The sequence below is a fragment of the Acinetobacter sp. FDAARGOS_494 genome (assembly GCF_003812225.1).
Taxonomy (GTDB): Bacteria; Pseudomonadota; Gammaproteobacteria; order Pseudomonadales; family Moraxellaceae; genus Acinetobacter; species Acinetobacter baumannii.
The window spans coordinates 2014772-2130114 of sequence record NZ_CP033866.1 but is presented as its reverse complement, the minus strand read 5'-3'; the positions used below and the strand labels follow the sequence as shown (position 1 = coordinate 2130114).

Here is a 115343-nt window from a genome sequence, read left to right as displayed (position 1 = left end):
AGCATTCCGTATCAAACTTCCAATAAAGAAGTCACTTCGCGCCCAATGACAGTGAAAGTCATTAACCAATGCACCGCTCACCCGCCAGTGAAGCAAAAAGGAATTCCGATTTAAAGGTTGAAGCAGTATTGCCTACATCACAGACGAGAATCGAAGCTAAGGCTAAATGTAGCCGGTAACAGATGACTCAGACCACAAGTATTTTGAGATCTGGGAAATGATCCGTCATGTTCGATGTTCGTTCAGAACCTTTAAGTTTGTTTGGTTTGTTTGTGTGAGTCACTATTAGGTGTCACACCCATGAAACGTATGTTGATTAATGCAACTCATGCCGAAGAAGTTCGCGTTGCACTTATCACTGGTAATCGTCTTTACGATTTTGATTTAGAGAATCGTACCCGAGAACAGAAAAAATCCAATATCTATAAAGGCCATGTCACCCGCGTAGAACCATCTTTAGAAGCTGTTTTTGTTGAATATGGCGCAGGTCGTCAAGGCTTCTTGTCTATGCGTGAAATTGCGAATAGCTATTTTCAGGCAGACCCACGTCAAACTTCAAACATTCGTGAACTTATTACTGAAGGCACAGAGCTTTTAGTTCAGGTTGAAAAAGAAGAACGTGGTAATAAAGGTGCAGCACTTTCTACGTTTATTTCCCTTGCAGGCCGTTATTTAGTTCTTATGCCAAATAACCCGAAAGGTGGTGGTATTAGCCGTCAAATTTCAGGTTCAGTACGTGAAGAATTAAAAGAAATTTTAGCTTCTTTAAATGTACCTCGTGGTATGAGCGTTATTGTTCGTACTGCCGGTATTGGCCGTACTCAAGAAGAATTACAGCTCGATTTACAACACTTGCTTGACCTTTGGGCACAAATCCAAGGTACAGCGAGCTCAGGCCCTTCTCCGATGCTTGTTCATCAAGAAGCGGGGGTAGTAACACGTGCAATTCGTGATTACTTACGTGATGACGTTGCTGAAATCTTAATTGATAGCGAACAAGCTTATAACGAAGCATATAACTTTGTTAAAGCAGTGATGCCTCGTCAATTAGACAAATTAAAAACTTATACTTTAAACGAGCCATTGTTTGCTCATTTTGGTATTGAAAGCCAAATTCAAACTGCTTACGAGCGTGAAGTAAAACTTCCTTCTGGCGGTTCAATTGTGATTGACCAGACCGAAGCTTTAGTTTCAATCGATATTAACTCTGCGAAATCAACTCGCGGTCATGATGTTGAAGAAACTGCACTGAACACCAACCTTGAAGCAGCAGAAGAAATTGCTCGCCAGCTTCGTTTACGTGACATTGGCGGTTTAGTAGTTATCGACTTTATCGATATGACTAAAGAACGCAATCAACGTATGGTTGAAGCAAAACTTCGTGAAGCAACACAAAGCGATCGTGCCCGTATCCAGTTCGGTCAATTGTCTCGTTTTGGCTTAATGGAAATGAGCCGTCAACGCTTACGCCCATCGCTTGAAGAAGCAACAGGTTATGTATGCCCTCGCTGTCATGGTACAGGCATGGTTCGTGACTTACGTTCGCTTTCTCTTTCAATTATGCGTAAAGTTGAAGAGATTGCACTTCGTGAACGTCATGGTGAAGTTCAGGTTGAAGTTCCAGTTGAAATCGCAGCCTTCTTGCTTAATGAAAAACGCCATAGTCTAGTGTATTTAGAGCAAACTTCTGGTGTACGTGTGACTGTATTGCCACACCCGCACTTAGAAACTCCACATTACGAAATTGCATATAACCCAGATGGCTTTGCTCCATCTAGCTATGAACGTACAGAAGCAACCCGTTCTAGCGAGAAAGAGTTAGGTTATGAGTCTTCTGAATGGCATTTAGAAGAAGCAGATCATGGCCATGCTCATGTAACTGCTACAGCTTCAACTCATGCTGCGGCTCAGAAAAAAGCAAATCATGCAACTCAACCTGTAGCACAACCTTCTGCTCAAAAAGCAGCAAGCCCTTGTGCATGGTTAGAAAACCTGTTTGTTCAAAAACAAGCGCAAACAGTTGACCAATCTCGTTCAGCACAAAATGCTGCTGCTGCGATTGAGCAAATGGTGAATACAGGCGCAGTAAGCCGCGGACAGTTCGGTCAAGTAGCCGTACCTGCTGTTGCAGAAGTTGCGCCAGTTCAATCAAATAATGCTTATATTTCACAGTCACCTGTGAAACAAGACGTTCGTGAACATGTTGAAAAAGATGATAAATCTCAGCAACAACGTCAGAACAACAAAAAGCGTAAACATAAAGAGCAACGTGAACAACATCACCAATCACATGAACAGCAACATCAAGTTCATGAAGAAGTGGTTCAATTGTCACGCCAAGAACAACGTGAGTTAAAACGTCAGCAAAAACGTCAACAGCAGCAAGATCAGCAACATCAAAATAATGATGTACAACACACTGAAAATGCTGTGCCACGCCGTGACCGTAATAATCAACAACGTCCAAACCGTCCAAATCGCCACCGCGATCCAAGTGTATTAAATGAAAATCAAAATACACCGGTTGTTATTGATGAAAAACAAATTAAGGTTGATGTGATTGATGCACCTAAGCATGATGTCATGAACACTGCTTTAATCATCAATGTTGATCAAGGTCAAAGTGAGATTGTTGCACTTACGCCTGAGCATCGTCACGTTGAGCGAGTTGAAACGACTTCTACTGAAGTTGCTCAAGAGCCAACTCCAGCTCCTGTTGTAGCCGAGAAAGCTGCTGTAGTTGAAACCAAAGAAGAAGCTCAGCCAAGCCAAGAAGCTGCTCAGCCACAAATCAAACGTGCTAGCAATGACCCTCGTATGCGTCGTCGTCAGCAACGTGAGGCTAAACACGCTAAGGCAGCTACGCCATCTATTGCGCCATCGCAAATTCCAACTTTGGCACAACACACAATCGGTAGTTTAATCCGTCATGTGTATGGTGAAGATTGCACCGTATTGATTGAACAATTTGGTCTAGTCCCAACGTTTAATCGTGCTTTGCAGAAATTTGCAGAACAGTACGCAAGTACGTTAGTAGTTGAAGTTACTGCTGAAACGGAAGAGAAAAAGCCGGTAACTCGTGATGCAGAACTTCCAAGCCACAAACCGGCTGAAGAAGCAGAACCTGCACCAGTACTTCCGCTTACTCCGCCGCAAGCACCAGCTCCACGTGTTGCAAATGACCCGCGTGAGCGTCGTCGTTTAGCAAAACTTGCTGCGGAACAAGCATTTGAGCAAGTGAAACAACAACATTCTGCTCAAGAAGAAGTTGCTACTCCTGCTCCTGTAGCAGAAGAAACCGTTGCTGCTCCAACTGCTGAAACACAAGCAACAGTTGAACCAGCACAACAACCGCTTGAACTTAATCAGTCAACTGAAGTGGTACAACCTGAAGCTGCTCCTGCAGAGGAAAAAGCTACAGAAGAAACAGTAGCTGAAGCTCCTGCAGCGAAGGAACCTGCGCCATCAAAAGCAGCAAGCAAAGCAAAAGCAGCGGCTGAAGAAACAGTAGCTCCGACTGAAGCAACAACTGATGCCGAATCAGAAGACGTTAAGGCAGATAAGGACAAACCGAGCCGCCCTCGTCGCCCTCGTGGCCGTCCGCCAAAAAAAGCTAATCCTGTAGCTGAGTAAGCCATTTGCTCAATTGCAGCTAATTTAAACAAACCTAGTCATTTCGATGACTAGGTTTTTTTTGTTATTTTTAGCCAATTAGGTTGATTGCACTAGAAGAAAAGTTTTAAAAGCATGGTGAACCATGAAAACTATTGGACTTTTTGCCCACACAACCTTTTTTGGATTGATCGAAAAATAAATAGGATTGATATGAGCCAGACAACACAGACCGATATCATTACGCTTGGTGATGTTGCCACAAGACTTCCTAGCTTCATTCCCAAAGTACCCCATATCCTAAATGGTCTTAAACAGGCTTATTTAAGAACATCAAATACTCCAACAGGTTTGGGTATTGCTTTTGAAAAAGCTGTTAAAAGAAATCCGAAAGGCACGGCATTATTATTTGAAGATCAAAGTTATTCTTATGAAGCTTTAAATGAATGGGCAAACCAGATTTCCCATTATTATCTTTCTCTCGGAGCGCGTAAAGGGGACGTCATTGCTGTAATGATTGAAAACCGCTCTGAGCTGATTGCAACAATTGTTGGTTTAGCCAAAATTGGTGTGACAATTGCACTTGTAAATACATCTCAAGTCGGTAAGGTTCTCGCTCATAGCATCAATCTTGTAAAACCTATTGCCGTTATTGCTGGTGAAGAAGTCCGAGCTGCTATTGATGAAATTCGTCAGGACTTAAATGTACCTAAAGACCGCTTCCACTGGTTCGCAGATCAGGCAACACGTCAAAACTCGGGTACAGCGCCTGAAGGCTATGTCAATCTTGCGGACCAAATTGATCAATTTCCAAAATTCAATCCGTCTACTACCCGCTCTGTCACTGGTAACGATGGTCTGTTCTATATCTACACATCAGGTACAACAGGTTTACCAAAGGCGGTTATTTTCAAGCACAGTCGCTGGACATTAGCGTATGGCACCTATGGTCATATCTTAAACTTAGGACCAGATGACGTCATGTACGTGACCTTACCGCTTTACCATGCAACAGGCGTGGTGGTTTGCTGGTGTGGCGTTATCGCAGGCAGTGCAACACTTGCGATTCGACGTAAATATTCGACTAGCGCATTCTGGAAAGATGTTCAAAAATTTAATGCGTCTGCCATTGGTTATGTTGGTGAACTTTGCCGCTACTTGATGGATGCTCCTGTCACCGAGCTTGACCGCAACCATCGTGTAACCAAAATGATTGGTAATGGTATGCGCCCAAATATCTGGGACAAGTTCAAACAACGCTTTGGTGTTAAAGAAGTACTTGAGCTTTATGCATCGAGTGAAGGCAATGTTGGATTTAGTAATATTTTCAACTTTGACAATACGGTTGGCTTCTCTCCTACTCCATATGCCATTATCCAATTCGATAAAGAGAAAAACGAGCCAGTACGCGATAAAAATGGCTGGTGCCAGAAAGTAAAAGCAGGTGAAGTTGGCCTACTCATCGGGAAAATTACCAGCCGCTCGCCATTTGATGGTTACACTGACCCTGAAAAGAACAAGTCTGTGATCTGGAAAGATGTTTTCAAGAAAGGTGATTCTTATTTCAACACAGGTGATTTGGTCCGTGACATCGGCTTCCGTCATGCCCAGTTTGTTGACCGTCTAGGTGATACTTTCCGATGGAAAGGTGAAAATGTATCAACGACTGAAGTTGAAAATATGGTGTGCGAATACGACAAAATTGCCGAAGCTGTCGTTTATGGGGTAGAAATTCCAAATACCAATGGCCGTGCCGGTATGGCAGCGATCACTCTCGCAGATGGTGAAGAGCTAAATGATGCTGATTTAACCGAAATGGTGACCGTATTTAAGAAATGTTTACCTACCTATGCAGTACCTGTATTTTTACGTGTACAAAAAAAGGTCGAAACAACAGGTACATTTAAATATCAGAAGAATAAACTGAAGGAAGAAGCGTTTAATCCAAGCAAAACTTCTGAACGTTTACTCGCTTTATTACCTGGTGCAAGCAGTTATTGTGATATCACAACTGAAATTTTTGACAATATTCAGGCGTATAAATACCGTTTTTAGTTTATTTTTTAGCTAAACAAGAGGAAATCGTGCTTTTTATAAGCAATCATGCAAATGTTTTTAAATTTCCTCTTGTGTTAGTTGAATAACTTGCTAAAATACGCGACATCAAAACGATACAGTGTTTAGAAGTGTTACTTCTCTCTGAGTCAGTTCGAGTTTGATTGCTAAAGAAAATTATAGATTTTCTCCTGCATTCAAGTAAAACAAGGTTTTACTTAATTCTCGCTCAGGGTCGTTAGCTCAGTTGGTAGAGCAGCGGACTTTTAATCCGTTGGTCCCGCGTTCGAGTCGCGGACGACCCACCACTTATTAGTTTTGAACCTATTTGGGTCGTTAGCTCAGTTGGTAGAGCAGCGGACTTTTAATCCGTTGGTCCCGCGTTCGAGTCGCGGACGACCCACCAAATTCTAAAAAGCCTCTCAGTTCGAGAGGCTTTTTTTATTGTTATCCTATTTTCTTTTTATGACTAAAAGATGACGATACATTTGCGATTTAAAACTTCCCCCACCCAATTCATAAAAACTTCTAGTCGCTTTGGAATATAACTCCTGTTGGGATACAAAATATTAAGTGGAAGCGATGGTGCACTGTAAGCACTCAGCACCTCAACTAAAATCCCCTGTTCAATTTTATCCTGAACATCATAATAAGGAAGTTGAATAATTCCCAAACCTGCACAAGCAGCGGCGATATAGGCCTCGGTATTGTTCACACTTAAAGCACTATCCATCATCACAATTCCACCTTGATATATAAATTCTCCCTGCTTTTCTCCTACAGCTCCTGCGTAATTAATTAATTTATGCTGTTCAAGATCATTTAACTGCTCAGGAACACCATAATCTTGTAAATATTGCGGACTGGCACAATTCACCATCACTAAATGACCAATAAATCTTGCAATTAAACTGCTGTTATCTAGCTCTCCTACCCGAACAACACAGTCAATTCCCTTTTCAATTAAGTCAGTCAGGTCATCAGAACTATTGAGCTGTAAATGAATATCCGGATAACGATGATAAAAATCAGGCAGCTCAGGAATAATCACTTGATGCACAATCCGGCTAGGCATCGAAATCTTTAATGTGCCCCTATAATGCTGTTTTTGTGTCTGGATCAACTGTTCTAATTGTTCATAATCAAACAACAGGTTTTGGCATTCTGGCAATATTCGTTGGCCATCTTGAGTAAGACTGACTTTACGGGTAGTACGATGAAATAAGCGTACTCCATAGTGAGTTTCTAACTGTTGAATGGCACTCGTTACTGTCGAGCGAGGTAAATCAAGCTGATTTGCTACCTCACTAAAGCTTTGTCGTTTAGCGACTTCTGTAAAAATATAAAATTGCTGCAACCGATCCATTTTAATTGTTCGTATTTTCTGAATAGTTAAACCAAACTAGCATAATTGATCACAAATTAGTGCCAATCTAGACTTAAAAACACTAAAACAAGTCATCATAGGAACAATCATCATGACAACTCATAGCCTCAAAGATAAAGTTGTATTGATTACTGGCGGTGCTAAAAACCTAGGCGGACTCATTAGTCGTAAATTTGCAGAACAGGGTGCAAAACTCGCAATTCATTATAATAGTTCGGAAACTCAGGCAGATGCAGAGCAGACCTTAGCAGATGTTAAAGCATTGGGTGCAGATGCAATTCTAATTCAGGCAGATCTAACTCATATTGAAAATATTGAAAAACTGTTTATAGATACGAAACAACATTTTGGTGGTATCGATATTGCGATTAATACCGTCGGAAAAGTCCTTAAAAAACCGTTTTTAGAAACCACCGAACAAGAGTTTGATAGCATGAGTGATATCAACTCAAAAATTGCCTATTTCTTTATTCAATCGGCGGGTCGACATTTAAATAACGGCGGAAAAATCTGTTCCATCGTAACTTCTCTTCTTGCAGCTTACACAGGGTTCTATTCAACCTATGAAGGTTTAAAAGCACCTGTTGAGCATTACACCCGCGCTGCATCGAAAGAATTTGGAGATCGCCAAATTTCTGTGACTGCTGTTGCACCGGGACCAATGGACACACCATTCTTTTATGGTCAAGAGTCTGCCGAAGCAGTCGCTTACCATAAATCAGCTTCAGCTTTAGGTGGGCTTACTAAAATTGAAGATATTGAACCTCTAGTTCGCTTCTTAGTCACCGACGGTTGGTGGATTACAGGTCAGACGATTTTCGCAAATGGTGGTTATACCACCCGCTAAAATTACAAAAGCCGTATCTCATCGTGCGGCTTTTCTTTATAATGCATTGATTATAAGAACTCTTCGAGTACCGAGTTTAAGAAAATATGCCCCTGCTCTGTACAAGCCAAACGATCGCTATCCTCTACCAATAACTCTCTCGAACGCAATGAAGTAAGCAGATCATTTAAATCATCTAAACTTAAGCCTGTACGCTGTTCATATAACTCAGCTTTTACCCCATCATTTAAACGTAAAGCGTTCATCATAAACTCAAAAGGTAGTTCATCTGCTTCAATCTTTTTCATTTGCAAATGTTCGGCTGGAACCTTAGCCAAATAGTCTTTCGGTAAACGAGTCTTTTGAAAACGATATACACCATCTGGTCGGGTTACTTTGCCATGTGCTCCTGCACCAATCGCAAGATAATCACCAAATTGCCAATAATTTAAATTATGAGCTGAAGGCTGCTCTTTACGCCAAGCTGACACTTCATAATTGATAAAGCCATTTGCTTTTAGATAGGCTTCACCTTGCTCTTGAATATCTTCTAACACCTCATCTTGAGGTAAAACAGGTTGTGTTCGGAAAAATACAGTATTTGGTTCAATGGTCAGTTGATACCAGCTGATATGTGTTGCACCCTGCTCTACAGCCGTCTTTAAATCATAAAGTGCTTGCTCTAGTGTTTGTTCTGGCAAGCCATGCATCAAATCGACATTAACTCGCTTAAAACCTGCTTGTCGTGCCTGCTCAATTGCATCCATAGCATTGTTGGCTGAATGAATACGCCCAAGCTTTTGCAGGTGATCGGTATTAAAAGTCTGTACACCAATCGATAAACGATTAATTCCTGCTTCTAAATAGCCTGCAAACGGGTCATGTTCTAGTGTTCCCGGATTAGCTTCTAAAGTAATTTCACAGTCATCTTCAAAGTTAAGCAGCGATTTAAGCTGTTCAAATAGCCATGCATAACCTTTAGCAGAAATAAGTGAAGGTGTTCCACCACCAATAAATACACTGTGAATTGAACGTCCTTGTGCCATCTCGACTTGAGTTTCAAAGTCGGCTACCAATGCTTTTAAATAAGTTTGCTCGAGTTCTGCCGAAAGCGCACCATCAGGCACCGCATGTGAGTTAAAGTCGCAATAGGGACATTTACGCACGCACCAAGGCATGTGGATATATAAAGATAAAGGAACAGAAGCAGGATTTAATACGGCCAAGGAACAGGGTCCAATTTACACAATATTTCTATTTTAACATGACTGCATCAATGGGCTTATGAAAACATACCTTAATTGCTTTAGACTGTTTTTAAACATACTTAAATATTGATAAAAATGATGAAATTCTCTAGTCAACTTTTCCTGATCTTACCCTTAGCTATGGGAATCGGTGTTGCCATGGCTTTTCAGACTGCAATTAATGCTCAGCTTCGTGAGCAATTACACTCACCTTTGCAAGCAGCATTGTTATCATTTTTCATAGGTACTATCGTCTTAGCCATTATGGTGTTCTTCCAAAGTGCCGAGAAACCGAGTTTAAGTGAAATATCCAATATTCCATGGCTTCTCTGGACCGGAGGATTTCTTGGGGTTTATGCAATTAGCATGAGCATTTATACTGCACCTAAGCTTGGTTTTTTAACCTTTACAGGGTTAGTCGTTTTTGGGCAATTGGTCATTTCTATGTTACTTGACCATTTTGGCTGGTTAGGTACCGAAAAGACACCTGTTACATGGCAACGGTTTCTAGGTGGAGTGGTCATCTTTGTTGGTGTATTACTTACCTTGCAACGCTAGTTTCATTTTTTATATTTATAAAGAGTACCTTTTGTGTCGAATGTCACGTCGTTTCGGTCTGAATTAAAACAACTCTTCCATTTAATGTTACCTATTTTAATTACGCAGTTTGCTCAAGCAGGGTTCGGGTTAATTGATACCATTATGGCTGGGCATTTATCTGCTGCAGACTTAGCCGCGATTGCGGTAGGTGTAGGCTTATGGATTCCAGTCATGCTCTTGTTCAGTGGTATCATGATTGCAACCACACCATTAGTGGCTGAAGCAAAAGGCGCTAGAAATACAGAACAAATTCCAGTGATTGTCCGCCAATCATTATGGGTTGCAGTAATTCTAGGGGTATTGGCAATGCTCATTTTGCAGCTTATGCCATTTTTCTTACATGTGTTTGGCGTACCAGAAAGTTTACAACCTAAAGCCAGTTTATTCTTACATGCAATTGGTTTGGGTATGCCCGCTGTAACCATGTATGCAGCGCTCCGAGGCTATTCCGAAGCATTAGGCCATCCCCGCCCTGTCACGGTCATTAGCTTACTAGCCTTAGTGGTTTTAATCCCGCTTAACATGATTTTTATGTATGGCTTAGGACCAATACCTGCTTTGGGTAGCGCAGGCTGTGGTTTTGCAACATCTATTTTACAGTGGCTGATGCTCATTACGTTAGCAGGCTATATTTATAAGGCTTCGGCTTATCGAAACACATCTATTTTTAGCAGATTCGATAAAATTAACCTGACTTGGGTTAAAAGAATTTTACAGCTTGGCCTGCCAATTGGTTTAGCTGTGTTTTTTGAAGTGAGTATTTTTAGTACAGGGGCATTGGTCCTTAGCCCTCTAGGAGAAGTCTTTATTGCCGCACACCAAGTAGCGATTTCAGTCACTTCGGTATTATTTATGATTCCACTTTCTCTTGCCATTGCTTTAACTATTCGCGTGGGGACGTATTATGGTGAAAAGAACTGGGCTTCCATGTACCAAGTACAAAAAATTGGTCTAAGCACAGCAGTATTTTTTGCTCTATTGACCATGTCTTTTATTGCTCTAGGCCGTGAACAAATTGTCTCGGTTTATACTCAAGATATAAATGTTGTGCCGGTTGCCATGTATTTGCTCTGGTTTGCAATGGCATATCAATTAATGGATGCCCTACAAGTTAGCGCTGCCGGCTGTTTAAGAGGTATGCAAGATACTCAGGCACCGATGTGGATCACTTTAATGGCATATTGGGTAATTGCTTTTCCAATCGGTCTTTATTTAGCGCGTTATACCGATTGGGGCGTAGCTGGTGTGTGGTTAGGTTTAATTATTGGTTTAAGTATTGCCTGTGTTTTATTGCTCTCACGACTCTATTTGAATACCAAACGTTTAAGTCAAACCTAATAAAAAAGCCGATGAAACATCGGCTTTTTTTATTTTATGCAGACTTTGCCCGTGGGCTTGCTCCAATTTGCCAGACAAAAGGTAAATCCGTACGGTTTACTTCCCAATCTCCAATTACTTTTTCTTTGTAAATAAGCGGATTATGTGAAGCCACAGTCCGAGCATTACGCCAGAAACGGTCAAGTTGTTTCACTTGGCTACTCGCCGATGCCCCTAAGGCATTAAATAACTGGCTTGTTAAATCGAGTACTAGATTAGAAATCACCACCTGCCCTTGTGCCGACTCAAGCTCGGCATCTACATTGAATTGATGCTCTTTCACTTCGGATTCGGCAAAATGACTTTCATAGGCTTTTTGCAGTGCCTCAGCGGTTTTTAACGTAATTGCTTCACTTGCATACGCTTGAGCTGAGGCTTTGCCGACCACTTGTAAAACTTGTGGGTCGTGACGAACCAAGTCACCATTACCATGACTAAAAATACGTTTACGTTCACGAATTTCCTGACTAAACGTCTCAACCGCGGCACGCGCAATACCCGTTAAAGTTGCAAGATGCACCACCTGATAAAAAGCGGTCTGATATTTAAAACGTTGGTCAAATGGAATAAGGTGTGAAGCTGGCAAATGAACCTGATGTACTTTTAAAGTACCACTGCCCGTTGTCTTTTGACCAAAACCATCCCAGTCATCAATCACGCTCACCCCTGTTTCATGGCGGTAAATAGCAGCAATCACATGACGGTCATTTACTTCATCGTAAGCAAATAAATCAATCCAGTCTGCAAAAATACTTCCTGTTGAATAGTACTTTTCACCATTTACCACCAAGTTACCCGAAGCGTCTTTGGTGACACGTGTAACGACATCACCAATCTGTACGTTTCCAACTTCTGTCCACGCATTCCCGACTAAATCACCTTGTACAAAGCGCTGAAACCAGACTTCCTGAGAATGCTCTTTATGAGCAACCAAGCGGTCTTCAACAAATGCAAAATGACCTCGTAAAGCTTGCACAATATTGGAATCAGCTTCTGCTAACTCTGCCAAAAGCTGGAACAGTTGAGGTAATGAAACCCCATCTCCACCATATTTACGGGGTATTCGTACAGCGCCCAACTTGGCTTCTTTTAACCACTGAATCGGCTCAAAAGGCAAGATTCGCTCTTTTTCCCGTTGAATTGCACCTTGTGCAATTTTTTCGAAAATGGGACGGAATCTGTTTGCAACCTTTTCGTAATCAGCACCGACCGACAGTTCTTCTAATTCAATTTGAGCTGTTGTCATCGTTATTCTCCTAATTTTGTTTTTTCTTTCAATTTAGCTCCATGCATGACGAGGTGGCTGAACCCCATTGAGATAATAGTTACCAACAATGTGATATTTCCAACGCACAGGGTCATGCAAAGTGTGGGTACGGGCATTGCGCCAGTGACGGTCAAGGTTGAGTTCAGATAAAGTAGAACGCGTACCCGATAACTCAAAAAGTTTATTGGCTGCCAAAATAGCAATTTCTGTGGTGAGTACTTTTGCCTCGGCAACCAATAGAGTGGCTTGGTTTACATGTTCTTCGGTGGTGTTGGCAATGGCCTGATCAATTGCATCTCCAGCCAAATCCAATACCGCTTCTGCTGCACGCAGTTTGATTTTTAGGTCACCAATATTTGCAATGGTGTAAGGGTCATCACTGGCTTTTTCTAGACCTGAATCAATCCATGCACGGCTATGGTTTTTAACATATTGAATCGTTTCTTCAATTGCACCACGTGCAATACCGGCATCGACCGCAGCCTGAATAAACTGAGAAATAGCACCTGCTGGTGTTGGGCGCTCAAATGCTTGGTAAATTGGAACTAGATATTCTTCACGTACTGGCACCTGATTCAGCTCTACCGTGCCGCTAGCTGTAGTACGTTGTCCAAAACCAGACCAGTCATTAATAATATTGACCCCAGATGTTTCACGTGGCACAAGTGCAGCATAAGGTTGCCCTTGTTCATTTATAGCAACAATTGGAATCCAATGTGCGAGCAAGGCACCCGTTGCAAAGAATTTCTTGCCATTAATTTCATAACCATGCTCGGTCTTTTGAAGTTTAGTCGTGAGGTCCGCGACTGTCTTACTGTGTTTTTCGGAAAATGCATTGCCAAAACGAATTCCTCTTAACACCAAGTTAAAGAAGAACTGTTGCTGTTCAGGTTTCGCATCTAGTCTTAAATGTTCAATAAAAGCCAAGTGGTTTTGAGGCAACTGAGCAAGAGAAGGGTCAACGCTCGCAATTGTTTTGATCACTTCCGCTAAAGTTCGGTACTTGACTTGCGCCCCACCAAATTGCTTAGGTACTGTAATGGCCCACAGGCCACTTTGTGAGAACTGTTGAATTTCATTTAAGGGTAAACGGCGCTCTCTATCTCGATCTGATGCTTCTTGGGCAAACTCTTGAGCAAGTTGCTTGGCAATCTCTATTGCCTCTTCATCAGAACGAATAATATGTGCGTCTTTTGACTGCTCGAATACAGATAAAGGAACCGCTTGAGAGCGCCCATAGGACGAATTTAGACTGGTCATAAGTTTTATTGTCTCTATTTCTTATTTAACATGCCCTTCACCTTAGCACTAAAAAAACAGCGACTTTATAGATATTAAAGCTTTGTTTATGAAATGAATCTTCAAAAGCTTTTCATATTTTTTACTATAAAAATAACATTTTGTTTTTCGAAAATTTTCTTACAGGAGATAAACAATTTCTTATAGGCTTTTTAAGTTTTGTCACCTATGATCAAACCTAGGCAATATTATGTTGTAGTCAATGAGGTATCGAAGATATGGCAAAGAATGCAAGTTCACCTGGCAAACGATTTATGAAACTTGCAGGAATGACCGCGAGCATTGCAACAAAAACCGTTTCTAACTCGATTCGAAACCTGACTGCGGATGAAGAACAGAAACTGGCTGCAAAAACAAAATTATTTCAAGATATCGGACTTCAAATTGCAGACACCTTGGGAGAAATGAAAGGTGCGGTCATGAAGGTCGGGCAAATTGCATCGCAATATAAAGACATCTTCCCGCCCGAAGTCGCCAAAGCGATATCAAAACTACAACGCCAAGCTCCAGCTATGCCTTTTGCAGCGATTCAGCAACAAGTTGAACGTGAGCTTGGCAAACCGCTGAATGTTGCCTTTAAATCTTTTGAACAAGAACCTTTTGCTGCTGCATCGATTGGGCAAGTTCACAAAGCTGTTCTGCCAAGTGGCGAACAAGTTGTGGTTAAAGTTCAATATCCCGGTGTTGATGAAGCCTGTGAAAGTGACTTAAAACAAGTACGTTTAGCCCTTCGCTTAATGGGTGTACTTAAAATTGATAAAAAGTTGCAAGATCAGCTTTTTGCAGAGATTCAAGATAGTCTGTCAGCAGAGCTTAACTATGAAATTGAGGCTCAAAATCTTGAGGTCTTTAAAACTTTTCATAGTAAATTAGACGACAAAATTATTATCCCGACTGTTTATAAAGATTACTCTTCAAGACGAATTTTGACTTTAAGCCTTGAACAAGGTGACAGCATTGAAACTGCGAGTTCTTGGCCTATCGAAATTCGAAACACAATTGGCCGTCGTTTAATCCGCGCTTTGGGTCAGGAAATGTTCTTTTTAAAACGTTTTCACTGTGACCCTCACCCAGGTAACTTTGCCTTCCGCCAAGATGGTAGTGTCATTATTTATGACTATGGCAGTGTTAAAACACTTTCCAATGAAATTGTGTATAGTTTCAAACGATTAGTGAATGCAGCTCGCCATGAAGATATCGACTTAATTGAAACAGAATTACTCGAACTACATTCACTAGCAGAAAAAGGTAAATTCCCGAGCGATCTTTATAAACTCTGGATTGAAGTGTTGTTGCGTCCACTTACCACAACCTATGATTTTGCAGAGAATTCATCCCATCATGATGGCATGTTACTCGTGAAAAAGTCTTTAAAATATTGGGATGTCTTTAAACCTTCACCAGATACATTAATGGTTAATAGAACCATTTCAGGACACTACTGGAACCTCATTCACTTAAAAGTACATGACAATCTAAACGATCTATTTGAAGAGCTGGTTCCACCTTCTAACTAACTTAATTTACTTATCAATGTAGCCTTTTAGGGTTACATTGACTTATTAATTGTTATGTTATAACATTTCTTTAATCAAAAATAATTTAGGACAATTTCTCATGCGTAAAGATATTCATCCTGCTTACCAACAAGTGTTATTTCATGACACCAATGCAGACGTGTACTTCTTAATTGGTAGTACCATTCAGACTAAACAAACCAAAGAATATCAAGGACAAGTCTATCCTTATGTGACTCTTGATATTTCAAGTGCATCACACCCGTTCTACACAGGTGAAGTACGTCAAGCAAGTAATGAAGGGCGTGTTGCAAGCTTTAACAAACGCTTCGCTCGCTTTAATCGTAAGAGTTAATCTTACGTTAAGTTTTAACCAATACACTTAAACCATTGGAAGCCTAAGACTCATCTCCTCCACTTAGGCTTCTTTTTTTATGTGCATTTTTTAATGATTTTCTAAGGTGTGTATAAAGTTAAACTTATCCACAATTTTCACAAGAACGCTTCTGATTTTTCTCAACAACCCATCATTTTTTATAGCTCTCAAGCTTTCAAAACATGTATTCAATGCTATGCTTAAGCCCCATTTGATAGGAAGTTTAAAATTATGGCACAAGAGTTACTTGCCCAATTACAAGCAGGCACAGCAAAATTTTCAGATGTTTTAGCTTATATTGAAGCACGCTACCAACATACTCCAACAGCTTTTCAAAATGGCGCACAGCATAACGCTGCAACTGAAAATCAAGGCAGTGCGAAAGTTTTCTCTTTTGCCAAGTTACAAGGTTTAGACCAAGCACAAACTTTAAGTTTATTTGCAGAGCACTACGCATCTGTATTGGCTACCCCAGAGGGAACTGACCACCAAAATATTCGTCAGTTTATGCAAAATGGTTGGGATGGTGTGAAGTTTGAAGGTCAAGCTTTAACTGAAAAGTAATTAAGAATTTGTGAATACACGAGGGAGTCTTACCGTTTATTCTCAAATGAAAGTAGCTAATTCTGTTACTTTGGTTTTGCCCAAAGTAACCAAAGGCATTTGTCATCAACAGAACCTGTTCCCTGTTTACACTTATCAACTATCTTGCAAAAACAAGATATAGCTGATTTCAGTCAGGCTGTTGATGACTTTAACGCGTATCAAATCCCAAAAATAAATCAGAAGTTTTTAATTCGTCATTTACTATCGTGACAAGCGGCATGGATGCCGCTGTTTTGCTGTGCTACATGGATGTAGTATCAGCGAAACAGAAGATTTTTGCTTACTTTTGATCTTTCAAAAGTAAGGTATGCCTATACAAATGCTCTTTGAGAATATCGTAAAACGGAGGCCGTGCCGTATATCTCGTTCCTTAAACATCCCAATAATCAGTTGCCCGCTACCCAATAATAAGTCGCCAACCCCAAACACGTAAAAATTAACGACCCAATTAAATGAATAGAAATAGCCAACATCGCCATTCCCCACTTACCACTTTGCAATAAGGTGACGATCTCAATTGAGAAAGTTGAGAATGTAGTTAAAGCACCACAAAAACCTGTGATTACGAAAAGTTTATAGTTCGGACTTAAATCACTATGAGCAAAATAAGCCATCGCAAAACCAATAATAAAGCCACCGGCCAAATTAACAGTAACAGTACCCAACGGAATTTGCGGATAAATCGGGTTGAGTTTTAAACCTAAAAGCCAACGCAACCACGCCCCGAGCACTGAACCTAAGGCAATTGAAAGTAAAGGATAATACATAGGACCATCCCTTTAGTGAGATGCTAAAAGAGCAAACAAAAATGATGGGAAACGTGACATGGCGCACTCCAAAAATAAGCAGAGTACGCAATAACCTACGTACCCAGCGCTATAAATACATGAGGGTAACGTAGGCATCATTAGCCAATACGGCGGTTTTTCAAGGGAGGAATGCCATCTCCCTGTTTTAGGTATATTAAATCATCTAAGATTTGATTAAAACATACTTTTTAAATCATGGACGTTCATCGTATTGCGGTAAATCGTCATGGATACATTCCCACTCTGCCTTTGAAGCAGCAAAAATATGCATAGTCGGTTTTTGGTCTAATGGTGTATCTAGAGTCCCAATTCTTAAACGATACAGTTCAGGCTGAGCATCACGCGAGCTAATAAGCGGTGAACCACATTCGCTACAAAACCAACGGTACACACCATTCACAGCAAATTTTTTGACAAGGTCTTCACCTTGCGTAATTTTAAAATCTGCACTGTTGATAGGAGCATTCGTTGCAAATGCTGTTCCATTGGATTTTCGGCAGCGTTGACAATGGCATTGGATAATATCTCCGATATCGCCTTTAATTTCATAGCGAATACCCTGACATAAACAACTTCCCTGATAGACTGGCGATGCTTGAGACATACAATTCCGACTCCTATTATTATTGGTCGCTCAAAAATAACACTTTTCACATATCAAACATAGCACCGAATTCGTTGTTATTTCTCTAAGAATGAATGCACACCTTCACCAGCTGCTCGTCCCGTAGCAAAGCATGCTGTCAGCAAATATCCCCCTGTAGGAGCATCCCAATCTAGCATTTCGCCACAGCAAAAAACTCCTGAAGTTTGTTTCAGCTCTAAACGTTCTGTTAATGCATCTTGCTTAACACCACCAGCACAGCTAATCGATTCTTCAATAGGCCTAAAGCCATCTAACTTAATTTGAAGTGCTTTCATTTTTTGCGCCATCGTCTCTGGTTGACTCCATAGTGCTTTATCAACCACTTCTCTAATTAAGTTAATTTTAGCTGTGTCTAAGCCTGCTTTACGCCAGATATTGGTGAGAGATTGTTTTTTGCTAGCCTGTAACTTTTTAACTAACTGTGTAAGCTCTACATCAGGCAATAAATCTAAAAATAGATTTAAGCTTTTTCCTTGTTTTTGTTGTTCTCGTAAGGCGCGTCCGAGTTTATAAATGACCCCACTTTCTAAACCGTAGTGAGTAATCACAATATCACCATGAGTAACTTGGCTGGGTTCAACCCACGCATTGATACGCTTTAAAGGCTCACCAAAACAGCTTTCCATAAAAGCTGACCAAGTATGCAATACCCCTGCATTACTTGCTTGAAAAGGTTCAATACTAGATTGATCCATCCATTGTTGCCAAGCACCATCACTGCCCAATTGAGACCAAGATACAGCCCCACAAGCCAACACAACCGCATCGTATTGTTGGGTAAAGGTTTCAGTATTCTGTTTATTTTGGTTTTCAAAAGTCACTGTTGTACCATGCAAATTAATACAACGATGACGATAAAAGAATTTAACCTGCTGTTCTGCTAAACGTTTTAACCAAGCGCGAAGTAAAGGAGCAGCTTTCATTTCAACAGGAAAAATACGACCGGAACTACCCACATACGAGTCTATTCCCAATCCTTTCATCCAGTTCTGAATCCAGACTGCATCCCATTTTTCAACCCACGGTTTGAGCCATTCTGCATGGTCATAACGTTCAATGAACTGGGGTAATGGTTCAGCATGCGAGATATTTAGCCCTGTTTTACCAGCCATCAGAAACTTACGCGCAGCCGAAGGTTTTTGCTCAAACACATCAATTTCATAAGCATACTGACTCAGTACCTCAGCTGCCATTAACCCAGCCGGACCCGCACCAATAATGGCAATCTGCTTATTCGACATGTGTTTGCCCTTGTAGCGGTGCAAACTCATCAAAACGAGTTTTATAACCTTCAGGCTTAGTCATAATGAGCTGCTGACAAAGCTCACCACGCTCTAAATATTTAATTTCAAAATGGGTACGTGCAGAGGTTTGAGCAATTTTTTCTTTTTGGTAAGGCAGCTTCCACACATTTAATAACTGTTGTTCAGCTTCTTCAATATATTCAGGAATATTACTTGCCAAAGTAATGGTTCCACCTGTTTTCAGACGTGATAGCAGGAACTCAAAAAATGGCATGTTCAACCAGCGTTGTGCCGGATTATGAGGTTCTGGGTTCGGATAGAGGATAAAGAAATGTTCTACTTGAGCAGGATATAGAGCATGTACAACCCAAGGTAAAGCATCTGCATGTACAGGCACCAAGTTGTCTCGTGGTTCCAAACCATGCTGCTTTTGCATGGCCAAGAATTTTTCTCTAGTTCGTTCAATTGCATATAACGTGTGCTGAGGATTTTGCCCACTAAATAGCAAAGCATGTTTACCTTTGCCTGCCCCAATTTCCACACAAATCGGAGTATTTTCAATTGGGGTAAAATCGCGAGGCGCTTGCATACGTTGTGCTTGAAATTGACGAATCTGCATAATCACATCAAACTAAATAAAAATCGGCACAAGTCTAACAAGTCACCTGACTTTTGCCTAATCTATTTCTCTTCACTTTGAGGTTACTGCTTTATGCCACGTACATTTCCCTGCCCACGCTGTGGTGAACCAAGTGTTTGGGAAGGTAATGAATTTCGCCCGTTTTGTTCTGAACGTTGCAAACTTATTGATTTAGGCGCTTGGGCAAACGATGAATATAGACTGCCTACCCAAGATGCTCCTCAGCAAGACAAGGGTAGTCAGCATGAAGATGATTATGAGGATTAACCCGCTTTACTTGCGACAAACGGGTTAAATTGTTTTTCATAGCCAATGGTACTCATTGGTCCATGCCCTGAAATAAACTGGGTTTCATCTGGTAAGCTAAAACACTCACGCTGAATTGATTCAATCAGTTGATCATGATTACCACGTGGAAAATCTGTTCTTCCAATTGAGCCTTTAAACAGGACATCGCCAGTCCAGAGTAAACCATGATTCTTGTTATAGAACATGACATGACCTGGTGTATGTCCTGGTGCAAAACGCACTTCAAACTCATCTTCACCCAGTTTTAGCACTTCACCGCCTTCAAGCCATTGATCGACTTTTACAGGCTGTGGGATTGGAAAACCATAACGGGCCGAAACTTCCTGAATCATATCTAGCCAGAACTGATCTTCTTTATGCGGACCAACAACAGGAACACTCCACTCTTTTGCGAGTTCACCTACAGCCCCAGCGTGATCTAAATGCCCATGAGTAAGCCATAACGCTTTTACTTTTAAACCTAAGGCTTCTACTTCTTTCTTCAAAACAGCAGCATCACCGCCTGCATCAATCAAAACTGCTTCTTTTGTTTCACTGTCCCAAACTAAAGAACAATTTTGAGCAAAAGCAGTAACTGGAACAATTTTGACTTGCAGCATAAGAACCTCTGGCTAAAACGCAATTAACGGTGGGCTAAGGTATGGGTAAGGGCATCAAGATTAGCCTGAACTAAACCTGCAAGCAAATCAATATGCGCTTGATCACTGTTTAAAGCAGGAATGTAAGCATAGCTTCCGCCACCAGCTTGCTGAAATAACTCAGCATTTTGAATAGCGAGCTCTTCAAGCGTTTCCAAGCAGTCAGCAGAAAAAGCTGGGCTTAAGACCTGAACAGACTTAACGCCCTGCTTCGCCCAATCTTGTAAAAGTTGATCAGTATAAGGTTTCACCCATTCTTGTTTGCCAAAACGTGATTGGAAACTAATTGCCCATTCATCATCTTTTAAATGCAAAGCTTCAGCGACTAACTTTGCGGTAATACGACAACGGTCCGCATAAGGGTCGCCTTTATCTGCATAAGGCTGTGGAATACCATGAAATGACATCAACAGCTTTTCAGGTTTGCCATGTTGCTCTTGGTAAGCTAGAACACTTTCTGCCAACGCCTGAATAAACATTGGATGTTGATAATAATCTTTAATAATGGTCAGACCCGGCAAATTTCGCTGAGTAGGAATCCACTTAGCAAATGCGTCGTATAACGGTGCTGTAGAAGTGGCTGAATATTGAGGAAATAAAGGCAATAAAATGACATGCTCTTGCGGATTAGTCGCCAGTTTTTCTAAAACTGCATCAATACCCGGATTACCATAAGTCATAGCGGGCAACACAGTTAAATCAAACTGTTTATTTTCACGCTCTAAATAAGCCTGCACACGTTGAGTTTGCTCAAATACAATTTCACGCATTGGTGAGTCGGTAGACCATACCGAAGCATAGGCATGTGCTACTCTTTTTGGGCGAAAAGGCAAAACAAACAGATTTAAAATAATCCACCAAATGAATTTTGGAATTTCAATTACACGTGGATCAGATAAAAACTGCTTTAAAAAACGGCGCACCGCTGGGACGGTTGCCTCATCCGGTGTGCCTAAATTCGCTAAAATGACAGTAACTTTCGGTTTTTGTTCAAACGACATGTGTAAATGCCTTTCAATTCATCTTATGACACTAATGTAACAGCTTTCATGGTCATATCTAAATTGAATCGCTCTAAGCTTTTAATCGAGTACTCCGATGATTCCATTTATAACTGAGCAAGAGCTTTTGGGCTTTGGTCGTTACTTTCCATAAACTATGTTGTTGATCAATCTTGGTTGGAACAATCCAGCCTTGTGATTGCATTTGCTTTTTAATACGAAACAGGGCTTTATGATTAATTTGTGCACCTGCCACTGCATGTGCTCTAGGCAACTCTTGGCGAGCGTCTTCTAACCCGTCCTGATTTAAATACTCATTGAGGCAAGTCCCAAAGTTCTCTTCTGGCATGGCTGTCTCAAAATGTTTAGCCAAAATACTTAACAGTTGAGACCAAGTCATTTGTCTCTGGCGCTTAAGCTCTTTAAAGTTGCCATCTTGAAAAGCCTGAATTTGATATTCAAAAGCAAAAACATCTTGCGGTGCCACTTCATTTGCTTGAATTGATGACTCTGATAACTGTTGTTCTAATTGTAAAATTTTACTTTTTAATCGATTAATTTCATCTTCCAAATGATGCGCTTGGCGTGCAGGCACCCAACCTTGTCCCATATATTGTTCAACCATTAAAGGCATATTTAAACGGACAGCAAGTTCTAAATCACGTGGGCTTTTAAAATAAAAAATATGATTCGCTTCATGTAATAACTTTTTTCGGAATGCCAGAAATTTCTCTTTAAGCTGCGGATGAGTCTCTTGTAAATGCATATCACGACTTTCAGGTTGTTCATGCATAAAGACGACAATGGGCTTCGCCCGACTTAACGCATATTCATACTCTAAAGAAAAATAACTCGCCCCTGAAATTGATTGCTCCCCATACTGACTACCCAGCAGCAAAACAACATAATCCGATTCATCAATTTGCCGACGGGCAAGTGTCGTTGTTAGAGGATTTCTATATTCTAACCCCCAAGCAAAAAATCCCATATTGACTAAAGTTTGGGAAAGAACCATACGCTCAGGTTGCATCTCGCGACCTGAGGTTGAAATAAAAATCTGATAGCGTGTATCGAGCATAGCAATACCCTTATCGCCCCATAATCTTGATATGGCCTGAATCAGCCAAGATTATGAACCGCCCCAAATAAGAAAAATAAATATAAAAAAACGCTTTCTTCTGAATGCCTACAACAGAGCTCAACTCAGATTGTGCAGCGTCCATGTCAATTCTTGTGGAATCATATTTTGTAAAACAGGTTGTAATGCATCTGCATTATTACCACTTACATAACATTCAATACGTGCAACATTCTGACGCATTTGGTCACATAATAACTCATTTTTTATTAAAATACGGGCTGTTTGTCGGGCAACTGCCAATCCCGAATCAACCAGTGTGAATTGGTTATCAAAAAGATAATGAATGGCTTCATTTAAAAAAGGATAGTGCGTACAACCAAGTACCAAATAGTCCGCGCCTTGCTCAACTGCAGGTTGTAAAACTTCTCTTAATGCATTTAAACAAGCAGGGCTCATTTGCTGCCCTGCTTCTACACAAGGGACAAGCTCTAAACTCGTTAGAGTCATCACTTTAACACCCGCTGGAACAGCAAACTTTTCGACAACATCCTTAATGAGTTGTCCACGAAAAGTAGCTGGTGTCGCCAATACTGCAACCACTTTAGAACGAGTTTGTAATACTGCAGGTTTTAGTGCCGGTACCAAGCCAACAATCGGGAAGTGTTCGCCATAATGTTCTCGTAAATGATCAAGGCTAAATGCGGAAGCCGTATTACAAGCTACGACCGCAATTTTACAACCCTGACGATATAACCAGTCGACGGCACGAGCCGTTAGCTCTCTGATTTCTTCATCAGAGCGAGGACCATACGGAACATAGGCTGTATCTGCATAATACACAATACGTTCGTTTGGCAAATATTTGGCAATTTCTGCTGCAACCGACATACCTCCAATACCTGAATCAAAAATACCAATTGGGGCATCTGCTAATGCTTTAGGCATAGGTTCTAATTCAGTAAATAAAGGCTGTATGGCTGTCATGGCAGTACTAGAGAGTGTCGGAAAATTTCACTCTATAAAGCTTAAACCTCAAGTGCCTAATTGCAAGTGCAAATTACCACTTTTTAACTGCAAAATGGTTTCGCCTTTATCATTTTCGACCAGTGTTCCATAGTTCACGAGATGATAGAAAGCCTGACGTTGAATAAGCGCATTAATACCAAATCGAACATGGACATAAGGACGCAACTCCCCTGCATATTCCCGCATAAAAATCGGGTGTTCTGCATCAACTAAAATCACATCCTGATTGGTCGTCGTCAGTTGTAGAAACTCATCACCTGAAATTTCAATCTGATCTACCTGATTGACTAATAAAGGTTCATCTTCAACTTCGATTTCAATTTGTTCTACAGGGGTTTTCAGGTAGAATTTACCCTCTTCTTTCCATAGGACTTTGGTAAACAAATCCAATAGGGCTTGGCGCTTGATTAATTGACCTTCGTGCCACCATTCTCCATTGGCTTTCACCGTTAAATCCATTTTACCGCAATGCTTTGGATGCCATTGCTCTAAAGGTGGGATTGACCTTTTGTGACTTTGCTGTACACCTTTTAAGTATTGTGCAATGTTCATTAAGTTTTTATCATCAGATAACGGTATTTTTCCCATATCCGATGGGGAATTATTTTGATTTACCATAGTTTATGCCTTGCTGACGAAAAAATATGACGACTCAGCCAATTGGCTAGATCATGGTTTAAAACTATACTAGCCCAAACGATAAAAGGCACAATAGCATATTTGCGCCTATGGATTAAAACACTCACGGCAGCACCGGATGATCTGACATTACGGTTGCCACCTTTAAGTATTGAGGAGTCCTACATGGAACACATCGAACGTGAATCGATGGAGTTTGACGTTGTCATCGTAGGTGCAGGACCTGCAGGTCTATCTGCTGCGATTAAGATCCGTCAATTAGCGATTGAAAATAACTTACCCGATCTTTCAGTTTGTGTAGTTGAAAAAGGCTCTGAAGTAGGTGCGCATATCTTATCTGGTGCTGTACTTGAACCGCGTGCTATTAATGAACTTTTCCCGAACTGGAAAGAAGAAGGCGCGCCTCTTAACGTACCTGTAACTGAAGACAAAACATTCTTCTTGCTTTCAGAAACTACCTCTAAAGAAGCACCTCACTGGATGGTTCCTAAAACCATGCACAATGACGGGAACTATGTTATCTCGCTAGGTAACGTTGTTCGCTGGTTAGGTCAAAAAGCTGAAGAATTAGAAGTTTCTATCTTCCCTGGCTTTGCTGCATCTGAAGTGCTTTACCATGAAGACGGTACTGTAAAAGGTATTCAAACTGGTGACATGGGTATTGGTAAAGATGGCGAGCCTACACATAACTTTACTCCGGGTTATGAACTTCACGCTAAATACACTCTCTTTGCTGAAGGCTGCCGTGGCCACTTAGGTAAACGCCTAATTGCAAAATATAATCTTGATAAAGATGCAGATCCTCAACATTACGGGATCGGGATTAAAGAACTTTGGGAAATCGACCCAGCAAAACATAAACCGGGTCTAGTGATGCACGGTGCTGGTTGGCCATTGTCTGAAACTGGTTCTTCTGGTGGTTGGTGGTTATACCACGCTGAAAACAACCAAGTGACTTTGGGTATGATTGTGGACTTGTCTTATGAAAATCCACACATGTATCCATTCATGGAAATGCAGCGCTGGAAAACTCACCCACTCATCAAACAGTATTTAGAAGGTGGTAAACGTATTTCTTACGGCGCACGTGCTGTAGTGAAAGGCGGTTTCAACTCTTTACCTAAATTGACTTTCCCGGGTGGTTGCTTAATTGGTGATGATGCAGGCTTCTTAAACTTTGCGAAAATCAAAGGCTCACACACTGCCATGAAATCAGGCATGTTATGTGGTGAAGCTGTATTTGAAGCAATTGCTGCCGGAGTTGAAAAAGGTGGTGATCTTGCGGTTGCTCGTGTAACCGAAGGCGAAGATTTATTCGTTAAAGAATTAACTTCTTACACAGACAAATTTAACAACAGCTGGTTAAAAGAAGAGCTTTATAACGCTCGTAACTTTGGCCCTGCAATGCATAAATTTGGTCAATGGATTGGTGGTGCATTTAACTTTATTGACCAAAACGTCTTTAAAGTGCCATTCACTTTACATGACTTGAAACAAGACTTCGCTGTATTGAAAACTGTTGATGCAACGAGCTTCAAGCCAACTTATCCAAAACCAGATGGCAAACTGACATTTGACCGTTTATCTTCTGTGTTTATCTCAAACACTGTACACGAAGAAAACCAGCCAGCTCACTTGAAGCTTACTGATCCTTCAATTCCAGTGAACGTAAACTTACCAAAATGGGATGAGCCTGCGCAGCGCTATTGCCCTGCTGGTGTTTACGAAATCATGGAAAATGATGACGGCTCTAAACGCTTCCAGATTAACGCAGCGAACTGTGTTCACTGTAAGACCTGTGATATTAAAGACCCATCTCAAAATATTACTTGGGTAACACCTGAGGGTGGTGGTGGTCCGAATTACCCTAACATGTAATTCCTTGCGCCGCTTTAGCTGCGGCTCATATCCTAAGATGTAACAAAAAGCCCCGATTATTCGGGGCTTTTTATTCATTTACATATCGAACAACCTTACCCTTTCTGTACCAGATAACGGTATTCTTTATGGTTCTGCTCATCTAGAACTTCTTCTTTTAATAGGAGTTCGTGTCCCAAATGCATACAAAACTTAGGGATATCCCAAGAAGTCGAAGGGTCAGTCGCCAACACTTCAACAACATCTCCTGATTTTGCTTTGCGAATCGCCTGATGCAGCATCATGACAGGTTCCGGACAACGTAAACCACGCGTATTAAGTTGTACAGTAGGTGAAATAGGTTGTTCTGACATAACAAACTCGAACAAATAGAATTTTCATATTTTAGCATAAACCCATCACTGTCTTATGAACTGTAACTGGCGTTTACATAACAATATGTGTTTTGTCTTTTACTTTGTTTTATAGATGCATAAGGGCTTTTTCTTCGGTATGATCAGTGTATTCATTTGATACATTGAGTCTTTAGGAAAGATCATGCAAGAGGAACCGAGTCCGTCGTGGGGTATGCGAGGCTTACGAAAGTGGTTAGGTACAGCGCCAGAAACCCGAGATGAATTATTAAAACTAGTCCAAAATTCACGTCGTTTTTTAGAACCTGATACTGTTGCCATGCTTGAAGGTGTTCTTGACCTTCCTGCTACAAAAATTCGTGAAGTCATGACGCCACGAACAGCAATGATCAGTATGCAAGAAGATGATCAGTTACTTGATATTCTTCACGTATTGGTTGAGTCTGCTCACTCACGTTTTCCAGTTTTCTCAGCTGACCAGCCTGATAATGTTGTTGGTATTTTACTGGCAAAAGATTTACTACCATTTTTGACTGAACCAAATACTAAATTAGATATTGGCTCGCTCATGCGTCAGCCATTATTTGTGCCTGAAAGCGCACGTTCAGATCAAGTTCTTCGTATGCTTAAGCATACCCAGACCCATATCGCGATTGTGATTGATGAATATGGATCAACAGCGGGACTGGTCACGCTTGAAGATATTCTTGAAGAGATCGTTGGTGAAATTGAAGACGAACATGATACTGCGGATGAAGATGCACAGTACATTGTTCCAGATAACGACCATACAATAGCGAATGCATGGATGGTGCAGGCACTTACACCAATTGAACACTTCAACACTGTTTTAGATGCTGATTTTTCTGACGATGAAGTAGAAACTGTCGGCGGTTTATTGCTTCAAGAAATTGGTCTAGTTAGTGATTTACAAGGTCAGACTGTTGAGCTTGGAAATTGGTTATTTACGATTGTTGAAGCAGATGCCCGCACTATTCATCTGATTCGAGCTGTACGTCAATGAGAGCATACTTTGAAAAGCTGTTAGATTCTTCGCAACAACAAAAACAGCTTCCTTTAATTTTTCCATTGCTCATTGCTTTATTTTCAGGTGCCGTGTTCAGTTTTGCACTGGCACCTTATTATTGGTGGTGGCTGGCAATTTTGTCTCCTGCTCTACTCTATGCGACATTGCATAACCGCTCAGCCAAACAAGCATTTGCAATTGGCTGGAGCTATGGCTTTGGTTTATGGTTTGTCGGGGCTTTCTGGCTCTATACGTCGATCCATGTATATGGCGATACCAATGCTTTTCTAAGCGTATGTATGATTGCTGTTATGGCCCTTGTGATGGGTTTATTTACAGCATTTCAGACATGGATTTATCGACGCTTCTTCCCTGAAACACCGCTGACTTTCGCCCCTCTCTGGATTATTTTTGAGTGGGCTAAAACTTGGGTATTTACTGGTTTCCCTTGGCTGTTTGTAGGTTACGCTTTTACTGAACGTTTACTCGATGGTTATGCTCCGCTATTTGGTATTTATGCAATTTCCTTTGTAGTAATTGTATTGGCATGTGCTTTAGTTGAAATTCTACGTAAGCGTATTTTCTGGATTATCCCTGCTGCCCTATTGGTTTTGGGTGCATGGGGAGCATCATATATTCAGTTTGTACAACCTAAAGCGGCTAAACCGCTTAGCGTTTCGCTCATTCAAGGTAACATTCCACAAGATTTAAAATGGCTAACTGAATATCAAGTTAGAACATTAGAAATTTATGCTGGTTTGACTCAATCTGAATGGGGCCGTGACCTCATTGTATGGCCTGAGTCTTCAATTCCACTCTTCCAAACCGACATTGAACCGTTTTTGGATGCAATGGATGCACAAGCTAAAAAGAACCATACCGCTTGGGTAACTGGCATACCTTATTGGGATGTAGCGAAATCGCATCAAGTCGGAAGTCCACTGTATTACAACAGTATTATGGCCTCTGGCAGCGATTCAAGCGGCCTTTATAAAAAGCAGCGTCTCGTACCTTTTGGTGAATATATTCCGCTGTCAGGTTTGCTTTCTTGGGTGTTACCAGCCATGCAAAATGATATTAGCATGAGCGGTTTTACACGTGGTGAGAGTGATCAGAAACCACTTTTAATTAAAGGGCACGCGCTTGCGGCTGCAATTTGTTATGAAGTGGCTTACCCGAATCTGACACGTCGTAATGCAGAAGATAGCGACTTTTTGGTAACTGTATCTAACGATGCTTGGTTTACGGGTACTGCTGGGCCTTGGCAACATTTACAAATGGTGCAGATGCGTGCGAAAGAAAATGGTCGCTGGTTTATTCGTGCAACTAACACAGGAGTAACAGCGTTTATTGATCAAAATGGTCATATCACTGAACAAGCACCGATTGATAAAGAGTTTGTCTTGAGAGGCGATTTACCAGCCATGCAAGGTCAAACTCTCTATAACCGTCTAGGTGATTATCCAATTTTAGGTTTTGCAATATTACTGCTGGTTTTAGGTTGGATCTATCGTCCACGTAAAGTAGACGTGTCTTACAAATCACGTCGCTAAATTATAATAACTTTGTACCCAGAGGTACTTCAAACTCTGGGATACAAAGTGCTACATCCCCATCTGCATTATGAAACCCTGTTACCAAACATTCCGATTGGATAGGACCAATTTGTTTCTTAGGGAAATTCACTACCGCAACAACTAATTTACCAATCAAATCCTGCGGTTGATAAAGTTTAGTAATCTGTGCACTCGATTTACGTACACCCAATTCTTCACCAAAATCTACATGCAAAATATAGGCAGGTTTTCGCGCCTTTTCAAAAACCTCAGCTTGAATAATTTTACCAACGCGCAGTTCTACTTTTAAAAAGTCATTCCACTCGATTTGTTCCATTTCATATTTCTCATCTTCTTAAATTGCTGATTTGAAGCATATAATATGTACAAATGAAGAAACACCCTGTTTTAAGTCCAGTTAAAAAATAAAACGTAGATGTTGAGTCTACGTTTTATTTAAAAATTCTGTTTTAAAATAAGATTAAAAAGCAATCGATAATTGCAAAGATAAATAAGCAACTAAACTGGATAAAAAAACCATCGGCACATAACGATAAGCTTTAAAAAGCAATTGTTCGTATTTAGAAGCCATCTGTTTAGTTTGCCATACACTCGTTTTTAATGCGGTAAAGAAGCTCACCATTAACCAAGCGCTTACAATACTTAAGGCAAAGAAACCAATCATGATTTGGCTACTTCCCTCAGTACTCAACCATAGCTTTAATGAAACTTCAGCAATAGGTAATAATGCTAAAATCAATAGGACAGATTTAAGCATCGCCCAATGAAACTGATTCAGCTCATCAAGTACGAGAAATGCTTTCATTTAATCTCTCCCATTCATTGAATAAAGTGCTTTTTATTTATTATGCAAAGCTTTTATTTAAATATATAGCTTATTTTCTCTTATATTTTAACTTTCTTGTAACTATTAAATATGGGAATAATTCTTATTTTAAATCTCAAATCTAGATATTAACTTTTTTACTTTATTTTCAATGCATTATTATATTTTTATGATTAAGAAAGATTATCAATTCGGATTATTGTTTTATCTTATTAACCGAATCGATAATCTCTCTTACATTTTAATTAAGGCTGATAATAAATATCGGCATCGTTACCTTCACCACCTTCTTTACCATCTGCGCCAAATGAATATAGATCAAAAGGATGGCCGTCTTTTCCAGGTACGACATATTGGATATCATTTTTCCAGCTATCTTTAGGATAACCACCTTTCACATAACCACCCGGCATCCAGTTTTTTGCTGTAGCAGGTTGATTAATAAGCGCATCTAAACCACCTTCTTGCATGGTTGGGAAATGCCCATTATCGAGCTTGTATTGATCTAAGGCACCCGCTACCCCTTTCAAAGTAATTTGAGTCGTATCAATTTTAGCTTTTTCACTACGGCCCATGACGTTCGGTACGATTAAAGCAGCCAACACACCTAAGATTACAATCACGACCATAACTTCAATAAGGGTAAAGCCTGAGGCACGTTTCATTCGAGCACGGCTCGAACGTGTCGCAAGTCCGAAAGCACTTGAAGAGCAAACATCTGATACAGAGCTATGCTCGGAATGGCACGTTGGTTCAAACTGATTTGAAACCACAGATTCACTATGTTGTTTCATCGCTGTTTCGCTTTGAATATTTTTTACTTTCATCATTATCTCTAATATCAAAGTTATTAAATCATATTGTTCATATTTACGATTGGCAGCATAACCGCAATTACAATAACCAGTACGATGCTTGCCATTAAAACTAGCATTAGCGGTTCAAGTAATGCTAATAAGGTTGAGATAAATGTCGTCACCTCGCGGTCTTGCATGGTCGACGCACGTTCAAGCATACGGTCAAGCTCACCTGATGCCTCACCACTTCGAATCATTTGTACCATCATTGGTGGGAAATAACCACTGCGCTCCAGTTGCGTACCGAGGTTACCGCCTTCGGTAACACGCTCAGCCGCTTGGGAAATTGAATCACGGATAACCCAGTTATTGGTCACAGCAGCACCAATCTTTAAGGCATCTACCAATGGCACGCCTGAACGAGTCAAAATAGATAAAGTACTGGCAAAGCGCGCAGCATTAATACCACGGGATAGTTTACCGAATAATGGCAATTTGAGTGTTAATCGATCAAAAGCATAATGTCCCGCAGTAGTTTTTAAAAAACGGACAAAAGCTACCACCCCTACAATTGCAAAAAGAATAATAAATACCCATGCATGACGGATAAAATCACTCGCTTTCATTAAAGCAACTGTAATCCATGGTAAGGCATCTTTGCTTTGATCGAAGGTTTTTACGATCTCTGGGACCACATAAGTCATTAATCCCATCACAATACCGAAAGACATCAGCATTAAAATGATTGGGTAAATCATGGCACCTTGAACTTTCTTTTGCATGGCAAAACGGTTCTCGGTGTAGTCTGATAGCTGATCTAAAATGAGATCTAAGTGTCCTGAACGCTCACCTGCAGCAACAGTAGCAATATAAAGGTCAGGAAAACGCCCTGACTGTTGCATACCTTGTGCGAGTGAATGCCCTTCCAATACTTTTGAACGAACTGAGAGTAAAAGATTTTGCACATGTGCTTTTTCACTTTGTCTGCTCACGGCGCGGAGAGCTTCTTCTAAAGGAATTGCAGCAGCAACCAAAACTGAAAGCTGTCTGGTCATCAGTGCTAAATCGTAAGCACTAAACTTTTTTTGGAATAATCCGTGGCTTTGATGCTTATCTTTTTGTTCAACCGGGTCAACGCTAATCGGAGTCCATGCTTTATCGCGTAATTGTTGGCGAATCTGACGTGCCGAGTCTCCTTCAAGCACCCCCTTTTGCTGCTTCCCTGAAGCATCAATAGCAGTAAATTGATATGCAGGCATGGTAATGTTCTAATTTTCCAAAAATAATAGTCGCTGCTGTTGCATCTATGCTACGCAATCATTCATATTCATTCTATAGCCTGTGTAGAATACCCAAGTCCTCTTCACGACGCTATGCCGTTTTTTAAAATTGACGAAATGAGCCTCTATGACCATAACGCCAAAGCCTGATTCAGTTGTTTATCGTGTGCGTGTTGCCGTACCTGTGCATCTGTACGACACTTTTGACTATACACTCACCAAAGCACAATATGAACGGGCTCAAGTAGGTTCACGCGTCGCAATTTCATTTGGACGGCAAAACCTGATTGGTATCATTACTGAAAAAGTTGACCCACAAGAATCATTTACAGGTCACTTTCAGCTTAAGGCCATTTCTGAACTTTTAGATGATGAGCCTATTTTAGATGAACAAGTTTTAAATTTATTGACATGGTCAGCACAATATTACCAATTCCCGATTGGTGAGGTGATGCAGACTGCTTTACCTGCGTTATTGCGTCAGGGCAAACCCATGGATGTTTTATTTCATCTATGGAAAATCATTCCATGTGATAATGCCGAAGCTTTACTAAAACGTTCAATCAAACAGCAAGACGCTTATCAAATTTTAAAATTACATCCTGCCGGAACCACTGAAAATATTCTCAATTTAAGTGGTGTAGAAACTGCAACACTTAAAGCACTGCAAAAGAAAGGTCTCGTAGACTGTACGCTTGAGCCTCATGACTTTAGTCCATCCCCTGTGCAATTGGCGCAAATGCCACTCACGCTCAATGAAGACCAAAAGAAGGCCACTCAGCACGTCCTTAATGCACAGCATCAATATCAAGCCTTTTTATTAGATGGTTTAACAGGAAGTGGTAAAACTGAAGTTTACCTGCACATCATGCACGAAGTGCTAAAGCAAGGTAAGCAAGTACTGGTGTTAGTTCCCGAAATTGGTTTAACCCCTCAAACCATTTCGCGCTTTAAGTCTCGTTTTAACTGCGACATTGCTTTATTACATTCGGGGTTAAATGACTCTAAACGCCTACAAGCATGGCAACAGGCACAGACTGGAAAGGCCTCTATTATTTTAGGAACACGTTCAGCCATTTATACCCCGCTGCCACGTTTGGGCCTTATCATTTTAGATGAAGAACACGACCTGTCTTATAAACAACAAGAAGGTTTCCGTTACCATGCGCGTGATGTCGCGCTTTATCGAGGACATTTACAAGGCTGTCCTGTTCTTTTAGGTTCAGCAACCCCAAGCATTGACAGTTATCACTTAGTCGAAACTGGCAAGTTAACTGCACTTCAGCTGAACCAGCGTGCAGGCCATGCGCTTTTACCAAAAATGCATTTGATTGATCTTAAAATTGTCAAAAAACAGCATGGTATTAGTCAGCCTTTAATCGAACAGATTAAAAATACCCTAGCAAGAAAAGAACAGGTTTTAATTTTCTTAAACCGACGTGGTTATGCACCTGTTCTGGTCTGTGAAAGTTGTGGTTGGCAAGCGAATTGTCCTCATTGTGATGCACATTTTACGTTGCACACTCAGCCTTATTCTTACTTACATTGCCACCACTGTGGCACAGTTCATCGCTTGCCAGACCACTGCCCTGAGTGTCAGCAAAAAAGCCTCAAAACTTTAGGTGCTGGCACAGCCAAGGTTGAAGAGCATTTACAAGAATTATTCCCAGATCATGATGTGATTCGGGTCGATCGTGACAGCACCAGCCGAGTCGGTAGCTGGCAAAAAATTTATGATCGCATTCAGCAAAATAAACCTTCGATTTTGCTCGGTACGCAAATGTTGGCAAAAGGTCACCATTTTCCGCATGTGACCTTGGTTGCTATTTTAGACATTGATGCAGGTTTATTGAGTGTCGATATTCGAGCGCCAGAGCGTACTGCTCAATTGATTGTACAAGTGGCTGGTCGCGCAGGTCGTGGAGAACATAAAGGTCATGTTTATTTACAGACTTTAAGGCCAGATCACCCTTTATTGACCACGCTTATTGAAAAAGATTATCGGGCAGTCGCGAAACAAACATTGGCTGAGCGTAAAGTTGCATTACTGCCGCCTTATCGCTATGCCGTACTTATACGCGCTGAATCGAAAGATCGCGACTATACCTTGCATTTTTTAAATGAAGCTGCCGAGCAACTTCGCCAAATAGCAGGTGATATTGTTGATATCTGGGGGCCAATTCCAGCACCAATGGAACGTAAAGCGGGACGTTACCGCGCACATATGGTGATTTTGTCTGCTGACCGCGCTCGTCTGCATTTTTACTTAAGACAATGGTGGGCTCAATTGGTTCATGCGCCAAGACAGCATCAACTCAGACTCTCAATTGATGTTGACCCGCAAGAATTTAGTTAGATGATTTGAATATCATGGTGTGAAGAACACTTTTTCCCTTTACACTTAAAAAAGATCAATACATTCGGGGCAATGAATGTCATTCCTACTGCAAGCAACTATTTTTCTTGGAGCATCTCTGATTTTAGTCCCTTTGGGCAAACGCCTAGGGATTGCAACAGTTTTAGGTTATTTATTTACGGGCATACTTCTTGGCCCGAGTGTGTTAAATATTGCCCATGACCCTGAGGCCATTATGGAGTTGGCTGAATTTGGGGTCATTTTACTTATGTTCCTGATTGGTCTAGAGCTCCGCCCACAACGTTTGTGGGAAATGCGTGACTCTATATTTGTGATGGGAAGTTTACAGGTCGTGATTACGGGCATAATTCTTATGCTCACCGTATTGCTGCTATTTCAACAACACCTTGCTGCCAGCTTTGTGATTGGTTTTGCGCTTGCGCTGTCTTCTACGGCCTTTGTATTACAGCTTCTGACTGAGAAACAACAGCTCAATACCACCTACGGTCAGCAATCGTTTTCAATTTTGCTTTTTCAAGACATTGCAGCAATTCCATTACTTGCGGTAATTCCTCTTCTGGCAGGAACCGAATCTACCCATCATGGTATTGCTTATTTTGCAGCCATCATCGCGACGTTTACCGGCTTGTTCCTATTTAGCCGTTATGTCATGCGCCCATTTTTCCGTTTTGTCGCCAAGAGTGGTGCGACTGAACTGATTACGGCTGTAGGGTTATTTATTATTCTTGCCGTTGTGTTACTGATGGACACTTTAGGCATTAGTACAACATTAGGTGCTTTTCTTACCGGAGTCCTTTTAGCGGACTCAGAATTCCGTCATGAGCTTGAAGCGAGTATTGCCCCGTTTAAAGGGCTATTACTTGGCTTATTCTTTATGACCGTAGGTATGACGACACAATTGTCGTTACTGATTGAAATGCCTTGGCTCATTATTGGTGGAGCAATCGGCCTACTCGTCATCAAAACCCTCGTTTTAACTGCCATTGCCCGCTATAAAAAGTACAGTTGGAACAATAGCTTGTTACTCGGGACTTGCTTGGCTCAAGGCGGTGAATTCGCTTTTGTAATTTTGAGCCTAGCAAAAAGTGAAAAGATTTTAACGGATGCCTTATTAGAGCCTGTCACGTTGATTGTGACCTTATCAATGGTCCTTACCCCAGTAATTTACTGGATTATGGCCTGTAAGATCATTCCCCTTTTTCATAAAGAATTGCCACCTGAATATGATGAGATTCCTCAACAAGATAATCCAATTATCATTGCTGGTTTTGGGCGCTTTGGACAAATTATTGCGCGTATTGCCCGCTTACAGCACTTAGGATTTACCGCCATCGATAACAATCTTCATCAAGTGGACTTTGTTCGACGTTACGGCGGTAAGCTCTATTATGGTGATGTCACTCAGCCTGACTTACTCCGCTCAGCAGGCATTGAAAAAGCGAAAGTATTTATTTTAGCAATTGATGATGTCGAAGACTCTATGAATGTCGCACGTCATCTCAGATTGAACTATCCAAACCTAAAATTACTGGCTCGTGCCCGTGACCGCCACCATGTGCACCTATTAAGAGACTTAGGTGTTGAACATATTTGGCGTGAAACCTATTTATCATCATTAGGTATGGCTTATCGTGCTTTACGCGAACTCGGTATTTCCGATGAACAAGCTTATAACAATATCGAAATCTTTCGGGATTATGATGAGAAATTACTCATACAGCAGCAAAGCATTTATACCGATGAACAAAAGGTTTTTGAAACTCATCGTAATGCTCTGGCAGAACTTGAACATCTATTTGAAAGCGATGCTCAACAAGCCACATCGAAGCACGACGTTAACTTAAAGCGTCATTTACAACCAAATCGTATCGACATTACACGAGATCACGAAGAATAACTTGAGATTTCGCAAAATGGCTATATTAAGGACTTATTCACATTGCCTAAATGATTGCGACAATCGGTACAAGAGTTGCCGTTGTCCTGCTTGCAGCTTCGCTGCATTCCCTAAGCCTGATTAAACCGAAATTGTTATAATCTGCTTAGGGCCCTGGAGAATATTATGTCTGATTTACGCCAACGCTTTTATATAGAGGACTTTCCTGTTCGCGGTGAAGTGGTTCATCTAGAAGAAGCATTAAAAACTATTTTAGCTCAACGCGACTACATGCTTGCGGTTCAAATTCTATTAGGCGAGATGTTGAGCGCTACAGCATTACTTGCGAGTACTTTAAAAATCAAAGGTCGTATCAGCTTGCAAATCCAGGCTAACGGCTCTTTCAAATGGGCTATGGCAGAATGTAACCATTTAGGTGAAGTTCGTGCTTTAGCAGACTACGAAACAGATCCACGTTTTGGTGAAGCAACAGATAGCAGCACTGTTTTAGCGGCTTTGGTTAACCCTGTTTTATTTATTAACATCGAACCTGAGCATGGTGAGCGTTATCAAGGGATTGTACCTCTTGATCAAGCAAATTTAGCAGGCTGTTTAATGCAGTACTATGACTTGTCTGCACAAATTCCAACCCGAATTGTACTGGCAAGCACCGCACAGCGTTCAGGTGGTTTGCTCATTCAGTTATTACCTCGTCATGATGAGGAAGAGCAAAAACTGGTTGATGAAGATTTATGGCCACGTTTAACCATGCTAACTGAAACGCTTAAGTCAGAAGAACTGACAGAGCTTTCAGCAAATGAGATTTTGTATCGTCTTTATAACGAAGAAGAAGTACGTTTACCAGAAGTTGAACACTTAAAATTTGGTTGTACTTGTTCTAAAGAACGCTGTGCCAAAGCCCTCATTCAAATTGGTGTTGATGCTGTTCATGAAACATTGGAAGCACAAAACCCGATTCAAATGGATTGCCAGTTCTGTAACACCCGTTATGAGTTCACTGCTGAAGAGGCATTGGGTCTGTTTGGTGAACATTTGAGTTAATCACCTACTTCATAAAAAGGCGGGTAATCCGCCTTTTTATTTATCTATAATTTTTTTGATGATAATTTTCAGCATGTTATTTTAAATCAGTTAATATGAGCTTACTTGATAACCCAATAAATAAGATGCTTATATCTCATGAATTATTTTGATTATTTTCTCTTTATTTTTAGTGTCATTATTATGATTGCGACCCCTGGCCCTGTCATGATTTTAGTGGCAAGTGCCGGACTTAAAGGTGGTTATAAAAAAGCACTAGAAACCATTTTTGGTACAAACCTTGCCTCTCTCGTTTTAATTTTTATTTCAGTACTCGTACTTAAAGGCGTATTGGGTATTAATGAAAATTATTTAAATATTATCCGTGTTTTAGGCTGCCTATATATTGGTTATTTGGGTTTTAGTATTCTCAAAGAAGTCATTCAAGCTCCTCATCCTGAAGCAATTCAAACCGTTTCTGCTCAAAATGGCGGTTTTAAAAAAGGCTTTTTAGTGGGTATTTCAAACCCTAAAGATATTATTTTCTTTTCAGCTTTCTTTCCGCAATTTGTTTCTATTTCACCTCATCTAGATTTAAGTTTAACTATTCTTACGCTGACATGGATAGTTTTAGACTTTTTAACGCTATCTTTAGTCTATATATTTTTCCGCCGCCTCTCGAACAGCCATTTATACCCGAAGATCCTCGGTTTATGCGGTCTATTACTGTTAGTTATTGCCGTTTACGGTTTATATCAGACATTCATTTAAACAATGAGAGGCATAGCTCTCACCGTTCTATGTCTCTTTTATTTTGCTCGCCCTATTTCGCACGAGAACAACTCTTATACAATCTAGCTCATTGAAAGCTTTAAAAATCGTTTCATAATGAAATAAACAACACCATCGTGATAAAACATTATGGCCAAAAATTATTATGAAGAATTAGGGGTTAAACGAGAAGCCTCAGCTGATGAAATTAAAAAAGCGTATCGGAAATTAGCTCGTAAATATCATCCCGACATCAGCAAAGAAAAAGATGCAGAAGAAAAGATGCAGGCAATTAATGTTGCCTACGACACCCTAAGTAACCCAGAGAAAAAAGCTGAATACGACCAAATGTTAGACCACCCACAAGGTTTTAATGGTTTTGGTCAAGGGGCAGCTCAAAGTGGTTTCGATGGTGCCAGGTTTTATCGTCAAGGTTTTACGGGCGGTGAGCAAGCAGACTTTAGTGGCTTTGAAGACTTATTTGGACGCTTTGGTGCAGGCTTTGGCGGTGGACAACAGCAATATCAAAGACAACAACGTAGTTATCGAGGTGAAGACCAGCATGCCAGCATAGAGGTCGATCTTGATATTGCTTACCATGGATCAACACAACACATTACCCTACAAATTCCAACCATTAATGCCTATGGTGAGCCAGAGGTACAACGAAAAACCTTACAGGTAAAAATACCTAAAGGCATGAAAGAAGGTCAGCAAATTCGCCTAAGTGGACAAGGACAAAGTGGTATTAATGGTGGTGCCAATGGCGATCTTTATATCGAGATTCAGTATAAAGATACAGATCGTGTGCATGTCGAAGGCAGTGATGTATATTTGACTGTAGATGTAGCGCCATGGGAAGCCGCATTAGGGCAAGGCATTGAAGTAAAAACGCCTGCGGGACCTTTACACGTCAATTTACCTAAAAATGCAAAACAAGGACAACAGCTACGTTTAAAAGACAAAGGGATACCAAATAAAACGCCAGGCCATCTTTATTTAATTTTAAATATTGTATTCCCACCGGCGCATTCTGAAAAAGAAAAAGAAGCCTATCAGCAATTGGCAGAAGCCTTTGCTTCATTCGAACCTCGTTCATCTCATTAGGGAGCAAGATCATGACAACCATCCATTATCGAGAAATTGTATGTGACGGCCACACCTTTAGTGCTGAAGTCGTTGATGAACAATGTACATTTGACTTGCAACAGTTTGCTCAAGCCTGTGGTCAAAGCCCAGACTGGATTCTCCAGCTCATTGAGTACGATATTTTAGCGATTGATACACCACCTGAAAAACATCAATTCATGGGTGAAGATGTTATTCGCGCTCGTAAAGCGTATCGTTTGCAACGTGACTTTGATGCAAGCCTTGCAGCTGTTGCGGTGATGTTAGATTTGATTGATGAAGTGCAACAACTTAGAAAACAGTTGAAGCATTTTCATTGAGGAATAGCATTAATACAGCATAAAACCCTAGTTGAAATCTGATAGCCTGGAAAGCCATCTGCAACCTGCGTGGTATCAATCAGATAATGGTTTTGTAATACTGTTATTTAAAAATAGGTATTGAACAGGTTTTGCAGATGGTAATGGTTTTGCCTACTTTTGCCGAAACAAAAGTAGGTCGAACCGAAGGTTCATGACTATATTAAATAACAAGTCAGCAAGACCCAGTCGTGCAGAAATAAAAATTTATTTCAACCGAGTAATCTTTTCCACTTCCTTCAAAGTCTGCTTAATCGGTTCATATTCCAAAAACCAAAACAAATTCATACGATCTTGGCGATGCTGCTGCGCTAGTAAATCAATCACACTTTTTTCACCACGCCCCACCAAATGCTGTCTATAAAAATAGTAGAGCAATAAAATGGTACTGAGCAGCATAACCCCAAGCATAATCCAAAAACCTACTGGTGATTTAAGCCCGGGAATAAACTCAAAGTTCATTCCATAAATACCCGTTAAAAGCGTAAGAGGCGCAAACACAGCAGTAATAATGGCAAGAATACGCATGTTCTCATTGGTCTGGTTAGCAATTGCCGAGAAATGCAAATCTATTGCCGATTGAATCGCACTACGTAAACGCAAGGTATGTTTTTGAATACGTTCGACATGACTCATTAAATCGTTTAAACGCACTAATAAAAGGTCTTGAGAACTATGCGTCTTCTCTCCAATAACATGATGATAGTTTTCTACAATTTCATCACGAAACTCTTGTAAGGTTTCGATTTGTTCTTCGCATAGATTTTCAACCTGTTGAAAGGCCATATTTTCATGAAACAGTTGATGCCACTGCTTAAAACGCCGATTCCCTTGTAATAGCTGTTGTTGCCAATGCTCGACCCTTCTGGTCAAAGGTGAACGAATATCAAGGTAACCATCCACCATACTATTGAGCAGACGTAAACACAGATCTACAGGTGAATTAGGCAGCTTACGGGTTTTATTTTGCTCTTCGAGAGTTTTACATAAAATATTTTCAAGGCGCTGAATATAATTTTCAATCGACTTGTTGCCCTGTTCACGTACGCTAATAAGTACTTTAGGCGTAAAAATAAAACTGATCGGTGTGGTGGCTAAACCAAATACACTCTCATGTGATTCGCCATTTTTAATTTCATCATCCGGCGTTACGAGCTTTCTAAAAATAAGCAGGTCGTATTCTTCAAGCGTATCAAATGCACAAGGATGTTCGATATTCGCAATATCTCGCATATGAAACTCATTAATGGATACATCTGCAAGTTGCTGAATTTTTTGTTGCCATTCTTCATTCTGGCTCACAACATCCGATCTCACACTATCAATCCAGAAAAACTCCAGAATATGTTCAGTGTGCTTTTCACGGCTTATAAAAACATAGCCGTCGCTTTGATGACGATAAAAATAATAAACCTGCATACCATGTCGATCTATTGGTGTATTACTTGCATCATGCCATAAAAAAAGCCCGCATCAAGCGGACTTTTTTAGTGAGTTAAGCAATTATGCTTGCTCAATATCTTTCATAGTCAATTTGATACGACCACGGTTATCAACGTCTTGAACCTGTACTTTTACTTCCTGACCTTCTTTAAGAACATCAGTTACGTTCGCAATACGCTCATTAGAGATTTGCGAAATATGAAGAAGACCATCAGTACCCGGCATGATGTTTACAAACGCACCGAATTCTACAATACGAATTACTTTACCGTCGTAGATCTTACCTGGTTCAACTTCAGCAGTAATCGCTTGAATTTTCGCAATTGCAGCTTTAGCAGCAGCTTTAGTTTCACCAAATACGCGAACTGTACCGTTATCTTCAATATCAATAGCAGCTTTAGTTTCTTCAGTGATTTGACGGATTGTTGCACCACCTTTACCAATAACATCACGGATTTTATCCGGATTAATTGTAATCACTTCGAATGTTGGAGCGTGCATTGAAATTTCAGGACGAGCACGTGAAATTACTTTGTTCATTTCATTAAGGATATGCATACGACCAGCAAATGCTTGGTTTAATGCAACTTCCATAATTTCTTCAGTAATACCTTCAATCTTGATGTCCATTTGAAGTGCAGTAATACCGTTTGCAGAACCTGCTACTTTAAAGTCCATGTCACCAAGGTGGTCTTCGTCACCTAAAATGTCAGAAAGTACTGCGAAACGCTCGCCTTCCTTCACTAAGCCCATTGCGATACCAGCTACTGGTGCTTTAAGCGGAACACCTGCATCCATAAGTGATAATGACGCACCACATACAGAAGCCATTGAAGATGAACCGTTAGATTCAGTAATGTCAGATACAATACGAATAACGTACGGGAAGCGGTCAGCTGCAGGAAGAACTGCTTGAACACCACGACGTGCTAAACGACCATGACCAATTTCACGACGCTTAGGGCCAGATTCACGGCCTGTTTCACCTACTGAGTAAGCAGGGAAGTTGTAGTGCAACATGAAGTTGTCAGTTTTAGTACCAGCAAGGGTATCAACCATTAAAGCATCACGAGTATTACCTAAAGTCGTTGTTACCAACGCCTGAGTTTCACCACGTGTAAATAATGCAGAACCATGTGCACGCTCAAGTACGCCCACCTGTACATCTAAAGCACGAACAGTTTTGGTGTCACGGCCATCAATACGTGGTTTACCAGATAAAATGTTGTCACGTACAGTACGGTATTTAAGATCTTCAAATAAGTAGTCTACTTCGTCAGCAATACCGTCTACATCTTCTTCAGGAACGAATTGAGCAACAGCTTCAGCATGAAGTGCATCTAATGCTGCATAACGATCTTGTTTTACTGCAATGGTATAAGCTTCTGAAATTTTTGCTTCAAATGCTTCTTTTAATTTTGCACGTAATTCTTCGTTGTGTGCTGGAGCAACCCAGTCAGATGGTTTCGCACCAGCAGCAGCTGCAAATTCATTGATCGCTTGAATTGCAATTTGCATTTCGTCGTGACCAAAAAGAACCGCACCTAACATTTGGTCTTCTGAAAGTTCTTTCGCTTCAGATTCAACCATCAATACAGCAGACTCTGTACCAGCAACCACAAGGTCAAGGTCAGACTGAGCCATTTGCTCAAAATTCGGGTTTAAAACATATTCGCCGTTGATTAAACCAACACGTGCTGCACCGATTGGACCACGGAATGGAGTACCTGCAATTGCTAACGCAGCAGAAGTACCTAACATTGCTGCAATATCAGCTTCCATCGTTTTGTCAGAAGAAACCACAGTTGCAGTTACCTGAATTTCGTTGTAGTAACCTTCTGGGAACAATGGACGAATTGGACGGTCAATAAGACGTGAAATTAAAGTTTCAGCTTCTGAAGCACGACCTTCACGCTTACCATATCCACCAGGGATACGACCTGCTGCATATTGTTTTTCTTGATAGTTAACTGTTAAAGGGAAGAAATCCTGACCAGCTTTTGCTGTTGGAGCAGCAACTACTGCTACCAATACAGTTACACCACCCATTGTGATTAAAACTGTATTTGCTTGACGTGCAACGCGACCCGTTTCTAAAACGACTTGATGCTGACCAAATTGGAATTCTTTACGAACGATGTTAAACATTGACATGTATTGTATTTTCCTAATTTTATTCTAGTGAGACCCCTAAGGTTTGGCATTCAGGCTACAACTATCGGTAGGTAAATGACAAAGCTTAGAAGCCATCACACTAGACCAAAAATTTTAAATAATATTAAACGCAAAGAAGGAGCGCACAAGCGCCCCTTCTATAAATCGCCTAATGGTTTATTAGACGAAACTTTCTTTTCAGAAACAAAGCATAGCAACATGCGATAAACCGAAAACAAAGCAAAATCGAATTAACGACGTAGACCTAAAGCACCGATCAAAGCAGTGTAACGCTCGTGGTCTTTACCATTTAAGTAGTCAAGCAATTTACGACGTTGGTTAACCATACGGATCAAACCGCGACGGCTGTGGTGGTCGTGTTTGTGAGCTTTGAAGTGACCTTGTAAATCATTGATTTGAGCAGTCAATAAAGCTACTTGTACTTCTGGTGAACCAGTGTCGTTTTCAGCGCGAGCAAATTTAGCAATGATCTCTGCGCGGTCTGCATTAGTTAAAGCCATTCGATTTCTCCGAGATGCTTAAAAAATAAAATGATATGAATCAGTTGAGCGCAACTGACTGCCGTGCATCACTACAGCAAGTTGCCTATTTTAAGGTATCTATATATGGATTGCAAAATTGTTTTCTGTTACCTGTCATTTTAGACACTGACATCAGCTTCTTAACCCTGCACACTTGGCCTTGAATAAAAAGAAAGAAACGCGAGGGACGTGTGAAAATATTTTCGACCAATACCTGTCCGGTACCGAATGACCTTGAATCGGTCATTCATCACAAAGATGAAGTACCTGCCGAACTAGGTGGAATGAGTGAACAGCAAGTTCAAAAAATCTGGAAAAGTATTGAGTCACTCTACAAAACCGGAAACTATCCGCTTATTACTTTTTGCTTACGTCGACAGGGGAAAATTTTATTAAATCGAAGCATTGGCTATGCTCAAGGAAACTCGCCGGCTGGTCTGCAAGAGAATGCACTCATCGCAACGCCGGATACTCCCGTTTGTCTATTTTCAGCATCCAAAATGATTACTGCCATGTTAATTCATCTTTTAGATGAAAAAGGCGAAATCAACTTACTTGACCCCGTGAGCTATTATATTCCCGAGTATGGGGTGAACGGAAAGCGCCGCGCGACAATCTTTCATTTGTTATCTCATCGTGGAGGTATTCCTTATGTTGATGGAGATGTCACACCTGAACTGCTTTTTGATAAAGATGAAATTTTAAGGCGTTTATACGCAGCAAGACCTGTTTCTCCAGCGGGAAATCACCTCGCCTATCATGCAGTAACGGCAGGTTATATCTTAGGAGAAATTATTGAACGGGTTACAGGGCAAGACCTTCGCCAATTTGTGCATGAGACTATCGAGAAACCGATGGATATGCCCTATTTTAACTATGGCTTAAAACCAGAATATCGTGCTGAAGTTGCTCTTAATTGTGCAACAGGTTTACATCCTCGCTTAGGAACAGATCATTATCTCAATCATGTACTAGGTGGAGGCTTACAACTCGCTGTAGATGTCACTAATGATAGCCGTTTTATGGATACCATCTGCCCCGCCGGTAATATTTATACCAGTGCAGAGCAAGCTGGACGCTTCTTTGAAATGCTTTTAAGTGGGGGAAGCTACCAAGGCAAACAAATTTTAAGCGAGAAAACAATTTTTAGAGCAACGCTCCCTACCACAGGAGTTAACATTGACCGAACTTTATTAATACCGATGCGCTATGCCTTAGGACCAATGCTAGGCAGTAATCCGGTAGGCTTATTTGGTCCAATGACTGGACAAGCTTTTGGTCACCTCGGTTTTTCCAATATTTTGTGTTGGGCCGACCCAGAGCGTGATATCAGCGTTTCTTTGTTAACCACTGGCAAATCTGTGGTCGGTACCCACCTTCCTGCTCTAGCCAATCTGCTTTATCAAATTTCGACTCAATGTCCACGAATTCCTAGAGATCAACGCCGTTCACTATTTGGTAGTGATTCGCATGAAACCGATCTGGTATAGCTAAAATTAACTCAGCGGCAAAATAAAAAACCCAAGCATTTCTGCTTGGGTTTTTGGCGCTGTAGTTGTTGTTTATCGTGTTTATCGCTGTTCTTATTGTTATGTGTGAGATGCTTTCCACATCCTTCTTCTCGTTTTACTCACTTCCGTTGTTTTAGTTCTATTTCCTTATGGGATGTATTTTGTCATATCCAATTATGAAGAAAAGTAGTATTTTTCTTATCATCATGTAAGCGAAAACGTACAGGTCTGTCTAATATTTATCGTTTATCTGTAAATGCTAAATAACATACGGTTCTGTATAACATTTAACTTAACAATTCACGCAAAAAATGCTTATTTAAGAATCATATTACAAATAAATATATTAAAAATTATTGAGTTAAATAATTGATAATATAAGCAAGAAATAGGGTAAGCCATCTAAAGATTTATGCAGATATTTTGGTGGGGTTAAGACTTAAATATAAAAAAGCCCTGTAGTCTCTCCCAAAACTACAAGGCTTAGCGGCTGTAAGTTTCCTCTTTATTCACCTACATCATTGTAAGTTCGCAGTCTCTCGACTTAAGTTATTATTATTGTGCGATTTTGCCCGACATTCCTTGCCAAGCTCGTTGTGCGTTTATAATCTCAAAAACAGGGTGGGTTCTCTAGCAGCAAATATCTCGAATCCATGTAAGCTTTTTCTTACAAGGGTAAAAATATTAAGTTTGGCTTAACGAACTAACCGATTAACTTTTTCAACTAAACCGCTTTTTCTTGTCGTGCGAACTGTAAAAGATTGAAGTAACGCCTCTGGATCGACCAATAAACTCACTACTTTTTTGGCTCGTGTAATCGCAGTGTAGATCAACTCTTGGCTTAACAAATTCTTGGCAGCCTGATCAAGAACAACAGCTGTATGGGTAAATTCAGAACCTTGTGATTTGTGAATTGTTAAGGCAAATGCACTTTGAATACTTTTAGGTAGCCGATTTGCAGCAACCCACTTATTTAAACTTGGAAAATACACTTCAAACTGTTGCGGCTGGGTTCTATGTTCAAAACATAAACCAATGTCACCATTTGAAATACCGAGCTGGTAATCGTTATAGGTCATCATAACCGGACGGCCAACATACCATCCTCCTAAAGTCACAATACCTAGCTGTTGTTGTAACCAGCGTTCAGCATATTGATTAAGTTGCTGTAAACCAAATGGTCCATGACGTACGGCAGTTAAAATACGGTAGTCATCGAATGACCTAACGATATTTTCAATATGTTCAAGTGAACGATCATCTTGTATATAAGCTTTTAAGCTTTGCACATAGCCTTGAAAATCCACCATCAATTTTTGGTAGTAAGTTTCTAGCGCTATAGGTGACTCTTCGGGTAAATATTCAAGCTGAACCACATCGGGCATGTCGGTTTCTAAAGGTATTGAACGTAACTCTGAAACCTGAACAATATCGATTTCAAATTTTTGTAAAATTTGCTCATGGTTGATTTGACTGGTTTGCATTTGAATAAATCGGGCAACCTGACCAATCAAAGCCCCTTCCGCAAAACGACGGCTGGTTTGAAGGTGAACACGGTTTTCAGACAAAGCCTCGATTTGCTGTAAATCTGCAAGTACAGCTCCGACGTCTACGGAAGCAAGCTGGTTGGCATCACCTAATAAAATAATTCGACAAGACTCAGGAACCGCTTCAAATAATAACGTTGCCAGATTTAAGTCCAGCATAGAGGCTTCATCCACCACAATAACGTCATAAGGCAAAGGCTGTTTTTGATTAAACCGTGGAGTTTGACTATGCCCCATACCTAATAATCGATGGATAGTTTGGGTACTTTGGTTTCTTAGCTCAGCACTTATTAACCCCGACTCAAGCAGTTTTGGGTCATTAAAGGAGTTTTGTAAGGCTTCTTGCATACGCTGTGCAGCTTTACCCGTCGGAGCAGCCATCGCTACACGAATATGTGGAATTGCCTGACTAAGCACAGCAATAATACGAGCGAGCGTATAGGTCTTACCTGTACCCGGCCCACCTGTAATAATACTTAAGCTCTGCCGAGTCACCATTTGCAAAGCAGCTTGCTGATGAGGATCTGTTAATAAGTCTAAATGCTCTTCACATGAAACAGGTTGAATTGGTTGTTGCTTTAATCGGCGAATTTGCTCAGCTAGACGTTGCTCTAGGTTCCAATATCGGTATAATGCCAACCCCTGCTCGTCGTGGACACAAGGGGCAACTTGAGACTTTGCTTGTTCAGCAGATATCACCAGTTGGCCAAGTGTTTCTATTTGCTCTGGGCTAATCTCAATACAACTGTCACCCTGCAAGCTCGCTTCAATCAGCTGCTGCAAAAAATAAGCTGCCTCTGGAGCTTGTGTCTGTGCAGTAAACGGGGCTTGATTTAGAAAGGTACTCCAAGTCGTTAACCAGCTTAAATCGCTTTGTTCAGGGCTATTTAGATTGTCCACACACTTATCCACCTAGTTTTCCACACGCTTGTCCACATGGTTATAGACAGGCTTATCCACACCCCAAGTATTTGTTAATTTTAAAATTAGATCATTTATCAGCATTTTTTATGCAATTTTATCCTCAGCAAAGTACCCTAAAATAGCATCGAGTCGTAGAACAAATTCTGTACTTGGCTGCCAATAATAATAACCCTGCTCAGCTTCGCCATTCATACCGCGCAAGTAAAGATAAGTCGCCCCACCTAAGTGTTGTTCAATATCATAATTCTGCATTTTGACTTTTAAATAACGATGTAACGCAACCAAATACAGGCCTGCTTGTAGCCAATAGCTGGCTAAAGACATACTTTGTGCAATGCTTTCTACACTGTAATCAGCAAGGTTTTCACCCAAGTAGTTACTCTTATAGTCAGCAATGTGATAACGCTGTCCATCAAAATAAACCAAGTCTATCGAACCATTTAAATAGCGTGCAGAACGAGCCTCTAATAACTCGGGCATTTCCATACCATATTCAGCAAACAGCTGCTGAATACGTTTCATGGCTAACACACGATCCGACAGTGCCAAATAAAAAGGACACTCTGATAAATAGTGCTCTGGCTGTAACCGATTTAGGCGAAAACCTTGATATAACGGCGTGCTTAAAATCTCTTGCAACCATTCGGCTACAGCGTGATAAAGCGAATATTCCGCTTCTTGTTCTTCGGGAAAGCTTTCTTGGTATTTGATTAATAAATCTTGCCACAAACTACTGTAGTCATTTTTAAAACGACGACGTATTTCGCTTACCCACTCATCTGAACATTGAAAATCAATATGCTCAAAAATTTCATGTAAGAAATTACCTGCGAGCGTCCCTCTCGGAAAATTGCTTTTGATCCAGCTAATGGGCTGTGCTGCGGGCGCCTCAACAGAAATAACCTGATCGAGTTCATCTTCGGCTAAAACAGCTTCATGGCTCTGACTCGCGAGTAAATCTGTACCTACTTTATGTCTTAAATGCTGTGCCAGATAACTAAAACTGGTTTTGCCTCTCGAATAAAAGCGCTGATCAGGAAAATGCTGCGCCTGTATCTCAATAATATTGATGTGTTGATTTAAATGTCTTGCAGCAGGTGGTTGCTCCAAAATTATTTCATCGGTACAACAACGGTGCTGGAATGGTTCCGCTCTGTTTTTCCAAAATGCCAAACCTGAAACAGACTTGCCATCCGTATCTTGTAAGAGCGCGTAAACACGATGACTTGCCCGGGTTAAAGCAACGTACCATAGACGGTTTTGTTCCGCCAAAGCCCGTTCTTCATGCTGCTTCAACTCATTTTCGTTTAAATATGTTTTATCGGCAATCGCAACAACACGTTGTGTTAGAGTTTGAGCCGACTCCGAAACCGTTATATCTTGGGTCGAGAAGTTAAGTGTTTTGTTATTTTCCCGAAATGGCTTGTCGGCCCCGAGCAAAAAGACAATTTTAAACTCAAGACCTTTTGACTGGTGAATGGTCATGAGCTGTACGCCAGCTTCACTCGACAATCTACGCTCTAACTCCCATTCACGATCAAGCGGTGATTGTAATTGCTTGAGATACCAGTGATAGAGATTTTGCGCGCCCTGATATTTCTCGCTATGTTGGCTCAAAATTTCGGTCAAATGACGCAAGTTCACCACAACCCGCTCATTATCTTTACTCTGGACAGCAACCAGATTTTTCCAAATGCCAAATTGGTTTAAACATTGCTGCCATGCTACTAAAAAGCCCTGAGCTGACCACAATTCCCGAATAGTATCAAAACCCGTCATAAACTGGCTTAAACCTTCGGCCGTTTGTTCGAGTTGCAACAGCTGTTTAAGGTCCATAGCAAATAAACGGCTAATCAAAGCTCGTTTCACTTTGGCCTCATCGTAAGGATGAAGAATCGCAGTGAGTAAGGCCCCAACATCCTGAGCTATTGTGCAATCAAAAACACTTCGTTTTGATGGCCGATTAACTCGTATTCCTAAACGTTCTAATTCAAATTGAACTTTATCAAGACCATCATGATTACGCGACAAGACCGCAATATCATCTTCATTTAAGGTTTGAGTCTGAGCATCTTTTTGAAAATAAAGTTGTCCAGCATGTGACTGATTGAGTAAATCACGTATTTTCCACGCGACTTGCTGTGCTTCCGTTTCCTTGTCTTTTAGCATGAGCCAACGTAAAGGATGCGGATTAGGCTGGTTTTGATCAATTAAAACCGGATGAGGTCGAGTCCCTGCCCGAATCGGGTCATATTGAACCTGTTCACCAAAGTCGATTTGCCTTTGGAATAACGCATCAACCACTTCAACCAAGTCAGCGACTGAACGGTGGTTATGAATTAACTTATATTCGCGACCATGCTTTGCCTGAATATCTTTGTAGGCATTCAAGAAGGTGAGCATATCCCCACCACGGAAACCGTAAATTGCCTGCTTACGGTCACCCACCATAATCATGCAACCTTTTTGGTAACGTTCTGGATGACGCCAAATGCTGGCGAGCATGTCATCTTGGTCTTGGTTGGTGTCTTGAAACTCATCAACCAAAATTAAGGGGTATCGAGCCTGCACAAATACGGCGAAACGTTGCCCCTGCTCGCCCTTTAAAGCTTCTGACAAAGTGCGAATTTGCTGAGAAAAGGTCGTCTCGCCCTTGTTTTGTAAAACCTGTGGTAAACGTTTTTTAACCTCTATACACAAATAGGCTTTTAAATAAATATGAAGCTGATCGAACTGTTCAGCATAGTTTTTCAGCACACCAAACAACTGCTGAATCTGCTGAATACAAGGATGCTGATAAAATCCATCTGAAATTTCGGCAGGACATTTCTTGAAAACTTTCTGATCGGCAAGCTGGCCTAAAAACTTAAAAACGAGTTCCCGTTGTATTGCCAAAGACCCATCAAAAACTAAAATACTGTCGCTTTGCTTTAAAACTTGTAATAACTGTGGCAAACATTCACTAAATAACTTATTAAATGCTCCATTACGAAATATTGTGCCGCTTACATGTTTATAGTGGTCGCCATCAAGCGAGTAATACGGTTCTAGAAGACTGATATCAATTTCTGCTGCCAGCTGTTTGAGCTGAGCAAGCTGTTCAAACTGAATGGTAGGCTTTTCGGGAAGTTTAAAGTGAGCCGAACTAAAATTCAGTGAGTCTTCGACCAGTTTGACAAAACTGTCGACACTTTTTAACTCACCTGCCAGATACAATGCATCAATCACGGTTTGAGGCTGAGACTGTATCCATTCACGTAAAACATCATGAATCAGTTGTCGGCTATAGGTTTTGGCATCATCGGTAATTTGGGCACGTTCAATTTTTCCGCTCTCAAAAGCAAACTCACGTAATAGCTTTTGGCTAAAGCTATCGAGTGTTCCGACAAATAGCTCATCTAGCTGATCGATCACGAGCTTTAAACGCTCACAGGCATAGGCAATACGTGTCGCAAAATGCTTGAGAATATGTTGCAGTAATAAGTCAGATTCTTGCTCGGCCTGCAAAAGGATCTCTTTTTCAGTCAAGCTCCGCTTGGCATCTAAATAACGGTGGGTTTCGACCAAACGCGCACGAATCCGGCTTTTTAACTCAGCCGCAGCAGCACGGGTGAATGTTGTTGCAATGACTTGGCCCGGTAAATATTTCTCAAGAAAAATACGAACCATTAAACTCGACAGTGTATAGGTTTTCCCGGTACCCGCCGAAGCCTCAATTAAATGCAGTCCACTAAATTCAATATCAATAATAGGTTGATAAGACACCTGTACTCTTGAGTTCATGCCTTACTCCGAATGTTGAAATTGAAAAACCGGATGATACAGGTCATAGGCAAACTCATCACAAGCATGTTGAAGTAATGCTTGTGCATCTTGTTCTTGCAAAATGAAACGCCAGTCTTGATGTAACTTGCACGCTTCATTTTGTGTCATATCGATAGAGGTAAATGTCCCCGTTTCATTCCAGTATTTTAACAGCTCTGCATAGCTCTTCTCATCCAGTTTTATTTTTTCTGTCGGATTTGTTGTTTCCCACTGATATGCCTTAGCTTTTTCAAGTGGCTTTAATAATAAAGCTGCTGGTAACACGAGTGGCTGCTGTTGAGCATAACGCCAGATTTTAAACCACGGTTGTAAATACTGCCGAGCTTGCTCCGAACTAATACCTTTACAGATGACAGTTTGGTCACTAAAAACCACAATACGGCGTCTTTCAGTTCCTGCACTTCCTTCATTTAAATAGGCCAACCAAAGCAGGTACTCTAACCAGACTTTTGCACGTCTTTTTGCCCGAGCACTTGATGCTTCCATACTGACCCAATCCTGAGTTTCAGATTTTGGCACAGTAATATTCATATGTAGCTGTTTGGCAATTCGCCACACACGCTGAGTCGTTTGTGTCACGGCTGGCGCGTAATGATGAAGGCGCTCAAGCAAACATTCCTGTTCAAAAATGCCCTGTTGCCATGCACTGTATTGAACTTTGCCTACAGGCAACTGATCAAGTAGAACTTCAGGCTGTGCCTGCTGTTCGTTTTGCTGTAAAAAATGTCGAATGGTATAACGGCCCAAACCATCTAAAAGCAAAGGTTCATTCTGATCTAATACGCTTACATTTCCTAAGTTTTCTACGCCTAAAGTTTTTAAATATAAACGTGCGGGGAAAGTCACATCCTGTATCCACTGATGGCTGTCTAAAACCAACATGTCAGGTATTTCTAAAGGATAAGATATATTTGCCCAAGGCTTAAGAACACCGGAAGCTTGCTGAATTTGCATCGCCACGTTAAACCAGTGATCTTGATAACGAATATAGCGGTTCTCAGCCATAAAACCTTTCGGGTCAAACGGCTGTAAATAATGTAAGTGATAGAGCTGTTTTAATTGAGTCGGGATTTCAATACCTTCAATCACTTCTCGATCGGGTGCATTTGGTTCTGGCTTTACAATAAGTGCAAGATGCTCACGGAACTCTTGAAGAATACTAGAAGGATCTCTCACCTCACCGTCATTGACATCAAAGCCGTTATAAAACAGCCATAAGTTTTCTTGAGCTAAAAGTAGGGCATCTAAGAAAGCGCCTTGGTCATCCTCAAGACGGGAACGATCACCTAATTGTTGACGTAAGGCATCCATCAAATCAAATGGCACATGGGTGTCTCGATTTGGAAACTGCCCTGCATCAAGGTTCAACATCACAATTAAACGATAAGGCAACGGACGAATTTGTCCAATCTGGGCAAAGGTAATCTGTCCAGTCGGTTCAGCTTGAGCCGTTTGATTTTCTAAAGTTCGCTGAATCTCATCCAGAATATAAGGCAAAGGCAAGGTGATTTTACGTAAGGTGCCTGTTTCTGTCTCGGCATAGTAGCTTGCGAGCGTTAACATACGCTCTTGTTTTTTTACAATTTCCCGCGCAGTTTTTAAAGCAGTCACACCGGCCTGCTCAAACTCGATAATATCTTGCGAGAGTGTTTGCAACCAGTATTCCACCGTATGACTTTTCTTCTGCTCATGCATAATGAGCCAGTCACGGCGTTCATTTAAATCTTGATAAATCTGAATGAGCGTACCAATAAGCTCAAAATCGCCCGGTTGAACCTTAGCGTAACTCAGCACCTGATTAAATGTAGCATGTTCGGGAATGGCTATGCCGAGCGCTAACCGCTCTAAAGCAAATTTAAAGCTATATCGGTAGTCATCATCGCCGTCACATAAACTACGTTTCAGATGTTCTGCATCAAGCCCACGTTTAAACCCTGCATCAGCAAGTAAATTTAAAATTCGCTCTACTTGAGCATATTCAAGTGCATAACGCTGTTGAGTCGCGTGTAAACCAAGCCAGTCAGCAAACTCATCAAAGCTAAATCGCCCTTGCATAAGGTGAATACGCCCAATCACGGCACGCCATGCATTAAGTGCATCGAGTGAGGCAATTCCTGCTATTTTGACAGGCAAATGCACGCCTTGCTCAGTCGCTGTAGCAGGAAAAACACTTCGTATTAAAGGCTCTACTTCTGCCAAATTAGGAACTAAAACCAAAATATCATTTGGACGACGCGGCTGTTCGTGCGGTTTTGCCAACCAACCAATCAATTGTTCTTTCAATACTTCAAGTTGCCGTAATGTCGAGTGGCAGACATGAATCTGAATTGAGTCATCGTTAGGGGCAAGCTCATACTGCTTTGCTTGGGGTTCCACCAAGTGCAAAATATCTGACTGAACTTTGCCAAGTAAACTTTCAGGAAAATCATCGACAAAAGCATCCACCCACTTACCTTCTTCACCTGTAGACAAGTTTGAGAGTAATGAGAAGTGGTCGCGGGCTTGTTTGCCCAATCTTGTTAACAGCGGATGTCTTGACTCACGCGCCTCAGCATTAAAATTAAGCGTAAATTTATTAAAGAAATCGGCAATTTCCGCATCGGTCGCTTGGGGGTTCTTCGCTATAAAACGCTCTTTTACCCCTAAGTCATAGCGCTGTTTCCAGAGTGGGTCGACACTATCGGCCCAATATTCTTGCGAAGGGTTATAGTGCAAAATCAAAACATCGATGTATTGCCCTAAACGACGTAAAAACTGAAGCTGGCTGGGTGGTAAATCCAGTAAAGTAAAAATGACAATTTGCTGCGGCAAACGAGACAGTGCTTTCTTCTGGCGCTCAGGATGTTCTAATTCCTGCCAGAATAATTCGTCAATTTGCTGCATTTGCATAAAATCTTCATGAAAATGTTGCTGCCATAACCAGCGCTGCCAACGTTCTAACTCTTGGGTTTGCTGCAAAGTAAATGCCGAAACTTCTTTATCTTTATGGGCAATATACTTTTCGATATCGAGTGATCGCCCTTGTCCCCATGCTGCTAACCAGTTATTTGGACAAGTACACATATTTTCACAACCACGCTGGCACTGTCCCCGATAGACCATGTAGTTACTAAATAAATCGGCAACCTGCTCAGCAACCCAATACAACATTTTTTGCTTTTTTAGCTGCTTCTCAATACCTTGTTCAAGCCGATCTGCGCTGTCATAAATACGTTGAACAATAGAATGCAGTGGATGAGAGCTATCTATGCTCATAACATCAGGCTGAATAAATTCCTGTAAGGCTTGATGTACACGCCATTTAAAAATCAAGCGTGGAATATTGGCTTTACGAACCTGTTCCTTATGCGCCGTGAGGACCTGTTGATAGGCATACCACTGAAACCCGCGCACACGTTGGTGAAACTGGTAATTGGCACTCATTCCTTGCTGTTCTGCAAGTTTTTGTATCAGCCATTGCTCGATAGCAGGACTTGGCACAATGAAATGCTGGGCTTTCAAAACCTGTAATGGATGCGTTGACGGCTGGGACGTAGATGCCAGTACGCCCTGCAACAACACATCAATACGTTGACTTTGAATAACATGGATACCCATTTATTTCATATCCTACTCGCATAATTTATGCACAAAATCATAAACATTCATTACTATACAACTGAATCTGACTATGTCACGTTGGTTTAAACACAGCATAATCTCATTTTAGGTGTCACTTACCTTGTGTTGGCAAGGCACCTTTAAGGAACACATTACAGGTAAAACATTATGAAAATTGATAACATTCCTGACTATATTGATCCTAGCCTAAATCTGGAACAAATTCGCGATGAGTGCCAAGAACTCATTCAGAAAAGAGCTTACGTCTCTGCTGGTGCAGCAATTGTACCCATTCCTTTTTTTGACGTGGTAGTAGATTTGGGAATTTTGTCACAGCTTATTCCCGATATTAATTCCCGTTTTGGTTTAGCGCCTGAACATGTCAGTGTCTATGATCCAAAAACAAAAACAATTCACTGGGATGAATTACGAAAACGCGGCTTTCAATTTTCAGGCTTTGTGGTTGCTCGCACTACCGTTAAAAAAACCTTTAACGGTTTCTTTGGAAAAATTGTTACCAAACAAGTGACAAAATTTGTACCACTAGGTGGGCAACTTGTCGCAGCAAGTTTAGGCTATTTTATGATGAAAAAAATAGCCCAAACTCATCTAAATGACAGCTACAACCTTGCTAAACGTATTCAACAAAAAAGTCGTGGCACGGTTGTAAACTAAAATCTAACTTACGGCTGAGAGTTTAATCTGCTCTCAGCTGTTTTAAAATAGCTCTTAACACTTCTAAGCGTGCAGTGTATTTATCGTCTGTTGCGACAATATACCAAGGCGCATATTCGGTACTAGTTCGCTCAAGCATATCTGCGGCCGCCTTTAAATAATCATCCCACTTATCACGGTTACGCCAATCTTCGGCAGTAATTTTAAAGCGTTTGTGCGGTGTCTCTTCTCTGGCTTTAAAACGTTGCTCTTGCTCATCTTTACTAATTGCCAGCCAAATTTTTACCACAATCGTTTGGCTATCAAATAAGTCTTTTTCAAAGCGATTGATTTCGTCATATGCCCTTTGCCACTCGATAGGCGAAGCAAATCCTTCAACACGCTCTACCAGCACACGACCATACCAGGTACGGTCAAAAATGGTAATTTTTTCAGCTTCATTAATACGATTCCAAAAACGCCACAAATACGGGTGTCTTGCTTCGAAACGTTCAGGCGCCCCAATACAGTGAATATCATATTCACGCGGGTCTAAGTTTTTAACAATTCGCTTGATGGCTCCCCCTTTACCCGCAGCGTCCATCCCTTCAAATGCAATCACCACATTGCGTTTATCAAAGCGCATGTTATCGGCAATTTTTTTACTCAGTTTATCGAGCTCTTTTTTATATTCGGCTTTATCCATTTTTTCCTGAGCAGGTTTTAATAAACTCTCGGGAATTTTTGCCTGCTGCCATTTACCTTTGACTTCAGTTTCATGTTCAGGCAGTTGACGCATGTGTTGTAAAAGATACTGAGCAAAAAATTGATCGCGCTGTTTTTCATCTTCCCCATCAATAATGTACCAATCGTCGGTAAAGCGACGGCGTAACTTTTGCAAAGTGTCATATTGTTTTTTATTACGCCAGTCTAGGCCGTGAAGCTTATGCCAATGCTGTTCAGATGGATCTATTTTATCTAACCGTTTTTGGAGTGATTTCCACGAAAGATCAAACCAGACCTTAATGACATCGACATAGTTATTTTTTAGGTCCTGTTCAAACGCTCGCATATTTTCAACATAGGCATCAAAACGCGCATCATCCAAAGGTTCTGACACATGAGTTGCCGTAACCAACAAATCGCTATACCAGTTGCCAAACATCACCACAATTTGGCCTTCAGTCGGAATAAATGCTGAATAAGACTGCCAGAATGCTTCAGAGTCTGTCAGCACACGTGGTGCATCTGCTTTTACCCGTAGATATCTTGGATCTAGCCACTCTCGAAGCTGTTTAACAGCTTCCCCTTTTCCAGCTAACTCAATACCACTCATTAAAATGAGTGTGCTTTTGGCATTGGGTTTCCCTCGGCTTTCTTTTAAAGCATATTGTGCTTCAATTAAATCAACTGAAAGCTGTTCTTCGTCTCGTATTTCAAATTTTGGTTGTTGTTCACTCATGGTCCACTGCTCTAATCTTTTTATTTAATTTCGCCATTATTTAACTTATGCGCTTGGGTGATGAATTGCTATACAAATTATGTCATTGCAACATGATTTAACCTGAAAATTGACGCATAAATCATTTTTTTTACATCTACTCGCCATAGTAGAAGGTTACAATGCCTCTTATGATTTTTTGTAAATAGCCCAATATTAGAGCCTTACATGTCTAAACTCGCTGCTTTTGATGAACTTTTACAACAATATAAAACATTTAATTATCACGACAATCCAGTGCTAGCCCAACGTTTGCAAGATGTACAAACATGGCTAAAAGAACGGATGAAAGAGACGCATCACGACTTTTTTAATTTGCCAGAACACAAACTGATGGCTCAGTACTTTTTAAACCGTTTATATGGTGGACCAGAGTTCGATGCACTTGCAGCACAAATTGAACGTTTATTGAAATATGCACATAAAGCAGAAAAGGTTTTACCTGAAAACGCAATTAAGACAGGTACAAAGTCGGTAAGTTTGGCTGTACTTGCCACTCAACTTGATGAACAAGTAGCAATGCAGCTTCTTGAAGACTATCCGGCAGATACTGTACTTACCGACGAGATCATGCGCTTAACCTTAATCAAGCTTGATCAGGCCGAAGCCCGTTACCAGCAGCTTGCCCTTCTTGACGATTTAGGAGCAGCACTCGATAAATATATGCGTTCATTTATGATGTTTACTGCTTTTAAAATGTGTAAAGGTATTGCACAAAAATATCACTTCGAATTGATGTATGATTTTATTCAAGATGGTTTTAGCGCAATGAAACCTTTAAAATCGGCTGAGGCCTTTATTAAAACTTTTACGGAAAAAGAACGCCAGATTGTTGAAAAAGTACATTCAGGACATCCGAATCCGTTTAGAGTGTGATAAGGTCGGCACATAGAAAAAACTCAACCTCACGAAGTTGAGATTTTATTCATTATATTTGCATGATGATGCCTGTAAAAATAGACAAAATCTGTCATCATGCAGAACTTATTCCGTTTCACTTGAGTTTGAGTCTAGGAGAGACAATATGTCTAACGAAAACCAAAAGCCAACATCTCCAACTGAGCAGGCACAAAGTTCAGACAAAGTTAGCCCATTCCTAAGCTCACCGTTACCGCAAGGTACCCCTCAAGGGCAACAACAATCTTTACAGCAAACCTTAACAGATACACCAGTTAGCGGTTCTGTGCCGAAATACAATTTACCACGTGGTGCAGGCAACACTGGCAACGTTGGTGAAACAACACACTTTGGTTATTCAACAGTTCGAACTGAAGATAAAGCACAAAAAGTTGCTGAAGTTTTCCACTCAGTTGCAAGCAAATATGACCTTATGAATGACTTGATGTCATTTGGTATTCACCGTTTATGGAAACGCTTTGCAATTAACATGTCTGGTGTTCGCCGTGGTCAACATGTGTTAGACATTGCTGGTGGTACAGGCGACTTAGCAAAAGTATTTAGCCGTGAAGTTGGCCCGCAGGGTCATGTGGTACTTTCAGACATTAACGAATCTATGCTCAATGTTGGCCGTGATCGTCTAATTGATGCAGGCTGTACCAATGTCGATTTTGTACTTGCCAATGCAGAAACTTTAGAACCTTTTGCAGACAACAGCTTTGACCTTGTAACCATTAGCTTTGGTTTACGCAACGTGACAGATAAAGACGCAGCGCTTGCTTCTATGTTCCGTGTGTTAAAACCAGGTGGCCGCTTACTTGTTCTTGAGTTTTCTAAACCAGTATTTGAGCCATTCTCAAAACTTTATGACCTTTACTCATTCACTGCTTTACCGATTATGGGTAAATTGGTTGCCAATGACTCAGAAAGTTATAAGTACTTGGCTGAATCAATTCGTATGCACCCAGACCAACGTACCTTAAAAGGTATGATGGAAAATGCTGGCTTCCAGAACTGTGATTATCACAACCTGACTGGCGGTATTGTTGCTGTTCATCGCGGTTTTAAACTGTAAGGGATAACGATATGTGGTCGATTCTGGCACTCGGTGCAGTCGAACGTATCATTCATCATCTGATCGATCTGGATGCATTAACCCGCATTCAGCTCAATCAGCTACAGGGCAAAATGTTGCGTGTTATCATCGATAGCCCGCAACTTTCTGTTGATGTATTCTTTGACCAAGAAAAAGTACGTCTTGAACCTACCGTTACAGGGCACAGTGAAAAGCCATCTATTTTTGAGCAGCGCCCTTTTGATCCACAATTTAAAATTTCTGAAGCCACTGCAACTTTGCATGTCAAAGATGTCGTTGAACTGATCAAATTATTATTAAGCGATCCAGACCAAATTGGTAATATCCCGCTTCAAGGTGATTATCACCTCTTACAGGATATTCAAAAAATTATGCAGCAAGCTGAACCTGATTTAGCTGCGCATCTATCAAAATGGGTTGGTCCTCAACTCGCTCACGAAATCGGTAAGATCCAACTTGCACCAAAACATTTAAAACGCTCTCTTCAAAGTCATCTATTTTTTGCTGAAGATGCCTTAAAAGAAGACAGTGGTTTATTTGCCCCACGTTGGGAAATGGACGATTTAAATCAGGCTACGCGTAAGCTTAATCAAGACATTGATCGTCTAGAAGCTAAATTGCAGCAGCTCAATGCACAACTACAACCCACTCAAGACTAGGTAAGACTTTATATGATTCCGCACGTTTCACGTTTACTCGAACTTTGGCGTATTGCAGCGCACTATAGACTCGATACGTTGTTCCCTGCGGATGAATTACCTGTTAAAGCTAAGCATGCATTGAACATTATAAAAATGCATCCGGCAGCATGGTCTAGTCGTGAACGCAAAAATCCTTTAAAGCTTAAAGAAGCTTTAGAAGATATGGGGCCGCTTGCAATTAAGCTTGGACAACTCCTGTCAACCCGCCGTGATTTGATTCCACCTGAAATACTCGCCCAACTGGTTTTGCTTCAAGATCAGGTCAAACCTTTTGATGGAGAAGTTGCCAAACAACGTATTCAAGATTCTTTAAAAGCAGACGTAAATACACTGTTCGCCCGCTTTGATGATCAACCACTTGCAGCAGCCTCAATTGCACAAGTCCATACAGCGGCGTTACATGATGGACGTGAAGTTGTTGTTAAAGTTACTCGTCCAGACATTCGTAGCCAAATTTTACAAGACTTTGAAATTCTGGCTTGGCTAGGTAACACCTTAGAAAGTCGTCTTGAAGCTGCCCGTGCATTACATTTATCTGAAATTATTCAAGACTACCGCCAAATCATTTTAAATGAGCTGGACTTGAGTATTGAGGCAGATAACACCCGTCGTATGCGCCATTACTTCACTGGTTCAACCATGATGTATGTGCCAGAAGTCTACATGGACACCAAAGATGTCATGGTGGCTGAGCGTATTACTGGTGTCCCTATTTCAGATACGGCAACCTTTGACCGTTTAGGTATGGACCGCGCACAACTTGCAGAAAAAGGGTTAACCATTTTCTTTACGCAAGTATTCCGCGATAACTTTTTCCATGCCGACATGCACCCCGGCAATGTCTTTGTAGAAACCATCAACCCAAGCAATCCACGCTTTATTGCACTGGACTGTGCAATTATGGGTGAGCTTTCTAAGCACGACCAAATGACAGTTGCCCGTATGTTGCTTGCTGTCATGAACAGCAACTTTATGCAGCTTATTCAAATTGTGCATCAAGCTGGCTGGATTCCACCGGGTACAGATCAAGACGCGTTAGCACGTGAAATGCGCCGCACTGTTGGACCAATGGTGTCTAAGCCAATGGACCAGCTTGATTTTGCGGGTATCTTAATTCAAGTGATGGATATTGCCCGTCGCTTCCATTTAGAAATCCCGCCACAGCTCATGCTACTACTCAAAACTTTAGTGCATGTAGAAGGCCTAGGTACGGACCTTTATCCGCAGCTCGACATCTGGAAATTGGCAAAACCAATTTTGACAGAATGGGTCAAATCCAATATGAACCCAGTCAAAAATGTAAAAGAGCTTGGTCAGCAATTACCTGATCTGCTTTTAGGCGCTCAAGATTTCCCAAGTTTAATTATTGATAGCTTAAATGGTTTAAAAAATCAGTCTGCTTGGCAAGACCGTCAGTTACGTGAAATTCAACAGCTTCGTTTACAAATGGAACACCAACAACGTCGTAGCTGGATGTTTGGCAGTACTATGTTGATTTTGCTAACTATTGCGATTATTAGCCCTTGGTTTGTATCTATTATTTTGATTGTGTTGAGCAGCTTATTGGCGCTTTGGCGTGTATTGAAATAACTTCCAAGTCCCTTGCCCATGCAAGGGATTTTTTTATGGGTAAAACTTATAATTTAAAAAAATATAGATCGATTATCCGTTCATTGCTAAATTTAGTTTTATGAATGCTTGAAAAGAACAAACAATGAAAACACCTCATTTTGCCATTATTGGTGCAGGCACGGCAGGTTTAGCCACTGCGATTTTGCTCGCCCGTGAAGGCAACCACGTTACTATTTTTGAACAAGTTGATGAGTTATCTCCGGTAGGTGCAGGTTTACTGCTACAACCTGCGGGCTTAGCCGTATTTGAGCACTTAGGTGTGCTCGACAAAGCCCTAACCTTAGGTGCGAAAGTCACAGGCTTAGAAGGACAACTTCCAGACAAGCGTCTTTTAGTTAACAGTCACTATCGCGAAGCATCAACAAATCTTTATGGTCTAGGTATACACCGAGCCACTTTGTGTCACGTTCTCACTCAAAAACTTAACGAGTATTCAAGCCAGATTACTTGGTATATGAACCATTCTGTTGAAAGATTTGAAGAACATAACGATGAAGTTCAGATATTTGGCAGTCATCAAAATCAAAAGTTTGATGCTTGCTTTGATGGCCTACTCATTGCCAATGGTGCTCGTAGTCAATTAAGACCTAAAGCATGGGTAAAGGTTAACAAAGCTTATCCTTGGGGGGCTGCGTGGAGTATCGTGCCCGAGTGCCAAGTCCTCGATCCTGAAATTCTGCATCAATTTTATGATCGCTCGAAAATTATGATGGGAATTCTTCCTACGGGAGCGATTCCAACCGAACCTCAACAGCGCCTTTCAAGTGTTTTTTGGAGCTTACCAACCCCACAATTACAAAGCTTTTTGCAAGATGAGCAGGCTAAACAAGCTTGGTTAAAGCAAGTCTCAGAACGTTGGCCCAAAGTTGCAGAGTGGCTCAAAGAAATTTTGTATAACTGTCAAACTCAGCCCAAATGGCTATCTGCAAACTATCGTGATGTCGTCATGACTCAATTTGGTCAAGGTCGAATTGGGGTAATTGGAGATGCAGCTCATGCGATGAGCCCACAGTTGGGACAAGGGGCCAATATGGCATTATTAGATGCTTGGGCTTTTTCTCAATCATTGCGACAAGCTCAAAAAAACCAGAATATTGATTGGCCCCTACTCTGGCAGCATTATCACCAGTTTCGCGGTTCATCTACCCAGTTTTATCAATTTCTTAGCCGCTTACTAACACCACTTTATCAATCTGACCATTGGTGGGCGGGAGGTTTAAGAGATTTAGTTTTCCCTTGGATGTATCAAATTCCTTATTTTCGAAAAGAAATGGCCATCACAATTTCAGGCTTAAAGACAGGGCCATTCCGCCATCTTGAATATGATCAAGTAGCTCAATTACCTAAAGAAAGCAGTACGTTTCATTTAAAAAGTGAATCTCTGGCTGATTTTTAAAAGTAGCTGAGTACAAGCTGCTCATTACGCTAGGAGAGTCAAAAAGGACAAAGAATTTTTCCGCAAAGTGGCGTTGATGCCGTACACTATACAAGCTATTTTTAGCATCTGACTGAAATCAATTTATAGTTCATATTTCTTTGGTGATTCCTCATGAATAACACGCAATGGCTCGATGAAGTAAAATTTAACGAACAAGGTCTTATCCCTGCCATTGCTCAACATCATCAAACCGGACGTATTTTGATGGTGGCGTGGATGAACCGTGAATCACTTGCACTCACCGCAGAAAAAAATCAGGCTGTGTATTTCTCTCGCTCTCGCCAAAAACTTTGGCACAAGGGTGAAGAATCAGGTCATTTCCAAACGGTTTATGAAATTCGTCTGGACTGCGATGGCGACGTGATTGTATTACAGGTTGAGCAACATGGCGGTATCGCATGTCATACAGGTCGTGAGTCTTGTTTCTACCGTAAACTCACCCCACAGGGCTGGGAAATTGTCGATGCACAGTTAAAAGACCCTACTGCAATTTATGGCGACAAAGCCAAAGCTGAAAGCCACGATCATGCTCATACTACTGAACAAGTGGATGTACTTGCTCACTTAGGGCAATTGATGCAAGAGCGTAAGCAAGCAGAAGCAGACACTTCATATGTTGCAAGCCTCTACAAAAAAGGCATCAATAAAATTTTAGAAAAAGTCGGCGAAGAAGGCGTAGAAACCATTATTGCTGCGAAAGACTACGCTGCTCAAAATACAGAAAGTAATTTAAATGACTTGATTTATGAAACTGCCGATTTGTGGTTCCATAGTATTGTCATGTTGGGTTATTTCGATCTTAATCCACAACTTATTATTGACGAGTTAGGTCGTCGTCAGGGTTTATCTGGTTTAGTTGAAAAAGCTAACCGCAATAAGGTTTAAAATCACTCAGTGTCGAATATCGAAAAACCTAAAGCCACCTATGAGCAAGCAATTGCCATAGATAACGCACGTCTTGGGCAATCATTTAAAGTGATTGCCTATGCGGGCACAGGTAAAACTACTACATTACAAATGATTAGTGATGCCATGCCTGAACGGCGTGGTATGTATTTGGCTTTTAACAAAGCCATTGCTGGTGAAGCTCAAAACAAATTTCATCGCAATGTAGACTGCCGTACTTTTCACTCACTCGCCTTTCGCAGTGTGCCACGTGGCGTAACTGATAAATTACGTTTACCCCGCTTAAGCCCAAGCTTTATTGCAAAAGAATATCGGCTAGAACCGATTACCTTACGGCGCATGATGGGTGGACGTTATGAAAAATACGTCTTAATGCCAAGTCGCCTAGCGAGTCTTGTCGCCAATGCGGTGAGCTATTTCTGTTCAACCAGTTCTCAATATCCAGCGCCTCGACATATTCAGGCGCCAAACTGGTTACATCCAGACGATATTACTGCACTTCAAACCCATCTTTACCCTGCTGTTGAACGCCGCTGGCTAGAGTCCATCGATCCAAACCATCAAGCCGGAATTGGTCACGATATTTACCTCAAACTTTGGGCATTGTCTGAGCCTAATATTCCGGCCGATTATGTCTTATTTGATGAAGCACAAGATGCTGACCCTTTAATGCTGGGTATATTACTTCGTCAAAAAAGTACGCAGGTTATTTATGTAGGCGATGCACATCAGCAAATCTACGCGTGGCGCGGTGCAGTAAATGCCATGCAACAATTGCCTTTGCCAGAGTCTCGCCTAACGACCTCTTTTCGTTTTGGAGAGGCGATTGCCGATGTCGCCAATGCGTTGTTAGGTGGCTTAAATGAGACAGTTCCTTTGCTTGGTAATCCGAACCAGAAATCAAGTGTAGTCAATAAACCTCATACAAAAATGCGTGATGCGATTTTGTGTCGTACCAATGCTCGCGCAATGGAGCTGTTATTGGCAGGCTTAGTTCACGGCGATAAAGTGAGTTTGCAAGCTGACCATCAAAAACTAAACCGTTTTGTAGATGCTGCAAGCCTCTTAAAGCAAGGGAAACGAGTTACTGACGTTCCTGAGTTGGCATGGTTTAACTCATGGCATGATGTTCATGAGTACTGCGAAACCAATGAAGGAAGCGATATAAAACCATTGGTTAAGCTGGTAGATGATCACGGCACTGACCCATTAAAAAAAGCACTTGCAAAGATTACTCCCCTTGAGCAAGCTGACTATGTCATCTCGACTGCCCATAAAGCGAAAGGGCTGGAATGGAACCGTGTCCATATTGAAGACGACTATCAATTTAAAATTAATGGTTTAGAGCATAAGATTACAGATGAAGAGTTAAGATTACTGTACGTGGCCTGTACTCGTGCTAAAGTAAGTCTAAATATCCATCATCTTTATGATCTGATACAACAATTAAAACTAAGGGCGCCTTTAAGTCTTCGTCAGTCGGTTGGTTGAAGCGCTCATAATTAGGTGAGCCTATGAAACTTGAATCTATCCAATTTAAACATATTGCTCTGTTTCATGACCTAAAAATACAGTTCCAATATGACAAACAACCGATTACTTTAATTTTAGGCGAGCAGGCGACTGGCAAAAGTATGCTACTCAAGCATATTTATCATGCTTTAACATGGTTTCCTGCGCGCCTTAAAGATGCACGTACACCAGGCATTGTCATGCCAGATCAGGACATTAGCCATTCTCGTTTGCAATCTAAAATAGAAGTCAGCATCCAGATTCCACCGGAATTTGGACAACTCCCTGAAACCGCTTCAACCCAGCAAACCGACACATCCCTTTGTAGCTGGAAGCTGTTCAAGACCTTAAATTCAAGTGGTGTAGGGATTAGTCAAGTTGAAACTCAGCAGCTCGATCAAACCATTACCCTTTATCATCAAGTCACAAGAAAAGACCCACTTCAAGGTCTTCCCTTACTCGCTTATTATCCGTCAGAGCGATTTGTTAACGATATAAATTTACTGAATAAAAATTTACCGGGTATTACCCAGTCTATTTCTGCTTATGACATTAGCTTCATTCCGTTTACCACCTTCGCCCGCTTTTTTGAGTGGTTACGTGAAATTAGCGATATTGAAAATGCACAAGCGGCTCATGTTGTGCAGCGAATTATTTCAAAACAATCCAATTCACAAGATCAGGAAGAAATTTTACGTCAGCTACAACTTGAATTGGCAGGACATCCTAAACAGCTTCCTTCACCTAATTTGTACGCATTAAAATCGACATTAAAGATTATTTTTCCTGAGCTTGAAGACTTTTATTTGCAATATCACCCAAAACTTCAACTTATGGCACATTACAAGGGTGAAGTCTTGGCCTTTCAACAACTTTCCAATACCACTAAAACATGGATTGCACTCGTAGGCGATGTGGTTCGCAGGCTTTGTTTGCTCAATCCGTTGAGCTTAGACCCTTGTCTTGAAGGTGAAGGCGTTTTGTTAATTGACCAGATCGATTCACAACTAGATGCAGCACATTGCTCAGAAATTTTAAATCGTCTTCATCGCGCATTCCCACGCTTACAAATTATTGTGACCGGAAGCCGTGAAGAATTGCTTGAACATGCAGCCGTATATCAATGTTTTAAATTAGAGCATGGAAAAATCAGTCCACTTGATTTAAGTACGACTCAGCAGCAACTCGAACATCTTTATACGTTATTACAACGAGATGAAGCGTTAACGCCGCATATAGATCCCCTACCGCTTGATACCGAGCCAGCAACAACTCAAATTGATAGTTTGTACCAACAAATCCAAAATCTAAATGAACAGCAAAAAAATGAATTATTACGTATGATTCATGCAGGAGACACCTCGGAAGAAACCTCCTCTCTTTAAAATTTATTATCCATTTCGCTCAATTTTTATAATAAAACCGAATTCGCTAAATATATGATGAAATCTGGTTTTTTGAGCTGGAAAATCACTAGATGTTGTTACCACATGTAATAACATCAGATTTTTAATGATTTTTTAGTGTACAATAAATTTCATTTTGCGTTTTTATTATTCAAGTTGCGCAATACAACTTGTTTCTCGCTTTATTTTTCTAATTTGGTCGGGTTTTCAGAATATAAGCTTTGGAAATCTCTTTGAATTCCTATCTATTCTGAAATGAAAATTTCACCTTTAGGCTTCGGTCTAAATTATATATGGATACGAGTGTGCTACCGATAATTATCTTATTACCGTTAATATTAGGCACCACCCTTGTTTCATTGCTTCAACGGTTTTCACGTGGAGTAACGGCTTTAGGGGCGATCGGAGTCAGTTTAACCAGTTTTGGTTTATTACTGACTCAGGCTAAAACTGTGCTTGGTGGTGCAAGCATTCAACAAAGTTGGGATTGGTTACCACAATTAGGAATTAATCTGAGCTTTAGACTTGATGCCCTTGGTTTATTATTTTCTCTTCTTATTACCGGTATCGGTACACTCATTTATATTTATGCCTATTATTATCTAGGCCCTAAAAATTCATTAAGTAAATTATATTTATTACTCATGCTGTTTATGGCAGCAATGCTCGGTATTTCTCTTTCTAACAATTTAATTATTTTATTAGTCTTTTGGGAACTTACCAGTATTTCATCCTTCCTATTAGTCGGTTACTGGAGCCATTACGAAGCTGCTCAACGTGGCTCGCGTATGGCACTTACCATTACAGGTATGGGTGGACTCGCCATGCTAGGTGGGTTTGTCTTATTAGGACAAATCACAGGAACCTACGAAATTAATGATATTGTCGGAATGAAAGACCTCATTCAAAGTCACTATCTGTTTGTTCCGACGCTTTTGCTTATTTTACTGGGTGCATTTACTAAAAGTGCTCAGTTCCCGTTCCATTTTTGGTTACCCAATGCAATGGCAGCGCCCACTCCCGTGTCGGCCTATTTGCACTCTGCCACCATGGTAAAAGCTGGGATTTTCTTATTAGCTCGTCTTGCACCTATTTTCATTGGCGCTGCGCTTTATCACAACATTGTCACGTTTGTCGGCCTATTTACACTTTGTATGGCCGCATGCTTCGCAATTTTTAAAGAAGATCTAAAAGGGCTACTAGCCTATTCTACAATTAGTCATTTAGGTCTTATCGTTTGCCTGCTTGGTATTGGTTCACCTTTAGCTGTTGCTGCGGCAATTTTCCATATTATTAACCACGCCACCTTTAAAGCTGCCCTGTTTATGATTGCCGGGATCATTGACCATGAAACAGGTACACGTGACCTTAGAAAGTTAAGTGGGATTTGGCAACTATTACCGTTTACCGCAACACTGACTATGATTACAGCGGCATCCATGGCAGGTGTTCCTCTCACTAATGGCTTTATTTCTAAAGAAATGTTCTTTACCGAGCTATTAGCGAGCCTTTCAGGATCAACTGTTATCTTTGCCAGTATTATTGCGACGCTTGCCGGTATTTTTGCAGTCAGTTATTCAATTCGCTTAGTACACGGCGTATTTTTTGATGGCCCCGTAGGTAAACAAGTTCCAAATAAAAATGCCCACGAGCCACCTATCGGCATGCGAGCACCAGCTATATTGCTTGCGACACTATGTATTTTGGTCGGTATTTTCCCTGCCCTACTGGTCGAGCCTCTAGTTAACAGTGTAACACGTGCAAGTCTTATGCAACCTGATTTTGCAGGTACTCATCTTGCAATTTGGCATGGATTTAATGCGCCATTAATCATGAGTATTATTGCTCTGGTTGGCGGTACGCTTTTCTATTTTGCCCTAGCAAAAGATGGCATGATTCGTAAGATCGACCTTGACCCACGTTTAGGGCGCTTACAAGGCCGTATTTTATTTGACTTATTCTTAAAGCATTTATTATTAACAAGCCGAAAAATTAAACAAAAAACCGAAAATGGTTCTTTGCAAAGTTACCTGTTCTTAATCATTGCTTTTAGCATCGTCATGGTTACTCTGCCTTTGTTCAATCAGGGCCTTACCACAGGTACACGTGAGCTGACTCACGCACCATGGATTGCAGTAGTTCTTTGGCTGACCTTATTCTCAGGTTGCTGGATGATGCTTTGGTTCCACCACGAACGTATCAAGGCTGTACTCATTAGTGGTGCAATTGGTCTTGTGGTTACCATGGTATTTGTCACCATGTCGGCACCTGACTTAGCACTCACTCAAATTACGGTAGATGTAGTTACGACTGTTCTGTTGTTGATGAGCTTATCGTTACTCCCTCAACTTACGCCATATGAATCTCGTCGCTCAAGACGTTGGAGAGATGCTGCGTTAGCAATTATTGGCGGTTTAGGAATTGGTTGGATTACATGGCTTATTTTAACGCGTGATCATAATTCGATTTCATGGTTCTTTGCTCAGCAATCCTTACCACTTGGCGGCGGTTCAAACATTGTAAATGTTATTTTGGTGGACTTCCGTGGCTTTGATACCTTTGGTGAAATTACAGTACTAGGCATTGCTGCGATTGGTGCGCTATGTCTCATGGATGGCATGCGCGTACATGGCACCACCATGACCCAAGGCCTCACCTACCGTTTTAACCCATCTCCACTCATGTTCCGTATTACGGCCTCTTGGGTGTTACCTTTAGCATTGGTCGTAAGTGTCTATATCTTTATGCGTGGACACAACTACCCGGGTGGTGGCTTTATTGCAGGTCTAATTACCTCAATGGCACTGATTATTCAGTACATTGCTTTAGGTCAAGATCAAGCAGAACAAATGTTAAAAGCCCAATCCGGTCGTCTTTACGAAATCTGGATTGGCTCCGGATTAACAATTGCAGGCCTTACTGGCATTGCCGCATGGTTCTGGGCACGTCCATTCTTAACCAGTGCGCACGTCTATGTTGAATTACCAGTTTTAGGTAAGTTGCATCTGGCTTCAGCAGCAAGCTTTGATCTGGGTGTGTATATCACCGTAGTAGGCGCTACCATGCTACTCATTTCTGTATTAGGGGACTCTCGCCACTCGAGTATGTCTGGTCCTGTACCTCATGGGGAGAAATCATCATGATCAGTTTAGAATTCTTACTGGCCACTGCCATTGGGCTACTTGTTGCGACAGGCATTTATCTAATTTTACGTGCGCGTACCTTCCCTGTTGTGTTGGGCTTAGCAGTGCTGGGCTATGCGGTTAACTTATTTTTGTTTGCGATGGGTCGTTTGCAAGTCAGCTCACCAGCCATCCTAACCGAAACCACCAATATTACAGATCCACTTCCACAAGCACTTGTTTTAACAGCAATCGTGATCGGTTTTGCCACTACCGCTTTTATTGTGCAACTCGCATTACGTAGCCGTTATGAATCCGGTAGTGACCATGTTGATGCCAAAGAAGATATTTCTCCAACATACGACCCACGTGAGGATGAGCCGTGATGTTTGATTTTTTATCTTTTTGGCAAGCTAATACACCAATTTTCAGTATCCTCATCCCGGCATTTACTGGTTTTATCTTATTGCTTCTAGGCAACCCTGGCGCTGGTGCATTAAAAGAAGATTGGCGACAACCTTGGCGCCGTGGCATTAGTTTGATCTCAGCAATAGCTGGGTTAATCACTGCTGTTAGTTATCTGCTTGTTGCAAACACTGGCCAAATTACGGTTTATCAGTTGAGCGAGTGGTCAGCTCCCTTTGGTATTGTGCTGGTACTCGACCGCCTTTCAGCTTTTATGCTGGTTTTAACTTATGCCTTAGCAGTTCCGGTTTTATGGTATGCCAGTGAAAACTGGGATACGAGAGGTCGCTATTTCCACGCCATATTCCATTTTCTTTTAATGGGGCTATGTGGTGCATTTCTCACAGGCGACTTATTTAACCTGTTCGTTTTCTTTGAAATCTTGCTCATGGCGTCCTATGTCCTCTTATTACATGGACAAGGAAAACCGAGATTTCAGCTTGGTGTACACTACGTCATTATCAACCTTTTAGCCTCTGCCCTGTTCTTAATTGGTCTTGGCATGATCTATGGCAGTGTAGGTAGCCTCAATATGGCTGACGTTTCACGTTTGCTACCGACTTTAGATGCAGATCAACATAAATTAGCAGTTGCAGGTGCCTTACTCTTATTTGTCGTGTTTGGTATTAAAGCGGCCATGCTACCAGTTGGTTTTTGGCTACCAAAAACTTATGCCGTTGCAAGTACACCTGTCGCAGCAATTTTTACCATCATGACCAAAGTGGGGATCTATGCCATTTTGCGTGTCAATGGAACTGTATTTAATGATGTACTCAGCCAAGAAATTTTTAAAAGCTGGTTGCTTCCAATTGGTTTAGTGACTTCTTTATATGGCGTGATTGGCGCAATTGGTGCAGATCGCCTCAGACGTTTTGTTGGCTTTATGGTGCTGTCTTCAATTGGTACTTTATTGATTGCAATTGCCATGTCAAACACGCAAGCGTGGTCTGGAGCATTATTCTATTTAGTCCACAGTACATTGATTGGTGCAGCATTTTACCTGTTCTGTGGCTGGATGACTTCACAGCGCGGTGATTTTAAAGACCATTTAAAGATTGCACCGAGAATTAAACAAGAAAAAGCAGCCATGCTGACTTATTTCCTGATTGCCATGATGCTCGCAGGCTTACCACCTTTTAGTGGCTTCTTTGGGAAAGTATTTATTTTGCAGGCTACTGTTGAAACTGCATATCAAGGCTGGGTTATTGGTATTGTTCTTTTGGTGAGTTTATTAAGCATTATTGCATTAACACGTGTCGGCTTTATTTTATTCTGGCGTGCATCACCACCAGAAGAAGACCCGATCAATCCTGCTTATATTATTTATCGTGCTTTACCTGAAAAAGCACCGCCACGTAACGATACCGTCATCTATATCTTACTTGCCGGTTTAGTGGCTTATGTAGCATTTGCTTCACCTGTATTGCACTACACCACAAATACCGCTCAGCAAATTCAAGATCATGCCCTGTATCAGCAATCTATTCTTAAAACTGATCAAAATGGCGAAGTTATTAGTGTTCAGCCATATGACTCAACTTATTTACCAGAAACAAAATATGGTGGTGAAGTTGAAGATCATAATGCCTATCTTATTCCTGACATTATTTCGAAAGATACTTTCAACGGTGAGCATATTTCTGAATATAAACACCGCCAAATTCAGCAGCAAGAAAAATTGCAAACCCCAACCATTGCTGATGAAAGTCAACTGAAACCTATGGAGCCATAACAATGCAGCTATCTAAATTGCTTGACCGCTGGTTTCCGCATCCATTTGTTTCTTTTTTGATTATCATCTTCTGGTTAATGCTCGCGCATAGTCTTGATGCGAGCGACCTGCTTATGGCTGTAATTTTGGGGCTTGTTATTCCTCGTCTAGTTCGTCCTTTTATTACCAGAACCCCGCATATCCATTGGAAACCTGCCATAAAACTGTGTTTTGTTGTCTTGTGGGATATTATTGTTTCCAATTTTCGGGTTGCTAAACTGGTATTAGGGTCACCGAAAAAATTACATCCTAAATGGTACCGTGTTCCATTAGAAACAGAACATGAACAAGTAAACTCTTTACTGGCAATGATTATTACCACAACGCCTGGCACGGTCTCTGCCGGTATTGATCAAGAGCGTGGTGATATTTTGGTCCACTCTCTTAGCACAGAAAATACTGAAAGTGATGTGCAAGACATCAAACAACGCTATGAGGCTCCACTCATGGAAATTTTTGATGTGAAAAGCAAATCGGAGGACAACGCATGACCATCCTACCTTATGCTCTTGGCATTAGCTTGGTTGCTATCACAATCTCTATGTTGCTTTGCTTATTTCGAATGGTGATGGGACCATCTATTGTCGACCGCCTACTAGCGCTTGATACACTATTTTTAAATGCGACCTGTCTCATTATTGTGTTAGGCATTTATTGGACAACCACCTCTTTATTCGAAGGGGCGTTGTTAGTCGCTATGCTAGGGTTTGTTTCAACGGCTGCTTTAGCTCGTTATTTTACAACCGGTCATGTAATCGATTAGGGGAAGGTCAAAATGCAAATTACAATGGAAATTATTGTTTCGATCTTTCTGGTTTTCGGTGCTTTTTTTATGTTAGTCGGATCTATCGGTATGGTACGTCTACCCGATTTATTCATGCGACTACATGCACCTACCAAGTCGAGTACATTAGGCTTAGGTAGCTTTTTAATTGCTTCAATGATCTTTTTTGCTTTTCAAGGCCGATTTGGCTTTGCCGAGTTACTTATTACACTGTTGGCTTTTATTACTGCACCTGTATCAGCCAACTTAATTGCTCAAGCCGCGCTACATTTACGTTTACGCTCATTGAGTGGTGAAGTTCCTGAAGCTATTGAACGTCCTCTACCGTGGGATCGTTATAAAATTGGGCAACGTTTTTCACAAAACAAACCACCCATGGAACCGCCTCAAGAATAAAAACTTGAACACATAAAAAAGCCACCCCAAGGTGGCTTTTTTATTTTGAGTTTTTATTACTCTTTGTCATCTGACTCACGTTTCGGTAAATCTTGTACCGCTTTTTCGATAAGACCAAACATATAGTTACCATATGCATTGGTTTTATCGTAATGGAAACGCAAGCGAGGCGTGATGCGCGTTTTAATACGACGACTCAACTCCTGACGTAAAAAACCAGATGCTTTATTCAAAATATCTAGTGTTTCACGGTGAGCCACTTCGTTTTGGTCATCGCTTAATTCACGACCCATCACGGTCACATAGACATCGGCATAACCTAAGTCCGGACTGACTTTAACGCCTGAGATGGTCACAAGACCACCCAGACGCGGATCTTTCAACTCCTGACGGATAAGTTCAGAAAGCTCGCGCTGTACTGAATCCGCCATTCGCTTTAAGCGTTGTCCACCCGCCATTAAAGACTCCGTTTAACCATTTGAACATCATAAACCTCAATCTTATCAAGAGGTTTGATGTCGTTATAACCTTTCACGGCAAGACCACATTCCATACCGGCACGAACTTCATCAACGACATCTTTATAACGACGTAATGATTCAAGTTCACCTTGGAAAATCACAACATCATCACGTAAGACACGGATTGGTTTGTTACGGTGAATCACGCCTTCCATAACCATACAGCCCGCAGCAGCACCAAACTTACTAGAACGGAACACTTCACGTACTTGAGCAACACCCAAGATAGTTTCACGGTGTTCAGGAGCAAGTTTACCGCTCATGGCATCTTTTACATCATCAATCAATTCATAGATGATGCTGTAGTAACGAATATCGATACCGTCTTGGTCACTCTTCTGACGAGCAGCTGTATCAGCACGAACGTTGAAGCCTAACAATACAGCTTCTGAAGACTCTGCAAGAATTACATCAGACTCAGTGATCGCACCAACACCAGAACTAATTACGCGAACTTTTACTTCATCAGTAGAGAGTTCATGTAATGCAGCATTCAATGCTTCTAAAGTACCACGAACATCTGTTCTTAAAACAACATTCACTGTAGGAACGTCTTTTTTGCCCATAGATGCCATGATGTTTTCAAGACGCATTGCGCTTTGACGTTCGATACGTTTTTCACGTTCACGGTCTGCACGAGCATCAGCAACTTCACGTGCCTTCTTCTCGTCATTTACTACAAGAACTTCATCACCCGCCATTGGAGCTTCTGGTAGACCCAAAATTTCCACTGGAATAGATGGTCCTGCTGACTTAATCGGCTTACCGTTTTCATCAGACATCGCACGAACACGGCCATATGATGAACCAGCAAGAACAAGGTCACCAATATTTAATGTACCGTTTTGAACAAGAATCGAAGTTACTGCACCACGGCCTTTATCCACACGTGCTTCAATAACAACACCTTGTGCAGCACCTTCAGCAGATGCTTTTAATTCCATCAATTCAGATTGAATCAGAATTAAATCAAGGAGTTCATCAATACCTTGGCCAGTATGTGCTGAAACCTTAGCAACCGGAACATCACCGCCCCATTCTTCTGGAACGATTTCTTTGGTTGTTAATTCATTTAACACACGGTCTGGATCAGCAGATTCTTTATCCATTTTGTTGATAGCAACAATAATTGGAGTTCCTGCTGCACGTGCATGGTCAATCGCTTCTGCAGTTTGCGGCATTACACCGTCATCTGCTGCAACAACCAATACCACGATATCCGTTGCTTTAGCACCACGTGCACGCATTGAGGTAAATGCTGCGTGTCCCGGTGTATCAAGGAATGTAATAATCCCTTTGTCTGTTTCAACGTGATATGCACCAATGTGCTGGGTAATACCACCTGCTTCACCTGCCGCCACTTTAGAACGACGGATACGGTCAAGCAATGATGTTTTACCATGGTCAACGTGACCCATGATTGTAACAACTGGAGGACGAGTAGTTTGTTCACCACGTGCTTCTTCAGCTGCTTCAAGTAAGTTATCTTCTGCTTGTGTATCAGAAACTAGAACAGGGTTATGACCCATTTCTTCTACAACAAGTGCAGCTGTATCTTGGTCAATTGTCTGGTTCTGGTTAACCAATTCACCCATTTTCATAAGTGTCTTGATAACTTCACGTACTTTAATCGCCATCTTCTGAGCAAGATCGGCAACAACAATGCTTGAACCGATTTCTACATCATAGACTTGCTTTTTAACTGGCTTTTCAAAACCATGCTTGTTCGCTTGGCTTGATTTTAAACCACGTTTGTTATGGTTAACGAAGCTTTGCTCTTCTTGACCACGACGACCGCCTTTCTTACCAGCGCGAGGGTTAGTTGTAGCACCACCACGTTTAATTTCACGGTCTTCTTGATTAAATGAATCTTCATAAGCTTGGCCAACAAGACCTGAAGCAAGAGGAGAATCATCAATCACACGAATAGTTGCAGTAGCATCATCATTTGAATATTTAGATGCCATCTTACGCATTTGTTCAAGCGTACGCTGCTGAGCTTCCTCAGCCGCTTTACGACGTGCAGCTTCTTCAGTTGCTTTCAACTGAGCTGTTTGTGCTTCACGCGCTTTCTTTTGCTCTAATGTTTCTGCTGGTTTTGGTGCAGGTTTTACTGTACCACCACCACGTTTTTTCACTACAACAGCAGCTTTAGGAGCTGACTGTGCAGCGCTATCTTGTTGATGAGCAGCACGCATTGCATCTAAAGTTGCTTTTGCTTTTTGCTCTGTTTGAAGACGCGCTTTTTGCTCTGCAGCTTCACGCGCTTGTTGTTCTGCACGCGCTTTAGCTTCCGCTTCTGCACGCGCTTTAGCTTCTGCTGCAATTTGTTCTGGGTTTGGTTTAGCAAAAACCTGTTTTTTACGTACTTCTACGTTAATAGTTTTTGCTTTACCCGAAGTACTTGCAACTTTAGCGGTACTGGTTGTTTTACGTTTCAACGCAATTTTTCCTGTGTTACCACTTTCCTGACCATGCACCTTTTTCAAATAATTGACTAAAGTGTCCTGTTGTTCAGTGGTAATAATGTCGTCTGCTGTACGTTGAGGCAAACCTGCTTCACGAGCCTGTTCTAGGAGCTTCTCAACAGGACGTCCTACGCTGAGAGCTAACTCTTTAATCGACTTGTCCGTCATATTTCATCTCCTAGTTAAACCATGATTCGCGAGCTTTCATGATCAATTGACCTGCTTTATCATGACCAAGACCTTCAATATCAGAAATATCGTCAGTTGCTTGATCTGCCAAATCATCAACAGTAATAATACCGCGAGCGGCTAGCGAGTAAGCGATCTCAGAGGTCATGCCTTCCATATTGAGAAGGTCTGCACTCGGTTCTTGAATATTTTCTTGCTGTTTCAATGCATCAGTTAATGCAGCTTCTTTTGCACGACTTTGCAATAACTCAACTAACTCAGCGTCAAGTTCAATTTCGTCAAAAGTTTCAGCTGGCACATAAGCAATCTCTTCTAAAGAAGTGAAGCCCATCTCTACTAACGCCATTGCCAAGTCTTCTTCAATATCTAAACGTGACACGAACATGTCGAGATATTGCTGAGCTTCATTCTGCTGACGAGCACGATACTCTTCTTCAAGCATCATGTCGAGTTTGTAGCCAGTTAAATCAGAAGCTAAACGAACATTTTGACCTTGCGAACCAATCGCACGTGCCAATTGATCGTTGGTAGCAAAAATAATGTCTGCACTTTTTGCATCTTCATCAAGCACAATGCCTGATACATCAGCTGGTTCTAATGCACTTGCGATGTATTGAGCTGGATCATCAGACCAAACTACAACATCAATACGCTCACCATTTAACTCTTGCTGTACCGCTTGGATACGTGTTCCACGCATACCAATACATGCACCAACAGGGTCAATACGGTGGTCGTTCGTTTTTACTGCGATTTTCGCACGAACACCTGGTTGACGCGCCGCAGCTTTAATTTCAATAATTTCTTCAGAAATTTCAGGAATTTCTTTCTTCATCAAAGCAATAAGCATTTCAGGCTTAGCGCGTGATAATAGAAGCTGAGCACCACGGCCTTCACGGTTTACACTATATAAAATAGCATTTACACGTTGTTTTGGACGAAGAATCTCTTTAGGAATCATTTCTTCACGAGCTAAATAAGCTTCAGCATTGTCACCTAAGTCAATGATGAAACCATCTTTAGTTTGCTTTTTCACTTCACCGTAAATTAGCTCGCCAACTTTTGATTCATAAGCATCAGCAACTAATGCACGCTCTGCTTCACGAATTTTTTGTACGATAACCTGTTTCGCAATCTGTGCAGCGATACGACCGAACTCAATCGATTCTACTTCAAGCTCACGAACGTCGCCAATTGACCATTTTGCAGGATCAACATCAGAAATTGCGTCTTGGCATGCTGGCATTTCATGATCTTCATCTGCCACAACAGTCCATTGACGGAATGTACGGTAATCACCAGTTCTACGATCAATTTCTACACGAAGCTGAGCTTCTTCAGAATTGGTACCCTCGTAAAATTTTTTCTTCGTTGCAGCAACTAGAGCTTGTTCTAAAGCTTCGAAGATCGCTTCACGACTAACACCTTTTTCATTACTAACCGTTTCAACAACGGTAAGAATTTCGCGGCCCATAAGTCACCTACCGATTTCTTATATAATTTAAATAAATTTAATCTTGATAGATCAAGTTTGCTTTATCGATATTGTTGCTGTCGATATCAAGCACATGCTTTCCTTCAACTTCAACCTGAATCTCTTCATTTTCAAGGTCTACAGCAAGGAGTTTTGCTTGAAATTTACGACGATTTTCTACTGCAGCAATCAAACGCAAAGCAACCTGTTGTCCAATGTAGCCTTGCAACTGTTCGAGTTGAAAAAATGGGCGATCCCAGCCTGGTGAAGAAACTTCTAATGCATATTCACCTGAAATCGGATCATGGACATCCAGCATTGCGCCGACCTGTTGTGTAACACGAACACAATCTTCTACACCAATACCGCGGCCTTGCTCTACTTCACCATCTTCATTAATCACTGGTTCAGCGTTTTCATCAACCGGTCTATCGATATAAATACGCAATAATGAACGCTTACCTTGTGGAAGGAATTCAATTCCCCAAAGGTCGACACCACATGCCTCCACTGCTGGAGCAATCATGTCATACAATGCTTGGGATTTATTTGATAATTTCATTTACTCTCGTCATTCTCGTGCGATTCAATCGGTTGTTTTAACCGACACAGACTTACTATAGTGAAGCATGACTATTTGACCAATTGATGTCGACACTACACGATAGCGATACGATAACCAATAAAAAAGGGCGTTAATCGCCCCTATATAGCACAGAAAACAATAGTCCACTGTGCAAAAAGGCCCACCTTGTCTGTGAGCCTCTTTAAGAAACTTGGTAGCGGGAGCTGGATTTGAACCAACGACCTTCGGGTTATGAGCCCGACGAGCTACCAGACTGCTCCATCCCGCATCAACGTGCAAAAATTATATACAAATATCGAAAAAAGTCAATGTAAACTTATCCAATATTAGCTTGATTAAGTTGCACCTTAATCAAATTGGTAGCGGGAGCTGGATTTGAACCAACGACCTTCGGGTTATGAGCCCGACGAGCTACCAGACTGCTCCATCCCGCATCAAAAACAAAACTGCTTGCACTCAACTTTCTGGTTCAAAGTTGGTGCGGAAGGGGGGACTTGAACCCCCACGCCCGAAAGCACTACCACCTCAAGGTAGCGTGTCTACCAATTCCACCACCACCGCAGCTTGTGGGACGCATTCTAGTCCTTTCAATTCCAAAAGGAAAGTCTTATTTCCAATTATTGGCCAGTTTTTGGTGCATTTGGTGAAGTTTCAGGCGATGTAGTCTGCACTGGCACAGTCGTTTGTACAGTTTTCAAACTATATGCTTCAGTCGTTTGCTTCTTGGCAAAAACAGCCAGAGTCAAACTGGTCACAAAGAATAAAGCTGTCAAAATTGCAGTCACGCGAGTCAAGAAGTTACCTGAACCAGACGCACCAAATACTGTTGCTGCGCCACCTCCACCAAAAGAGGCACCTGCATCTGCGCCTTTACCATGTTGCACTAAAATTAATGCAATCATCAGTACTGCTAAAATAATATGTACAACAAGTACAAAAGAGTGCATACCCTATCCTCGTTATTTGCTTTGCGCGAAGGCTTGTACAATTTGATAAAAAGATGCTGCATTTAATGAAGCACCACCCACCAACGCACCATTGATATCTGGACATGCAGCTAACTCAACAGCATTTTCAGCTTTTACACTACCGCCATATAAAATAGCAATATTTGAGCCTGCTGGTGTAAGTTGGCATAAGCCTTCACGAATTTTAGCGTGCATCGCTTGCGCATCTTGCGGAGAAGCTGTTTTACCTGTACCAATTGCCCAAATAGGTTCATAGGCAATAACCACTTGGTTTTGCCATTGTTCTGCAGTAACTACAGGTGCAATATCACAAATTTGCTGTAGAACAACTTGCTCGGCCTGACCTTGCTCACGTTGTTCAAGGCTTTCGCCCACACAATAAATGACAGTCATACCCGCATTTAATGCATTTTGGAGTTTTGCCTTCAAAATTTCAACGTTGTCACCAAAAATATCACGACGTTCAGAGTGTCCTACAAGTACGAAATTAATTTGGCTATCTTTTAATAGTTCTGCACTGACTTCACCAGTATAAGCACCTGTACCAGCAACACGTGATACATCCTGTGCAACCGTATATACCGTTCTTGCAGCATCCTGTAATTGCGCTTGTACCGTTGTAAGAGCAATAGAAACAGGGGCAACGCCCACATGGCAGTTTTCATCTGCAATTTGGTTTTGTTGCAATAATTGTTTAAATTCTTCTATAAGTTGGTTGGCGTTGGCACGCATTGGATTCATTTTCCAGTTACCAACTACCCAAGGCGTAATCGTCGAACCCGACATACTGCTCACCTTTCATCAAAAATGCAGCACATTCTACACGCATTTATACAAATTTCAGATACTTTTCTTTAACGTGATTACTCATATCTTTTCTAGTGTTTGAAATTAAGAAAAAAACTTTACTTTATTAAAAGTCCGACATTCTAAAAATTAATAAAGAAAAACTTCGACTGGTTCAAGCTTTAATAGGCTGAGTAGGACCCGAGCAACACTTTCTAAGGTAGTAATTTTACATAACAAAAGTATAATTTTTCATATACCAATTATAAACACATTAACATAGGCAGGCAGATGTCAGCATTACATACATCTCCAAAATTTACGGGGTTTTTTCGACGTTTAGTCGAAGAAAAGCATGTGTCGGCAGCGACCATGCAAACTGCATTAGATGCAGCGAAAAGAGCTAAGCAGGACACAGTCGCATATTTAATTGAAGAGGTTCATCTCTCCCCTTCGTTATTGGCTGAAACAATTTCTGCTGAGTTTGCTGAACCATATTTCGATCTGGATGTTTATGACACCTCTCAGATTCCTAAAGATCTGGTCGATCAGAAACTGATTTTAAAACATCGAATTTTGCCGCTCATTCAAAGAGGGCAAATTTTATATGTTGCGACCAGTAATCCAAGCAATATCGAAGCGATTGATGCAATTCGTTTTAATAGTAAATTGCTGGTTGAGCCTGTAATTGTGGAGCACCATAAACTCGAAAAAGTTTTAGGCCAGCATTTTGCAGAAGAAAGCAGCTTTGACTTCAATGATGAAGAGTTTGATCTCGATGTTAATCTTGATGGTCCTACCACTCAAGAAGATGAAGAAGAAGCTCCTCAAGGCGATGAAGCCCCGATTGTTAAATATATTAATAAGTTATTAATTGATGCCATTCGTATGGGTGCTTCAGACTTACATTTTGAACCGTACGAAAAATCCTATCGGGTGCGCTATCGTGTCGATGGCATGTTACGTCAAATTGCCAATCCCCCTCTACAGCTTGCAAACCGCTTGGCATCACGCTTAAAAGTAATGTCTCAAATGGACATTTCTGAAAAACGCGTCCCACAAGATGGTCGTATCAAGCTCAAGCTGTCAAAAAGCAAAGCGATTGATTTTCGTGTGAACTCCCTCCCGACTTTGTTTGGTGAAAAGTTAGTTCTACGTATTCTTGACCCATCAAGCGCAATGCTAGGAATTGATGCACTAGGATATGAAGAAGATCAAAAAGCTTTGTTTATGGAGGCATTAGATAAACCTCAAGGCATGCTTTTAATTACCGGACCAACAGGTTCTGGTAAAACCGTATCGTTATATACAGGTTTAAATATTTTAAATACTGAAAGCTCCAATATTTCTACTGCCGAAGACCCGGTAGAAATTAATCTTGAAGGGATTAATCAAGTTAACGTAAACCCCAAGGTAGGGCTTACTTTTGCGGCCGCACTTAAATCATTTTTACGACAAGACCCTGACATTATTATGGTGGGTGAGATTCGTGACTTGGAAACAGCAGAAATTGCAATTAAGGCGGCTCAAACCGGCCACATGGTGATGTCAACACTACATACCAATAGTGCTCCGGAAACATTGACCCGTCTACGCAATATGGGAGTTCCTTCTTTTAATATTGCAACATCAGTAAACCTAGTTATTGCACAGCGTTTAGCACGTCGTCTTTGTTCTCAATGCAAAATACCTGCTGATATTCCTAAACAAAGCTTATTAGAAATGGGCTTTACCGAACAAGATTTAGCGCACCCAGATTTTCGGGTTTTTCAGCCCGTAGGTTGCCCTGAATGTCGTGAAGGCTATAAAGGCCGTGTCGGTATTTATGAGGTAATGAAAGTTACACCTGAAATTTCCAAGATTATTATGGAAGATGGCAACGCTTTAGAAATCGCAGCTGCTTCTGAAAAATTGGGGTTTAATAATCTACGTCGTTCAGGTTTAAAAAAGGTGATGCAAGGGGTGACCTCTTTACAAGAAGTCAACCGTGTCACCAGTGAATAAGACACTATTTAAAAAATAAGGATAATCTAATGGCTGTCAAAAAGGCACAAATGATGCCGACTTTTGCTTATGAAGGGGTTGACCGTAAGGGCGTAAAAATCAAGGGAGAACTTCCGGCTAAAAACATGGCTTTAGCCAAAGTGACCTTACGCAAACAAGGGGTGACTGTTCGAAATATACGTGAAAAACGTAAAAATATTCTTGAAGGTTTATTCAAGAAAAAAGTCACCACACTCGATATTACGATTTTTACTCGACAATTGGCGACCATGATGAAAGCTGGTGTACCACTCGTACAAGGCTTTGAAATTGTAGCTGAAGGTTTAGAAAACCCGGCCATGCGTGAGGTTGTACTCGGTATTAAAGGTGAAGTCGAAGGTGGTAGTACTTTTGCCTCAGCTTTAAGAAAATATCCTCAACATTTTGATAACTTGTTTTGTTCACTTGTTGAGTCTGGTGAACAATCAGGCGCACTCGAAACGATGCTGGACCGCGTTGCAATTTACAAAGAAAAAAGTGAATTGCTCAAGCAAAAAATCAAGAAAGCAATGAAATACCCGGCAACAGTTATTGTAGTAGCCATTGTGGTGACCATTATTTTGATGGTTAAAGTAGTTCCCGTTTTCCAAGATTTATTTGCGTCTTTTGGAGCAGATTTACCTGCATTTACGCAAATGGTTGTGAATATGTCGAAATGGATGCAGGAATACTGGTTCATTATGATTATTGCGATTGGCGCAGTCATTGCTGCCTTTCTGGAAGCAAAAAAACGCAGTAAAAAGTTTCGTGACGGCTTAGATAAACTGGCGCTTAAGTTACCTATTTTTGGGGACTTGGTTTATAAAGCAATTATTGCCCGCTATAGCCGCACGCTTGCTACAACATTTGCCGCAGGTGTTCCACTTATTGATGCATTAGAATCGACTGCTGGCGCAACCAATAACGTGATTTATGAAAAAGCTGTGATGAAAATTCGTGAAGATGTCGCAACAGGTCAACAGCTTCAGTTTGCTATGCGGGTCTCTAATCGTTTTCCATCGATGGCTATACAAATGGTTGCAATTGGTGAAGAATCGGGTGCACTAGACAGCATGCTCGATAAAGTTGCCACTTATTATGAAAATGAAGTGGATAATGCCGTTGATGGTTTAACCTCTATGATGGAACCTTTAATTATGGCAATTTTAGGGGTGCTCGTAGGCGGTCTGGTAATTGCTATGTATCTTCCAATTTTCCAAATGGGCTCAGTTGTATAATGCAAGACATCATTGCGTATTTTATTCAAAACTTAACTGCACTTTATATTGCTGTTGCACTCGTGAGCCTATGTATCGGTAGCTTTCTTAATGTAGTAATTTACCGCACGCCAAGAATGATGGAGCAAGATTGGCAGCAAGAATGCCAAATGTTACTCAATCCTGAGCAACCAATTATTGATCATGAGAGGTTAACTTTAAATAAGCCTGCTTCATCGTGCCCTGCATGTCAGCAACCGATCCGTTGGTATCAAAATATTCCTGTTATAAGCTGGCTTGTGTTAAGAGGAAAATGTGGCCATTGCCAACACCCGATCAGTATTCGCTATCCAGCCATCGAACTACTCACCATGCTATGTTCATTAGTAGTAGTCATGGTATTTGGCCCAACCATACAAATGCTTTTTGGACTCATCCTCACATGGGTACTGATAGCCCTTACCTTTATTGATTTCGATACACAATTATTGCCTGATCGCTTTACCCTACCTTTAGCTGCGCTCGGCTTAGGTATTAATACCTTTAATATTTATACCTCACCCAACTCAGCCATTTGGGGTTATCTCATTGGTTTCCTATGTCTTTGGATTGTCTATTACTTATTTAAAGTGATCACTGGCAAAGAAGGTATGGGCTACGGCGACTTTAAATTGCTTGCAGCATTAGGAGCATGGATGGGGCCATTGATGCTGCCGTTAATTGTGTTATTGTCATCGTTAATTGGCGCAATCATTGGCATCATTTTATTAAAATTAAGAAATGACAATCAGCCTTTTGCTTTTGGGCCATATATTGCCATTGCTGGTTGGGTTGCCTTTTTATGGGGTGATCAGATTATGAAAATTTATTTGGGAGGTTAAGATGGCTTTTATTCTGGGAATCACAGGTGGTATAGGCAGTGGTAAATCAGCTGCAACACAATGGTTTGAATCCCAAGGAATCCAAGTCGTCGATGCCGATATTGTTGCTCGCGAAGTAGTTGAAAAAGGGCAACCTGCCCTTCAAAAAATTCAACAAACCTTTGGAGATTGGGTGCTTCAACCCGATGGCAGTCTGGACCGCCGTGCCTTACGTGAATATATTTTTCAAAATCCACAAGCGCGTCATACACTCGAGCAAATTACCCATCCCGCAATCCGTCAATCTATTATTCAACAGCTACAAAATCCTAAAAGTCCGTATGTGATTTTAGTTTCGCCATTATTGTTTGAAACAAATCAACATGAACTGGTCAATCACACGCTACTGATTGATGCGAGTGAACAAACTCAAATTCAGCGTGCGAGCCAGCGCGATGGACAAAACCAAGAACAAATCCAGAAAATTATTGCTGCACAAATGCCACGCGAACGAAAACGTGAGCTTGCAAATGACATCGTGTTTAACGACGGATTACTCGAACATTTATATCAGCAATTAGAGCCTTTACATCAAAGCTATTTGAAGCGTGCAAACTAATTTTGTGTATTTTGCTGCTTAATCTTTTGTGTCAGGCTATCTTGTCTAAACCAGCGCCAAGGCTGTAAAGCGCCTATTCCCATACCGACTAAGCCCACTACAATTGATGGGCTTAATGACTCACCAAGTAAGGGTACAGCTAAAATAGCAGCAATAAACGGTGCCAAAGTTACAATACTTCCCGTTTTAAATGCGCCAAGACGCTGAATAGCAGCAACATAGGTTAATGTCGCAATAATAACGACAAACACGCCATGAAAAATACTTTGTACAGCTAAGTGCAAAGGATCTACATCCATAAAGTGCTTAGGTAAGAACAACAAATAAATCGGCAAATAAATAATTGCAGACCAGATTGCGACGCTTGCCATAGAATGCCAAGCAGAGAGCTTCCACTGTTTAAGTAGTACAGTAAAAATCCCCCACCAAATCGCACTGATAAACAGAAGTAAATCTCCAATTCCAAAAGCAGAGGTACTACTTTTCAACATCAATGCGCTCATGAGGGCCAAGGCAGTAATCATAATTGCCAGACTCACCCATGTATGTTTATCAAATGGCTGTCTAAATAAAATATAAGCAGCTATAGCGGTACAGATAGGAATACAGCCATTTAAAAATATTGCAGCATGTGCAGCTGGTGCATAAAGAAAAGCTGTATAAACCGTAAGGCAGTAAATGACTCCACCAATCAATGCCAAAATAACCGCATGCTTACTCCATAAAAAAGCGAGATCTTTTTTATAAATTAAGATAGGCATCAAAATTAGGAAGGCTATAGCAAAGCGTAGTGCGGCAATATCCCAAGCACTGATGTGCCATTGTGCATTTAAGCGGGCAAAAAGCGTAAACCCGCCCCAAATACACATGGTCACCAATACAAAAAAATAACCTTGCGTACGGGGAGACATATCAAGACTGCATAAAAACTAGGAAGGCAGCTAAATTATACCTCAGAACGCTGACGACAAGCTTCATAAAGTGCCATACCCGTTGCCACACTTACATTTAAACTTTGTAAGTTACCCGACATTGGAATATAGGCTTTTTGGTCACACTGTGCTTGAGTAATTGGACGTAAACCTGTGTCTTCTGCACCCATTACAATCACAACAGCACCCGAGAAATCACACTTCTGAATAGGTAATGCATTTTCATCAAGCATCGTACCAATCACACGGACATGAGTTGTCTCTTTAAGATGCGCTAAAGTACGAGCCAAATTAGTCACTTGAATAAATTTAACTTTTTCAGCCCCACCCGCTGCGACTTTACGAGCAGTTGGAGTTAAGCTTGCTGAGCGATCGCGAGGCACAATCACTGCCTGAACACCCATTGCAGCGGCAGTACGGATACATGCCCCTAAGTTATGTGGATCTGTCACCTGATCTAATGCCAGCAATAAGGCATCTGGAGTTTCAGCCAAGAGCTGGTCTAGATCTTTTTCATTTAAAGTCGGGTGCGGACGTACTGCTGCAACTACGCCTTGGTGAAATGGCAAACCCGCAAGCTTTTCGAGGCTATCACGGCTTGCTTTTTGTACACTAATTCCAAAAGGCTCTGCCAATTGCAAGATCTTCTGCAAACGCTGATCGTCGCGCCCTTTCAATGTAAACAGGGTCAGCACGCGCTCCGGCTCAAGTTCTAACAATGACTCCACTGAGTGAACGCCATAATAATATTCCGGTTTTGCCATGCATGACCTCTAACAACGTTTGAGCAAAAAATAAAAATCCTGTAAAGCCAACTTCACAGGATTTCTTTGGGCATAGTGTACCCGATTTAAACAGTAATTTCTTAGCCTTCTAAGTGGCAAACATAATCGAGTACCTCATCAGTCTCGATTTTGAAAACGCTATTGCCTGGTACATAAAAAGATTGACCAGCGCGGAACAATTCACTTTCATTGCTGTCTGCAATTTTAACGCGACATTCACCTGAAATAATTTCCATACGCTCAGGAACATGGGTTTCAAATGTTAAAGGCTGTTCAGTCGGCAAAATAACACCTAATGTTTTTTTCGTTCCATCTTCAAATTGCACGGTATGGCTGATACATGCTCCACCAAAATAAACATTTGATTTTTTGATGACCGTTACATGATCAAATTGGGTTGAACTCATGCACACTCTCCAGATAATGCCGCATTTATATAAATTATGATGAATGTAGTTTAATTGTGCCTAAATAACTAATCAATCAGTTTTCATACGGATAGACTTGTAATTTCCACTGCTGTAACTGAATTTTTTTAGCAAAAGCGTGGGGTAAATTCACTTCAATATTTCGACTCTTCGACACAATTGCATCGTATCTGCAAACTTCATCGTGATTTTCATCGAATAAAATCCAGTAAACTTTTTCTGCCGTTGGATGATTAACCGCAGTTGTAACTATTGGTGAACCATTATCCATCCCTACATGAAAATTGTCTTGGTCATTTTGCATTGAAGTTAGATCATAAACCGGAAAATCGGCACTATTTTCATCAAATTGCTGGCTATCATGTACAAGCACACTTTGTTTTAAAGTCGGCCAAATACAATAACGCAGGTAATGTTGATCTATGACTCGATTGTCCGGATACCTTCCAGTGGCAACATAATCCCTGATATGTGCTTCAATATTATGAAAAATACCTGTACAACCGCCCCACATACCCGCCAAAATTAATTCAGTATGAGAATAGCTATCTCTCATTAAATGGAACCATTGATCACTCTTAAGCCAAGCATCAACAGCGGCTTTTTCACGATAAGACACGATAGAGTCGGCATCACGTACTAAAAACCGTTTAACCACCGGATCATCCATAACTAAAAAGCGCCAAAATAAACCTGATAACTGTTTTTGAGTGGGGCTGACATGTACGACTTGTGCACCATTTGCTTGTAACCGCTGTTGTACAAGTTCGGGAACGCTCTCATCCACATAGAATCGACACGTCCATTCAGGATAGATTTCTTGAGCTAACTTAGTATTTAAAATGGAAGTTTCACAGTACCGCGGATTTGCTCCAAATAGAGAAAAAGCAATAATATTTTCTTGTGGATTTGGGCTAAAGGGCACGGGTTTATGAGTGGGTATATTTAAAGTAGGCTCATTCTTTGTAAGTTCTTTTTTGGTTGAAATGGCTAAACGCCCAAATTTAATCTTCTCTTCTTTTTTATTTAAATGATGACAAACTTCGGTCAATCCATCGTATAAATTTGTATTAACGTTAGAACCACTTGCTTTAATGGATTGCATATAATGTTGATATGCATCGTCATAACGGCGTAACCGTAGCTCGGTATAAGCTAAATCAGACAATGCTCCGGGATGTCCGGGAACCAGACTTACTGCTTTTTTTACATGTTGATATGCTTTGACATAATCACCTTGTGCAGCAGCCTGTTTAAATGCATTAAAATGCTGATTTAAAATTTTATTCATTTCAGCAGGATTAGTTTTTTTATGGCGGTTGATCATCCCTATTGGTGCTTTCGGTAAGCTTAATGTTTTTTTCATTGTAAAGATCCGCAATCTTGCTGTTCTATAATTTCAGTTAGAATAATAGATCACTTGTAGCAAATTCAAAACTTCTCTATCTTTAACCCATAATTTGGCGCGTTGGATGCGTTTATGCTCACACATTTAACTTTAATTAATTTTGCATTAGCTGATCATTTAGCTATTGATATAGAACAAGGATTTAATGTTCTAACAGGTGAGACAGGTGCAGGAAAATCATTATTACTGGATGCACTATCTGCCTGCTTAGGGGAACGTACAGATACAAATTATGTCCGCTATGGTTCGGACAAAGCGGATGTAACCGCAGTTTTTACTTATCAGGACAATAGCCCTGAAGCAAAATGGTTAAAAGAACATGAACTAGATGATGATTCAGGGGAAATTCATTTACGTCGGGTTATTTTTGCAACTGGCCGTAGCAAAGCATGGGTAAATGGTCGTCCAAGTAGTCTCTCTGAGCTTAAAGAATTAGGCCGCTTATTGGTTCAGTTGTATAGCCAGCACAGCCAACAACAACTACTTGAACCGCCTTATCCAAAGCATTGGCTAGACCGTTATAGTAATTTTTACGCCGAAGCAAATGATGTTCGTGAAGCATATAGTACATGGCAGCGTAATATCCGCCAGCATCAGGCTGCGCTCGACGCTCAGGCAACCCGTCTTCAACGTATTGCGACCTTAGAGTTACAAATTGAAGAGCTTGAGGAAGTCATTCAAACCGATTACAAAGAAATCGAGCAAGAGTTCGATCGCCTCAGTCATCATGAACATATCATGCAAGACTGTAGCTATAGTTTAAATGCACTTGATGAAGCTGAACAAAACATTACTCAAGAAATGTCGTCGATCATTCGCCGTCTAGAGTCTCATGCGGGGCGTAGTGAGCAGCTTTCCGAAATTTATAATTCGTTATTAAATGCGCAAAGTGAAATTGATGATGCCACATCAAATTTACGTCAATTTATTGACCGTCAGAGTTTCGATCCTGAACGGATGGAAGAACTGAACTCCAAGCTAGAGGTTTTCCATCGACTTGCTCGTAAATACCGTACTCAACCAGAAACACTTAAAGAAGAGTACGAAACTTGGCAAAGTGAGCTTGAGCAATTACATCAGTTAGAAGACCCTGAAACTCTGGCTGAACAAGTAGAAAAGTCACATCAAGAATTTTTAGAAAAAGCCCAGCATTTGGATAATATTCGTCGTGAAGCTGCTTCCCCACTTGCAAAACAATTAACTGAACAGGTTAAACCTTTAGCGCTGCCTGAGGCACATTTTGAGTTTAAGTTTGAACCATTAGAACAACCAAATGCAGAAGGTTTAAGTTTTATTCAACTTTTATTTACTGCCAATAAAGGCATACCTCCTCAACCATTGGCACGTGTAGCATCTGGTGGTGAGCTTTCTCGTATTGCACTCGTTATGCAAGTCATGAATGCTGAAAAGACCGAAGCAGAAGTTTTGGTATTTGACGAGATTGATGTCGGAATTAGTGGTGGTACAGCTGAAGTGGTTGGTCGTTTATTGGCCGACTTGGCTCAGCATGTCCAACTTCTATGTATTACCCACCAAGCACAGGTGGCTGCACAATCCGATCAACATTTGTTAGTCAAAAAACAACAAACTGATCCGGCAAGTAGTACTATTGTACAACTTGATGAAAATCAAATTATTTCCGAGTTAGCGCGCATGTCCGGAGGTGTTGAAATTAATGAAACAACCTTGCAGCATGCTAAACAATTACGTCAACTTAAATTTCAGGCTTCTTCAACTTAATAAAGAAAATGAGAGAAAAAGATTGGCGAAATCCGATTAACTCTTGTATGTTGATAAAAAGAACCTATATAGATAAAAAGGGTCGAGAGACCCTATAGCGACATTTTTTGAGGGAGAACCGCTTAGGTGACCAAACAATATATGACTCACCGTTGTCTGATTGCCCCGCCAGAAATGGCAGATGACTTTTTTGCAAATACAGTAATTTATCTTGCCCGTCATGACGAAGAAGGTGCCCAAGGTATTATTATCAATCGCCCTGCCGGTATCCAAATTAAAGAGCTACTCAATGATTTAGACATTGATGCAGACAATGTAAATCCGCATGAGGTTTTACAAGGTGGTCCTTTACGCCCTGAGGCAGGCTTTGTTCTTCATACAGGCCAACCAACATGGCACTCTTCTATTGCTGTGGGTGAGAATGTCTGTATCACCACCAGTAAAGATATTCTCGATGCGATTGCGCATAACGAAGGTGTTGGCCGCTACCAAATCGCCCTTGGTTATGCGAGCTGGGGTAAAAACCAGCTAGAAGATGAAATCGCTCGTGGTGACTGGCTTATCTGTGATGCCGATATGGATCTGATTTTTAACTTACCGTACGATGATCGTTGGGATGCAGCCTATAAAAAAATTGGTGTAGATCGTACATGGCTGGCTTCTGAAATCGGGCACGCCTAATGACCGCAACGCAATCAAAATCAATTATGGCTTTTGACTTTGGCACTCAAAAGATGGGAATGGCGATTGGTCAGTCTGCAATTGAAAGTGCTAACCCATTACCACTTTTTGTGATGAAAGATGGTATTCCCAACTGGGACCAACTTTTAAAAATTGTGAAAGAGTGGCAGCCTGATTTGTTTATTGTTGGTCTTCCATTGAATATGGATGATAGCGAGTCAGAACTTTCAACACGGGCACGTAAGTTTGCACGTCGCCTACGCCATCAAACCAATATTGAAACGTGGATGGTCGATGAACGACTCACCACTCGTGAGGCAAGAGAAGAACTTGGTTTTTATCAAGAACAAGGTCGTGCCAAGAAGTTGTCAGCCGATAGTTTTGCCGCAGCTTTGCTAATTCAGAGCTGGTATCGCAATCCTGTTGGTTTAACGCCATAAAATAAAAAAGCATGTTTCAAACATGCTTTTTTATTGAGTTTAAAAACTTAAGCTTTTTATTTTTCAATAATATGTACTGTAGCAGTACGGCCAGACACAAAAGCCAACTCATTTTTTGGTGCTTCGTCTAATACAATTTTTACAGGTACACGCTGCGCTAAACGAACCCAACTAAATGTCGGGTTTACATTTGCAAGCAGTTTCGAACTACTTGAACGCTCACGGTCTTCAATACCCGATGCAATACCCTGCACATGGCCTTTAATTTTCTGTCTATCACCCATTAATTGCACAGTTGCTTCATCGCCAATATGAATACGGTCTAATTTTGTTTCTTCAAAATATCCCACAACATAAAGCTGCTTACGATCTAGCAATGCTGCAACCGCTTGTCCAACTTGAACATAATTACCCGGACGCAAATCAAAGTTAGATAATGTTCCATCTGCTGGCGCCACAACAGCCGCACGGTGCATATTGAGTTCTGCTAAATGTAAATTACTTGTTGCTGCTTCAACCAATGCCTGTTGCTGTTTAATAGTGGCTTCAGCTTGTTGAATAGCAGCTTGGAGTTGCTCATGTTCCGCGTGTGATTGATCGCGAGTTGCAAAGACCTGATCTTGTTCTTGCTTAGAAATTGCACCATCCATTAAGTTTGAATAACGGTTTGCGTTTTTCTCGGCTAACTTAATGTTAGTACTTGACTTAATCAAGTTTGCTTTAGCTTGGGCTAGACCTGCTTGTGCTTGAGCATAGGCCGCTTTTGCTTTTGCCAAATCAGATTTTGCTTGCTCTACATCTAAAGCTCGGCGAGAGACATCAATTTTAAAAAGCACCTGACCTTTTTTTACAGTCTGGTTATCTTGAACCAATACTTCCGTTACAAGTCCTGCTACATCTGAAGAGACCTGAATAACGTCACCACGAACTCGACCATCACGTGTCCACGGCGCTGCATTATAGTAGTTCCATAAATGCACAATGGTATAGACAGCAATCATTAATGCGACAATCAAAATCACTGGACGGATGACTTTTTTCAACTCCAATTGATTCATTTTACTCACCTAACTCAATCTTTAATCTGGCAATCATCTTTAAGCACCTAACCCAACAAAAATTTGGTGTATCACCAAAAGTAGTAAAAGGTAAAAACACAAATTGAAAATACTGGGTAATGCAATCCAGCCTTGTGCAATCCATTTGTTGGTTAAGGGACTTAACCAGCGAAAACATATATATGCAAAAATGGCTTGGACGAGCAAAGCAGGCACGTAAATACCGTAGACATTAAACTCACCCATGCGCTGTGGCTCCTGTAAGCGTACGATCTGCATTCATTTGGTTTGATGAAACATGACACATGCTATAAGCAATATTATTTAGTGAAATAAATAATCTTTGACGCAGAGTCATATCTTCAATATTTGAAGCAAGTTGTTTAAGTTCAAATAAGGTTTGGTGAATGTGCTGTACCAATACATCACTTTCACCTTTTTCATTTTCTTTAGCTCTAAACAGCTCATCTAAATCTTGTTGCAAACGGCCAATGTGATGGGCCAATTCTGAAGATGTCGGAACTTGATTTGCTAGCTCTTGTAGTCGGCTTAAATCAATGATCGCACTGGATTCAACCAAAGCCTGTTGAATAGATTTTTTAATCTCTTCTGACTGAACCATTTTAGTATTTAAGACACCAACACGGTCTAACATCCCCCGTAAGTGAACTTTAAATTCAATACCATAAGGAATGTATATGGCTTGGCGCATTGCACGGTAATGTAAAGCCAAAATACGGTTTGCACTGGTATCGGGTGACATAGCACGCACAACATCAATAACGACTAATGACACCAATACGCCCATGACCATACCAAATGAGCTATCTAAATAAGACACTGCATCCATACTGTAAGCATTATGCAAGTTCAGCCCCATCATGGTATTAATACCTAGCACCATGCCCACTGGCATGAGTGCCTGATTCGCCATCATGGAAACCGCAAACAAAAACATTGGTAATAAGACGAGTCCAAGTTCCCAAAATGTTGTGACATAAGGAAAAATACCAAACGCGTAAATAAAAACTAAAACCGCCGAAGCCACACTGCCCCATATAAAAATACGTAAGACAGGAACCGGGTTATCTAGTGCTGTTAAGATACAGGCAGTGACTGCACCGATCTGTGCCATCATGAACCCAGCTTTCCAGCCAGAAAGAATCCACACACCAGTCACAATAAATGTAATCAGCACTGCACTAATACCACCTCTGACTGCCACACCATGATCTCGGTGTAAACTTGGATAGGTCGTAGTCATTGGGGTAATGTTATCTGGAATCTCTTTATTACCTTGCTTGATGCGTTGCCATAAAACTTTTACAGCTAAAACATTACTAATGAAATGACGCACATCCATTTTCATGGCAGCCAATAACACTTGCTGATGTTCAGAAGCCGAATCATTTAAGTTCAAGAAATCATTTTCAAACTCGTCAGGTAACTGCAGAATATTTTCATCAGTCATCTGATCTTTTTGTTCCAGAAAATGAATCACATGCCCTGAAAGCTGCTTTAATTTATCTGAATGACTTTCAATAAAATTGAGTTCTTGCAGTTGTTTAATTCGTTCAGATAAAGCAACCAAGTTCGCGACCACCATCGACATTTGATGGAGCATTTCTTGCAAAGGTTTGGTCATCCCATGCAACTCACCTTTTTCATAGCTCAAGTGAACTGCCAGAGCATGAATATCGGTCGTATCACGAGTAATAGCAGCTAAAAGCTGTGTATTGTTTTGCTGTTGATCTGCATTTAACAAATTAGCAAACAGGTTTTCTGTATCTTTGAGGGTTTTTGTTACACGCTGTTTGATTGCCGAACCAATATGCATGGGCAAAATAGTCGCAGACACAACCGCACTCGAAATCACACCAATTGAAATCTCAAGTACACGAGCCAAAGCAATATCAAAAATATTGTACTGATCAATATAAGTAATCGCGTTATACACAATCATTGCGGTTGAATAACCTGCCAACATAAATGCATAACTGCGAGGAGTACGGTCTAATAAAGACACATAAAGCGCAAAGCCCACCCATAGTGATAACACAACCGTAAAGATCCACGGCGTATTAATCAGATGCGGAGTAATGGTTAAGGCAATAATGGCCCCGCCTACCGTTCCCAATAAACGATAAACACACTTAGACGACACCATACCCGAATAAGGATTGGCGATAATCAGGACGGTACCGATCGACCACATTGGATTAATCAGGTCTAATTCGAACGATACAAATAATGCCAACATACCGGCAATAAATGTCTTTATTGCAAAAATTAGATCAAGCTTACTCGGGCGGAAAGCCAGTATTTGCTTTAATAACATGAACTCATCTCAAATATAGATTTGAACTGATGAGCATGCTCATCAGTGTCCGTTTGCTTTTAAAAAAAGACAATACGACTTTGCCATTTGCCTATAAGACAAATGAGTTAATGAGAGCATCCTTCAATACAATGATTTTTCCTACATCTCTGCATGATGTACCGAGATGATTTCAGTTTGACCGCTATTTATACGACCAAGCTTAGGAAAGAAGAGACATCGAGAAAGCCGGCAGAATAAACCACTTTCTCGATTAGATATTTTGTTGCACAATTTTTTCAAATTAAAGTGATTTAGTCAACTAAAATATCTTTATTTGATAATTTGATATGTTTTTAGTTAATCATATATGATGTGTGAATCAAGAGAACTTTTCTGATTCTGAGCGTAAAATATTTAAATCAGGCAGTTATCTTGGAATTGAGACAAAGCTTCAATTTTTCTGTTATAAGAACTCAAGTGTGACCCGTTTATTAAGGATACGAATAAGACATCATGGCAATTTCAAGTTTTGGCAAAATTTTAACCGTACTGGATTTATTTTCCGTTTCACGACCAGTGATTAATGTCGATATTATTTGCGAAGAACTTGGCTTGTCTAAACCGACCAGCTACCGTTATCTGAAAGAACTCGTATCAGCCGACTTATTAAAACGTATTAATGGTACTTCTGGCGATTACACTTTAGGCTCAAAAATAGCAGTTCTTGACTATGTATCTAGAACAACCGACCCATTGGTCCAAATCAGTACGCCATTTATGCGAAATATTGTAGAGCGTACTGAACTTTGCTGTTTACTCACCTATTTAAATGATGACTACTGCATTGATATTCATCATGAGATTTTTAAAGATACTGAATTACTTTCATATGGTCGAGGCTGCCCACGCCCAATTTATGTTGGGGCTTCACCAAAAACGATGGTTTCACATTTAAGCAAACAACGCATGCATGACTACTATGAACGTTTTCAACATGAGCTGTCTGAATCAGGTTTTGCTGTAGACGAACCTAGCTTTATTCAGCGTATGCGTAAAATAAAAAAACAAGGCTTCTATTTCTCGCAAGGTGAGATTGACCCCAATGTTTCAGGGCTTGCTGTACCCGTTCGTTTTTCGAGTAAAGAAGTTCCTTTGGCTTTAACGTTAGTCGCATCAAAGAACCGCTTTGATTTTTTAAATATTGAAAAGTTGATTGAAATTTTGCAAGAAAACGCGGCATTGATTGAGCAGCGCTTTATGGAACTTTCAGAAAAGGGCGAGATCTAAAATAATATTTTTGATAATTTAAAGTTTTCTTACACTTTGAAGCATTGAAAATATCCAAATATTCTCATATTATGATTTTAGCACCTATTGATGATTCTTTTCATCAGCAGCTCATCAATAGTAGGCTCTCCCTCAGAGGAATAAGCTCATGTTGCCATCATGGGCTTTTTTCTTGCCCAATTTTTAGAAAAAACTTATGAAAATTTGAACTGACGAAAAGTCAGATTAATGCGTGGTTGTAAAATCTTGGTTGAACGATTTAAACGGTGTTGCCAATATTGTTGAGTCTCACCACGCATCACAATAAGTTGACCCGGTTGTAACCACATCTCAACTTTTTCTTTAGTTTGAATATGCCTAAAAGAGAATTTCCGCGTTGCTCCAAAACTTAAAGAGGCAATTGTAGTGGTTCTGGCTAAAGACACATCCGAATCACTATGCCAAGCCATTCCTTGTGTTCCATCTTCATACAGGTTTGCCAAGCAAGAATTAAATTTTTCTGAAAGGATCTGCTCTACTTGCTGTTTTAGCTGAGCAAGTGCTTTGTCCCACGGTAAAGAATCACGAAAGACACCAGAATATTTATATCGATAATGCTCATCTCCATACCAAGCAACTTTACGAGGTGTTATAAAGTGCTTGCCATATAGCTTCGCTTCATCATGTCGCCACGCCAGATATTGATACAAATAATGAAAATATTGTTCAGCTTCTTCGGCAGTTAAAATACATCCATAATCCTGAACCTCACCATCATAAGGCAATAAATTTGAACAAGGTTCCGGAGAAAATAAATCTAGTGTCATGCAATCTCCCCTTGCTGCTTAGCCATCTCCCAAGCTAACAATGCCAGTTTACGCCCTTTTTGCCAATGGTACTCACCGACCATTCCTGTTGCGCGAATGACCCGATGACATGGAATTAAATACGCAATCGGATTTTGGCCAATTGCTGTAGCCACTGCTCTGACTGCCTTAGGTTTTCCAATTTGCTCAGCAATATCTTGATAGGTTCGTAACTGCCCTTCGGGAATAGTAAGCAGTGCCTCCCATACTTGTAGCTGAAATGGTGTTCCTGCAAGATTAAGCGGTAATTTCTGCTGTAAATGTTCTGAGAAGTCTTGTCTAAACCACTGTGCAATCTGTTGATGCCAAATCGGAGAGTGATTTTTTAACTGAGCTTTCGGAAAATACTGTTTAACGATTTCTTGTATGTTCTCACTATGATCAACAAAGCGAACAGAACAAATCCCTTTATCACTACTTACTACCAATAAGTCACCAAATGGACTCGTTTCAACTGAATAATTCAGTTCAACGCCATCACCTTGCTGCTTGTATTCACCAGGGGTCATCCCTTCAAGCTGAATAAACAAATCATGTAAACGACCCGTACCCGACAGTCCAGTATTTAAAGCCGCATCTAATAAGCTACGTTGCTGCATTAAATAATATTTTGCTTGCTGCAAGCTCATATATTGCACAAACTTCTTAGGGCTAATGCCTACCCATTCTTGGAACTGCCGCTGGATATAACTCGGACTTAAATTCATATATGTAGCGACATCTTCTAAGCTTGGTTGCTGGTCTAGATGTTCATATAAATATTCAATAATTGTGGCAATCGCAGCAAATTGCCGAGAAGAAAGCATTTGCATCTGTCACCTCCTTAGTACTCAATCTTACTTTAAAGTAGCCAAGACCCCATGACGACCCGATTCTTGCACTTTCCAATAAAAAAGCCTTTCTCAAGGAAAGGCTTTTGAACATCTTTTTAACTTTATGGCTGCTTTAGGTATGGCCATGCAGCTTTTAAATAAATAAACATTGACCATAAAGTCAGAATAACGGCGGTATATAACAAAGCATAGGCCAATACTTCTAAAGGCTGCCAATTCAACAGGAATACACTAATCGCAATCATTTGAAATGCAGTTTTATATTTACCGACTGTTGATACGGCTACACTGGTCCGCGCGCCAAGTTCTGCCATCCACTCACGTAAAGCAGACACAGTAATTTCCCGTGAAATAATAACAATTGCAGCGAAAGCCATTGCAATTGTCGGTTTCCACTGCACTAAAACAATAAGTGCAGCTGCAACCATAAGTTTATCTGCAACCGGGTCTAGGAAACGGCCAAATGCTGAAGTCTGGTTTAAAGTTCGTGCTAAATAGCCATCAAACCAGTCGGTTACGGCAGCCAGCACGAAAATAGCCGTCAAGATAATATGACGTGTCATACTTCCTACGTGCTCACCAATACCTATTGCAGGCGGCCAATATGCAATCACCAAAAATACAGGAATAAGCGCAATACGCGCCAAAGTTAGGATATTTGGGATATTCAGGATTCGCCCTGTGGTCATAAACACCGCCAATTTAGTCTTCACGCATCTTTTAACAGACAAAGACACATACTTCAATATTGTATCTATCTGTAACAGCCACTTTATACGAAATATGTGAATCGAGAAAGTAGATTACTTAGGTAAATACCGTAACAGTTTGCCGCAAGATTGCAATTAAATGATCATTTTGATCCCAAAGATATGCATATTCTGTGGAGTACCCCTCAGCTGCATATTCAGTAGTTACTTTATATTTAAACCAGTCACACAACTGGTGCCGAACTGGATGAACATAAGTAATATGCCATGATAAAGAACTTGCAGGTGCAACTTGCTTAAACATAGGCAAAACACCCGGTGGCCAAATATCCATAAGAACAATCAAATCAGATAATGTCATTTGACGATTCGCATGCTGCTCTGGTGAGAACCGTGACCAGCCACCAAAGTCGGGGTGTTTACTTCCCGTTACCGGATAATTCCCCTCAGCCCAACAGACTTCAAAATGCTGAAAGCATTCAGGCATATGTTTCGCAAAAGGAATGACAGATAAATTTTCAGGTGGTACATAAGCAGGGACGACTGGCTCTTGCTTTACCTCAATACTCGATGCACGAGAAGCCCCAAAACTTGCAACCAAAATCGTTTGTACCGCATCATCTTGCCATAAACGCGCTTCAAGCGTAGTGACTGACTTTCCTTCTCTTAAAACTTCAATAGTCAATCGGGCAGCGCCTTGTTGTACGGGGCCTACAAAAATAACACTACAACTTAATAATCTTTTATTTGAATCTTGAATATAGGAGCATGCTTTTTGCATTAATACCCCAGCAACAAGACCACCAAAAACGGTGCGGCCCTGTAACCATCCTGCAGGTATATCAATCCATTCATTTTGTTTTACATCTTCCCATAGTTGCAGTAATGACATTCATATCCCTAAATCATGCGCATGGTTAAGAAATATCTTTCATCATTTTGACCAATATGTGAATGATCATTCAGCTATTAATTTACGAGCACTTTTGTCACTCATCTTCTCAACACATGACTACTCATGCAAAATTTTATAAATCGTTCTTGCCATCACTTCACCTAAGCCCGGCACGACTGTCAGTTCTTTTTCAGATGCTTTTAAAACACCTTGAATCCCACCAAAATGTGTTAATAAATCTCGACGGCGTTTAGGTCCTAAGCCCGGAATTGCTTCTAAAACTGAGGTGCTACGGCGTTTATCACGTTTAGCGCGGTGTTTAGTAATGGCAAAACGGTGAGCTTCATCACGCACCTGTTGAATCAAATGTAGCGCCTTACTATCTTCAGGTAACTGGATTTTTGTGCCATCGGTAAAATGAAGCGTTTCAAGCCCCGGTTTACGGCCTTCACCTTTCGATACACCTACCATAAAAGCTTCTAACCCAAGCTCTTGCATTACTTCTATGGCCATATGGAGCTGGCCTTTACCACCATCAATTAAAAGCAGATCTGGTAACATTGCCTTTTTATAGCGACGCGTTAAAGCTTGGCGCATTGCTGCATAATCGTCACCCGCAGTAATATCTTGAATGGCAAATTGGCGATAGTCCCGTTTACGTGCTCCACCTTGGTCAAACACTACGCATGATGCGATCGGTGCTTCGCCCATGGTATGACTAATATCAAAACATTCAATCCGATCAATTGGACGGCCAACTACCTGCTCAAGCTGGTGGAAACGCTCATTGAGTTCTAAGTGGTTACTCAACTGCCCTTTAATCGCATGTTGAACATTCATTTCGGCAAGTTCTAACCATTCAGCACGTGTTTCTCGTACACTGCTCTTAATCTGGACTTTCTTTCCAAACTGCTGTGCTAAGGCTTCTTCCAGCTCTTTACGGTCAGGTAAGGCAGTATTCACAATCAGTTCGCTTGGTACTTCATCGGCAACCTGAAAGTAAAAGTTTGCCATGAAGTCACTTAGCATTTGACCAAGGTCATCGCCTAACATGTCAGGGAAATAGCTTTTACCTCCCAACATACGACCGTTACGTACATGCATAATCTGCACACATGTCACACCAGCCTGATAGGCAATTGCTAAAATATCGGCCTCACCTTTCACTTTGAAAACGGCTTGCTGTGCTTGTACTTCGCGAAGTAAAGACAACCGATCTCGATAAAAAACCGCTTTTTCAAATTCAAGATCTGCCGCTGCCTGTTCCATTTTCGCAATCAGTTCCTGGTTTAATTCTTTGGTGTCACCTTGTAAGAAACGAATACTGTTATTCACGTCTTCTTTGTAATCTTCTGGTGAAACCAAGCCTACACACGGGGCCGAACAACGCTTGATTTGATATTGCAAACACGGACGTTTACGCTGTGAGAAATAACTATTTTCACATTGGCGAACATTAAAAAGTTTTTGTAAAACCAGTAAGGTATCTCTGGCACTATAAGCACTTGGATAAGGCCCAAAGAATTTACCGATTTGGTGCTTACCTTTGCCACGTCCACTGGCAATTCGCGGATAAGGTTTATCTGCCGATACAAAGATATAGACATATGACTTATCGTCACGCAGCATAATGTTATAAGGCGGACGATGTTGTTTAATTAAGTTTTGTTCTAAAAGCAGCGCTTCGGTTTCTGAACGCGTAACTAGCGTTTCAATATCATAAATTCGAGCGACTAAAGCTTGAGTTTTCGGATGCTCAATGGTTTTAACAAAATAACTCGACACCCGATTTTTTAAATTTTTAGCTTTGCCAACATATAACAACTCCCCCTCTTTCCCTAGCATCTTATAAACGCCTGGAAGTTGGGTCAGATTAGCTAAAATTTTTTCAATATGGGGACGAGCGTTTTGATTCACTATTGGCATACATGGCTTAATATTGAATACCTAATGTGATGTTTTCACCTTTACTTTTCAAGTGCTTTACTGTGCCAGAAACTAAATTTGAAAAGGGATAGGAAACTAGCCCGACAAAGTGTGTCGTACTTCCTTAAGAATCGAGGCGATAGTAACTATATTTCACATCTTTTTCTTTATAGACCGCATAGGTTTTTTGACGGAAATCAGAGAACCAGCCATTACCCGTATAGCCCGCAATATGCCCGTAAGTATGACCACTGGTACGTTCGATAATATAAATATCCCCTTCTTGAGGACGATTAAATGCCGGCTTGATTTTCTTATAACCGTTCTTCTCAAGTGTATGCCCCCAGTCTGAAGCTGCTACCGGATGCTTAGACACATCGGCACCTGCTGCTTGTAAAGCAATACGAATATTTTTGGCGCATTTCTCTTTACTATGTTTGGCAGATATACTTTCAAGCTTACTAGAGAACTTATGCAAATTAATATTTTGGTCTTCAGTTTTATGATTTTTAGTTCTAGATCGTTTAGATTTTTCAGTCGTCGAAGCTGCTTGTCTTAACATCACTTTTGTTTTTAAATCGCCTTGAGAACGGTCTTCTTTTCTCTCTTCGATATGATGAACATGTGCATGAGCTGCGTGATGAGCATGAGCCATTTTAAAACCTACTTCCGCTAACCAAGTCTTCGAAAAAACCGCGCCATTGTAGAATCAAAATTATCTGTTGGCTTTTAATAGTTGTAACAAATTGCCAGCACTGTGAAATGAGTCACAAAATTTAATAAAGGTTAATTTCTATGAATACTAAAGAATTTGTCAAAGAACTTATAAATACTATTTCAGACGAATATATCGATACTTATAAACAGATTTACTCCTCTACTTTAATCGATAATAAAATTAAAGAAGATCCCTACTGGTTTGATGCTCTCACTTTTTATCAATCTTTATCTCAAAAAGATAAGGAAACCTTATTTAAAATCATTAAACAGACGACTATTGATACTACAAGTATAATTCTAGGTATTATTGATGGTCCGGTGAGCTTAAATCAGATCCCTGGTGACTTTACGCTGACATATACAGAAAATGAGAAGACAGTAATTTTAAATGGAGATCTACAGGATGAATTCCTTACCAAAATAAAAGAAAGAGACAGATCACAATGATATATAAGGAATTATAACGAGAGAAATATAATTATGAGATTAAAACAAAAGCTTATTTATAAAAACTCGAAAAAACGAAAAAATCAAATTAATACTCGAACCTTGGGCAGAAGAATATAATATTGAATCAAATTCTGAAGTAGAGATTATTGTTGAAGGCGATATAGAAAAAGGATATTTAATGATTGAATCAGAGATAGATCGTGTTGTCATCTATGGTTGGCAAGGAAGTCTTATTCAAGTCTTCAAAAATGATAAACTTATTGACTAATGATTTTATTAATAATCTATTCCTTATAACAGGTTATTTTAGCTTAAAACAAAAAACGCCCTTTCGGGCGCTTTCATTAAAACACGTATGGTCGAACAAAAATCAGGAAGAAAATTCCAAGCATGAGGAACCACTTCAAGAAGTAATACAATTTACGGTTTTTAGCTTTTAAAGCTTTAGCTTTAATACGAATTTGGTAAACATAACCAAAGGCTTTATTTAAGCCCCCTGTTTGGTCACCAGTTTCATTCGGTGAACTTGCCGCAGTCATCACATTACGACCAAACCAATGGTTGAAACGTTCCATCCATTTTACTTTCATTGGACGTTCAACATCGGCAAAGAAGATGATACGGTTTTGATCAGTCTTATTTTCAGCATAGTGAATATAAGTTTCGTCAAACACGACACTTTGGCCATCACGCCAAGAGTATCTTTCACCATCTACGTCAATGAAACAACGGTCATCATTCGGAGTAATCAGACCTAAATGATAACGGAGTGAGCCCGCATATGGATCACGGTGTCTGACCAAACGGCTGTCAGGAGCAAGCTCTGTAAACATTGCCGCTTTAATCGTTGGTAATGTTTTGAGTAAAGCCGTTGTTTTTGGGCAAAGCTCAGCAGCAGAAGGATGGCTTGATTCATACCACTTGAGGTAAAAACGTTTCCATCCTGTTTTAAAGAACGAGTTAAAACCTAAGTCGTTATAGGTACTTGATGCTTTAATCCCACCTTGGTCATATAAAGCTTTCGCTTCATCTCGAATCATTTCCCAATTTTCATCTAACACTTTTAAATCTTTAAAGTGTTGAGTGTCGATATAGGGTTGATTCGGTACCTTTGAAAAGATGTACATTAAAAAGTTAATCGGTGCGAGCAAGGTTGAATGGTCAAAAAATTGACGATAAAACGAGTGACGCACTTTGCCGCGATGTTGGATATACAATGCAGATATCACAAAAATCGCTAATATGATCCACTTAATCATATTGCTACTCTTTCAAAGTTTAGGGCAACCTTACCTTAATTTTCTAAGGTAATAGCAACCGGAAGTTTATTTAATTGGCGCAAATTTTAACAAAATTGACTTATAAAAAGCGAATGTAAAAAATTAAACATTGTATTTTGGAAAATTAAGGGGTCTTAATATAAAAAAGCGCTTAATTTGTGGTGGTGATCATTCATTAGAAAATTGTGACTTTGTAGTCGATTTTTTTAAACATTACACCAGAACAATTGACCTTTTTGACAAGAAGTGAATAGGATAAAATTCTCATTTTTTATATAAAAAATTAAAGATTTATACTTTTTATAAATAAAAACTTAAATTAAAACAAAAGCCTTTACTCAGCAGCTATCTCTATGATTTTCTTTATGCATTTAATTGGTATGAATTCAATTAAAAATAAGATGACCCTTGCGTCACGGCTTGATACAACTTGTCGGGTTCTTTTTAGATATAGTTATCGTAAGATTAGCGAAGCATAAATGTGTACCGGAGCTGTACACACGCTTCATAACATCAACTTAGAAATCCTCCAAAACTAAGGAGATCAGGCATGATCCACGCTGGCAATGCCATTACCGTCCAAATGCTTGCGGACGGAATTGCAGAATTCCGCTTTGACTTACAAGGTGAGTCGGTCAATAAATTCAACCGTGCAACAATTGAAGATTTCAAAGCTGCTATCGCGGCTGTAAAAGCTAATAACGATATTAAAGGCTTAGTTGTTACCTCGGGCAAATCTACATTCATTGTTGGTGCAGATATTACCGAATTTGGTCAAAACTTTGCACAAGGCGAAAAAGCGATTGTTGACTGGCTTATGCCTGTTCACGAAATCTTCAATAGCTTTGAAGATTTAGACCTTCCAAAAGTTGCTGCTATTAACGGCATGGCTTTGGGTGGTGGTTTTGAAATGTGTTTAGTTTGTGACTATCGCGTGATGTCAGAAGCTGCACAAGTCGGTTTACCAGAAATCAAACTCGGTATTTACCCTGGTTTCGGTGGTAGTGTTCGTTTAAGCCGTCTCATTGGTATTGATAATGCAGTTGAATGGATGGCAATGGCTACTCCAAAGAAACCGGCTGCTGCACTTAAAGATGGCGCTGTAGATGCTGTGGTTGCTGCGGACAAATTACTTGACGCTGCTACTGATCTGGTTAAGCAAGCGATTTCTGGTCGTTTAAACTGGAAAGCAAAACGCCAAGAAAAACTTGAAGCTGTAAAATTGAACCCACTTGAACAAATGATGGCGTTCAACACAGCAAAAGGTGCGGTACTTGCTAAAGCAAATCCTGCTCAATACCCTGCTCCAAAATTATTACTTGATTCATTACAAGCTGGTGCAAGCCTTGCACGTGATGAAGCGTTAAAAGCTGAGGCTGAAGGCTTTGCCAAAGCAGCCGTAACTCCTCAAGCTGAAGCATTAATTGGTTTATTCATTAATGACCAAGTTGTTAAAAAAGCATCTAAGCAACATGAAAAGGGTGCTCATCCTGTAAACCAAGCTGCTGTACTTGGCGCGGGTATCATGGGTGGTGGTATTGCTTACCAAGCGGCAAGCAAAGGCACTCCAATCATCATGAAAGATATTGGTAACCCACAACTTGCATTAGGTATGAAAGAAGCAAACAACTTGTTAACCAAGCAAGTTGAACGCAAGAAAATGAAACCTGCGCAAATGGGTGAAACACTTGCTCGCATCCGTCCTACTTTAAGCTACGAAGAGTTTAAAGAAGTCGACATCGTGATCGAAGCGGTAACTGAAAATCCAAAAGTAAAAGAAATCGTACTTGCTGAAACTGAGAAAAATGTTCGTGAAAACACGATCATTGCTTCTAACACCTCTACCATTTCAATTACACGTTTAGCAAAAGCATTACAACGTCCTGAAAACTTCGTTGGTATGCACTTCTTCAACCCAGTTCACATGATGCCACTTGTTGAAGTTATTCGTGGTGAGAAAACTTCTGAAGAAGCAATTGCAACTACGGTCGTTCTTGCTCAAAAAATGGGTAAAACACCAATCGTTGTAAATGACTGCCCAGGATTCTTGGTTAACCGTGTATTGTTCCCTTACTTCGGAGCATTTGACCTTCTTGTAAAAGACGGCGCAGATTTCCAGCAAATCGACAATGTAATGTCTAAGTTCGGTTGGCCAATGGGTCCTGCTTATCTGATCGATGTTGTAGGTATCGATACAGGTGTACATGGTGCTGAAGTGATGGCTGAAGGTTTCCCTGACCGTATGAAGCCAGATTACAAAGGCGCGATCGAAGCAATGTACGAAGCGAAGCGTCTTGGTCAAAAGAATGATGTAGGTTTCTACAAATACGAACTCGACAAGAAAGGCAAGAAAGCAAAAACTGTTGATCCAACAGCGTATGAAGTAATTGCTCCATTCGTAACTGGCGAAAAACGCGAATTTGATAACCAAGAAATTATTGACCGTATGATGCTTGCTCTTTGCAATGAAACTGTTCGTTGCTTAGAAGACAACATTGTAGCGACTGCGTCTGAGGCAGACATGGCAATGATTATGGGTATTGGTTTCCCTCCATTCCGTGGTGGTCCATGCCGTTACATCGACCAAACAGGTGTTGCTGAATACGTTGCACTTTGCGACAAATATGCGCACTTAGGTAAGGCTTATGAAGCGCCACAAATGTTGCGCGACATGGCTGCTAACAACAAAAAATTCTACGGTTAAGGAGCGACGTGAATGGCTACTTTAAATCCACGTGACGTTGTGATTGTTGATGGCGTTCGTTCTGCCATGGGCAAATCTAAAAACGGTATGTTCCGTAATGTACGTGCCGACAGTTTATCTGCTGAACTTGTACGTGCGCTCGTTGCCCGTAACCAGTTTGATGTAAATGAAGTTGAAGACCTGATTTGGGGCTGTGTAAACCAGACCCTAGAACAAGGTATGAACATTGGCCGTAACATCGGTTTATTGGCTGGCTTGCCTAAAACTGTGGCTGGTCAAACAGTTAACCGTCTTTGTGGTTCTTCTATGCAGGCAATCCACACTGCGGCTGCACAAATTGCAACAAACCAAGGTGATATCTTCATTATTGGTGGTGTAGAGCACATGGGCCACGTAGGTATGATGCACGGCATCGACCTTAACCCTGAAGCATCTAAACACTACGCTAAAGCATCTAACATGATGGGCTTAACTGCTGAAATGTTAGGTCGCATGAACGGCATTACCCGTGAAGAACAAGATGCATTCGGTGTTGAATCTCACCGTCGTGCTTGGGCTGCAACTCAAGAAGGCCGTTTCAAAAATGAAATCATTGGTGTTGAAGGCCACGATGCAAATGGCTTTAAAATCCTTTGCGACATCGACGAAGTGATTCGTCCAGATGCAAACCTTGAAGCGTTCAAAGCATTAAAACCTGTATTTGACCCTAAAGGTGGTTCAGTAACAGCAGCAACATCTTCTGCTCTTTCTGATGGCGCTTCTGCAATGTTGCTTATGTCTGCTGAACGTGCACAAGCATTAGGTTTAAAACCACGTGCCGTGATCCGCTCTATGGCGGTTGCTGGTTGTGATGCAGCAATCATGGGTTATGGTCCAGTTCCAGCAACTCAAAAAGCGCTTAAACGTGCTGGCTTATCAATTGCTGATATCCAGACTGTTGAGTTAAATGAAGCATTTGCTGCACAAGGCTTGTCTGTTCTTAAAGGCTTAGGTCTGTATGACAAACAAGACATCGTGAACTTAAATGGTGGTGCAATCGCTCTTGGTCACCCACTAGGTTGTTCAGGTGCTCGTATCACCACTACGTTGTTAAACGTAATGGAACAACAAGATACTCAAATCGGTCTTGCGACCATGTGTATCGGCCTTGGTCAAGGTATCGCAACAGTGATCGAACGTGTTTAATTAACACCAAGATAAAAAAATCCCCGCTATGTGCGGGGATTTTTTTATCGACCTTTTAAACCATCTTGAATTTGCTGCTGTAATTTCAAAATATCATCTAAATTTACTTTCATCGTACCTTCACGATAAGCATCGACATTACTTCGGTTAATTTGTAGAGGCTTTAACATTTCAAAAAGACCATTGGTTGGGTCAGAAGATTGGATTCCACCCGCTACAGCTAGAATATATTCTCGTAAAAATGGAGAAAGCTGGGACAAATCGGGCTGTGCCATGACAGGTTGATAGTCTACTGTCGTCATACCTTCAGGGACTAAAGCATTCTGTATATCGTTATGAGTTTTATACTCACGATGTTGTAGAGCCTGACGCACTTTTTTATCTTCTTGAAATGGGACAAAGCCTACTTCTTCACGTAGCTCAGATTCGGCCATAACGCGAATTGTAGGTAAAGTAGCCACTTCTTCTGCTTGAACAGTTGGTAAACCCATAAAAGCAAATACAGCAATGAAGGCTGATTGTTTTAGAAAGTTCATAACTTGCTCCCAAAATCAGTCACCCTACGCGAACTCAAAATGATGACTAAATAAAATGTTCTATAAATAGGCTACAACAAAGTCATTTTTGATTCAGTAATGCTCAGATAAACGGTAAATAACGTTAGATTTTTAAACTTATTAAAAAGAAATTCATAAAAGATTTTAGAAATTAATCTGAATATGGCTAAGTCATATTATATTGCCAGATTTAAATATTACGATTTTTTGTTTATAGTCAGCTTTTTATAAATCTATTGAATTCGACAGAAATAATGAACTTTAAAATATTAAATCAGAATATTCTTATGAGCTGCTTACTAGCCAGTTTCTTTCTCACTGGTTGTGTGAGTAATCGAATTATTGGTGAAAACACGCGAGAGCTATTTACAAAATACGACTCAGGCTATGAATGGATCACTTTAACAGAAGATGATGTAATTGCATTCGGTAAACCATCAGTATCTCTCCCAAATGAACCAGAGGACAGTATTGTTATCGCAGGGAAAAAATATAGTTATGTCATTAGTAAAGGCGGTAACGATTTCATTCAATTAATTAGTCAATTAAATCCACAATATATTCAAATAAGTAATGAGCTAGATTTTAATGCTCCAGCTTCGAATAGTAACCATTTTTACGGACATATTAGATTTTCTTACACCCCACCTAATGGGAAATTGAACGAGAAAGAATCAGCTTTATTCAAACAATATGGTGTAATTCCATGTGACTATGAAAAGACATTAGAACTACATAAATTTGAGTTAAATCTTAGAGGAACTGTTTATCCTCCTGTAAACAATCTTAAAAAAATAACCCCTTTATCCAAGCCATATCACGTTAGAATCCAATATCTTCATGATAAAAGCGGAAAAGTACCCTTATCAACTAAGGAGAAGCTAGCAAGTTTACCACTGCTTCCGTTTACCTTAACTTTCGATATTATTGCTTTACCTGCGAAAGTCATGGGTATCATTTACCAGCCTTAATAGATTAGGAATAAAAATTACAAATTTCAGTAAAGATAAAAAATCCCCGCTCAATGCGGGGATTTTTATCAATTTTCTAACATTTCTTTTAAAGAATCGACTAATTGCGGAAATTCCGTATAACCTTCCCGACCTAAAAAGTGCCCACCATTAGGAACGGTAATATAAGGCGCATCAATATCCTTAGCCAATTGAATCGTTAGTTGTGGTGGAACCAAATCATCATTATCAGACAAATAAACCAGCTTTTTCTTTATGTCACGGAAATAGTTGGTGTCGACTTTACTCTTTGTTATATAAGGACTAAGAGGTGAAGAGTCTGAAATTGGACCAGAGAATCCAGATACTAAAATCATTCCTCCAATATTTTGATAATCATGTCTTTGTAAAAAGTGTAGCAAGGTAATTACCCCTAAACTGTGGGCAACAAAATAAGTATTTTCATTAACTGCAGGAATCTGCTCATCTAATACTTTCTGCCAAGCATCGACGTCCGGATGCTCAGAATCTGGAAATGGTATTAAAGTAACAGTTGTATTTTCATCTTCTATTTGATGTTTTAAGTCCAAAAACCAATGATCGTTAATAGAAGCTGAGTAACCGTGAAGCACAAATATTTGACGCATGTTCTTCTCCTGTAATTCAAGGGTTTTGGCATTTGTAACAAATGACATTAATCCAAATATCACCAATAAAATGAGTTTTCTAATCATTGAACAAGTACCATTTTGAAATATAAAAACATGCTAAACTATGACACCACTGTTAAGGTCAACCCATATTTTATGAACCTAGCTAAAGTTTCCGAGCTCACAAAAGTAAGCCCACGTATGCTGCGGTATTATGAAAATTTAGGGCTTATACAGCCTCATCGAGCGAGTAATAATTATCGAAGTTATACGCAAAAAGATATTGAAAATATTAAGAAAATTAAAATATTAAATGACGCAGGTATGAACCTGAAAGACATTCATGTTTTATTGCCATGTTTTGATTTAGATGAACGGGTATTTACGCTGTGTCCAGTGGTTCAAGAAAAACTGCAAACAGAACTTAAGCATGTGTCCGATCAGTTAAACAAACTGCAAACTTCTCAAAGTTTATTACAATCTTTCTTGGCAAAAGGAAAAGCTGAGAGCACCAATATTTAAAAGTGATGCCCCTCCTATAGCTATTCTTTTAACTCTCCTTCCAAGGCAGCTACATTCTTTTTCTTAATTTTTTCAATTTTTGCATTAAGTTTTAAAACGTCTTGATACAGTGCATTAAACTTTTTGACCTGAGCATTTTCATGGAAAAGTATCATCTGATCTTTCTTTTGCCATGGATAAGTTTTTAAAAGCTTAAACATTTCTTCTGCTTTATCTAAAATTTGTAGCTCAATCATAAAAATTGCATGGTCCTGATCGGCTTTTTGCTGAGCTCCTAATTTTATTTCGAGGATTTGTCTCATCTCTTTATCAACAGACAGTTCCTGAATTTTTGCCAAGAAGGTTTTATGAATTTTTTCATATTCGGATTGATACTTATCTGAAGCTCTGCGAACATCGGCTAGCATTTTTTCGGTTTCAGCATATTTTTGTTTTTTATCATGATCTAAACGGTCAACATTTAAAAACGTATCCCATTTCGCAGCTTTTAATTCTCTTAAATATTCATTACGTGCATTTACATTTTGGACCCAATAACTCAAAAGAAACTCTGAGACTTGTTTGTAGTGTCCTGCCAGCCGTTTATCGTGAATATCAAGTTGTACAGGTTTAGTCCAGTCTTGGGCCTGATCATAAAGCTGATTCATTTTTTCAGTCATTACCACATCAAACATTTGACTGCTATCTTTGGCTTGCTGCTGTTTTATATGTTGATAGGTAAAAAAAACAATACTCGTAATAACAACCAGACTTGCAATTGCAATCAAAACTCGGCGCATAAACACCTCCTATTTCCATTCTTATAGTTTTGCTCTTTATAGTTATAAAATAGAGCTTATAGTTCTTTATATGCCATTTATTTCACAATACGCAACACTCTATTCTCCATTCAATGCTTTAAATCCGTGTACATCATCCCTATTATGATGAGTAAATTATATTTATGAGATTCTCCCATGCGTGTTGATGTCTGGTCTGATGTAGTATGCCCTTTCTGCTATATCGGCAAAAAACGCCTTGAACATGTCGCTGCCGAGGCAGGTATCGAGCTTGATATTCACTGGCATAGTTTCGAACTAGATCCTGATGCTCCCGCAAAACATGACACTTCAAATACTGAGCGTTTGGCTAAAAAATATGGCCGTACCTATGAAGAGATGGAAGAAATGGAACGCAACATTGCGGCCATGGCTGCTTCTGAAGGTATTGACTTCCAATGGCAAAAAGCCAATTCAGGCAATAGCTTTAATGCACACCGTATTATCCACCTTGCACAAAGTAAAGGTTTAGGAAACGAAGCAAAAGAAGCTTTTTTCCATGCTTATATGACTGAAGGTCTAGCTATTGGCGAACGCGAAGTTGTAGAAGAAATTGCTTCTCGTATTGGCCTTGATAATGCCGAAGTTGAATATGTACTCGATACAAATGAGTTGGCTGACTTTGTTCGTCATGATGAAAAAATTGCACATGAGCAGCTCAATGTAACTGGCGTACCTTTTTTTGTATTTGACCAAAGAATCGCACTTGCAGGAGCACAACCTCGTGAAGTGTTTTTGCAAGTACTAGAACAGGCACAGCTCAAGGCAAATGCTGAAAATATCGAGCAAGATGACGCAGCTGTTTGCAATGATGAAACATGCGATATTCCACAAAATAAATAGGTTTAACGATAAAGTGTGAACAAGTCGTATGTTTTATCACCATTTTAGCAATAGAGCGTTCTAAAAAAAGAACTATTCAATTGTTTAAAATCGGTTTATGATTGCGACTTAGAATATTCGCGCTGTAATGTTCTGTTTTTTATGTGTTTAATGATCGGAATTTGAAGTTTCCTTGATCAAAAACTCCCCCTAGTTTGGGGGATTTTTTTTGCTTAAAAATTATCGCTAATAGCTTAAACTTTTTAATTAATTTCAAATATGTAAGAAAAGTTAAATTTACTTAAGTTTTGTGTCGTCCTCTTGATTTTATTAGAAAAATCTACAAAAGTGACAATAACAACAAAACATAAAGATAGATATGAAAACATTTCACATCATTACATATCGGCAGCTTTTTGCCCTTTTGACCTTAGGATTTGGTTCAGTATGTATGGCTCATGCAGAAGTAAATTCTTCCTCAACCCAACAAGTAAACGGTTTGTCATCTGGAGCACAAACTGAAGAAAATAAAGATGAAAATCTTTTAGACCAAATTCCAAGATGGATTGATGCAACCCCAACGATTTTCCCCGAGCAGTCCAACGAACCGATTGTTCCACCAACCGAGCAAACAGAAGATCAGACTTGGTTTGACCGTAAACAAAAGAAAATCCGTAATTGGGCCGATCGTACATCTGGAAAAATTGATAATTGGTTTGGTGAAGTTGACCCACAAAAACCCGCGTCAGCCACCATTCGAGTCATGATCGATAACTATTGGAATGAATATGATAATTATGAAATCAAGCCCAGAATTCGCGGTAAGATTAAATTACCTACTCTAGAGAAGCGTTTAAGTGTGGTATTTGGTGATGACTCTTTAGATGACGAATTTAATAATAGCCCAGCCAATATCAATCAAAACCCAAATCAAGATCCAAATAAAAAGTTAGATGGTAAACGAACTCGAGATGACAACAGCTCAATCGCATTACGTTGGTCAAATTTCTCGAAAAAGCTACCTTTTGAAACAGACGCTGACTTAGGTATCCGTTCTGGCGATGATATTTATGTCCGTTTAAAAGCATCGAGAGACTGGCAACTCCGTAATGATTTTAAATTTTATGCAGAACAAATTTATCGTTATGGCATAGATAGTGAAAACTACTTACGAACTAATCTTGAACTTACCCATGCTCGTCCAAATCAGCCGATCTTATCAAACCAGTTCAGCTTAACTTATGCCGATGATCAAGATGACGATTTGACATGGGAAAACCGTCTTTTCCGAGAACATAGCTTCTTTGCAAATAACCGTTTTAACTATGGCATTTATACAGGTGGCTACTACAATGACAACGATTTACGTTTAAACAGTTGGGGACCATTTGTATCATGGCGTCAGCCTGTTTTACGTGAATGGTTCTTTGTACAAGGCGACCTCAATTACTTTAATGACCATCGTGAAGATCGCAACCATTATGTGAGCACATTCTTACGATTAGAAGCCCTTTTCTAAGCTTAAAGATCACCTTGGATTCCCCATCCAAGGTGATGAATAATAAAATACTTTTAAATAAAAATTTAAGCTTTTCTTCTTACAATAACGAGCTAATTTTTGATTCCTGATCTTCAGAAAAATGAATCAATTCTCTTCTTTTTCATTTGAATATAGATCTACTGCCTTACTTTGCATTTATAGCTTAGGTATGCTGGTTTTAATTCCTCATATACAGCTTTTTCCTACTTCTTTGAAACACTCACGCTCTACAAGGCGAACCCTGTATTCGTCTGTGGTTACTCTCAAAACAAAAAGTCAGTCTGTATCTTTTTTACATTCACCATGCGAAGTAGAACCAAGTCATAGTTCAGATACCGCACTTATTCAGGACCTGATGGCTGTATTTGGAAATGATACGTTGTGGAGTCGCGCAGCCCAACATAAACATCCTTATAAAACCTTTGGCAAGATCAAGAAGAAAGCTTCAACTCCTCATGTTTCAGAAAATAATCCGCTCACAGCAAGTTGGAATACCATTTCAACCTGGATGCCATTTGAAAATGATCTTGATCTAGGCTCAAACTCGGAAAGTGATGTTTATGTACAATTTCTTGCCAAGAAAAAATGGAATTTACGACATAACATTAGTCTAGATACTGAACAAATTTTCCGATATGGTTCGACTAGCCGGAATTACACTGAAACGACGCTGAACTTAACGCAGAAAATGCAAGATAACACATTATTTTCCAATACATTTAATGTAAATAAGAGTGGAAAAGAAGATTACAACTGGGGGAATTGGACTTTCCAACAATTTGAATTTGTAAAAGATAATCGTCTGACTTACGGTATTTATAGCGGTGGTGTATATGCCAATAATGATATCCGCCTAAATAGTTGGGGACCTTATATTTCATGGCGTCAACCGATATGGAGAGATTGGATTTTTATGCAAAATGATCTTAATTTCTTTAACTATCTTGATGATGACCCCAAGCATCAGCTCAGTGTCCAAATGAATCTAGAAGCTAATTTTTAGACAAAAATCATCAAATTGTGGATAACTCTTTCTTTATCCACAAAAAAGCCCCTGATAATTCAGAGGCTTTTTCTATTGCAAAATTATTTTAGCAACAAGCTATTAATGCGCTTCACATAAGCTGCCGGATCTTCCGGTAATCCACCTTCTGCAATCACCGCCTGATCAAAAATCACATTCGCCAAATCATCAAATTGTTCTGAACCTTCAAGTTTTTTCACTAAAGGATGCTCAGGGTTAATTTCTAAAATTGGCTTGATTTCAGGTACGGCTTGCCCCGCTTGTTTGAGCATACGAATAAGTTGAGGAGACAATTCCCCTTCACTAGTCACTAAACATGCCGGAGAATCTACCAAACGAGTCGTTACACGGACTTCTTTGGTTTTAGCCTTCAATGAGTCACTTAATTTCTCAACAACAGGTTTAAACTGTTCAGCCGCTTGCTCAAGTGCCTTTTTCTCTTCAGCATCTTGCAAGTCACCTAAATCAACTGCACCTTTAGATACATTCTTCAATGGTGTACCGTCAAACTCGTGAACAAAGTTCATTGCCCACTCGTCAACACGCTCTGCCATTAATAATACTTCAATGCCTTTTTTCTTAAACAACTCCAACTGTGGAGAGTTCTTAGCAGCAGCTAAACTTTCAGCAGTCACATAATAGATAGCTTTTTGGCCTTCTTTCATGCGTGCCTTATAGTCCGCGAAAGAAGTTGTTACTTCATCATTTGTGGAAGTTGCATAACGTAATAATTTTAAAATACGTTCGCGGTTACCGAAGTCCTCACCCAAACCTTCTTTAAGAACTGAGCCAAACTCAGTGTAG

General features: G+C 40.5%; 99 protein-coding genes, 5 tRNA genes, 1 pseudogene and 1 riboswitch (1 of these 106 cut by a window edge). Of the genes and pseudogenes, 52 read left to right on the top strand and 53 right to left on the bottom strand.

The features are described from left to right. The first annotated feature begins 300 nt into the window (after positions 1-300). The 4 genes from EG365_RS10290 (at position 301) to EG365_RS10275 (ending at position 6073) form a co-directional block, all read left to right on the top strand. Positions 301-3633 (top strand): Rne/Rng family ribonuclease, encoded by a 3333-nt coding sequence (locus tag EG365_RS10290; protein ID WP_000827306.1) that lies wholly within the window; start codon positions 301-303, stop codon positions 3631-3633. Positions 3634-3825: 192 nt separating this feature from the next. Continuing rightward, the gene (locus EG365_RS10285; RefSeq protein ID WP_000084320.1) at positions 3826-5667 is read left to right on the top strand and encodes a long-chain-acyl-CoA synthetase; all 1842 of its coding nucleotides are present in this window, start codon (positions 3826-3828) and stop codon (positions 5665-5667) included. Positions 5668-5899: 232 nt separating this feature from the next. Beyond that, positions 5900-5975, top strand: a tRNA-Lys gene (locus EG365_RS10280). A gap of 22 nt (positions 5976-5997) precedes the next feature. Continuing rightward, positions 5998-6073 (top strand) — tRNA-Lys (locus tag EG365_RS10275). Positions 6074-6136: 63 nt separating this feature from the next. Here EG365_RS10275 and EG365_RS10270 read toward each other — a convergent pair. Next, on the bottom strand, positions 6137-7033 hold the full coding sequence (locus EG365_RS10270) for a LysR family transcriptional regulator (RefSeq protein ID WP_000375494.1): 897 nt from the start codon (positions 7031-7033) through the stop codon (positions 6137-6139). 112 nt (positions 7034-7145) lie between these two features. Between EG365_RS10270 and EG365_RS10265 the strand changes: the two genes are divergently transcribed. Then, a complete protein-coding gene (locus tag EG365_RS10265; protein ID WP_000207252.1) occupies positions 7146-7901 on the top strand; it encodes an SDR family oxidoreductase in 756 nt (251 codons plus the stop codon). A 50-nt stretch (positions 7902-7951) separates the two neighbouring features. Here the strand turns inward: EG365_RS10265 and hemW are convergent, their stop codons facing one another. Then, the gene (gene hemW / locus EG365_RS10260) at positions 7952-9106 is read right to left on the bottom strand and encodes a radical SAM family heme chaperone HemW (RefSeq protein WP_000279713.1); all 1155 of its coding nucleotides are present in this window, start codon (positions 9104-9106) and stop codon (positions 7952-7954) included. 117 nt (positions 9107-9223) lie between these two features. Between hemW and EG365_RS10255 the strand changes: the two genes are divergently transcribed. Both EG365_RS10255 and abeM read left to right on the top strand, forming a co-directional pair. Continuing rightward, positions 9224-9685: a DMT family transporter gene (locus tag EG365_RS10255; protein WP_001984522.1), complete on the top strand. Its 462-nt coding sequence runs from the start codon at positions 9224-9226 to the stop codon at positions 9683-9685. Positions 9686-9718: 33 nt separating this feature from the next. Beyond that, positions 9719-11065: a multidrug efflux MATE transporter AbeM gene (gene abeM, locus EG365_RS10250; RefSeq protein ID WP_000073360.1), complete on the top strand. Its 1347-nt coding sequence runs from the start codon at positions 9719-9721 to the stop codon at positions 11063-11065. Between the two features lie 34 nt (positions 11066-11099). Here abeM and EG365_RS10245 read toward each other — a convergent pair whose 3' ends face one another. Together EG365_RS10245 and EG365_RS10240 are read right to left on the bottom strand one after the other, a co-directional pair. Beyond that, the gene (locus tag EG365_RS10245; RefSeq protein WP_000205416.1) at positions 11100-12350 is read right to left on the bottom strand and encodes an acyl-CoA dehydrogenase family protein; all 1251 of its coding nucleotides are present in this window, start codon (positions 12348-12350) and stop codon (positions 11100-11102) included. A 33-nt stretch (positions 12351-12383) separates the two neighbouring features. Then, on the bottom strand, positions 12384-13631 hold the full coding sequence (locus EG365_RS10240) for an SfnB family sulfur acquisition oxidoreductase (RefSeq protein ID WP_000202654.1): 1248 nt from the start codon (positions 13629-13631) through the stop codon (positions 12384-12386). 257 nt (positions 13632-13888) lie between these two features. Here EG365_RS10240 and EG365_RS10235 point away from each other — a divergent pair, with 257 nt between their 5' ends. The 3 genes from EG365_RS10235 (at position 13889) to EG365_RS10225 (ending at position 16127) form a co-directional block, all read left to right on the top strand. Further along, the gene (locus EG365_RS10235; protein ID WP_001096918.1) at positions 13889-15187 is read left to right on the top strand and encodes an ABC1 kinase family protein; all 1299 of its coding nucleotides are present in this window, start codon (positions 13889-13891) and stop codon (positions 15185-15187) included. Positions 15188-15287: 100 nt separating this feature from the next. Next, entirely contained in the window at positions 15288-15542 is a 255-nt protein-coding gene (locus tag EG365_RS10230) for a type B 50S ribosomal protein L31 (RefSeq protein WP_001224256.1), read from the top strand. Positions 15543-15794: 252 nt separating this feature from the next. Then, entirely contained in the window at positions 15795-16127 is a 333-nt protein-coding gene (locus EG365_RS10225; RefSeq protein ID WP_000046495.1) for a HopJ type III effector protein, read from the top strand. 135 nt (positions 16128-16262) lie between these two features. Here the strand turns inward: EG365_RS10225 and EG365_RS10220 are convergent. The 5 genes and pseudogenes from EG365_RS10220 to EG365_RS10200 all read right to left on the bottom strand — a co-directional run bounded on the left by EG365_RS10220 (position 16263) and on the right by EG365_RS10200 (position 19493). Further along, positions 16263-16389: pseudogene (locus EG365_RS10220) on the bottom strand (hypothetical protein). A 166-nt stretch (positions 16390-16555) separates the two neighbouring features. After that, on the bottom strand, positions 16556-16936 hold the full coding sequence (gene crcB / locus EG365_RS10215; RefSeq protein WP_000291738.1) for a fluoride efflux transporter CrcB: 381 nt from the start codon (positions 16934-16936) through the stop codon (positions 16556-16558). 124 nt (positions 16937-17060) lie between these two features. Continuing rightward, positions 17061-17127, bottom strand: a riboswitch (Fluoride riboswitch). A gap of 44 nt (positions 17128-17171) precedes the next feature. Further along, positions 17172-17582 carry a GFA family protein gene (locus EG365_RS10210; protein WP_000075984.1) on the bottom strand — a complete coding sequence of 137 codons (411 nt, stop codon included), beginning with the start codon at positions 17580-17582 and terminating at the stop codon, positions 17172-17174. A 77-nt stretch (positions 17583-17659) separates the two neighbouring features. Then, complete coding sequence (locus EG365_RS10205) at positions 17660-18865, bottom strand: TIGR03862 family flavoprotein (RefSeq protein ID WP_000066760.1); 1206 nt, start codon at positions 18863-18865, stop codon at positions 17660-17662. Continuing rightward, positions 18855-19493 (bottom strand): SAM-dependent methyltransferase, encoded by a 639-nt coding sequence (locus EG365_RS10200; protein ID WP_014466029.1) that lies wholly within the window; start codon positions 19491-19493, stop codon positions 18855-18857. The genes EG365_RS10205 and EG365_RS10200 overlap by 11 nt, the downstream gene beginning before the upstream one ends. Positions 19494-19580: 87 nt before the next feature. Between EG365_RS10200 and EG365_RS10195 the strand changes: the two genes are divergently transcribed. Then, positions 19581-19775, top strand: coding sequence for a DNA gyrase inhibitor YacG (locus EG365_RS10195; RefSeq protein ID WP_001138289.1), 195 nt, complete (start codon positions 19581-19583; stop codon positions 19773-19775). Here EG365_RS10195 and EG365_RS10190 read toward each other — a convergent pair. The 5 genes from EG365_RS10190 to EG365_RS10170 all read right to left on the bottom strand — a co-directional run bounded on the left by EG365_RS10190 (position 19772) and on the right by EG365_RS10170 (position 24181). Beyond that, positions 19772-20416 carry an MBL fold metallo-hydrolase gene (locus EG365_RS10190; RefSeq protein WP_000942274.1) on the bottom strand — a complete coding sequence of 215 codons (645 nt, stop codon included), beginning with the start codon at positions 20414-20416 and terminating at the stop codon, positions 19772-19774. The two genes, EG365_RS10195 and EG365_RS10190, sit on opposite strands and share 4 nt — an antisense overlap. A gap of 23 nt (positions 20417-20439) precedes the next feature. Beyond that, on the bottom strand, positions 20440-21456 hold the full coding sequence (gene hemH / locus EG365_RS10185; protein ID WP_000007331.1) for a ferrochelatase: 1017 nt from the start codon (positions 21454-21456) through the stop codon (positions 20440-20442). A gap of 73 nt (positions 21457-21529) precedes the next feature. Beyond that, entirely contained in the window at positions 21530-22534 is a 1005-nt protein-coding gene (locus EG365_RS10180) for a DUF4062 domain-containing protein (RefSeq protein ID WP_000887662.1), read from the bottom strand. Positions 22535-22654: 120 nt separating this feature from the next. Further along, on the bottom strand, positions 22655-23521 hold the full coding sequence (gene murI / locus EG365_RS10175; RefSeq protein ID WP_000125341.1) for a glutamate racemase: 867 nt from the start codon (positions 23519-23521) through the stop codon (positions 22655-22657). Positions 23522-23569: 48 nt separating this feature from the next. Continuing rightward, positions 23570-24181, bottom strand: coding sequence for a DUF1285 domain-containing protein (locus EG365_RS10170; protein WP_000248028.1), 612 nt, complete (start codon positions 24179-24181; stop codon positions 23570-23572). A 186-nt stretch (positions 24182-24367) separates the two neighbouring features. Between EG365_RS10170 and EG365_RS10165 the strand changes: the two genes are divergently transcribed. Continuing rightward, positions 24368-26080 (top strand): electron transfer flavoprotein-ubiquinone oxidoreductase, encoded by a 1713-nt coding sequence (locus EG365_RS10165; RefSeq protein ID WP_000400008.1) that lies wholly within the window; start codon positions 24368-24370, stop codon positions 26078-26080. 95 nt (positions 26081-26175) lie between these two features. Here EG365_RS10165 and tusA read toward each other — a convergent pair whose 3' ends face one another. Beyond that, the gene (gene tusA, locus EG365_RS10160; RefSeq protein WP_000003406.1) at positions 26176-26433 is read right to left on the bottom strand and encodes a sulfurtransferase TusA; all 258 of its coding nucleotides are present in this window, start codon (positions 26431-26433) and stop codon (positions 26176-26178) included. 184 nt (positions 26434-26617) lie between these two features. Between tusA and EG365_RS10155 the strand changes: the two genes are divergently transcribed. Next, complete coding sequence (locus EG365_RS10155; protein WP_001154809.1) at positions 26618-27457, top strand: HlyC/CorC family transporter; 840 nt, start codon at positions 26618-26620, stop codon at positions 27455-27457. Beyond that, positions 27454-29013, top strand: coding sequence for an apolipoprotein N-acyltransferase (gene lnt / locus EG365_RS10150; RefSeq protein WP_001203086.1), 1560 nt, complete (start codon positions 27454-27456; stop codon positions 29011-29013). The genes EG365_RS10155 and lnt overlap by 4 nt, the downstream gene beginning before the upstream one ends. A 1-nt stretch (position 29014) precedes the next feature. On the opposite strand, the gene EG365_RS10145 is transcribed toward lnt, so the two are convergent. The 4 genes from EG365_RS10145 to gspF form a co-directional block, all read right to left on the bottom strand. Further along, complete coding sequence (locus EG365_RS10145; protein ID WP_000434938.1) at positions 29015-29353, bottom strand: tRNA-binding protein; 339 nt, start codon at positions 29351-29353, stop codon at positions 29015-29017. A 144-nt stretch (positions 29354-29497) separates the two neighbouring features. Then, complete coding sequence (locus tag EG365_RS10140) at positions 29498-29842, bottom strand: hypothetical protein (protein WP_000643174.1); 345 nt, start codon at positions 29840-29842, stop codon at positions 29498-29500. Positions 29843-30108: 266 nt separating this feature from the next. Continuing rightward, positions 30109-30690 carry a type II secretion system major pseudopilin GspG gene (gspG, locus tag EG365_RS10135; protein WP_000865310.1) on the bottom strand — a complete coding sequence of 194 codons (582 nt, stop codon included), beginning with the start codon at positions 30688-30690 and terminating at the stop codon, positions 30109-30111. A gap of 23 nt (positions 30691-30713) precedes the next feature. Beyond that, positions 30714-31919 carry a type II secretion system inner membrane protein GspF gene (gene gspF, locus EG365_RS10130; RefSeq protein WP_001112089.1) on the bottom strand — a complete coding sequence of 402 codons (1206 nt, stop codon included), beginning with the start codon at positions 31917-31919 and terminating at the stop codon, positions 30714-30716. Between the two features lie 148 nt (positions 31920-32067). Between gspF and EG365_RS10125 the strand changes: the two genes are divergently transcribed. From EG365_RS10125 to EG365_RS10100, 6 genes are all read left to right on the top strand, one after another. Further along, positions 32068-34296, top strand: a complete 2229-nt coding sequence (locus EG365_RS10125; protein WP_000156646.1) for a primosomal protein N' — start codon at positions 32068-32070, stop codon at positions 34294-34296. Positions 34297-34372: 76 nt separating this feature from the next. Then, positions 34373-36214 carry a monovalent cation:proton antiporter-2 (CPA2) family protein gene (locus EG365_RS10120; RefSeq protein ID WP_000008979.1) on the top strand — a complete coding sequence of 614 codons (1842 nt, stop codon included), beginning with the start codon at positions 34373-34375 and terminating at the stop codon, positions 36212-36214. 165 nt (positions 36215-36379) lie between these two features. Then, positions 36380-37255 (top strand): Hsp33 family molecular chaperone HslO, encoded by an 876-nt coding sequence (locus EG365_RS10115; protein WP_001281761.1) that lies wholly within the window; start codon positions 36380-36382, stop codon positions 37253-37255. Positions 37256-37393: 138 nt separating this feature from the next. After that, positions 37394-38005 (top strand): LysE family translocator, encoded by a 612-nt coding sequence (locus EG365_RS10110; protein ID WP_001105725.1) that lies wholly within the window; start codon positions 37394-37396, stop codon positions 38003-38005. 150 nt (positions 38006-38155) lie between these two features. Beyond that, a complete protein-coding gene (locus tag EG365_RS10105; protein WP_001107921.1) occupies positions 38156-39112 on the top strand; it encodes a DnaJ C-terminal domain-containing protein in 957 nt (318 codons plus the stop codon). Positions 39113-39123: 11 nt separating this feature from the next. After that, positions 39124-39453: a chaperone modulator CbpM gene (locus EG365_RS10100; RefSeq protein WP_000207459.1), complete on the top strand. Its 330-nt coding sequence runs from the start codon at positions 39124-39126 to the stop codon at positions 39451-39453. A gap of 246 nt (positions 39454-39699) precedes the next feature. On the opposite strand, the gene EG365_RS10095 is transcribed toward EG365_RS10100, so the two are convergent. The 3 genes from EG365_RS10095 to rpsO form a co-directional block, all read right to left on the bottom strand. Beyond that, positions 39700-40911: a magnesium transporter CorA family protein gene (locus EG365_RS10095; RefSeq protein ID WP_001198552.1), complete on the bottom strand. Its 1212-nt coding sequence runs from the start codon at positions 40909-40911 to the stop codon at positions 39700-39702. Between the two features lie 84 nt (positions 40912-40995). Next, positions 40996-43083, bottom strand: a complete 2088-nt coding sequence (pnp, locus tag EG365_RS10090; protein ID WP_001985790.1) for a polyribonucleotide nucleotidyltransferase — start codon at positions 43081-43083, stop codon at positions 40996-40998. Positions 43084-43340: 257 nt separating this feature from the next. Next, entirely contained in the window at positions 43341-43610 is a 270-nt protein-coding gene (gene rpsO, locus EG365_RS10085; protein WP_001229357.1) for a 30S ribosomal protein S15, read from the bottom strand. 212 nt (positions 43611-43822) lie between these two features. Here rpsO and EG365_RS10080 point away from each other — a divergent pair, with 212 nt between their 5' ends. After that, positions 43823-45121, top strand: a complete 1299-nt coding sequence (locus tag EG365_RS10080; RefSeq protein ID WP_000689278.1) for an EstA family serine hydrolase — start codon at positions 43823-43825, stop codon at positions 45119-45121. 716 nt (positions 45122-45837) lie between these two features. Here the strand turns inward: EG365_RS10080 and recD are convergent. The 3 genes from recD to EG365_RS10065 all read right to left on the bottom strand — a co-directional run bounded on the left by recD (position 45838) and on the right by EG365_RS10065 (position 55035). Beyond that, positions 45838-47589, bottom strand: coding sequence for an exodeoxyribonuclease V subunit alpha (gene recD / locus EG365_RS10075; protein ID WP_000369435.1), 1752 nt, complete (start codon positions 47587-47589; stop codon positions 45838-45840). Between the two features lie 108 nt (positions 47590-47697). Further along, entirely contained in the window at positions 47698-51396 is a 3699-nt protein-coding gene (locus tag EG365_RS10070) for a UvrD-helicase domain-containing protein (RefSeq protein WP_001088720.1), read from the bottom strand. 3 nt (positions 51397-51399) lie between these two features. Beyond that, entirely contained in the window at positions 51400-55035 is a 3636-nt protein-coding gene (locus tag EG365_RS10065) for an exodeoxyribonuclease V subunit gamma (RefSeq protein ID WP_000511247.1), read from the bottom strand. Positions 55036-55206: 171 nt separating this feature from the next. On the opposite strand from EG365_RS10065, the gene EG365_RS10060 reads away from it, so the two are divergent. Beyond that, positions 55207-55713, top strand: a complete 507-nt coding sequence (locus EG365_RS10060) for a hypothetical protein (protein WP_000687236.1) — start codon at positions 55207-55209, stop codon at positions 55711-55713. Between the two features lie 22 nt (positions 55714-55735). On the opposite strand, the gene EG365_RS10055 is transcribed toward EG365_RS10060, so the two are convergent. Then, positions 55736-57154 (bottom strand): polyphosphate--AMP phosphotransferase, encoded by a 1419-nt coding sequence (locus EG365_RS10055; RefSeq protein WP_000003541.1) that lies wholly within the window; start codon positions 57152-57154, stop codon positions 55736-55738. Positions 57155-57361: 207 nt separating this feature from the next. Between EG365_RS10055 and EG365_RS10050 the strand changes: the two genes are divergently transcribed. The 14 genes from EG365_RS10050 to EG365_RS09985 all read left to right on the top strand — a co-directional run bounded on the left by EG365_RS10050 (position 57362) and on the right by EG365_RS09985 (position 73319). Continuing rightward, positions 57362-58069: an FFLEELY motif protein gene (locus EG365_RS10050; protein WP_000039800.1), complete on the top strand. Its 708-nt coding sequence runs from the start codon at positions 57362-57364 to the stop codon at positions 58067-58069. Between the two features lie 148 nt (positions 58070-58217). Continuing rightward, the gene (gene ubiE / locus EG365_RS10045) at positions 58218-59165 is read left to right on the top strand and encodes a bifunctional demethylmenaquinone methyltransferase/2-methoxy-6-polyprenyl-1,4-benzoquinol methylase UbiE (RefSeq protein ID WP_000064213.1); all 948 of its coding nucleotides are present in this window, start codon (positions 58218-58220) and stop codon (positions 59163-59165) included. Between the two features lie 11 nt (positions 59166-59176). Then, complete coding sequence (locus EG365_RS10040; protein ID WP_000269705.1) at positions 59177-59845, top strand: ubiquinone biosynthesis accessory factor UbiJ; 669 nt, start codon at positions 59177-59179, stop codon at positions 59843-59845. Positions 59846-59857: 12 nt separating this feature from the next. Next, entirely contained in the window at positions 59858-61477 is a 1620-nt protein-coding gene (locus EG365_RS10035) for an ABC1 kinase family protein (RefSeq protein WP_000612218.1), read from the top strand. 124 nt (positions 61478-61601) lie between these two features. Further along, the gene (locus tag EG365_RS10030) at positions 61602-62915 is read left to right on the top strand and encodes an FAD-dependent oxidoreductase (protein WP_000856572.1); all 1314 of its coding nucleotides are present in this window, start codon (positions 61602-61604) and stop codon (positions 62913-62915) included. Positions 62916-63068: 153 nt separating this feature from the next. Then, positions 63069-63842 (top strand): bifunctional phosphoribosyl-AMP cyclohydrolase/phosphoribosyl-ATP diphosphatase HisIE, encoded by a 774-nt coding sequence (gene hisIE / locus EG365_RS10025; protein ID WP_001066569.1) that lies wholly within the window; start codon positions 63069-63071, stop codon positions 63840-63842. A 9-nt stretch (positions 63843-63851) separates the two neighbouring features. Next, entirely contained in the window at positions 63852-65354 is a 1503-nt protein-coding gene (locus EG365_RS10020; RefSeq protein WP_000065138.1) for a UvrD-helicase domain-containing protein, read from the top strand. Positions 65355-65377: 23 nt separating this feature from the next. After that, the gene (locus EG365_RS10015; RefSeq protein WP_000764515.1) at positions 65378-66760 is read left to right on the top strand and encodes an AAA family ATPase; all 1383 of its coding nucleotides are present in this window, start codon (positions 65378-65380) and stop codon (positions 66758-66760) included. A 314-nt stretch (positions 66761-67074) separates the two neighbouring features. Then, a complete protein-coding gene (locus EG365_RS10010) occupies positions 67075-69924 on the top strand; it encodes a monovalent cation/H+ antiporter subunit A (RefSeq protein ID WP_000381591.1) in 2850 nt (949 codons plus the stop codon). Beyond that, complete coding sequence (locus tag EG365_RS10005) at positions 69921-70289, top strand: Na+/H+ antiporter subunit C (RefSeq protein ID WP_000624232.1); 369 nt, start codon at positions 69921-69923, stop codon at positions 70287-70289. Before EG365_RS10010 ends, EG365_RS10005 begins: the two co-directional genes overlap by 4 nt. Further along, complete coding sequence (locus EG365_RS10000; RefSeq protein ID WP_000459271.1) at positions 70289-72100, top strand: monovalent cation/H+ antiporter subunit D; 1812 nt, start codon at positions 70289-70291, stop codon at positions 72098-72100. Before EG365_RS10005 ends, EG365_RS10000 begins: the two co-directional genes overlap by 1 nt. A 2-nt stretch (positions 72101-72102) precedes the next feature. After that, positions 72103-72630: a Na+/H+ antiporter subunit E gene (locus tag EG365_RS09995; RefSeq protein ID WP_001177205.1), complete on the top strand. Its 528-nt coding sequence runs from the start codon at positions 72103-72105 to the stop codon at positions 72628-72630. Then, positions 72627-72902 (top strand): monovalent cation/H+ antiporter subunit F, encoded by a 276-nt coding sequence (locus EG365_RS09990; protein ID WP_000154079.1) that lies wholly within the window; start codon positions 72627-72629, stop codon positions 72900-72902. Before EG365_RS09995 ends, EG365_RS09990 begins: the two co-directional genes overlap by 4 nt. Before the next feature lie 12 nt (positions 72903-72914). Beyond that, positions 72915-73319: a Na+/H+ antiporter subunit G gene (locus tag EG365_RS09985; protein ID WP_001167533.1), complete on the top strand. Its 405-nt coding sequence runs from the start codon at positions 72915-72917 to the stop codon at positions 73317-73319. A gap of 56 nt (positions 73320-73375) precedes the next feature. Here EG365_RS09985 and EG365_RS09980 read toward each other — a convergent pair whose 3' ends face one another. The 9 genes from EG365_RS09980 to tpiA all read right to left on the bottom strand — a co-directional run bounded on the left by EG365_RS09980 (position 73376) and on the right by tpiA (position 80311). After that, positions 73376-73777, bottom strand: a complete 402-nt coding sequence (locus tag EG365_RS09980; RefSeq protein WP_000897047.1) for a ribosome-binding factor A — start codon at positions 73775-73777, stop codon at positions 73376-73378. After that, entirely contained in the window at positions 73777-76476 is a 2700-nt protein-coding gene (gene infB / locus EG365_RS09975; protein ID WP_000130326.1) for a translation initiation factor IF-2, read from the bottom strand. Before infB ends, EG365_RS09980 begins: the two co-directional genes overlap by 1 nt. Positions 76477-76486: 10 nt before the next feature. Further along, positions 76487-77971, bottom strand: coding sequence for a transcription termination factor NusA (nusA, locus tag EG365_RS09970; RefSeq protein WP_000532247.1), 1485 nt, complete (start codon positions 77969-77971; stop codon positions 76487-76489). Between the two features lie 37 nt (positions 77972-78008). Then, a complete protein-coding gene (gene rimP, locus EG365_RS09965) occupies positions 78009-78533 on the bottom strand; it encodes a ribosome maturation factor RimP (RefSeq protein ID WP_000777730.1) in 525 nt (174 codons plus the stop codon). Between the two features lie 215 nt (positions 78534-78748). Continuing rightward, positions 78749-78825: transfer RNA gene (locus EG365_RS09960), tRNA-Met, on the bottom strand. A gap of 89 nt (positions 78826-78914) precedes the next feature. Continuing rightward, positions 78915-78991 (bottom strand) — tRNA-Met (locus EG365_RS09955). 42 nt (positions 78992-79033) lie between these two features. Then, positions 79034-79118 (bottom strand) — tRNA-Leu (locus tag EG365_RS09950). Between the two features lie 56 nt (positions 79119-79174). Continuing rightward, the gene (gene secG / locus EG365_RS09945) at positions 79175-79504 is read right to left on the bottom strand and encodes a preprotein translocase subunit SecG (RefSeq protein WP_000555572.1); all 330 of its coding nucleotides are present in this window, start codon (positions 79502-79504) and stop codon (positions 79175-79177) included. Between the two features lie 12 nt (positions 79505-79516). Beyond that, complete coding sequence (tpiA, locus tag EG365_RS09940; RefSeq protein WP_000016939.1) at positions 79517-80311, bottom strand: triose-phosphate isomerase; 795 nt, start codon at positions 80309-80311, stop codon at positions 79517-79519. Between the two features lie 291 nt (positions 80312-80602). On the opposite strand from tpiA, the gene pilB reads away from it, so the two are divergent. Genes pilB through coaE form a run of 4 tightly spaced genes read left to right on the top strand, consistent with a single transcriptional unit; the run spans position 80603 to position 85029 of the window. Further along, positions 80603-82315 (top strand): type IV-A pilus assembly ATPase PilB, encoded by a 1713-nt coding sequence (pilB, locus tag EG365_RS09935; protein WP_001274990.1) that lies wholly within the window; start codon positions 80603-80605, stop codon positions 82313-82315. A 29-nt stretch (positions 82316-82344) separates the two neighbouring features. Beyond that, on the top strand, positions 82345-83571 hold the full coding sequence (locus EG365_RS09930; protein ID WP_000279216.1) for a type II secretion system F family protein: 1227 nt from the start codon (positions 82345-82347) through the stop codon (positions 83569-83571). Further along, positions 83571-84431, top strand: a complete 861-nt coding sequence (locus EG365_RS19550; RefSeq protein ID WP_001152285.1) for a prepilin peptidase — start codon at positions 83571-83573, stop codon at positions 84429-84431. Before EG365_RS09930 ends, EG365_RS19550 begins: the two co-directional genes overlap by 1 nt. A 1-nt stretch (position 84432) precedes the next feature. Then, complete coding sequence (gene coaE, locus EG365_RS09920) at positions 84433-85029, top strand: dephospho-CoA kinase (RefSeq protein ID WP_000874125.1); 597 nt, start codon at positions 84433-84435, stop codon at positions 85027-85029. Here coaE and EG365_RS09915 read toward each other — a convergent pair. From EG365_RS09915 to EG365_RS09900, 4 genes are all read right to left on the bottom strand, one after another. Next, positions 85026-85940: a DMT family transporter gene (locus tag EG365_RS09915; RefSeq protein ID WP_000075011.1), complete on the bottom strand. Its 915-nt coding sequence runs from the start codon at positions 85938-85940 to the stop codon at positions 85026-85028. The genes coaE and EG365_RS09915 overlap by 4 nt on opposite strands. A 35-nt stretch (positions 85941-85975) precedes the next feature. After that, positions 85976-86725: a 23S rRNA (guanosine(2251)-2'-O)-methyltransferase RlmB gene (gene rlmB, locus EG365_RS09910; RefSeq protein WP_001118149.1), complete on the bottom strand. Its 750-nt coding sequence runs from the start codon at positions 86723-86725 to the stop codon at positions 85976-85978. A gap of 101 nt (positions 86726-86826) precedes the next feature. Continuing rightward, entirely contained in the window at positions 86827-87153 is a 327-nt protein-coding gene (locus tag EG365_RS09905) for a pyrimidine/purine nucleoside phosphorylase (protein WP_000099685.1), read from the bottom strand. A gap of 76 nt (positions 87154-87229) precedes the next feature. Then, positions 87230-88540 (bottom strand): tetratricopeptide repeat protein, encoded by a 1311-nt coding sequence (locus tag EG365_RS09900; protein WP_000753294.1) that lies wholly within the window; start codon positions 88538-88540, stop codon positions 87230-87232. A 114-nt stretch (positions 88541-88654) separates the two neighbouring features. Here EG365_RS09900 and recN point away from each other — a divergent pair, with 114 nt between their 5' ends. From recN to ruvX, 3 genes are all read left to right on the top strand, one after another. Beyond that, on the top strand, positions 88655-90322 hold the full coding sequence (gene recN / locus EG365_RS09895; protein ID WP_000955430.1) for a DNA repair protein RecN: 1668 nt from the start codon (positions 88655-88657) through the stop codon (positions 90320-90322). Positions 90323-90448: 126 nt separating this feature from the next. Further along, a complete protein-coding gene (locus tag EG365_RS09890; protein WP_001979301.1) occupies positions 90449-91003 on the top strand; it encodes a YqgE/AlgH family protein in 555 nt (184 codons plus the stop codon). Next, the gene (ruvX, locus tag EG365_RS09885) at positions 91003-91443 is read left to right on the top strand and encodes a Holliday junction resolvase RuvX (RefSeq protein WP_000127528.1); all 441 of its coding nucleotides are present in this window, start codon (positions 91003-91005) and stop codon (positions 91441-91443) included. The genes EG365_RS09890 and ruvX overlap by 1 nt, the downstream gene beginning before the upstream one ends. Positions 91444-91499: 56 nt before the next feature. On the opposite strand, the gene EG365_RS09880 is transcribed toward ruvX, so the two are convergent. From EG365_RS09880 to EG365_RS09870, 3 genes are read right to left on the bottom strand one after another with little or no spacing between them, the layout of a single operon-like run. Further along, positions 91500-92501, bottom strand: coding sequence for an HlyD family secretion protein (locus EG365_RS09880; protein WP_001072475.1), 1002 nt, complete (start codon positions 92499-92501; stop codon positions 91500-91502). A 39-nt stretch (positions 92502-92540) separates the two neighbouring features. Then, complete coding sequence (locus tag EG365_RS09875; RefSeq protein ID WP_000503613.1) at positions 92541-92747, bottom strand: DUF1656 domain-containing protein; 207 nt, start codon at positions 92745-92747, stop codon at positions 92541-92543. After that, positions 92740-94839, bottom strand: a complete 2100-nt coding sequence (locus EG365_RS09870) for an FUSC family protein (protein ID WP_000925023.1) — start codon at positions 94837-94839, stop codon at positions 92740-92742. Before EG365_RS09870 ends, EG365_RS09875 begins: the two co-directional genes overlap by 8 nt. Positions 94840-95334: 495 nt before the next feature. Between EG365_RS09870 and EG365_RS09865 the strand changes: the two genes are divergently transcribed. After that, positions 95335-96108 carry an IclR family transcriptional regulator gene (locus EG365_RS09865; protein WP_001018361.1) on the top strand — a complete coding sequence of 258 codons (774 nt, stop codon included), beginning with the start codon at positions 95335-95337 and terminating at the stop codon, positions 96106-96108. Between the two features lie 194 nt (positions 96109-96302). Here EG365_RS09865 and EG365_RS09860 read toward each other — a convergent pair whose 3' ends face one another. The 6 genes from EG365_RS09860 to EG365_RS09835 form a co-directional block, all read right to left on the bottom strand. Next, positions 96303-96914, bottom strand: coding sequence for an alpha-ketoglutarate-dependent dioxygenase AlkB family protein (locus EG365_RS09860; protein ID WP_000171259.1), 612 nt, complete (start codon positions 96912-96914; stop codon positions 96303-96305). Then, positions 96911-97765 carry a methylated-DNA--[protein]-cysteine S-methyltransferase gene (locus tag EG365_RS09855; protein WP_001178150.1) on the bottom strand — a complete coding sequence of 285 codons (855 nt, stop codon included), beginning with the start codon at positions 97763-97765 and terminating at the stop codon, positions 96911-96913. The genes EG365_RS09860 and EG365_RS09855 overlap by 4 nt, the downstream gene beginning before the upstream one ends. A 122-nt stretch (positions 97766-97887) precedes the next feature. After that, positions 97888-98475: a CDP-diacylglycerol--glycerol-3-phosphate 3-phosphatidyltransferase gene (gene pgsA / locus EG365_RS09850; protein WP_000206941.1), complete on the bottom strand. Its 588-nt coding sequence runs from the start codon at positions 98473-98475 to the stop codon at positions 97888-97890. A 118-nt stretch (positions 98476-98593) separates the two neighbouring features. Next, positions 98594-99388 carry a thioesterase family protein gene (locus EG365_RS09845; RefSeq protein ID WP_000055171.1) on the bottom strand — a complete coding sequence of 265 codons (795 nt, stop codon included), beginning with the start codon at positions 99386-99388 and terminating at the stop codon, positions 98594-98596. 120 nt (positions 99389-99508) lie between these two features. After that, positions 99509-101308 carry an excinuclease ABC subunit UvrC gene (gene uvrC / locus EG365_RS09840; protein ID WP_002000672.1) on the bottom strand — a complete coding sequence of 600 codons (1800 nt, stop codon included), beginning with the start codon at positions 101306-101308 and terminating at the stop codon, positions 99509-99511. Positions 101309-101441: 133 nt separating this feature from the next. Continuing rightward, positions 101442-101972, bottom strand: a complete 531-nt coding sequence (locus tag EG365_RS09835) for a peptidoglycan hydrolase (protein WP_000929585.1) — start codon at positions 101970-101972, stop codon at positions 101442-101444. Between the two features lie 140 nt (positions 101973-102112). Here EG365_RS09835 and EG365_RS09830 point away from each other — a divergent pair, with 140 nt between their 5' ends. Next, positions 102113-102484 (top strand): hypothetical protein, encoded by a 372-nt coding sequence (locus EG365_RS09830; RefSeq protein WP_001092666.1) that lies wholly within the window; start codon positions 102113-102115, stop codon positions 102482-102484. Positions 102485-102831: 347 nt separating this feature from the next. Here EG365_RS09830 and lpxO read toward each other — a convergent pair whose 3' ends face one another. After that, positions 102832-103746 carry a lipid A hydroxylase LpxO gene (lpxO, locus tag EG365_RS09820; protein WP_000598899.1) on the bottom strand — a complete coding sequence of 305 codons (915 nt, stop codon included), beginning with the start codon at positions 103744-103746 and terminating at the stop codon, positions 102832-102834. A gap of 571 nt (positions 103747-104317) precedes the next feature. Here lpxO and fadB point away from each other — a divergent pair. After that, on the top strand, positions 104318-106471 hold the full coding sequence (gene fadB / locus EG365_RS09815; protein ID WP_000580938.1) for a fatty acid oxidation complex subunit alpha FadB: 2154 nt from the start codon (positions 104318-104320) through the stop codon (positions 106469-106471). 12 nt (positions 106472-106483) lie between these two features. Further along, the gene (gene fadA, locus EG365_RS09810) at positions 106484-107656 is read left to right on the top strand and encodes an acetyl-CoA C-acyltransferase FadA (RefSeq protein ID WP_000212712.1); all 1173 of its coding nucleotides are present in this window, start codon (positions 106484-106486) and stop codon (positions 107654-107656) included. A 44-nt stretch (positions 107657-107700) separates the two neighbouring features. Here the strand turns inward: fadA and EG365_RS09805 are convergent, their stop codons facing one another. Then, positions 107701-108192: a hypothetical protein gene (locus EG365_RS09805; RefSeq protein ID WP_001010132.1), complete on the bottom strand. Its 492-nt coding sequence runs from the start codon at positions 108190-108192 to the stop codon at positions 107701-107703. Positions 108193-108467: 275 nt separating this feature from the next. Here EG365_RS09805 and EG365_RS09800 point away from each other — a divergent pair, with 275 nt between their 5' ends. Continuing rightward, positions 108468-109184 (top strand): hypothetical protein, encoded by a 717-nt coding sequence (locus EG365_RS09800; protein ID WP_001009587.1) that lies wholly within the window; start codon positions 108468-108470, stop codon positions 109182-109184. A gap of 68 nt (positions 109185-109252) precedes the next feature. Here the strand turns inward: EG365_RS09800 and EG365_RS09795 are convergent, their stop codons facing one another. Next, a complete protein-coding gene (locus EG365_RS09795; RefSeq protein ID WP_001986386.1) occupies positions 109253-109897 on the bottom strand; it encodes an RBBP9/YdeN family alpha/beta hydrolase in 645 nt (214 codons plus the stop codon). A 72-nt stretch (positions 109898-109969) separates the two neighbouring features. On the opposite strand from EG365_RS09795, the gene EG365_RS09790 reads away from it, so the two are divergent. Beyond that, positions 109970-110335, top strand: a complete 366-nt coding sequence (locus tag EG365_RS09790; protein ID WP_001046657.1) for a MerR family transcriptional regulator — start codon at positions 109970-109972, stop codon at positions 110333-110335. A 20-nt stretch (positions 110336-110355) separates the two neighbouring features. On the opposite strand, the gene EG365_RS09785 is transcribed toward EG365_RS09790, so the two are convergent. Further along, positions 110356-111114 (bottom strand): hypothetical protein, encoded by a 759-nt coding sequence (locus EG365_RS09785; protein ID WP_001255246.1) that lies wholly within the window; start codon positions 111112-111114, stop codon positions 110356-110358. Positions 111115-111291: 177 nt separating this feature from the next. On the opposite strand from EG365_RS09785, the gene EG365_RS09780 reads away from it, so the two are divergent. The 3 genes from EG365_RS09780 to EG365_RS09770 all read left to right on the top strand — a co-directional run bounded on the left by EG365_RS09780 (position 111292) and on the right by EG365_RS09770 (position 114518). Then, positions 111292-111996: a DsbA family oxidoreductase gene (locus tag EG365_RS09780; RefSeq protein WP_001261850.1), complete on the top strand. Its 705-nt coding sequence runs from the start codon at positions 111292-111294 to the stop codon at positions 111994-111996. A gap of 358 nt (positions 111997-112354) precedes the next feature. Continuing rightward, the gene (locus EG365_RS09775; protein WP_000846679.1) at positions 112355-113494 is read left to right on the top strand and encodes a hypothetical protein; all 1140 of its coding nucleotides are present in this window, start codon (positions 112355-112357) and stop codon (positions 113492-113494) included. A 121-nt stretch (positions 113495-113615) separates the two neighbouring features. Then, positions 113616-114518 (top strand): hypothetical protein, encoded by a 903-nt coding sequence (locus EG365_RS09770; RefSeq protein ID WP_002001381.1) that lies wholly within the window; start codon positions 113616-113618, stop codon positions 114516-114518. A gap of 83 nt (positions 114519-114601) precedes the next feature. On the opposite strand, the gene htpG is transcribed toward EG365_RS09770, so the two are convergent. Then, positions 114602-115343: the final stretch of a molecular chaperone HtpG gene (htpG, locus tag EG365_RS09765; protein ID WP_001294942.1), read on the bottom strand. Its footprint extends 1178 nt past the window's final position; 742 of the gene's 1920 nt are visible here — the last part of the coding sequence; its start codon lies off the right edge, out of view — the gene reads right to left on this strand; its stop codon occupies positions 114602-114604.

Excerpts from the sequence above, each read along its gene's own strand:
- EG365_RS10290 (WP_000827306.1), top strand. The coding sequence starts at position 301 with ATGAAACGTATGTTGATTAATGCAACTCATGCCGAAGAAGTTCGCGTT.
- EG365_RS10285 (WP_000084320.1), top strand. The coding sequence starts at position 3,826 with ATGAGCCAGACAACACAGACCGATATCATTACGCTTGGTGATGTTGCC.
- EG365_RS10270 (WP_000375494.1), bottom strand. The coding sequence starts at position 7,033 with ATGGATCGGTTGCAGCAATTTTATATTTTTACAGAAGTCGCTAAACGA.
- EG365_RS10265 (WP_000207252.1), top strand. The coding sequence starts at position 7,146 with ATGACAACTCATAGCCTCAAAGATAAAGTTGTATTGATTACTGGCGGT.
- EG365_RS10255 (WP_001984522.1), top strand. The coding sequence starts at position 9,224 with ATGATGAAATTCTCTAGTCAACTTTTCCTGATCTTACCCTTAGCTATG.
- EG365_RS10245 (WP_000205416.1), bottom strand. The coding sequence starts at position 12,350 with ATGACAACAGCTCAAATTGAATTAGAAGAACTGTCGGTCGGTGCTGAT.
- EG365_RS10240 (WP_000202654.1), bottom strand. The coding sequence starts at position 13,631 with ATGACCAGTCTAAATTCGTCCTATGGGCGCTCTCAAGCGGTTCCTTTA.
- EG365_RS10235 (WP_001096918.1), top strand. The coding sequence starts at position 13,889 with ATGGCAAAGAATGCAAGTTCACCTGGCAAACGATTTATGAAACTTGCA.
- EG365_RS10230 (WP_001224256.1), top strand. The coding sequence starts at position 15,288 with ATGCGTAAAGATATTCATCCTGCTTACCAACAAGTGTTATTTCATGAC.
- EG365_RS10225 (WP_000046495.1), top strand. The coding sequence starts at position 15,795 with ATGGCACAAGAGTTACTTGCCCAATTACAAGCAGGCACAGCAAAATTT.
- crcB (WP_000291738.1), bottom strand. The coding sequence starts at position 16,936 with ATGTATTATCCTTTACTTTCAATTGCCTTAGGTTCAGTGCTCGGGGCG.
- EG365_RS10210 (WP_000075984.1), bottom strand. The coding sequence starts at position 17,582 with ATGTCTCAAGCATCGCCAGTCTATCAGGGAAGTTGTTTATGTCAGGGT.
- EG365_RS10205 (WP_000066760.1), bottom strand. The coding sequence starts at position 18,865 with ATGTCGAATAAGCAGATTGCCATTATTGGTGCGGGTCCGGCTGGGTTA.
- EG365_RS10195 (WP_001138289.1), top strand. The coding sequence starts at position 19,581 with ATGCCACGTACATTTCCCTGCCCACGCTGTGGTGAACCAAGTGTTTGG.
- EG365_RS10190 (WP_000942274.1), bottom strand. The coding sequence starts at position 20,416 with ATGCTGCAAGTCAAAATTGTTCCAGTTACTGCTTTTGCTCAAAATTGT.
- hemH (WP_000007331.1), bottom strand. The coding sequence starts at position 21,456 with ATGTCGTTTGAACAAAAACCGAAAGTTACTGTCATTTTAGCGAATTTA.
- EG365_RS10180 (WP_000887662.1), bottom strand. The coding sequence starts at position 22,534 with ATGCTCGATACACGCTATCAGATTTTTATTTCAACCTCAGGTCGCGAG.
- murI (WP_000125341.1), bottom strand. The coding sequence starts at position 23,521 with ATGACAGCCATACAGCCTTTATTTACTGAATTAGAACCTATGCCTAAA.
- EG365_RS10170 (WP_000248028.1), bottom strand. The coding sequence starts at position 24,181 with ATGGTAAATCAAAATAATTCCCCATCGGATATGGGAAAAATACCGTTA.
- EG365_RS10165 (WP_000400008.1), top strand. The coding sequence starts at position 24,368 with ATGGAACACATCGAACGTGAATCGATGGAGTTTGACGTTGTCATCGTA.
- tusA (WP_000003406.1), bottom strand. The coding sequence starts at position 26,433 with ATGTCAGAACAACCTATTTCACCTACTGTACAACTTAATACGCGTGGT.
- EG365_RS10155 (WP_001154809.1), top strand. The coding sequence starts at position 26,618 with ATGCAAGAGGAACCGAGTCCGTCGTGGGGTATGCGAGGCTTACGAAAG.
- lnt (WP_001203086.1), top strand. The coding sequence starts at position 27,454 with ATGAGAGCATACTTTGAAAAGCTGTTAGATTCTTCGCAACAACAAAAA.
- EG365_RS10145 (WP_000434938.1), bottom strand. The coding sequence starts at position 29,353 with ATGGAACAAATCGAGTGGAATGACTTTTTAAAAGTAGAACTGCGCGTT.
- EG365_RS10140 (WP_000643174.1), bottom strand. The coding sequence starts at position 29,842 with ATGAAAGCATTTCTCGTACTTGATGAGCTGAATCAGTTTCATTGGGCG.
- gspG (WP_000865310.1), bottom strand. The coding sequence starts at position 30,690 with ATGAAAGTAAAAAATATTCAAAGCGAAACAGCGATGAAACAACATAGT.
- gspF (WP_001112089.1), bottom strand. The coding sequence starts at position 31,919 with ATGCCTGCATATCAATTTACTGCTATTGATGCTTCAGGGAAGCAGCAA.
- EG365_RS10125 (WP_000156646.1), top strand. The coding sequence starts at position 32,068 with ATGACCATAACGCCAAAGCCTGATTCAGTTGTTTATCGTGTGCGTGTT.
- EG365_RS10120 (WP_000008979.1), top strand. The coding sequence starts at position 34,373 with ATGTCATTCCTACTGCAAGCAACTATTTTTCTTGGAGCATCTCTGATT.
- EG365_RS10115 (WP_001281761.1), top strand. The coding sequence starts at position 36,380 with ATGTCTGATTTACGCCAACGCTTTTATATAGAGGACTTTCCTGTTCGC.
- EG365_RS10110 (WP_001105725.1), top strand. The coding sequence starts at position 37,394 with ATGAATTATTTTGATTATTTTCTCTTTATTTTTAGTGTCATTATTATG.
- EG365_RS10105 (WP_001107921.1), top strand. The coding sequence starts at position 38,156 with ATGGCCAAAAATTATTATGAAGAATTAGGGGTTAAACGAGAAGCCTCA.
- EG365_RS10100 (WP_000207459.1), top strand. The coding sequence starts at position 39,124 with ATGACAACCATCCATTATCGAGAAATTGTATGTGACGGCCACACCTTT.
- EG365_RS10095 (WP_001198552.1), bottom strand. The coding sequence starts at position 40,911 with ATGCAGGTTTATTATTTTTATCGTCATCAAAGCGACGGCTATGTTTTT.
- pnp (WP_001985790.1), bottom strand. The coding sequence starts at position 43,083 with ATGTTTAACATCGTTCGTAAAGAATTCCAATTTGGTCAGCATCAAGTC.
- rpsO (WP_001229357.1), bottom strand. The coding sequence starts at position 43,610 with ATGGCTTTAACTAATGCAGACCGCGCAGAGATCATTGCTAAATTTGCT.
- EG365_RS10070 (WP_001088720.1), bottom strand. The coding sequence starts at position 51,396 with ATGAACTCAAGAGTACAGGTGTCTTATCAACCTATTATTGATATTGAA.
- EG365_RS10065 (WP_000511247.1), bottom strand. The coding sequence starts at position 55,035 with ATGGGTATCCATGTTATTCAAAGTCAACGTATTGATGTGTTGTTGCAG.
- EG365_RS10060 (WP_000687236.1), top strand. The coding sequence starts at position 55,207 with ATGAAAATTGATAACATTCCTGACTATATTGATCCTAGCCTAAATCTG.
- EG365_RS10055 (WP_000003541.1), bottom strand. The coding sequence starts at position 57,154 with ATGAGTGAACAACAACCAAAATTTGAAATACGAGACGAAGAACAGCTT.
- EG365_RS10050 (WP_000039800.1), top strand. The coding sequence starts at position 57,362 with ATGTCTAAACTCGCTGCTTTTGATGAACTTTTACAACAATATAAAACA.
- ubiE (WP_000064213.1), top strand. The coding sequence starts at position 58,218 with ATGTCTAACGAAAACCAAAAGCCAACATCTCCAACTGAGCAGGCACAA.
- EG365_RS10040 (WP_000269705.1), top strand. The coding sequence starts at position 59,177 with ATGTGGTCGATTCTGGCACTCGGTGCAGTCGAACGTATCATTCATCAT.
- EG365_RS10035 (WP_000612218.1), top strand. The coding sequence starts at position 59,858 with ATGATTCCGCACGTTTCACGTTTACTCGAACTTTGGCGTATTGCAGCG.
- EG365_RS10030 (WP_000856572.1), top strand. The coding sequence starts at position 61,602 with ATGAAAACACCTCATTTTGCCATTATTGGTGCAGGCACGGCAGGTTTA.
- hisIE (WP_001066569.1), top strand. The coding sequence starts at position 63,069 with ATGAATAACACGCAATGGCTCGATGAAGTAAAATTTAACGAACAAGGT.
- EG365_RS10015 (WP_000764515.1), top strand. The coding sequence starts at position 65,378 with ATGAAACTTGAATCTATCCAATTTAAACATATTGCTCTGTTTCATGAC.
- EG365_RS10010 (WP_000381591.1), top strand. The coding sequence starts at position 67,075 with ATGGATACGAGTGTGCTACCGATAATTATCTTATTACCGTTAATATTA.
- EG365_RS10005 (WP_000624232.1), top strand. The coding sequence starts at position 69,921 with ATGATCAGTTTAGAATTCTTACTGGCCACTGCCATTGGGCTACTTGTT.
- EG365_RS10000 (WP_000459271.1), top strand. The coding sequence starts at position 70,289 with ATGTTTGATTTTTTATCTTTTTGGCAAGCTAATACACCAATTTTCAGT.
- EG365_RS09995 (WP_001177205.1), top strand. The coding sequence starts at position 72,103 with ATGCAGCTATCTAAATTGCTTGACCGCTGGTTTCCGCATCCATTTGTT.
- EG365_RS09990 (WP_000154079.1), top strand. The coding sequence starts at position 72,627 with ATGACCATCCTACCTTATGCTCTTGGCATTAGCTTGGTTGCTATCACA.
- EG365_RS09985 (WP_001167533.1), top strand. The coding sequence starts at position 72,915 with ATGCAAATTACAATGGAAATTATTGTTTCGATCTTTCTGGTTTTCGGT.
- EG365_RS09980 (WP_000897047.1), bottom strand. The coding sequence starts at position 73,777 with ATGGCGGGTGGACAACGCTTAAAGCGAATGGCGGATTCAGTACAGCGC.
- infB (WP_000130326.1), bottom strand. The coding sequence starts at position 76,476 with ATGACGGACAAGTCGATTAAAGAGTTAGCTCTCAGCGTAGGACGTCCT.
- nusA (WP_000532247.1), bottom strand. The coding sequence starts at position 77,971 with ATGGGCCGCGAAATTCTTACCGTTGTTGAAACGGTTAGTAATGAAAAA.
- rimP (WP_000777730.1), bottom strand. The coding sequence starts at position 78,533 with ATGAAATTATCAAATAAATCCCAAGCATTGTATGACATGATTGCTCCA.
- secG (WP_000555572.1), bottom strand. The coding sequence starts at position 79,504 with ATGCACTCTTTTGTACTTGTTGTACATATTATTTTAGCAGTACTGATG.
- tpiA (WP_000016939.1), bottom strand. The coding sequence starts at position 80,311 with ATGTCGGGTTCGACGATTACGCCTTGGGTAGTTGGTAACTGGAAAATG.
- pilB (WP_001274990.1), top strand. The coding sequence starts at position 80,603 with ATGTCAGCATTACATACATCTCCAAAATTTACGGGGTTTTTTCGACGT.
- EG365_RS09930 (WP_000279216.1), top strand. The coding sequence starts at position 82,345 with ATGGCTGTCAAAAAGGCACAAATGATGCCGACTTTTGCTTATGAAGGG.
- EG365_RS19550 (WP_001152285.1), top strand. The coding sequence starts at position 83,571 with ATGCAAGACATCATTGCGTATTTTATTCAAAACTTAACTGCACTTTAT.
- coaE (WP_000874125.1), top strand. The coding sequence starts at position 84,433 with ATGGCTTTTATTCTGGGAATCACAGGTGGTATAGGCAGTGGTAAATCA.
- EG365_RS09915 (WP_000075011.1), bottom strand. The coding sequence starts at position 85,940 with ATGTCTCCCCGTACGCAAGGTTATTTTTTTGTATTGGTGACCATGTGT.
- rlmB (WP_001118149.1), bottom strand. The coding sequence starts at position 86,725 with ATGGCAAAACCGGAATATTATTATGGCGTTCACTCAGTGGAGTCATTG.
- EG365_RS09905 (WP_000099685.1), bottom strand. The coding sequence starts at position 87,153 with ATGAGTTCAACCCAATTTGATCATGTAACGGTCATCAAAAAATCAAAT.
- EG365_RS09900 (WP_000753294.1), bottom strand. The coding sequence starts at position 88,540 with ATGAAAAAAACATTAAGCTTACCGAAAGCACCAATAGGGATGATCAAC.
- recN (WP_000955430.1), top strand. The coding sequence starts at position 88,655 with ATGCTCACACATTTAACTTTAATTAATTTTGCATTAGCTGATCATTTA.
- ruvX (WP_000127528.1), top strand. The coding sequence starts at position 91,003 with ATGACCGCAACGCAATCAAAATCAATTATGGCTTTTGACTTTGGCACT.
- EG365_RS09880 (WP_001072475.1), bottom strand. The coding sequence starts at position 92,501 with ATGAATCAATTGGAGTTGAAAAAAGTCATCCGTCCAGTGATTTTGATT.
- EG365_RS09875 (WP_000503613.1), bottom strand. The coding sequence starts at position 92,747 with ATGGGTGAGTTTAATGTCTACGGTATTTACGTGCCTGCTTTGCTCGTC.
- EG365_RS09870 (WP_000925023.1), bottom strand. The coding sequence starts at position 94,839 with ATGTTATTAAAGCAAATACTGGCTTTCCGCCCGAGTAAGCTTGATCTA.
- EG365_RS09865 (WP_001018361.1), top strand. The coding sequence starts at position 95,335 with ATGGCAATTTCAAGTTTTGGCAAAATTTTAACCGTACTGGATTTATTT.
- EG365_RS09860 (WP_000171259.1), bottom strand. The coding sequence starts at position 96,914 with ATGACACTAGATTTATTTTCTCCGGAACCTTGTTCAAATTTATTGCCT.
- EG365_RS09855 (WP_001178150.1), bottom strand. The coding sequence starts at position 97,765 with ATGCAAATGCTTTCTTCTCGGCAATTTGCTGCGATTGCCACAATTATT.
- pgsA (WP_000206941.1), bottom strand. The coding sequence starts at position 98,475 with ATGACCACAGGGCGAATCCTGAATATCCCAAATATCCTAACTTTGGCG.
- EG365_RS09845 (WP_000055171.1), bottom strand. The coding sequence starts at position 99,388 with ATGTCATTACTGCAACTATGGGAAGATGTAAAACAAAATGAATGGATT.
- EG365_RS09835 (WP_000929585.1), bottom strand. The coding sequence starts at position 101,972 with ATGGCTCATGCTCATCACGCAGCTCATGCACATGTTCATCATATCGAA.
- EG365_RS09830 (WP_001092666.1), top strand. The coding sequence starts at position 102,113 with ATGAATACTAAAGAATTTGTCAAAGAACTTATAAATACTATTTCAGAC.
- lpxO (WP_000598899.1), bottom strand. The coding sequence starts at position 103,746 with ATGATTAAGTGGATCATATTAGCGATTTTTGTGATATCTGCATTGTAT.
- fadB (WP_000580938.1), top strand. The coding sequence starts at position 104,318 with ATGATCCACGCTGGCAATGCCATTACCGTCCAAATGCTTGCGGACGGA.
- fadA (WP_000212712.1), top strand. The coding sequence starts at position 106,484 with ATGGCTACTTTAAATCCACGTGACGTTGTGATTGTTGATGGCGTTCGT.
- EG365_RS09805 (WP_001010132.1), bottom strand. The coding sequence starts at position 108,192 with ATGAACTTTCTAAAACAATCAGCCTTCATTGCTGTATTTGCTTTTATG.
- EG365_RS09800 (WP_001009587.1), top strand. The coding sequence starts at position 108,468 with ATGAACTTTAAAATATTAAATCAGAATATTCTTATGAGCTGCTTACTA.
- EG365_RS09795 (WP_001986386.1), bottom strand. The coding sequence starts at position 109,897 with ATGATTAGAAAACTCATTTTATTGGTGATATTTGGATTAATGTCATTT.
- EG365_RS09790 (WP_001046657.1), top strand. The coding sequence starts at position 109,970 with ATGAACCTAGCTAAAGTTTCCGAGCTCACAAAAGTAAGCCCACGTATG.
- EG365_RS09785 (WP_001255246.1), bottom strand. The coding sequence starts at position 111,114 with ATGCGCCGAGTTTTGATTGCAATTGCAAGTCTGGTTGTTATTACGAGT.
- EG365_RS09780 (WP_001261850.1), top strand. The coding sequence starts at position 111,292 with ATGCGTGTTGATGTCTGGTCTGATGTAGTATGCCCTTTCTGCTATATC.
- EG365_RS09775 (WP_000846679.1), top strand. The coding sequence starts at position 112,355 with ATGAAAACATTTCACATCATTACATATCGGCAGCTTTTTGCCCTTTTG.
- EG365_RS09770 (WP_002001381.1), top strand. The coding sequence starts at position 113,616 with ATGAATCAATTCTCTTCTTTTTCATTTGAATATAGATCTACTGCCTTA.